General features: G+C 61.7%; 87 protein-coding genes, 1 tRNA gene and 1 pseudogene. 54 read left to right on the top strand and 35 right to left on the bottom strand.

Translation table 11 applies throughout. The features are described from left to right. Nucleotides 1-106 precede the first annotated feature (106 nt). The 5 genes from HMPREF2785_RS09710 to HMPREF2785_RS09730 form a co-directional block, all read right to left on the bottom strand. Nucleotides 107-616 carry a GNAT family N-acetyltransferase gene (locus tag HMPREF2785_RS09710; protein WP_083308967.1) on the bottom strand — a complete coding sequence of 170 codons (510 nt, stop codon included), beginning with the start codon at nucleotides 614-616 and terminating at the stop codon, nucleotides 107-109. Then, nucleotides 606-1,580 (bottom strand): 2,3,4,5-tetrahydropyridine-2,6-dicarboxylate N-succinyltransferase, encoded by a 975-nt coding sequence (gene dapD, locus HMPREF2785_RS09715; protein ID WP_070615202.1) that lies wholly within the window; start codon nucleotides 1,578-1,580, stop codon nucleotides 606-608. The genes HMPREF2785_RS09710 and dapD overlap by 11 nt, the downstream gene beginning before the upstream one ends. Nucleotides 1,581-1,585: 5 nt before the next feature. Continuing rightward, entirely contained in the window at nucleotides 1,586-2,944 is a 1,359-nt protein-coding gene (locus HMPREF2785_RS09720) for an amino acid permease (RefSeq protein WP_070615206.1), read from the bottom strand. Further along, complete coding sequence (locus tag HMPREF2785_RS09725; protein ID WP_070615393.1) at nucleotides 2,944-4,365, bottom strand: amino acid permease; 1,422 nt, start codon at nucleotides 4,363-4,365, stop codon at nucleotides 2,944-2,946. The genes HMPREF2785_RS09720 and HMPREF2785_RS09725 overlap by 1 nt, the downstream gene beginning before the upstream one ends. 62 nt (nucleotides 4,366-4,427) lie before the next feature. Further along, nucleotides 4,428-5,369 carry a 2,3,4,5-tetrahydropyridine-2,6-dicarboxylate N-succinyltransferase gene (locus HMPREF2785_RS09730; RefSeq protein ID WP_070615395.1) on the bottom strand — a complete coding sequence of 314 codons (942 nt, stop codon included), beginning with the start codon at nucleotides 5,367-5,369 and terminating at the stop codon, nucleotides 4,428-4,430. A gap of 29 nt (nucleotides 5,370-5,398) precedes the next feature. Here HMPREF2785_RS09730 and dapE point away from each other — a divergent pair, with 29 nt between their 5' ends. From dapE to HMPREF2785_RS09765, 7 genes are read left to right on the top strand one after another with little or no spacing between them, the layout of a single operon-like run. Further along, nucleotides 5,399-6,487: a succinyl-diaminopimelate desuccinylase gene (gene dapE, locus HMPREF2785_RS09735; RefSeq protein WP_070615209.1), complete on the top strand. Its 1,089-nt coding sequence runs from the start codon at nucleotides 5,399-5,401 to the stop codon at nucleotides 6,485-6,487. A gap of 5 nt (nucleotides 6,488-6,492) precedes the next feature. Next, nucleotides 6,493-7,278 (top strand): LOG family protein, encoded by a 786-nt coding sequence (locus HMPREF2785_RS09740; protein WP_070421783.1) that lies wholly within the window; start codon nucleotides 6,493-6,495, stop codon nucleotides 7,276-7,278. Next, the gene (gene folP, locus HMPREF2785_RS09745; RefSeq protein ID WP_246818904.1) at nucleotides 7,271-8,110 is read left to right on the top strand and encodes a dihydropteroate synthase; all 840 of its coding nucleotides are present in this window, start codon (nucleotides 7,271-7,273) and stop codon (nucleotides 8,108-8,110) included. The genes HMPREF2785_RS09740 and folP overlap by 8 nt, the downstream gene beginning before the upstream one ends. Next, on the top strand, nucleotides 8,107-8,856 hold the full coding sequence (locus HMPREF2785_RS09750) for a glucosyl-3-phosphoglycerate synthase (protein ID WP_371440501.1): 750 nt from the start codon (nucleotides 8,107-8,109) through the stop codon (nucleotides 8,854-8,856). Before folP ends, HMPREF2785_RS09750 begins: the two co-directional genes overlap by 4 nt. Before the next feature lie 10 nt (nucleotides 8,857-8,866). Beyond that, nucleotides 8,867-9,172: a hypothetical protein gene (locus HMPREF2785_RS09755; RefSeq protein ID WP_070615215.1), complete on the top strand. Its 306-nt coding sequence runs from the start codon at nucleotides 8,867-8,869 to the stop codon at nucleotides 9,170-9,172. A gap of 12 nt (nucleotides 9,173-9,184) precedes the next feature. Next, nucleotides 9,185-9,355 carry a DUF3117 domain-containing protein gene (locus HMPREF2785_RS09760; RefSeq protein WP_070421785.1) on the top strand — a complete coding sequence of 57 codons (171 nt, stop codon included), beginning with the start codon at nucleotides 9,185-9,187 and terminating at the stop codon, nucleotides 9,353-9,355. Nucleotides 9,356-9,383: 28 nt separating this feature from the next. Then, on the top strand, nucleotides 9,384-10,244 hold the full coding sequence (locus tag HMPREF2785_RS09765) for a methyltransferase domain-containing protein (RefSeq protein WP_070453045.1): 861 nt from the start codon (nucleotides 9,384-9,386) through the stop codon (nucleotides 10,242-10,244). A gap of 106 nt (nucleotides 10,245-10,350) precedes the next feature. Here HMPREF2785_RS09765 and HMPREF2785_RS09770 read toward each other — a convergent pair whose 3' ends face one another. Next, a complete protein-coding gene (locus HMPREF2785_RS09770; RefSeq protein WP_070615218.1) occupies nucleotides 10,351-11,775 on the bottom strand; it encodes a GH32 C-terminal domain-containing protein in 1,425 nt (474 codons plus the stop codon). Then, nucleotides 11,775-12,929, bottom strand: coding sequence for a glycogen synthase (glgA, locus tag HMPREF2785_RS09775; protein ID WP_070615221.1), 1,155 nt, complete (start codon nucleotides 12,927-12,929; stop codon nucleotides 11,775-11,777). Before glgA ends, HMPREF2785_RS09770 begins: the two co-directional genes overlap by 1 nt. Before the next feature lie 67 nt (nucleotides 12,930-12,996). Here glgA and glgC point away from each other — a divergent pair, with 67 nt between their 5' ends. Then, entirely contained in the window at nucleotides 12,997-14,214 is a 1,218-nt protein-coding gene (gene glgC, locus HMPREF2785_RS09780) for a glucose-1-phosphate adenylyltransferase (protein ID WP_070421858.1), read from the top strand. Here the strand turns inward: glgC and HMPREF2785_RS09785 are convergent. After that, nucleotides 14,211-14,864, bottom strand: coding sequence for an O-methyltransferase (locus HMPREF2785_RS09785; protein WP_070421859.1), 654 nt, complete (start codon nucleotides 14,862-14,864; stop codon nucleotides 14,211-14,213). The two genes, glgC and HMPREF2785_RS09785, sit on opposite strands and share 4 nt — an antisense overlap. A 111-nt stretch (nucleotides 14,865-14,975) precedes the next feature. On the opposite strand from HMPREF2785_RS09785, the gene sigE reads away from it, so the two are divergent. From sigE to tatB, 3 genes are read left to right on the top strand one after another with little or no spacing between them, the layout of a single operon-like run. Further along, nucleotides 14,976-15,566 (top strand): RNA polymerase sigma factor SigE, encoded by a 591-nt coding sequence (gene sigE / locus HMPREF2785_RS09790; protein ID WP_070569810.1) that lies wholly within the window; start codon nucleotides 14,976-14,978, stop codon nucleotides 15,564-15,566. Between the two features lie 19 nt (nucleotides 15,567-15,585). Beyond that, nucleotides 15,586-15,906: an anti-sigma factor family protein gene (locus HMPREF2785_RS12315; protein ID WP_070453058.1), complete on the top strand. Its 321-nt coding sequence runs from the start codon at nucleotides 15,586-15,588 to the stop codon at nucleotides 15,904-15,906. 10 nt (nucleotides 15,907-15,916) lie between these two features. Then, a complete protein-coding gene (gene tatB, locus HMPREF2785_RS09800) occupies nucleotides 15,917-16,303 on the top strand; it encodes a Sec-independent protein translocase protein TatB (RefSeq protein WP_070421791.1) in 387 nt (128 codons plus the stop codon). On the opposite strand, the gene HMPREF2785_RS09805 is transcribed toward tatB, so the two are convergent. Continuing rightward, nucleotides 16,296-17,432 (bottom strand): Mrp/NBP35 family ATP-binding protein, encoded by a 1,137-nt coding sequence (locus tag HMPREF2785_RS09805; protein ID WP_070615223.1) that lies wholly within the window; start codon nucleotides 17,430-17,432, stop codon nucleotides 16,296-16,298. The genes tatB and HMPREF2785_RS09805 overlap by 8 nt on opposite strands. A 59-nt stretch (nucleotides 17,433-17,491) precedes the next feature. Between HMPREF2785_RS09805 and HMPREF2785_RS09810 the strand changes: the two genes are divergently transcribed. Together HMPREF2785_RS09810 and HMPREF2785_RS09815 are read left to right on the top strand one after the other, a co-directional pair. Continuing rightward, nucleotides 17,492-18,019, top strand: coding sequence for a YflT domain-containing protein (locus HMPREF2785_RS09810; RefSeq protein WP_070615226.1), 528 nt, complete (start codon nucleotides 17,492-17,494; stop codon nucleotides 18,017-18,019). Nucleotides 18,020-18,025: 6 nt separating this feature from the next. Then, entirely contained in the window at nucleotides 18,026-18,736 is a 711-nt protein-coding gene (locus HMPREF2785_RS09815; RefSeq protein ID WP_070615228.1) for a type 2 periplasmic-binding domain-containing protein, read from the top strand. Between the two features lie 63 nt (nucleotides 18,737-18,799). On the opposite strand, the gene HMPREF2785_RS09820 is transcribed toward HMPREF2785_RS09815, so the two are convergent. From HMPREF2785_RS09820 to HMPREF2785_RS09830, 3 genes are all read right to left on the bottom strand, one after another. Continuing rightward, on the bottom strand, nucleotides 18,800-22,534 hold the full coding sequence (locus tag HMPREF2785_RS09820; RefSeq protein WP_070615230.1) for a multifunctional oxoglutarate decarboxylase/oxoglutarate dehydrogenase thiamine pyrophosphate-binding subunit/dihydrolipoyllysine-residue succinyltransferase subunit: 3,735 nt from the start codon (nucleotides 22,532-22,534) through the stop codon (nucleotides 18,800-18,802). A gap of 123 nt (nucleotides 22,535-22,657) precedes the next feature. Then, nucleotides 22,658-26,284, bottom strand: a complete 3,627-nt coding sequence (locus tag HMPREF2785_RS09825) for an ABC transporter ATP-binding protein (protein ID WP_070615232.1) — start codon at nucleotides 26,282-26,284, stop codon at nucleotides 22,658-22,660. Beyond that, nucleotides 26,271-27,176, bottom strand: coding sequence for a hypothetical protein (locus HMPREF2785_RS09830; RefSeq protein WP_070615234.1), 906 nt, complete (start codon nucleotides 27,174-27,176; stop codon nucleotides 26,271-26,273). The genes HMPREF2785_RS09825 and HMPREF2785_RS09830 overlap by 14 nt, the downstream gene beginning before the upstream one ends. 100 nt (nucleotides 27,177-27,276) lie before the next feature. On the opposite strand from HMPREF2785_RS09830, the gene HMPREF2785_RS09835 reads away from it, so the two are divergent. Together HMPREF2785_RS09835 and HMPREF2785_RS09840 are read left to right on the top strand one after the other, a co-directional pair. Next, nucleotides 27,277-28,806, top strand: coding sequence for a carboxylesterase/lipase family protein (locus tag HMPREF2785_RS09835; protein ID WP_070569823.1), 1,530 nt, complete (start codon nucleotides 27,277-27,279; stop codon nucleotides 28,804-28,806). Nucleotides 28,807-28,894: 88 nt separating this feature from the next. After that, nucleotides 28,895-29,713 (top strand): hypothetical protein, encoded by an 819-nt coding sequence (locus HMPREF2785_RS09840; RefSeq protein WP_070615235.1) that lies wholly within the window; start codon nucleotides 28,895-28,897, stop codon nucleotides 29,711-29,713. Here the strand turns inward: HMPREF2785_RS09840 and HMPREF2785_RS12010 are convergent. Beyond that, nucleotides 29,710-30,237: a hypothetical protein gene (locus HMPREF2785_RS12010; protein WP_168161869.1), complete on the bottom strand. Its 528-nt coding sequence runs from the start codon at nucleotides 30,235-30,237 to the stop codon at nucleotides 29,710-29,712. The two genes, HMPREF2785_RS09840 and HMPREF2785_RS12010, sit on opposite strands and share 4 nt — an antisense overlap. Nucleotides 30,238-30,332: 95 nt before the next feature. Between HMPREF2785_RS12010 and HMPREF2785_RS09850 the strand changes: the two genes are divergently transcribed. The 5 genes from HMPREF2785_RS09850 to HMPREF2785_RS09870 all read left to right on the top strand — a co-directional run bounded on the left by HMPREF2785_RS09850 (nucleotide 30,333) and on the right by HMPREF2785_RS09870 (nucleotide 35,293). Continuing rightward, nucleotides 30,333-31,532, top strand: coding sequence for an MFS transporter (locus tag HMPREF2785_RS09850; protein WP_070453095.1), 1,200 nt, complete (start codon nucleotides 30,333-30,335; stop codon nucleotides 31,530-31,532). Then, entirely contained in the window at nucleotides 31,529-32,524 is a 996-nt protein-coding gene (locus HMPREF2785_RS09855) for a nucleoside hydrolase (RefSeq protein WP_070615237.1), read from the top strand. The genes HMPREF2785_RS09850 and HMPREF2785_RS09855 overlap by 4 nt, the downstream gene beginning before the upstream one ends. Nucleotides 32,525-32,615: 91 nt before the next feature. Beyond that, nucleotides 32,616-33,422: a glycosyl transferase family 9 gene (locus HMPREF2785_RS09860; RefSeq protein ID WP_070421802.1), complete on the top strand. Its 807-nt coding sequence runs from the start codon at nucleotides 32,616-32,618 to the stop codon at nucleotides 33,420-33,422. Between the two features lie 9 nt (nucleotides 33,423-33,431). Then, complete coding sequence (locus tag HMPREF2785_RS09865; protein ID WP_246821233.1) at nucleotides 33,432-34,139, top strand: energy-coupling factor transporter transmembrane component T family protein; 708 nt, start codon at nucleotides 33,432-33,434, stop codon at nucleotides 34,137-34,139. Next, nucleotides 34,130-35,293, top strand: a complete 1,164-nt coding sequence (locus HMPREF2785_RS09870; RefSeq protein WP_168164688.1) for an ATP-binding cassette domain-containing protein — start codon at nucleotides 34,130-34,132, stop codon at nucleotides 35,291-35,293. The genes HMPREF2785_RS09865 and HMPREF2785_RS09870 overlap by 10 nt, the downstream gene beginning before the upstream one ends. Nucleotides 35,294-35,396: 103 nt before the next feature. On the opposite strand, the gene HMPREF2785_RS11655 is transcribed toward HMPREF2785_RS09870, so the two are convergent. The 4 genes from HMPREF2785_RS11655 to HMPREF2785_RS09880 form a co-directional block, all read right to left on the bottom strand. Next, a complete protein-coding gene (locus HMPREF2785_RS11655) occupies nucleotides 35,397-36,017 on the bottom strand; it encodes an Eco29kI family restriction endonuclease (RefSeq protein ID WP_083308970.1) in 621 nt (206 codons plus the stop codon). Then, nucleotides 36,017-37,207, bottom strand: coding sequence for a DNA cytosine methyltransferase (locus tag HMPREF2785_RS11660; protein WP_070829532.1), 1,191 nt, complete (start codon nucleotides 37,205-37,207; stop codon nucleotides 36,017-36,019). The genes HMPREF2785_RS11655 and HMPREF2785_RS11660 overlap by 1 nt, the downstream gene beginning before the upstream one ends. 94 nt (nucleotides 37,208-37,301) lie before the next feature. Beyond that, on the bottom strand, nucleotides 37,302-38,114 hold the full coding sequence (locus tag HMPREF2785_RS09875; protein WP_141750685.1) for a DUF6414 family protein: 813 nt from the start codon (nucleotides 38,112-38,114) through the stop codon (nucleotides 37,302-37,304). A gap of 187 nt (nucleotides 38,115-38,301) precedes the next feature. Continuing rightward, nucleotides 38,302-39,261 carry an L-lactate dehydrogenase gene (locus tag HMPREF2785_RS09880; RefSeq protein ID WP_070615246.1) on the bottom strand — a complete coding sequence of 320 codons (960 nt, stop codon included), beginning with the start codon at nucleotides 39,259-39,261 and terminating at the stop codon, nucleotides 38,302-38,304. Nucleotides 39,262-39,395: 134 nt separating this feature from the next. On the opposite strand from HMPREF2785_RS09880, the gene hisD reads away from it, so the two are divergent. Then, nucleotides 39,396-40,694, top strand: a complete 1,299-nt coding sequence (gene hisD / locus HMPREF2785_RS09885; RefSeq protein WP_070615249.1) for a histidinol dehydrogenase — start codon at nucleotides 39,396-39,398, stop codon at nucleotides 40,692-40,694. A gap of 21 nt (nucleotides 40,695-40,715) precedes the next feature. Here the strand turns inward: hisD and HMPREF2785_RS09890 are convergent, their stop codons facing one another. The 4 genes from HMPREF2785_RS09890 to HMPREF2785_RS09905 form a co-directional block, all read right to left on the bottom strand. Then, nucleotides 40,716-42,125 (bottom strand): amino acid permease, encoded by a 1,410-nt coding sequence (locus tag HMPREF2785_RS09890; protein ID WP_070615252.1) that lies wholly within the window; start codon nucleotides 42,123-42,125, stop codon nucleotides 40,716-40,718. A 399-nt stretch (nucleotides 42,126-42,524) separates the two neighbouring features. After that, the gene (locus tag HMPREF2785_RS09895; protein WP_070450190.1) at nucleotides 42,525-43,484 is read right to left on the bottom strand and encodes a hypothetical protein; all 960 of its coding nucleotides are present in this window, start codon (nucleotides 43,482-43,484) and stop codon (nucleotides 42,525-42,527) included. Between the two features lie 40 nt (nucleotides 43,485-43,524). After that, on the bottom strand, nucleotides 43,525-44,118 hold the full coding sequence (locus HMPREF2785_RS09900; protein WP_070569841.1) for a hypothetical protein: 594 nt from the start codon (nucleotides 44,116-44,118) through the stop codon (nucleotides 43,525-43,527). Nucleotides 44,119-44,131: 13 nt separating this feature from the next. Next, nucleotides 44,132-45,481 (bottom strand): CitMHS family transporter, encoded by a 1,350-nt coding sequence (locus HMPREF2785_RS09905; protein WP_070615255.1) that lies wholly within the window; start codon nucleotides 45,479-45,481, stop codon nucleotides 44,132-44,134. Between the two features lie 99 nt (nucleotides 45,482-45,580). Here HMPREF2785_RS09905 and HMPREF2785_RS09910 point away from each other — a divergent pair, with 99 nt between their 5' ends. The 3 genes from HMPREF2785_RS09910 (at nucleotide 45,581) to HMPREF2785_RS09920 (ending at nucleotide 49,772) form a co-directional block, all read left to right on the top strand. Then, nucleotides 45,581-47,722: a DEAD/DEAH box helicase gene (locus HMPREF2785_RS09910; RefSeq protein ID WP_070450179.1), complete on the top strand. Its 2,142-nt coding sequence runs from the start codon at nucleotides 45,581-45,583 to the stop codon at nucleotides 47,720-47,722. Between the two features lie 107 nt (nucleotides 47,723-47,829). Beyond that, a complete protein-coding gene (locus tag HMPREF2785_RS09915; RefSeq protein WP_070569847.1) occupies nucleotides 47,830-48,645 on the top strand; it encodes a chymotrypsin family serine protease in 816 nt (271 codons plus the stop codon). Nucleotides 48,646-48,743: 98 nt separating this feature from the next. Continuing rightward, nucleotides 48,744-49,772, top strand: a complete 1,029-nt coding sequence (locus HMPREF2785_RS09920; RefSeq protein ID WP_070615258.1) for a chymotrypsin family serine protease — start codon at nucleotides 48,744-48,746, stop codon at nucleotides 49,770-49,772. 70 nt (nucleotides 49,773-49,842) lie between these two features. On the opposite strand, the gene HMPREF2785_RS09925 is transcribed toward HMPREF2785_RS09920, so the two are convergent. From HMPREF2785_RS09925 to putP, 3 genes are read right to left on the bottom strand one after another with little or no spacing between them, the layout of a single operon-like run. Beyond that, nucleotides 49,843-50,328, bottom strand: a complete 486-nt coding sequence (locus tag HMPREF2785_RS09925; protein WP_070615260.1) for a DUF2269 family protein — start codon at nucleotides 50,326-50,328, stop codon at nucleotides 49,843-49,845. Between the two features lie 16 nt (nucleotides 50,329-50,344). Further along, nucleotides 50,345-50,965 carry an HNH endonuclease family protein gene (locus tag HMPREF2785_RS09930; RefSeq protein ID WP_070615263.1) on the bottom strand — a complete coding sequence of 207 codons (621 nt, stop codon included), beginning with the start codon at nucleotides 50,963-50,965 and terminating at the stop codon, nucleotides 50,345-50,347. Nucleotides 50,966-50,971: 6 nt separating this feature from the next. Continuing rightward, complete coding sequence (gene putP / locus HMPREF2785_RS09935; protein ID WP_070615266.1) at nucleotides 50,972-52,546, bottom strand: sodium/proline symporter PutP; 1,575 nt, start codon at nucleotides 52,544-52,546, stop codon at nucleotides 50,972-50,974. 118 nt (nucleotides 52,547-52,664) lie between these two features. Between putP and HMPREF2785_RS09940 the strand changes: the two genes are divergently transcribed. The 6 genes from HMPREF2785_RS09940 to HMPREF2785_RS09965 all read left to right on the top strand — a co-directional run bounded on the left by HMPREF2785_RS09940 (nucleotide 52,665) and on the right by HMPREF2785_RS09965 (nucleotide 61,252). Beyond that, a complete protein-coding gene (locus HMPREF2785_RS09940; protein WP_070615269.1) occupies nucleotides 52,665-55,793 on the top strand; it encodes a DEAD/DEAH box helicase in 3,129 nt (1,042 codons plus the stop codon). Further along, a complete protein-coding gene (locus HMPREF2785_RS09945) occupies nucleotides 55,786-56,601 on the top strand; it encodes an SWIM zinc finger family protein (protein ID WP_070421821.1) in 816 nt (271 codons plus the stop codon). The genes HMPREF2785_RS09940 and HMPREF2785_RS09945 overlap by 8 nt, the downstream gene beginning before the upstream one ends. A 58-nt stretch (nucleotides 56,602-56,659) precedes the next feature. Continuing rightward, nucleotides 56,660-57,808, top strand: coding sequence for a metallophosphoesterase family protein (locus HMPREF2785_RS09950; protein WP_070421822.1), 1,149 nt, complete (start codon nucleotides 56,660-56,662; stop codon nucleotides 57,806-57,808). 2 nt (nucleotides 57,809-57,810) lie between these two features. After that, nucleotides 57,811-60,480, top strand: a complete 2,670-nt coding sequence (locus HMPREF2785_RS09955) for an AAA family ATPase (protein ID WP_070615272.1) — start codon at nucleotides 57,811-57,813, stop codon at nucleotides 60,478-60,480. An 11-nt stretch (nucleotides 60,481-60,491) separates the two neighbouring features. Then, the gene (locus HMPREF2785_RS09960) at nucleotides 60,492-60,965 is read left to right on the top strand and encodes a MarR family winged helix-turn-helix transcriptional regulator (RefSeq protein WP_070421824.1); all 474 of its coding nucleotides are present in this window, start codon (nucleotides 60,492-60,494) and stop codon (nucleotides 60,963-60,965) included. A gap of 71 nt (nucleotides 60,966-61,036) precedes the next feature. Beyond that, complete coding sequence (locus tag HMPREF2785_RS09965) at nucleotides 61,037-61,252, top strand: PspC domain-containing protein (RefSeq protein ID WP_070421825.1); 216 nt, start codon at nucleotides 61,037-61,039, stop codon at nucleotides 61,250-61,252. Nucleotides 61,253-61,336: 84 nt separating this feature from the next. Here the strand turns inward: HMPREF2785_RS09965 and HMPREF2785_RS09970 are convergent, their stop codons facing one another. From HMPREF2785_RS09970 to HMPREF2785_RS10015, 10 genes are all read right to left on the bottom strand, one after another. After that, nucleotides 61,337-62,950, bottom strand: coding sequence for an alpha/beta fold hydrolase (locus HMPREF2785_RS09970; protein WP_070615275.1), 1,614 nt, complete (start codon nucleotides 62,948-62,950; stop codon nucleotides 61,337-61,339). 72 nt (nucleotides 62,951-63,022) lie between these two features. Then, the gene (locus HMPREF2785_RS09975; protein ID WP_070450152.1) at nucleotides 63,023-63,481 is read right to left on the bottom strand and encodes a hypothetical protein; all 459 of its coding nucleotides are present in this window, start codon (nucleotides 63,479-63,481) and stop codon (nucleotides 63,023-63,025) included. Nucleotides 63,482-63,498: 17 nt separating this feature from the next. Further along, on the bottom strand, nucleotides 63,499-64,032 hold the full coding sequence (locus HMPREF2785_RS09980; RefSeq protein WP_070421828.1) for a YceI family protein: 534 nt from the start codon (nucleotides 64,030-64,032) through the stop codon (nucleotides 63,499-63,501). Nucleotides 64,033-64,095: 63 nt separating this feature from the next. Next, nucleotides 64,096-65,016, bottom strand: a complete 921-nt coding sequence (locus HMPREF2785_RS09985) for a CPBP family intramembrane glutamic endopeptidase (protein ID WP_141750687.1) — start codon at nucleotides 65,014-65,016, stop codon at nucleotides 64,096-64,098. Between the two features lie 16 nt (nucleotides 65,017-65,032). After that, nucleotides 65,033-65,302, bottom strand: coding sequence for a hypothetical protein (locus HMPREF2785_RS09990; protein ID WP_070482766.1), 270 nt, complete (start codon nucleotides 65,300-65,302; stop codon nucleotides 65,033-65,035). A gap of 149 nt (nucleotides 65,303-65,451) precedes the next feature. Next, nucleotides 65,452-65,525, bottom strand: a tRNA-Arg gene (locus HMPREF2785_RS09995). Between the two features lie 241 nt (nucleotides 65,526-65,766). Continuing rightward, the gene (locus tag HMPREF2785_RS10000) at nucleotides 65,767-66,447 is read right to left on the bottom strand and encodes a LutC/YkgG family protein (RefSeq protein WP_070421831.1); all 681 of its coding nucleotides are present in this window, start codon (nucleotides 66,445-66,447) and stop codon (nucleotides 65,767-65,769) included. Continuing rightward, nucleotides 66,448-67,998 (bottom strand): LutB/LldF family L-lactate oxidation iron-sulfur protein, encoded by a 1,551-nt coding sequence (locus HMPREF2785_RS10005; RefSeq protein WP_210386115.1) that lies wholly within the window; start codon nucleotides 67,996-67,998, stop codon nucleotides 66,448-66,450. Beyond that, the gene (locus HMPREF2785_RS10010; protein WP_070421832.1) at nucleotides 67,995-68,780 is read right to left on the bottom strand and encodes a (Fe-S)-binding protein; all 786 of its coding nucleotides are present in this window, start codon (nucleotides 68,778-68,780) and stop codon (nucleotides 67,995-67,997) included. Before HMPREF2785_RS10010 ends, HMPREF2785_RS10005 begins: the two co-directional genes overlap by 4 nt. 88 nt (nucleotides 68,781-68,868) lie before the next feature. Then, nucleotides 68,869-70,551, bottom strand: a complete 1,683-nt coding sequence (locus HMPREF2785_RS10015; RefSeq protein WP_070615283.1) for an L-lactate permease — start codon at nucleotides 70,549-70,551, stop codon at nucleotides 68,869-68,871. Nucleotides 70,552-70,756: 205 nt separating this feature from the next. On the opposite strand from HMPREF2785_RS10015, the gene argS reads away from it, so the two are divergent. The 4 genes from argS to thrB all read left to right on the top strand — a co-directional run bounded on the left by argS (nucleotide 70,757) and on the right by thrB (nucleotide 76,162). Beyond that, nucleotides 70,757-72,418: an arginine--tRNA ligase gene (gene argS / locus HMPREF2785_RS10020; RefSeq protein WP_070421834.1), complete on the top strand. Its 1,662-nt coding sequence runs from the start codon at nucleotides 70,757-70,759 to the stop codon at nucleotides 72,416-72,418. Next, a complete protein-coding gene (gene lysA / locus HMPREF2785_RS10025) occupies nucleotides 72,418-73,782 on the top strand; it encodes a diaminopimelate decarboxylase (RefSeq protein WP_070452195.1) in 1,365 nt (454 codons plus the stop codon). Before argS ends, lysA begins: the two co-directional genes overlap by 1 nt. An 83-nt stretch (nucleotides 73,783-73,865) precedes the next feature. Further along, a complete protein-coding gene (locus tag HMPREF2785_RS10030) occupies nucleotides 73,866-75,218 on the top strand; it encodes a homoserine dehydrogenase (protein ID WP_070452197.1) in 1,353 nt (450 codons plus the stop codon). A gap of 14 nt (nucleotides 75,219-75,232) precedes the next feature. After that, the gene (gene thrB / locus HMPREF2785_RS10035) at nucleotides 75,233-76,162 is read left to right on the top strand and encodes a homoserine kinase (protein WP_070452200.1); all 930 of its coding nucleotides are present in this window, start codon (nucleotides 75,233-75,235) and stop codon (nucleotides 76,160-76,162) included. Nucleotides 76,163-76,224: 62 nt separating this feature from the next. Here thrB and HMPREF2785_RS10040 read toward each other — a convergent pair whose 3' ends face one another. Beyond that, nucleotides 76,225-77,955: a long-chain fatty-acid--CoA ligase gene (locus HMPREF2785_RS10040; protein WP_070615286.1), complete on the bottom strand. Its 1,731-nt coding sequence runs from the start codon at nucleotides 77,953-77,955 to the stop codon at nucleotides 76,225-76,227. A 284-nt stretch (nucleotides 77,956-78,239) separates the two neighbouring features. Between HMPREF2785_RS10040 and rho the strand changes: the two genes are divergently transcribed. From rho to HMPREF2785_RS12015, 20 genes and pseudogenes are all read left to right on the top strand, one after another. Beyond that, the gene (gene rho, locus HMPREF2785_RS10045) at nucleotides 78,240-80,102 is read left to right on the top strand and encodes a transcription termination factor Rho (protein ID WP_256374923.1); all 1,863 of its coding nucleotides are present in this window, start codon (nucleotides 78,240-78,242) and stop codon (nucleotides 80,100-80,102) included. Then, nucleotides 80,102-81,181, top strand: a complete 1,080-nt coding sequence (gene prfA / locus HMPREF2785_RS10050) for a peptide chain release factor 1 (protein ID WP_070569885.1) — start codon at nucleotides 80,102-80,104, stop codon at nucleotides 81,179-81,181. Before rho ends, prfA begins: the two co-directional genes overlap by 1 nt. After that, a complete protein-coding gene (prmC, locus tag HMPREF2785_RS10055) occupies nucleotides 81,168-82,031 on the top strand; it encodes a peptide chain release factor N(5)-glutamine methyltransferase (RefSeq protein ID WP_070615289.1) in 864 nt (287 codons plus the stop codon). Before prfA ends, prmC begins: the two co-directional genes overlap by 14 nt. A gap of 23 nt (nucleotides 82,032-82,054) precedes the next feature. Further along, entirely contained in the window at nucleotides 82,055-82,711 is a 657-nt protein-coding gene (locus HMPREF2785_RS10060) for an L-threonylcarbamoyladenylate synthase (RefSeq protein WP_070421840.1), read from the top strand. Nucleotides 82,712-82,729: 18 nt separating this feature from the next. Beyond that, nucleotides 82,730-83,923, top strand: a complete 1,194-nt coding sequence (locus HMPREF2785_RS10065) for an MraY family glycosyltransferase (protein WP_070615292.1) — start codon at nucleotides 82,730-82,732, stop codon at nucleotides 83,921-83,923. A 6-nt stretch (nucleotides 83,924-83,929) separates the two neighbouring features. Beyond that, complete coding sequence (locus HMPREF2785_RS10070; protein ID WP_070452216.1) at nucleotides 83,930-84,361, top strand: Cg1360 family ATP-synthase-associated protein; 432 nt, start codon at nucleotides 83,930-83,932, stop codon at nucleotides 84,359-84,361. Between the two features lie 356 nt (nucleotides 84,362-84,717). After that, on the top strand, nucleotides 84,718-85,512 hold the full coding sequence (gene atpB / locus HMPREF2785_RS10075) for a F0F1 ATP synthase subunit A (RefSeq protein WP_070421843.1): 795 nt from the start codon (nucleotides 84,718-84,720) through the stop codon (nucleotides 85,510-85,512). A 101-nt stretch (nucleotides 85,513-85,613) separates the two neighbouring features. After that, nucleotides 85,614-85,859, top strand: a complete 246-nt coding sequence (locus tag HMPREF2785_RS10080; RefSeq protein ID WP_042406503.1) for an ATP synthase F0 subunit C — start codon at nucleotides 85,614-85,616, stop codon at nucleotides 85,857-85,859. Between the two features lie 46 nt (nucleotides 85,860-85,905). Continuing rightward, nucleotides 85,906-86,478, top strand: coding sequence for a F0F1 ATP synthase subunit B (locus tag HMPREF2785_RS10085; RefSeq protein ID WP_070615295.1), 573 nt, complete (start codon nucleotides 85,906-85,908; stop codon nucleotides 86,476-86,478). Between the two features lie 5 nt (nucleotides 86,479-86,483). Then, complete coding sequence (locus HMPREF2785_RS10090; RefSeq protein WP_070421845.1) at nucleotides 86,484-87,317, top strand: F0F1 ATP synthase subunit delta; 834 nt, start codon at nucleotides 86,484-86,486, stop codon at nucleotides 87,315-87,317. An 8-nt stretch (nucleotides 87,318-87,325) separates the two neighbouring features. After that, nucleotides 87,326-88,990, top strand: a complete 1,665-nt coding sequence (gene atpA, locus HMPREF2785_RS10095; RefSeq protein ID WP_070482805.1) for a F0F1 ATP synthase subunit alpha — start codon at nucleotides 87,326-87,328, stop codon at nucleotides 88,988-88,990. A 47-nt stretch (nucleotides 88,991-89,037) separates the two neighbouring features. Then, nucleotides 89,038-90,006: a F0F1 ATP synthase subunit gamma gene (locus HMPREF2785_RS10100; RefSeq protein ID WP_070482808.1), complete on the top strand. Its 969-nt coding sequence runs from the start codon at nucleotides 89,038-89,040 to the stop codon at nucleotides 90,004-90,006. A gap of 3 nt (nucleotides 90,007-90,009) precedes the next feature. After that, nucleotides 90,010-91,527 (top strand): F0F1 ATP synthase subunit beta, encoded by a 1,518-nt coding sequence (gene atpD, locus HMPREF2785_RS10105; protein WP_245167978.1) that lies wholly within the window; start codon nucleotides 90,010-90,012, stop codon nucleotides 91,525-91,527. Nucleotides 91,528-91,535: 8 nt separating this feature from the next. Continuing rightward, nucleotides 91,536-91,904 (top strand): F0F1 ATP synthase subunit epsilon, encoded by a 369-nt coding sequence (locus HMPREF2785_RS10110; RefSeq protein ID WP_070421848.1) that lies wholly within the window; start codon nucleotides 91,536-91,538, stop codon nucleotides 91,902-91,904. 164 nt (nucleotides 91,905-92,068) lie between these two features. Beyond that, the gene (locus HMPREF2785_RS10115; protein WP_070615298.1) at nucleotides 92,069-92,530 is read left to right on the top strand and encodes a DUF2550 domain-containing protein; all 462 of its coding nucleotides are present in this window, start codon (nucleotides 92,069-92,071) and stop codon (nucleotides 92,528-92,530) included. Between the two features lie 31 nt (nucleotides 92,531-92,561). Next, the gene (gene nucS / locus HMPREF2785_RS10120; RefSeq protein WP_070421849.1) at nucleotides 92,562-93,254 is read left to right on the top strand and encodes an endonuclease NucS; all 693 of its coding nucleotides are present in this window, start codon (nucleotides 92,562-92,564) and stop codon (nucleotides 93,252-93,254) included. Further along, the gene (locus HMPREF2785_RS11665; RefSeq protein WP_070421850.1) at nucleotides 93,255-93,542 is read left to right on the top strand and encodes a hypothetical protein; all 288 of its coding nucleotides are present in this window, start codon (nucleotides 93,255-93,257) and stop codon (nucleotides 93,540-93,542) included. 21 nt (nucleotides 93,543-93,563) lie between these two features. Then, on the top strand, nucleotides 93,564-93,866 hold the full coding sequence (locus HMPREF2785_RS10125) for an MTH1187 family thiamine-binding protein (protein ID WP_070452229.1): 303 nt from the start codon (nucleotides 93,564-93,566) through the stop codon (nucleotides 93,864-93,866). Nucleotide 93,867: 1 nt separating this feature from the next. After that, nucleotides 93,868-94,692 carry a tetratricopeptide repeat protein gene (locus HMPREF2785_RS10130; protein ID WP_070615301.1) on the top strand — a complete coding sequence of 275 codons (825 nt, stop codon included), beginning with the start codon at nucleotides 93,868-93,870 and terminating at the stop codon, nucleotides 94,690-94,692. A 77-nt stretch (nucleotides 94,693-94,769) separates the two neighbouring features. After that, nucleotides 94,770-95,179, top strand: a pseudogene (locus tag HMPREF2785_RS12015) (HNH endonuclease); the annotation flags it as partial.

Below are 95,179 nucleotides of genomic sequence, written 5' to 3' on the forward strand. Positions count from 1 at the left end.
ATGGGATACCGGTGTGGGTATCGCCGGGAGGGACAGTCGTCGAGAAGCATCCGCCCGGAGCCATGCAACAACTCTTTAACTAGCCAATAACCCGCCAGCGAGCGGGCTATTCGGCATGCTTGACATACTCCACGTGTTCATCACGCTCGCCAGCAAAGACGAAACCGTTGACCTCCGCGACATGGCGCGAAGCAGCATTGCCCGGCAGCGCCCGAATAATCAGCAGGGGAGCCCCCTCGGCGAAAGCGTGATCGGTCACCAGGCGCACGGCACGAGTCATCAGGCCACGCCCGCGCGCCCACGGGGCAGTGTTGTAACCAAAATCGGCACCAGCGGAATCATCGGGGCGCAGCTCGATGCTGCCGCAGTACCGGTCACCAACGACAAGCGCCCACCGCACACACCCATCACCCGCATCGCCGAGGAACGCCTCCGCCATCTCCACGGTGTACGGCGACGGCACCGTCGTCCACTCAACCATCCGCGGGTCAACCGACGCAGCGAACAGGTCGTCGCGCACGCCCGGAACGGTTTTCACGCGCGACCACGGCAGGAGCGTCAACTCGCCGTCGGTGAGAGTGTCGTTGGCGGGTGGGAACCAGGGGTTAGTTGGCATGGAGGGCCTCGTTGAGTTCGATGCCCTTTGCAGGGACGGCTTCGACGGAGCCGGTGACGGAGTTGCGGCGGAATTGCAGGCCGTTCGCGCCGGAGAGTTCGAGGGCCTTCACTTCGGCGCCGGCTTCCTTGCCCAGGGCTTCGGCGACGGGTGCGGTGAGGACGACCTTTGTGCCGGCGGTGACGTAGAGGCCGGCTTCGACGATGCAGTCGTCGCCAAGCGAGATGCCCACGCCGGCGTTGGCGCCGAGGAGGCAGCGTTCGCCGAGGGAGATGATTTCTTTGCCGCCGCCGGACAGGGTGCCCATGATGGAGGCGCCGCCGCCGATGTCGGTTCCGTCGCCGACGACAACACCTGCGGAGATGCGGCCTTCGACCATGGATGCGCCGAGGGTGCCGGCGTTGAAGTTCACAAAGCCTTCGTGCATCACGGTGGTGCCTTCGGCGAGGTGGGCGCCGAGGCGGATGCGGTCGGCGTCGCCGATGCGCACGCCGCTCGGCACAACGTAGTCGACCATGCGTGGGAATTTGTCCACGGAGAAAACGACGACGGGGCCGTTTTCGGCGAGGCGTGCGCGGGTCATTTGGAAGTCGGCGACGGCGCAGGGGCCGTAGTTGGTCCAGACGACGTTGGACAGGAGGCCGAAGATGCCGTCCATGTTGGCGCCGTGTGGGCGGATGAGGCGGTGGGACAGTAGGTGGAGGCGCAGGTAGACGTCGTATGCGTCGATGGCCGGTGCGCTGAGGTCGGCGATGGTGGTTTCGACTGCGACGCGGGCGACGCCGCGGGCCTCGTCGGGGCCGACGAGGTTGGTGAAGCGGGCGTCGGGCTCTTCTAATCGACGAGTGCCTGTTTCCGTCACCGCCTCGTCAACCTTGGGGGCGGGGTACCAGACGTCGAGGACTGTGCCGTCGTGGGTGATGGTCGCGATTCCGCGTGCAATTGCAGTCGTGGGGGTAGTCATGGCGACTACCTTACGACACTGCGTTTCTTGGTCAGCAGCGACAAGCCGACCAGGGCGAGGGAGAGGATGGTGACGGAGATGACTTGGGAGCGGGCGGCGTCGTCGAAAAGCATGAGCACCGTCAAACCGACGAGGGCGGCGAGCGTGACCCATGGCACCCAGGTGGCGCCGTGGACGCGGACGGCGGATTCGCGGATGCGTGGGTGGAGTTTGATGAAGCTTAGGGTGATCATGATCCAGGTGACGATGAGGCAGCCGCCGGTTGCGGACATGATGAAGTCGATCATTCCTGGCGGGTTCCACCATTGCAGGCCGACGGCGAGAAACGCGAAGACTACGGAGACGAGCACGGAGTTCATGGGCACGTTGTTGGCGTTGGTTTTCGCCATCCATTTTGGTGCGTCGCCTTCGAGGGCTTGTTGGTAGCCGAGGCGGGAGGTGCCGTAGAGCTGCGCGTTGAATGCGGAGAGTAGTGCGAGCACGATGACGACTTCCATGAAGGCTGCGGCGCCTGGGATGTTTGCCATTTCGAGCACGGCGGTGAAGGGGGAGTCTGCGGCGGAGTCGGCGCCGTCGATGGTGGCGTATGGCAGCAGCAGGGTGATCACGGCGACGGAGCCGAGGTAGAAGATCGCGATGCGCCAGATGATGGAGTTGACGGCGCGTTTGACGTTGTCGGCGGGGTCTTCAGATTCGGCTGCGGCGATGGTGACCACTTCGATGCCGCCGAATGCGAATGCCACGGCGAGGAGGCCTGCGGCGATGCCTGCGACACCGTTGGGGGCGAAGCCGGATTCGCGCACGTTGTCGAAGCCGACGAAGTCGCTGGCGGGCAGCACGCCCAGCCAGAGGAGAACGCCGATGATGAGGAAGCCGACGATGACGGCGATTTTGATCATGGCGAACCAGTACTCGAACTCGCCGAAGCCTTTGACCTGTGCGAGGTTTACGGCGGTGAGTACGACGACGACGATGAGCCCGGGCACCCATTGGGGGACGTCGAACCAGGAGGCCATCATGGCGGAGGCGCCGGTGAGTTCGGCACCACACGCCATGATCAGCAGGAAGTAATACAACCAGCCGAGGAGGAATCCGGCCCAGTGGCCGTATGCCATGCGTCCGTAGGTGGCGAATGAGCCCGATGATGGGTGGGCGGCGGCCATTTCGCCGAGCATGCGCATCACGGCAATGACGATGAGTCCGGCGATGGCGTATGCGACCAGAATCGCGGGGCCGGCGGCACGAATGCCGACGCCGACGCCGAGGAACAGGCCTGCACCCACGGCGGTGCCGAGCCCCATGAGTGTCAGGTGGCGGGACTTCAGCCCGGTGCCGAGCTCGCTATTGCTTGTCGACGACCCCATTACCGCACCTCCTCAATCTCTGCCACGTTCTTCTTCGCCGGTTGCTTTCCTGTCGCGCGGGTCCACAAAACTCCCGCGAGGGAAACGACACCGACAACGACGGCGACGGCGAACATTTGGAATCGCCCGTCGGGGTCGGCGAGCATGAGCAGGATGACTCCGCCGGCGAGCGCGATCATGACCCAGGGAAGGACGTTGGGGGCCCACATACGTACGTCGGTGATTTCGCCGCTTGCTTCGAGCTTCGGGTGCAGGCGGACGAACGACAGGGCGACGACGATCCACAGCACGATCAGGCAGCCACCGACTGCGTTGAGGAGGAAGGCGAGCAGCCCGGGCGGGTTCCAGTACTGCAGGGCAACGGCGACGAAGCCGAAGAACACGGACACGATCACGGCACGGACGGGCACGCCGCGGGGGTCGGTTTTAGCGAAGATCTCGGGGGCGTCGCCACGCACTGCAAGGTTTTGCATGAAGCGCGACGAACCGTAGATCTGCGTGTTGCAGGCGGACAGCAGGGCGACGACGATGACGGCCTCCATGATGCCGACGGCGCCCGGGATGTTTGCCATTTCGAGCACTGCGGTGAACGGGGAGTCGGCTGCGGAGTCCGCGCCGCCGATTTCGTCGAAAGGCAGCAGCAGCACGATCAGCAGCACGGAGCCGATGTAGAAGATGGAGATGCGCCAGATGATGGAGCGGATCGCGGAGTGGACGCCGGCTTCGGGGTTTTCGGATTCGGCGGCGGCGACGGTGACCAGTTCAATGCCGCCGAACGCGAAGGCGACCGCGAGCAACGCGGTGGCAACGCCAGCCCAGCCGTTGGGCATGAAGCCGACCTCGCTGATATTCGACAGGCCTACGAACCCGCCGGTGGGCAGCACACCGAGCCACAGGGCCACACCGATGCACAGGAACGCCACGATCACAACGACCTTGATCAGGGCGAACCAGAATTCGAACTCGCCGAAGTTTTTCACCGCGGCGAAATTGATTACGGTGAAAAACCCAATGGCGATCAGTGCGGGGATCCAGGGGGAAATGGCGAACCATTGGGCGACGATCGCGGACGCGCCGGTGATTTCGACGGCCATGATCATGATCATCATGAACCAGTACAGCCAGCCGATGGCGAAGCCGGCCCAGCGGCCGAAGGCTTGCTCGGCGTAGGTGGAGAACGTGCCCGACGACGGGCGCGCGGCGACCATTTCCGCGAGCATCTGCATGAAGCTCACGGTGATGAAGCCTGCGACGATGTAGGCGAGGATGACGGCGGGGCCGGCGGCTGCGATGCCAACGCCGGTGCCAAGGAAGAGTCCGGCACCGATGGCTGAGCCGAGGCCCATCATGGTGAGGTGGCGCGTTTTCAGGCCGCGTGCGAGCGCGGTGGAATCGGCGACGGGGGAAACGGGGGTTGACATGTCGAACACCTTAAACCTCGACATGCAGTGAAGTGCATTCTTTTCCGGTTTATATGCGTGTGTTACGTGCGCGTGGTTTCTGCGGGGCGCAGCACGGGGGCGGTGGTGTAGGGCTCGTGTTGGATGCGCAGGTTGTCGCGGCCGGTGAGTTTTCCCGCGGGAAAATCTTCTCCGGTGGCGGGGTCGAAGATTCGGGTGTGGGGTTCGAGGGTGATGCCGGCGCCGATGTCGCAGTTGTTGCCGAGGGTGATGCCGTTGATGCTGGCGGTGGGGTGGAGGTGGCAGTTGGCGCCGATGCGCATGGGTTGGCGGGCGAGGGCGTTGTTGTCGGTGGGGGTGGCGATGAGGGCGGTGCTGCGGGCGAGGGTGGTGTTGGCGCCGACGGCGACTGCGGAGGAGATGGTGCCTTCGATGCGTGCGGGGCCGAGGGTGCCGGCGTTGTAGGAGATGTAGCCTTCGCGGACGACGGTGGTGCCTTCGGCGAGGTGGGCGCCGAGGCGGACGCGTTCGGCTTCGGTGATGGTGACGCCGGTGGGGACGACGTAGTCGACCATGCGGGGGAGGCGGTCGATGCCGTAGACGTGGATGGGGCCGCGGGCGCGGAGGTTGGTGCGTACGGTTTCGAAGTTGTTGGGGAGGCAGGGGCCTTTGTTGGTCCAGGCGACGGGGGTGAGGTGGTCGAGGGCGCCGTCGAGGTTGATGGTGAGTGGTTCGACGAGGCGGTGGGACAGCAGGTGGAGGCGGAGGTAGACGTCGTGGGCGTCGATGGGTGGGGCGTCGAGGTCGGCGATGGTGGTGCGGACGGGCACGGTTTCGACGAGTCGGTCGCGGTCGGCGCCGATGAGGCGCAGGAATTCGGGGGAGAGGTTGTGGGCGGAGGTGCGTTGGGTGGTGGTGGGGTGGTCGTCGTTAAGCGTGAGTTCGGGGTTGGGGTACCAGGTGTCGAGCACTGTGCCGTCTATGGCGATGTTGGCGATTCCGAGGCCGTGTGCTCCCAAAGACATGGCCGTCATTGTAAACGTAGGATCGCGGTGTGACTTCCTTAGATCTTTTTGCGGACCCTGTTGTTTTGTCGGCTGCGTTGGTGGATATTGAGTCGCCGTCGCACCATGAGGAGGCGATCGCGGACGCCATTGAGGCTGCGTTGCGTGGCCTTGAGTATGCGCAGGTGCAGCGCTTCGGTAATACCGTGGTGGCGCGTACGAATTTCGGGTTGGATTCGCGGGTGGTGTTGGCGGGCCATATTGATACGGTGCCGCTGGCTGATAACACGCCGCATCGGCTCGCGGACGGTATTTTGCACGGCTGTGGCTCAGTGGATATGAAGTCGGGGTTGGCGTGTTATTTGCATGCGTTTGCCACGTTGGCGCAGCCGGGGAAGGCGGCGCATGATTTGACGCTGATCGCTTATGAGGGCGAGGAGGTGGCGCAGGAGTTCAATGGCTTGTACCACCTTGAGCGTGATCATCCGGAGTTGCTGCAGGGTGATATTGCGTTGTTGGGCGAGCCGTCGGGTGCGATCATTGAGGCTGGTTGTCAGGGTACGATCCGCGTGTTTGTGGATGCGCATGGCACGCGTGCGCATTCGGCGCGCTCTTGGCTTGGCCATAATGCGGCGCATGATCTTGCGGGCGTGCTCACCCGTATCGCGGCGTATGAGCCGCGCACTGTGCTTATCGACGACTGCGAGTACCGCGAGGGTTTAAACGTCGTCGGGCTGGAGGGCTTCGTGGCGACGAATACGATCCCGGATCACGCGCGACTGATCGTGAATTTCCGCTACGCGCCGGATCGCAGCGTCGAGGACGCGAAGGCGCACTTGGAAGAGACACTCGCGCTGGAGGAGGGCCTCGAGCTCATTTACGACGATGTCGCGCCGGGGGCGTTGCCTGGCCTGGGCGACCCGGTGGCGGCTGGGCTGGTCAAGGCTGTGGGCGGGAACTTCCGCGCCAAGTTTGGGTGGACGGATGTGGCGCGCTTTTCTAGCCTGGGTGTTCCTGCGGTGAACTTCGGGCCTGGCGATCCGGGGTTTGCCCATAAGAAGGACGAGCAGTGCCCGGTCGATGAGATTCGTCAGGTGGCAGCGCAGTTGCTCGATTACCTGAGTGCTGAAAGCGAGTAAGAGATATGGCTCCGTTGAATTTCCCCCGCCCGGACCGCGACCGGAAGTTGCGTGGGCCGATGGCGCTGCGCAATGAGGCTGAGCAGGCCACGACCTATGATCAGCGTTTGTTGGAGTCCATGGGGCAGTCTGATGGGTACTGGAAGCACCAGGATCCGTGGCGTGTGATGCGGATCCAGTCGGAGTTTGTGGCTGGGTTTGATGCGTTGTCGGAGTTGCCGAAGGCTGTGACGGTGTTTGGCTCCGCACGTCTTGGCGAGGGCACGCCTGAGTACCAGTTGTCCTACGAGGTCGGCCGCGCGCTGGTGGAGGCGGGCTACGCCGTGATCACCGGCGGTGGGCCGGGTTTGATGGAGGGGCCGAACCGGGGTGCTCACAACGCGGATGGTTTGTCGGTCGGTTTGGGCATCGAGTTGCCGTTTGAGCAGGGCCTGAACGACTGGGTGGATCTGGGTCTGAATTTCCGGTACTTCTTCGCCCGCAAGACGATGTTTTTGAAGTACTCGCAGGCGTTTATTTCGCTGCCCGGTGGTTTCGGCACGATGGACGAGGTCTTCGAGGTGCTGTGCATGGTGCAGACCGGCAAGGTGACCAACTTCCCGATTGTGCTCATGGGCACGGAGTTCTGGTCTGGGCTGGTTGAGTGGATTGAGCAGCAGTTGCTCGGCCGCGGGTTGATTTCGCCGGGGGATGAGAAGTTGTATCTGGTGACTGATTCCGTGGAGGAGGCCGTGGCGCACATTGTGGAGGCCCACAAGGTGATGACGGATCAGCGTCTGCGTGATGAGTGAGGTCATGGCGATCGTGAACCGCACGCCCGACTCGTTTTATGACAAGGGTGCGACGTTCGCGATTGAGAAGGCGCTTTTGCGTGTCGACGACGCCGTTTCCGCCGGGGCCAGCATCATCGACATCGGCGGCGTGAAGGCAGGCCCGGGCGACGACGTGTCCGTTGCCGAGGAGATTGACCGTGTCGTGCCGCTTATTGCCGGGGTGCGTGAGCACCACCCGGACGTGACGGTGAGCGTGGACACCTGGCGCGCCGCGGTGGCCGAGGAGGCGATCGCAGCCGGCGCGGACCTGATTAACGACACGTGGGCCGGCTTCGACCCCGAGTTGGTTGAGGTGGCAGGCGCCCACCGCGTGGGGTACGTGTGCTCGCACACCGGCGGGGTCACGCCGCGCACGCGCCCGCACCGGGTGCACTACGACGACGTGGTCGCCGACGTGATTGCGGAAACCACCGCCTTGGCCGAGCGCGCCGTCTCGCTAGGCGTGCCGGAGGAAGCGGTGTTCATCGACCCCACGCACGACTTTGGCAAGAACACCTACCACGGGCTGGAGATCCTGCGGCGTATCGACGAAATCGTCGCCACCGGCTGGCCCGTCCTCATGGCCCTGTCCAACAAGGATTTCGTGGGCGAGACCGTCGGGCGTGGCCTCAACGGTGCCGACATCACCCAGCGCGTGCCCGGCACCCTCGCAGCAACCGCGTGGGCGGCCGCGCGCGGGGTGGCGGCGTTTCGCGTCCATGAGGTCGAGGCGACGATCGACGTCATCCGCATGATCGAGGCGATCCAGGGCACCGCGGCACCGCTGGCAACCGTGCGGGGGCTCGCGTGAGTGCCGACACGCTCGCCGGCATGCGCACCGATGTACGAATCAGTGTGGTGATTCCTGCGCTGGATGAGGAGGCGACGGTGGGTGGGGTCGTCGAAAAGTGTGTGGCTTCGTCAGCGGACGAAGTCATCGTCATCGACTCAGACTCCACCGATCGCACCGCCGAGCGCGCCGCCGCAGCCGGGGCAACCGTGGTGAACTGGCGCGACGTCGACCCGCGCGTACCCTGGCCCGGCAAGGGCGAGGCGCTGTGGCGCGGCGTGAAGGCCGCATGCGGCGACGTGGTGGTCTTCGTCGACGCCGACGTGACCTCACTCGAACCCTGGTGGGTCGACGCGCTCGCCGAGCGATTTATCGACGACACCGTCCACCTCGTCAAAGCCTCCTACACCCGCGAAGGCGCCGGCGGTCGCGTGACCGAACTGACCGCGAAACCCCTCCTGCGCGCCCTCTTCCCGGAGATCGCCGTGGACCAGCCGCTCGCCGGCGAATACGCCATCCGACGCTCAACCGCGCTTTCGCTGCCATTCGTCGCCGGCTACGGGGTGGAAGCGGGCTTGCTCATCGACGTCGCCCGCGCCCACGGCCCAAAAGCCATCCAGCAAGCGCAACTGAGCCCCCGCACCCACCGCAATAGGCCGCTGCATGAACTTGCTGGGATGGCTGATGTCGTCGCAAAGACAATTCTCGCGCGCGCGGGAAAATTCCCCGTCGAGGTCAGCGAGCGCCCCGCCTGGGACGACAGCTAAACTAGCCCGCATGCTTTCCTGGATCATCCTCATCCTGGTGCTCGCACTGCTGAGCATCATTGGCCTCAAACTGTTCGCCACCGTCTTCGGCCGCGGCGAGGCCCTGCCGCCCATGCCGCCGAGCGAAGAGGTGAAGGAAGCCAACCGCCGCGCCGTGGAGGAGGGTAACTTCGGCGACATTCAGCTCGAGGTTGTGCACCGCGGTTACCGCATGGATCAGGTCGATGCGCTCATCGAACAGTTGGCGGGCGGCAACCTTGCGCCGGAAACACGGGTAGAATCTCCGGAAGAACACGTTTCGGAAACAAAGCAATAAGGAGTGTTGACGATGGCAGCAATGAAGCCGCGTACCGGTAGTGGCCCGATGGAAGCGGTGGAGGAGTCGCGCAAGATCGTCATGCGTATCCCGTCTGACGGTGGCGGACGCCTCGTCATTGAACTGAGCAAGGAAGAGGCTGGCGAACTTGGCCGCTTGCTCACGGAGGCTGCTGGAGAGTAGTTCCGGCCAAACGCGGTAGTATCACCACATGCTCAACGAGATCGTGGATGTACTCGCGGACCCGGTAGACCTGACCCCGCTTCGGGGCGAGGACGATTTTGGTCGTCTCGTCTCCGAATCGGGGCATTCTTATGACGTAGCCAAGCAGGGTTATGTCACGCTCGCGTCGGGGCGCGGGCTGAATCATGAGGGCGATTCGCTGGAGATGATCAACTCTCGCGAAACGTTCCTGTCGAATGGCCATTTCGCGCCGTTTGTGGAGGCGGTGTCGGATCGTGTGGCGGATGTTGTGGAGCATGCCGCAGGCGATCATGATCCGGTAATTCTGGAGGCTGGCGCCGGAACCGGCTACTACCTCGCGCACACGCTGGACCTAATTGATGGCGCGCGTGGCGTGGGGTTGGATATTTCGGTGCCTGCTGCGAAGCATTTGGCTAAGGCGCATCCGCGTTTGGGTGCGATTGTGGCGGATGTGTGGGAGCAGCTGCCTATCCGCACGGGGGCGGTTGATGTGGTGACGGTGGTGTTCGCGCCGCGCAATCCTGCGGAGTTTGCGCGTGTGCTTAGCGACGACGGCGAGGCCGTCATCCTCGTCGCCGACCAAGGCCACCTCGATGAGCTGCGCGAGCCGCTCGGCATCCTCGGGGTGGAGGACGGCAAGGTGGAGCGTCTGGTGGAGCAGTCGTCGCAGTGGCTGACCCCGGTGGCCGATCCGGAGTTGATTTCGTTCCCGATGAATCTGGGCCGTGACGCGATCGCCGCGCAGGTGGGTATGAGCCCGTCGGCGCGTCACCTGGATAAGGACGTGCTGCACGCGCGACTCGAGGACCTCCCAGAGCAGATGGAGGTCACCGCCCGCGCCCAGCTGATCCGCCTGCGCAAGAAGTAGCGCGCCGGCGCTTCGCTCACGCTGCGCTAAAGAAACGGAGAAGGCCCGCATCACGCGGGCCTTCTTACTGTGCCTGGCTCATGCACCGGCACACGCGCCGGCTGGCTTAAAAGCGGGCGGGGTATCCGCGGCGCCACTCGCCGCTGATGGATGCCTCGCCGGTGGCGCGGCTGCGGATGCCGTTGCAGCCGCCTTCGGGCCAGATGCGCGACGACATGACAACGCTGCCGCCGCCGGCGTAGACCTCGAGGGTGGAGCCGTCGACGATGACGGTGACGTTGTCTTCGTCGTCGTCGTGAAGCGGTGCGGTTGCGGGGGAGCCGTCGAGGCGGTCGAGTGTGAGCTGCTCGCCGTTATGAGTGATCACCGCAGCCGGTTCGTTGTTGCCGTCGAGCACCTCGAGGGTGACCTGGGAGCCGGCCGGGATTTCGCACAGGCCGGCCCACATGCGGGCGCGGTCGGTGGCGCTGACGGCGTCTGGCAGGCCTGGTGCGGGCACTTGGAAAAGACGCCCACCTTGCAGGGTGGCGCGGCGCGGGAGGGTGAGGGCGTTGGCCCAGCCTTCGGTGGCCCAGTTGGGTTCGAGGGTGGGGTCGCCGGCGCGGTCGGTGTTGGTCATGAACCCGAGCAGGTAGGCGCGCTCGTAGCGGTTTTCCGCAGTGGTTTCGTCCAGCGGGTAGTTGGTGTTGCGTGGGCGGGTGAAGTCGTGGCCGTAGTCGAGAAGCGTAAACGGCGTGGTGATGTCGAAGACGTTGCCCCGCAGCCGGCCCACGGCGTAGACGGCGGTGTCTTTGCCGTCGCGTTCGAGGGTGATGAACAGGACGTCGCGGATTTCGCCGTCGACTTCGTCGCGCAGGCGCACGATGCGTGGGGCAACGAGGGAGGCATCGAGGGTGATGCCCGTCTCGCCATTGAACTCGAGCGGGCCTTGCAACTCCCAGTCTCGGCCGTCGGGGGAGGTGAGGACGACCGGCTTGGGGTCGGTGACAGGCCCGGTCACGGCGAGCATAAGCCAGCCGTCGTGGCCTTGGTCGCGGTCGGCTTCCGTGTCCCAGGCGGGTACGACGCAAGGCGAGCGGAAATTGGTGTCGCCGGCGGTGTCGTCGACTGCGGTGCCGGTGCGCTCGGCGGCATCGGAGACGTCAGTGTCGTCAGCGTCAGCGTCGTCGGCGTCGAGGTCGTCGTAAAGCCTGTCCACGTGCGCAACGTGGGCGATCTGGATGGTGTTTCCTGCCGGGGTTTCGGAGGAGAAGTACAGGTTGACGCCGTCGCCCGCGGAGGTGACGGATCCTGCGCGGATGTTGATTTCGTCGCCGGAGGGGACGATGACGTCGTTGCAGTCGAGCCAGTTGAATGCGTCGTCTTCGCTGACTTCGTGGCCCCAGCGGCTCGGGGTGTCGGGGGTTGGGCGGTACTGGTAGAACATGTGCCACAGGCGGTTCTCGCGGCTGCCGATGCGGAATACGCCAGCTGGGCCTTCGAGAATGCCGCGTTCTGCGGTGACGTGTAGTTCGGGACGGTAGACCGTCATCAGATCAACCCCTTGTAGATGTCTACGGTTTGTTTCGCGATTGTGCGCCAGGAGAAGGATTCTTTGGCTCGGGTGAGTCCGGCGCTGCCCATGGCGGCGGCGCGTGCTTTGTCGCCGGCGACGGCGTTGACCGCCTCGGCGAGGCGTTGTTCGAAGTCGGTGGTGTCGTCGGGCGTGTAGTCCACAAGCACGCCAGTTTCGCCGTCGACGACGACTTCGGGGATGCCGCCGACGCGCGAGGCTACCACCGCGGTGCCGCACGCCATGGCCTCCAGGTTCACGATGCCCAGCGGTTCGTAGACGGATGGGCAGACGAAGACGTCGGCGATGGTGTAGACCTGGCGTACTTTTTCGGCGGGCAGCATGTCTTGGACCCAGAACACGCCGTCACGCTGCGCTTGTAGCTTTTCGACGAGCCCACGCGTCTCAGCAGCAATCTCCTCGGTGTCGGGGGCGCCGGCGCAGAGGATGAGCTGGACGTCGTCGTCGAAAAGCTGTGCTGCTTTGAGCAGGTGGGCGACACCTTTTTGGCGGGTGATGCGCCCGACAAACGCGACGACCGGCCGCGAGGTGTCTACTCCGAGTTCTTCGGCGATGGTGCCGGTGTCCGGGTACCAGTTGGCGGGGTCGATGCCGTTGAGGACGACGTGGACGCGGGAGTCGTCGATACGCGGGTAGGCGCGCAAAATGGCATCTTTCATTCCGGCAGATACGGCGATGACCGCGTCGGCGTTTTCCATCGCGTTTTTCTCCGACCAGGACGACACGTTGTAGCCGCCGCCGAGCTGCTCGCGCTTCCACGGGCGGTCCGGCTCGAGCGAGTGGGCGGTGACCACGTGGGGGATCTCGTGGAGCAGCCCGGCGAGGTGGCCGCCGAGGCCCGCGTACCACGTGTGCGAGTGCACCACGTCGAGCCCGGCTGCGGCATCGGCCATGCGCAGGCCTGTGGACAGGGTTTTGATCGCGCTATTGGCCCCCTCGAGTGCGGGGTCGACGCCGTGGACGTATACACCTGCGGCGTCGCGTGGGGCGCCCATGCAGTGGACGTCGACGTCGGCGAATTCGCGCATGAACCGCGTGAGTTCTGTGACGTGCACCCCGGCGCCGCCGTAGACCTCCGGCGGGTATTCGCGCGTGAGCATTCCTACCTTCATGTCCGCCGAGCCTACTGACGTTGCGGAATCCCTGCACGAGCCTGGAATTGGCATTAGCCTTGCGGTTATGAAAAGCCAGCCTCGAGTTCTCGCCATTGTCCTGGCCGGCGGGGAAGGCAAGCGCCTGTTTCCCCTGACGGCTGACCGTGCCAAACCTGCCGTTCCGTTCGGCGGTAATTACCGTTTGATCGATTTTGTGTTGTCGAATTTGGTCAACGCCGGCTACATGCGTATTGCGGTGTTGACGCAGTACAAGTCGCACTCTCTGGACCGCCATGTGGCTACGGCGTGGAACATTTCTGGGCCAACGCAGCAGTACATCGCGTCGGTTCCGGCGCAGCAGCGTCGCGGCAAGCGTTGGTACAACGGGTCGGCGGATGCGATTGTGCAGTCGCTGAATCTCATTTACGACGACATGCCTGACTACGTCTTGGTCTTTGGCGCGGACCACGTCTACCGGATGGATCCGTCGCAGATGGTCGAAGATCACATTGCGTCGGGCAAGGCTGCCACCGTGGCAGGCATTCGCGTGCCGCGTGCGGAGGCGAGCGCGTTCGGTTGCATCCAGGCCGACGATGACGGCACGATCACCGAGTTTTTGGAAAAGCCGGCCGACCCACCGGGTACCCCGGACGATCCGGAGATGACGTTCGCATCGATGGGCAACTATTGCTTCTCTACCGAGGCGCTAATCCAGGCGCTGCTGGAGGACGAGCAGAACGAGGATTCCAGCCACGACATGGGCGGCGACATCATCCCGTACTTCGTCGCGCAGGGCGAGGCGAACGTGTATGACTTTTCCAACAACGGGGTGCCGGGCGCCACGGACCGCGACCGGGGTTACTGGCGTGATGTGGGCACGATTGATTCGTTCTACGAGGCCCACATGGATCTGATTTCCTCGCACCCGGTGTTCAACCTGTACAACAAGGCGTGGCCGATCCACGCGACTGACGACGACAACCTGCCCCCGGCAAAGTTCGTCCTCGGTGGTATTGCGCAGGAGTCCATTGTGGCGTCCGGCTCGATCATTTCCGGTGCGACGGTGCGTAACTCGGTGCTGTCCACCGACGTGCGCATCGAAGAAGGCGCGACGGTGGAGGGCTCTGTGCTCATGCCGGGTGTGCGCGTGGGCAAGGGCGCGGTGGTGCGCCACTGCATCCTGGACAAGAACGTTTACGTCTCCGATGGGGAGACGGTCGGCGTGAATACGGAGCGCGACCGCGAGCGGTTCACGGTGTCCGACGGGGGTGTTGTGGTCGTCGGTAAGAGCGAAGTTGTTTAGCCGATTTTGGTGATCAGCGTCAGGCCGCCGTCAAGCGGCAGACGCGCGACCGCGGCGCCTCGCTCGGCAGTCAGCGTATCGACGAACTCATCCGCCTCACGGGCAGCCTCTGTTTCGCGGTCGCGGCGGGTGGGGTCGGCCACGGTGCCGTCGAGAAGCGAACCTGCGAGCACCAACGTGCCGCCCGGGGCCAGCAACGGCCAGGCGGCCTCGATGAGCGGGCGCAGTTCGACGGGGGAGACGTCTGCGTAGACGATCTGGTAGGCGTCGTTAGCCAAGCGCCCCATCACTTCGAGGGGACGTGCGGTGAGGAAACGCACACGCGACGGGCTAAACCCTGCGTTGCGCACCGCTTCCTTCGCGCCGGCCTGCAGTGCGGCTTCCGGCTCGATGCAGGTCATGGTGGCCTTCTCCGGCAGGCCTGCGAGCAGGTGCAAGCCCACAACACCGGCGGCCGGGGTCACCGCAACCGCACCCTGGGATGCGTTCGGGGTTGCCGCCGCGAGCACCGTCAACAGGTCACCGACCACCGGGCTGGGTGCCGGGGTGCCGTTTTCGGCAGCGTCCTCGCGCGCTGCGCGCAAAGCTTCCGCAACCTGGTTGGAAAGGTGGCCGCCTTCGGTGGAACGGGCGGCGAGGTACGAGTTCATCTGGGTAAATGCGGTCTCACTCACACGCCACATCATAGCCGTGTTGCGTTCACAGGATTCTGTTAACTGGTTGGCTGGCTTTGGGGCAGTGAGTCTGCGAAACTATTGCGCATGAGCACTGACGTTCCACTCACCGGTACCGCAGCGTTTGACGCAGGCCAGGCAGCAATGCCGACCTGGTCTGAACTGGTGAAAGAACATGCCGACAGTGTCTACCGCCTGGCGTTTCGCCTCTCCGGTAATCAGCACGACGCGGAAGATCTTACGCAAGAGACGTTCATGCGTGTGTTCCGCAACGTGAAGCAGTACCAGCCTGGAACGTTCGAAGGCTGGCTGCATCGCATCACCACGAACCTGTTTTTGGACATGGTGCGTCGCCGCGCGAAGATCCGCATGGAGGCCCTGCCCGAGGATTACGAGCGCGTGCCCGGCACCGACATGACCCCGGAAGATGCGTACTCCGTGACCAACCTGGACCCTGCGTTGCAGAAGGCGTTGGACGATCTGAAGCCGGAGTTCCGCGTGGCCGTGGTCCTGTGTGATGTGGTGGGGATGAGCTACGAGGAGATCGCTGAAACCCTCGGAGTGAAGATGGGTACTGTACGATCGCGTATCCACCGTGGTCGCGCGCAGATGCGCGAGTCGTTGGAGAAGCAAGCCCTCCACAGCGCCGCCGCGAAGGAACTTATCCGCGCCCGGTAGCAGGGAAGGAGTCGGCGCCGTGACCAGGTTTAACTCCACCGATCATCTCAATCCGGAGGCGATTGCCGCCTATGTGGACGGCGAGTTGTCCAAGGCTGCCACCGTGCGCGCCGAGCGGCACCTGCGGTTGTGTGGGGAGTGTTGTGAGGAAGTTCAGGCGCAGCGGGGGACGTCGCAGCGTCTGCAGGTGTGTAATTCCTCCGACATGCACGCCCCGGCGTCGCTTGTGGAGCGACTGGCGATGCTTTGCGACGAAGACGTGACCGACACCCCCGAAACCCCCAAGGGGATCCGGAGCCGAGTGGAGTCTGCGATTCGCTCGCTGACGCACCGTGAGTAAGGTGAGTTAGGTGTTTTCTAGCATCGGTTGGGGCGAGATTTTCTTCATCCTGATCATCGGGTTGATCGTGATCGGGCCCGAACGCCTGCCTTCTGTCGTCGAGGATGTGCGCGCGGCGATTTACGCTGCGAAGAAGGCGATCAACAACGCCAAGGCGGAACTCAATGGTGAACTGGGGGAGTTCGAGGAGTTTAAGAAGCCGATCGATACTGTCTCGCGCTATGCGGCGATGGGGCCGAAGCGTGCGATGGCGAAGGTGTTGTTCGAAGACGACGACCCCAGCGAGCCTCCAGCGCCGAAGACACCACCACAGGCGCCGCCGCAACAACAAATGCGCCCCGAGCCGCGGGATTCGCAGCCGGAGCGCAAAGGCTTTTCCTGGGAGGACGTTATTTAACCTGCGGGTTCAGGCTCTTGCCTGCCAGTGAGTTCGGGCGCACCTTTAGCTTGTCGACGATCTCAAGCACCGCCTTGGCCGCCGGCGAATCTGGGTCTGAGATGACAACCGGGGTGCCAGTATCGCCGTGTTCACGCATCTTCGGGTCCAGGGGCACGGAGCCGAGCAGTTTCACGTCCGAATCGGTGAGCTGGGTCAGGCGCTCGGCGACGTGCTCGCCCCCGCCCTCGCCGAAGATGTTGAGTACCGTGCCGTCCGGCATGGTCATGCCCGACATGTTCTCGATTACGCCGGCGATCTTCTGATCAGTCTGCTGGGCAATCGTGCCGGCGCGCTCCGCGACTTCGGCTGCCGCAGCCTGAGGGGTGGTGATGATCAGCAGCTCCGCGTTTGGCACCAACTGTGCGACGGTGATCGCCACGTCACCCGTTCCCGGGGGCAGATCCATGAACAGCACGTCCAGATCACCCCAGTAGACGTCGCCCAAGAACTGCTGGATCGCACGGGTGAGCATCGGACCACGCCACACGATAGGGGCGTTGCCTTCCACGAATTGCCCCACCGAGATGTGACGGACGCCGTGGGCGATAGGGGGCATGATCATTTCGTCGACAAGCGTGGGGCCCTGGTCCTCAGAACCCATCAACCCCGGCACCGAGTGGCCGTAGATGTCGGCGTCCACAATGCCTACCGTCAGGCCCTGGGCGGCCATAGCGGTGGCCAGGTTCACGGTCATCGAGGACTTACCCACACCACCCTTGCCGGAGGCCACCGCGATAACACGCGTGCGCGTATCCGGATCCGCAAATGGGATCGCCGGGCCGGTCTGCTCGCCGCGGAGTTTCTGGGCAAGCGCACGGCGCTGCTCGTCGCTCATCGTGTGGAGAGTGACGCTCACGTCGCCCACGCCGTCGAGCTCCTCGACTACAGCGCGCACATTTGACTCGATGGTGTCGCGCATCGGACAGCCTGCGATTGTGAGATAAATACCGACCGCAACATTGTTGCCGTCGATGGTGACCGATTCCACCATGTTGAGCTCCGTGATCGGTTTGCCGATCTCCGGGTCATCAACGCGCGAAAGCGCTTCGTGGACATCGCTTTCCAAAATCTGATGTTCAGTAGCCATTGCCACGCGATTATACGGCCGTTCCTGGGGGATTTTGGAATCCCGATAGACTACCCAGCATGACTGAACCTATGAACCCATCGTTGAATAAGCGTATTGGTGTCACAGAGGTGCCCACCGGCTGGCCTGTGGGCAGCTTTTCCACCTACGCCGAGGCGCAACGCGCAGTGGACAACCTGTCCGACAGGGAATTTCCTGTAGAGAAACTTTCCATCGTCGGCGTAGACCTGATGCAGGTAGAGAAAATCACCGGCCGACTCACCTGGCCGAAGGTACTGGGCACCGGCGCACTGTCTGGTCTGTGGATGGGCCTGTTCTTCGGCCTGCTGCTCTCCCTGCTCTCTGTTCCGGGCGCTGGCCTGAGCATGTTCGTGTGGGCCATTGTCATCGGTGCGATCTTCGGCGCTGTGGCCTCCGCAGTGGCGTATGCATTTACCGGCGGCAAGCGCGACTTCGCGTCTGCAACCACGATCGTGGCTGGCCGCTACGACGTGCTGTGCGAGCCCGATGCCGCCCCGCAGGCCCGCGACATGATCGCACAAGCAGGTGGCCGCATTCCCGCCTCTGAAAACGTCATCGGCGAGTAAACCACCATGAAGGCACACCACCACACTGCCGTAGCCGCCGTTTTGGGCTCGGCTGCGCTCGTATTGTCCGGGTGCGCGTCGGAGGACAACATCTACACTCAGGCGCGGCCGGAGAAGGCCGATATCGCCATCGCCATCGACGGCGCCTCCAACGAACAAGTCGTGCTTGGGGAGATCTACAGCCGCGTACTTAAGGGCCAAGGCCGGCCGACGAGCGTGACCTCAGTGACGGGGCTGGATGACGCGCCGACGCTTGAGGTGTTGCGTGAGCAGCCGATTGACTTCGTCGTCACGTGCACTGGGCGTCTGCTCGAAGAGTCGGACCCTAAGGCCGCCAAGGAGCTAGCGGGCGGCGATGTTACCGATGGCGCATATACTGACGAGGTCTATGGGGCCGCTGTCGCCGCCATGCCGGGGGATATGCGCACCGTCGACCCGTCACCCGCCCAAGCGTGCGGAGAGAGCGAACTGTCGCAAAACGTCATCCCGGTGTTCCATAAAGGCACCTTCGACCGCGGTGAGATCAACCGCCTGAACTTCATCACCCGCGTGCTGTCCACTGACCGTCTCGAGGAGATGGCGGAAGAAGTGGACAAGGGTGCCACGGTGGAGGATGCGATTGCGGAGTGGATGATCGAATACGCCCACATCGACGTCCACCACGACGCCCCGGCAGACCCAGAGGATGTGATCGACCCGGACTCTGCGTCCAAATAACCGAATAACAAAAACTCCGGCCCGGCTTTTCACAAGCCGGGTCGGAGTTTTTAGGTGTGCAGGTTAGTCAGCGAATGCTTCCTCAAGCAGCTGCTTTTCTTCCTGCTGGTGCACCTTGGCCACACCGGTTGCGGTGGTGGACTGTGCACGACGGGACACGCGGACCATCTCCGGCATGTCCGGGATCAGGGTGCGCAGGTGCTCGTTGTAGAACGGCCATGCGCCCTGGTTTGCCGGCTCGTCCTGGACCCAGCGGATCTCCTTGGCGTTCGGGTAGTTCTTGAACGCATCGGACAGGCGGTTGAACGGGATCGGGTGGAGCATTTCCACGCGGATGATCGCAACGTCGTCGCGGCCGTCCTTCTGACGCTTCTTATCCAGCTCCCAGTAGATCTTGCCGGAGCACAGCATGATGGTCTTCACCTTGTCGGTGTCGCCGATCTTCTTGTTGCCGCGCTCGACGAAGTTCGGGTCGTCGATGACGGACTGGAAGCGGTTGACCTCGGTGAAATCAGACGGCTGGGACACTGCAGCCTTGTTGCGCAGCATGGACTTCGGGGTGAAGACGACCAGCGGACGCTTCATCTCGCCGAGAGCCTGACGGCGCAGCAGGTGGAAGTGGTTAGCCGGGGTGGACGGCTGCGCGATGGTCATGGAGCCTTCCGCGACGAGCTGCAGGTAGCGCTCGATACGAGCAGACGAGTGGTCCGGACCCTGACCCTCGTAGCCGTGCGGCAGCAGGGAGATCAGGGAGGACACTTCGCCCCACTTGGTCTCGGAGGAGGACAGGTACTCGTCGATAATCGTCTGGGCGCCGTTGGCAAAGTCGCCGAACTGTGCTTCCCAAGCGACAACCGCGTCCTTGTTGCCAAGGGTGTAGCCGTACTCGAAGCCCATGCCTGCGTACTCGGTCAGTGCGGAGTTGTAGACCTGGAACTGGCCGCCGTTGCCGGCTTCCTGCGCGTTGTGGTCGAGCGGGTTGAACGGCTCGGCGTTGTCCGGGTTGTACAGCACAGCGTGACGCTGGGTGAAGGTACCGCGCTGGCAGTCCTCACCGGCGAGGCGGACAAACTTGCCCTGCTCAGCCAGGGAACCGAAGGCGAGCAGTTCGCCCCAGCCCCAGTCGATGTCGCCGTCGGTGAACGAGCCGCCGCGCTTGGACAGGACGGACTTCAGACGCTTGTTCGGGGTGAAGTCCTCCGGCAGGTTGGCGTACGCGTCTGCGAGGCGCTTGAACTGCTCTTCGGAGATGTTCGTGTCCAGGCCGCGGGTGAGCTTCTGGGAATCGGTAATACCGGTCTGCTCGCTCGGCTTGCCCTTCTCGGACTTCACGTCGGTGAAGACAGCGTCGAGCTGGTCGTGGAAGTCCTGTGCAGCCTTCTCTGCGTCTTCCTGCGTGATGTCGCCACGGCCGATGAGGTCCTGGGTGTAGCGGGTACGCACCGACGGGTGGTTGTTGATGCGCTCGTACATGACCGGCTGGGTCACGGTCGGGTCATCAGCCTCGTTGTGGCCGCGCAGGCGGTAGCAGATGAGGTCGATGAAGACGTCCTTGCCAAACTCGCGGCGGTACTCGGTAGCGAGCTGCGCAACCCATGCGGCTGCCTCCGGGTCGTCGCCGTTGACGTGGAACACCGGGCAGTCGAAGCCCTTGGCCAGGTCGGTGGCGTAGTAGGAGGAACGGCCGGAATCCGGGGTGGTGGTGAAGCCGATCTGGTTGTTCACCACGATGTGGATGGTGCCGCCGACGGTGTAGCCCGGCAGGCGGGACAGGTTCAGGGTCTCCTGGACGATGCCCAGGCCGGTGAACGATGCGTCGCCGTGGAGCATGAGCGGAACCACCGGGTGGTCCTCGCGGCCCTTGGCAGCCTTGATCTGGTCTTCCTTGGCGCGCGCCATACCGACGAGCACCGGGTCGACTGCCTCAAGGTGGGACGGGTTCGCAGCCAGGGAGACCTTGATCTCGCCGTCGCCGAACATCTGGATGTGCTCGCCCTCGAAGCCGAGGTGGTACTTCACGTCGCCGGAGCCACCCTGCTGGGCTGCGCGCATGTTGCCTTCGAACTCGTTGAAGATCGTTGCAACTGGCTTGCCCACGATGTTGAACAGCACGTTCAGGCGGCCACGGTGCGGCATGCCGATGACAACCTCTTCCAGGCCCTGGCCTGCAGCGGTGTCGATGATGGCGTCCATCAGCGGGATGAGGGTTTCTGCGCCCTCGAGGGAGAAGCGCTTCTGGCCGAGGTACTTCGTCTGCAGGAAGTTCTCAAAGGCCTCAGCGGCGTTGAGCTTCTGCAGGATGTACTTCTGCTCTGCACCGGTCGGCTTCGGCATGCCGGCTTCGACGCGGTCGCGCAGCCATTCGCGCTCGTCGCGGTCCAAGATGTGGGAGTACTCGGAGCCGACCTTCAAGGTGTAGGAGGAGCGCAGGCGCGCCATAACCTCGCGCAGCGTCATCTGCTCCTTGCCGCCGAAGCCACCGACGTGGAAGGTGCGGTCCAGGTCCCACAGGGTCAGGCCGTGGGTTTCCATGAGCAGGTCACGGGAATCCGGCTTCGGCAGGCCCGGCTGGTGCCACTGCAGCGGGTTGGTGTCAGCGATGAGGTGGCCGCGGGAGCGGTATGCCTCGATGAGCTGCATGACACGGGTGTCCTTGTTGATGCCCGTGTTCGGAAGATCCTGTGCCCAGCGCAGCGGGGAGTACGGGATTTGCAGGGACTGGAAGATGTTGTCCCAGAACTTGTCGTCGATAAGCAGCTGCGAAATATCGCGCAGGAACTCGCCGGACTCTGCACCCTGGATGACGCGGTGGTCGTAGGTGGAGGTCAGCGTGACCAGCTTGCCAACGCCGAGCTCGGCGAGGCGGTCCTCGGAAGCGCCGGCGAACTCTGCCGGGTAATCCATAGCGCCAACGCCGACGATGGTGCCCTGGCCCTTGGTCAGGCGCGGGATGGAGTGGCGGGTGCCGATGCCGCCTGGGTTGGTGAGCTGGATGGTGACACCGGAGAAGTCATCCATGGTCAGCTTGCCGTCGCGTGCACGAGCGACGATGTCCTCGTATGCGTCAACGAACTCGGAGAAGGACTTCTTCTCGCACTCCTTGATCGCAGCGACGACGAGGGAGCGGGAACCGTTCTTGCCCGGAAGGTCGATAGCCAGGCCGAGGTTGACGTTCTCCGGCTGGATGGCGAAGGACTTGTTGCCGTCCTCCTTGTAGTTCTTGTTCATGTCCGGGTGCAGCTTCGTCGCCAGGACGATGGCGTAGCCCAGGATGTGGGTGAAGGAAACCTTGCCGCCACGGGTGCGCTTGAGATGGTCGTTAATCAGCGCGCGGTTCTCAAACATGAGCTTGACCGGCATGTCTCGCACGGTCGTCGCCGTCGGCACCTCAAGCGACTCGTTCATGTTCTTCGCAATCGCACGGAATGCGCCCTTGAGCTGGAACTCGCCCGGCTCGACCTCGACCTGTGCGATCTTGTCCAGCGGGGAGGCCTTCGGCTTCGGCAGGGTGCGCTGCGGGCGGTTAGAGACCTTTGCTGCGGCCTCGTCGACCTTGGTCTCGCGACCATCCTGCGAAGGTGCGCCGGTGGAACGGGCAACCTTCGGGTCGGTCTTCGCCTGGCTTGCACCTGCCTGCGAAGGGGTGACGTTGGACGTGCCATTAGCGGTCTTCGGTGCACCCTTTTTCTCAAACAGTTCACGCCATTCGGCGTCGACCGAGTTCGGGTCGTCCTTGTACTGCTGGAACATCTCGTCAACCAGCCAGCTGTTCTGGCCGAACGTGTTTTCGCTGCTCACGGCAGGTTCTCGCCTTCCTTCTGTTTCGATTTCGCGGAACGTTTCTTTGACTGTAATCGTCCGCGCTGATATGGCGCGAACTTGGGTTGTTCCTGTCCACGGGGTTTCCGTCTTTCACCCCCGTTAGCGGTTGGCAGCCCACATTTGGGCATACCTACCGCCGGCGGTGAGGAGGTCCTCGTGGCAACCGTCCTCAATGATACGTCCTTCGTCGATGACGAGTATTCGGTCGGCCCGCGCAGCGGTTGCGAGGCGGTGTGCGACGACCACTGACGTGCGGCCCGAGGTTGCGCGGTCGGCGGCGTCGAGTACCGCGCGTTCGGTTGCGGGATCAAGGGTGGCGGTGGCTTCGTCGAGAAGCAGCACGGCAGGGGAGAGCATCTCCGCGCGTGCGAGTGCGATGATCTGGCGCTGCCCGGAACTCAAGCCTCGGCCGCGTTCACCGACGCGCGCGTTGAAGCCGCCGGGGATCGTATCGACGACACCGAGCGCGCCAATGCGGTTCACCGCCGCCTCGATCTCCTCTGGGGTCGCGCCCGGCGCGCCGTAGGCGATGTTGTCCGCGACGGTGCCGGGGAACAGGTAGGACTCCTGCGGGACCTGGGCGAGTGCGCGGCGCCAGTCTGCAAGCGGGAACTGCGCGATGTTTGTGCCGGATGCGCGCACCTCACCGGAAGTGGGGTCGTAGAACCGGGCGAGCAGTTTGACCACGGTGGATTTGCCTGCGCCGGTAGGGCCGACGAGTGCCACGGTGGTACCTGGCTCGATGGTCAGGTCCATGTGGTCAATCACGGGGGAGGCGTCTGTATCGGTGGAGGCTGAATAGGAGAAGGTGGTGTCGTCGAAAAGCAATGGCCCACTTGCGGCGCTGTGAGCACCCGGGTTGGTGCCGGTGTCGGGGACGGTGGTGCGCTGGGCAAGGAGTGCGCGGATGCGGTCGAAGCTGACGGTGGCTTGCTGCCAGGAGTCGAAGATTTGGCCAAGCTGCTGGATAGGGCCGTAGAGCTGGCCGAGGTACATGGTGAATGCGACGAGCACACCGACGGACAGCGATCCGTCGGCGATGCGTCCCGCACCAAAGCCGACGATGACGGCGGTCATGGTTTGGGAGATGAAGTGCATGCCTGGGAAGTACAGCGCGACCAGGGTGACGGAGCGCATGCGCAGGTGGCGGTATTCGTCGCTTAGGGCGGTGAAGTGCGCTTCGAAGTGGGTCTGCGCGCGGTGGGTTTGGGTGGTGCGGATGCCGCCGATGAGTTCCGCGAACTCGCCGTTGACCGTGGAGATCTGTTCGCGTGAGGCCTGGTAGTAGCGCTTGGAGAAGACTCTGAACGCCCAGGTGGCGGTGACAATCACCGGGACGGCGGTCAGTGCAATGAGGGTGAGTTCGCCGTCTGTGGCAACGAGCATAACGATCACGCCCACGAGAGAGCCGACGGCGACAATCGCCTGGGCAAGCCCGGTTTGTAGGAAGCTCGACAAGGTGTCGATGTCCGTGGTCATGCGCGTCATGATCTTGCCGGACAGTCGCGATTCGAAGTAACTCAACCCCAGTTGCTGCAGGTGCGCGTAGGAGCGCAGGCGCAGCCCGTAGAGGAGGCGTTCGCCGGAGCGCGACGACAAAACAGTCATGAGTGCATCCGAGGCCCAGGCGATCGCGACCACACCGAGCGCAATGAGCCCCGCGTTGATCAGGTTCTCCTGGTTACTTGGGGTAATGCCGCGGTCCACGGCGGCGCGCACGATGGTGGGGAAGGCCAAGTCCGCCAGCACGCCCACAATCAGCAGGGCGACGGTGCCAGCGATGAGCCAGCGCACGGCCTTGAGCATGTCGCGGATGTGGAATTCGCTCGACGGGGTGCGCAGGCGGGTCAGTGTCTGCTCGGCCAGATCTGGCAGTTCGCGCGCTTCCGGGAGGCGCTCCACACGCGCGAGCAGTTCCGGGGTGGCGTTGATGGTGGAGGCGCGCCCGCTCGTCGGCACGATCACGCGTTCCTGGGGTTCGGTGTCCACTTCGGGCCACAGGTCGCCAACCTCCTCGTACAGCGTTTCGGACTCCGGGTCCATGGAGGCGCGATACTCGTCGGTTGCCATGACCTCGTCGCGGGGCCCTTGCTTGACGACGACCCCACCGCGCACCACCGCTACCCGATCCGCATGATCCACCGTTGATTGGCGGTGGGCCACGGTCAGCACTGCGATGTCGCTGAGTGCTTCGCGCAGGTTGGCCAAGATGTTGGCTTCGTTGATGGAGTCGATGGCGCTGGTGGCGTCGTCAAGCACGAGCACCTTCGGTTTTGACATGAGCGCGCGGGCGAGTGCGATGCGCTGGCGCTGGCCGCCGGAAAGTGTGAGGCCACGCTCACCGACCTGGGTGTCGTAGCCGTCGGGGAGGCGCTCGATAAACTCGTCTGCCAGGGCGAGGCGTGCCGCCTCACGCACCGCGACATCAAGTTCGTCCGGCGACATGTTGTCGGCAGCGCCCATGGCGATGTTGTCGCGCACGGAGGAAGAGAAAAGGAAGGCGTCGTCGAAAACACAGACCACATCGCCACCGGTGACCGTGCCCGTATCCGGGGTGTAGAACCCGCCAGCTAGCTGCACCGCCATGGTTTTACCCGCGCCGGGCGGGCCGACCATTGCAACGGTCTCGCCCGGCGCGACCGAAAGGGTGAAGCCGTTTAAGACGTTGTGGCCACCGGTGGAAAAGTGCACGTCGCTAAAGTGCAGGCCGGGTTCGGCAGGCAAGTTTTCGGTGGAATTCACGGTGGAATTCACGGTGGAGTTTGCGGTGGACTCTTCAGGTGCGAGTGCCAGCACATCCGCGAGCCTGTCGAAGGAGCTCATACCCATCTGCATGCGGACGTACTGGTTGGTCAGCATCGACAGGGTGGACGTCATCGTGGTCAGGTACGCGGTGAATGCGACGAACTGGCCGATGGAGATCCTTCCGTGGATGGCGAGCATGCCACCGGCGATGATGGTGACCACGAGTGCAACCTTGGGCAGCTGGGACAGTACCGGCTGGAAGCGTGCGGTGAGTTTTGCTGCGCGCATCTTGACCGCGTAGAGGTGGCGGCCAAGGTTGTCGAGCTGGTCGATCTCGCGCTGTTCCTGCCCGAACGCCTTGACCACGCGCACGCCGGAGACGGTTTGTTCGACGTGCTCTGCAAGTTCTGCGGTGGCGTGCTGGTTGACCCACGTTGCTGCGTAGAGCGTTTTGCGCGACCGGTTGGCCTCCCACAGGAGCACGGGCAGCAGTGCCAGCGACATCGCGGTCAGTGCGACGTCCATGCTCAGCATGACGATCAAGGTGGCTGCTAGTTGCACGATGCGCGTGAGCATCATCGCCAGGGTGTCCAGGACCATCTGGTACATGTTCAGATCCGAGATCGAGCGCGAGACAATCTGGCCGGTCACGATCTTGTCCTGTCCCGGCCCGTCCAGGCGGTGCAGTGTGCGCAGGATCTTGGTGCGCAACCAGTGTTGCGAGGTCGTGGCAAGGCGACCGGAGGTGGTGCGCCGGATGATGCTTAGGACGTAGGTGGCCGCTGCGACTGCCACCATCAGCCATGCCACGCGGGCAACGGAACCGTCCGCATTCCCGGTGGCAATATCAATCGCTTGGCCAGTAAGAGCGGGCTCGGCCACGCGGGTGAGCGCCGCCAAGATGGCAGCGGCGAACGCGACGGCGGCAGGCGCGCGGTTCGCCTTGAGCGATTGGGTAAGAAGTGGGCTAGTGGTCCTCATGTTCCTTGTCGTTGCTGTCCTTCCCGCTACTGTCCTTACCGTCGCGGAAGATCTTCAAAATCCATGCAGCGAATTCCTTCGGGTTGAAGCCACCCTTGATGCGACCGGTCTCATCGGCCGTGTCTTCGGGCTCGAGCGGGGTGGCAAACTGCAGCGGCACCGGGCCGAGGGCCTGCTGAATGTTATCGATGATGTTGCCGGCCAGCTTGCGGTTCACCGTCGTACCGGCAATCGCACCCAGGCCGAGCGGCAGCATCTTGCCCAGCCAGGCGCGACGCATGGAACGACGCAGCGAACGCATAGCCATGCGCTGCAGCACGTTGTTGGTCTCATTGAGCGTCGGGCCAGAAAAGCGCGACAGGGTGGCCTTGCCAGGCAGCTTGCGGGAGTTTTCGCCGAGCAGCGTATCCACGATTGCCAGGCCCTTCGTACCCATCAGCGTGGTCAGCACGATGGCGCGGCGGTGCTCGGCGTCGGAGATGTCGTCGCCACGCAAATATGCCGATGACATGGCGTAAAACGCCGCGAGATCCAGAAAGAGGGCGGACTCGCCGGCCACAGCAGCAGCACCTGTGAACAGGCCAACGCCTGGTACTGCCGCAGCGGCACCCACACCGGCACCGGTGCCCGTGACGGTGTTTTTCAGATGCTTATCCATAATCGCCTGGATCTGTGCCGGCGACTTATCCGGGTTGTCGCGGCGCAACCAATCCACATACCCGCGGATCACAGAGGTCTGCAGTCGCACGGCCTTGTCCACCGCGCCGATGAAAACACGACCGAGTTTGCCCGCGTCCTTTTCCAGCTGCGCTGAATTTTCCTGCAGCGCGACCACGATTTCCTTGCGGAGCTCCGCCTCGTCGATCTGCGTTGATTTCTTCTTACCGAACACGTTTATCCTCCTGCCGTGAACTGGCGATGGGTAATTGGTACAGCATAGAACGACTTCATATCCCGGGAAGACCGGGCGGAAACGCTCTAGGCTTGAACGCATGAATGCGCGCCGCCAACCAGTCGTACAGACAACGGCCGGAGCCGTGCGCGGTCAAGTCGACCCGCACACCGGAATGCGCACCTGGCGTGGCGTGCCATTCGGCGCCAACACCGCTGGTACTCACCGGTTCCGCGAACCGAAACCCGTCCAACCCTGGCCTGGGGTGCGCGACTGCACACGCTTCGGCCCACCCGCCATGCAAGGCACCTTCGGCATCCGTGGCACGGTGCTTGGTTCGGAGGACTGCCTCAACTTAGACATCGTCAGGCCCGACACTGATGAGGTCTTGCCTGTCGTTGTCTGTTTCCACGGCGGCACTTTTGTCACCGGCGCCAGCCACGAAAAAGTCCTCCAAGGTCATCGCCTCACCGCCGCGACGAACATTGTCTACGTCTCCTTAAACTTCCGCCTCGGCGTGCTCGGCTACCTCGATGTGCGATCGCTTGGCGACGACTGCGTGGCCAACCCCGCTATCCGCGACCAGATCCTCGCCCTGCGGTGGATCCGGGACAACATCGCAGCCTTCGGCGGCGACCCAGATGCTGTGACCATCATGGGCGAATCGGCAGGCGGTGCTGCCGTGCTGCATCTCATGTGCGCACCCGATGCCCGCGGCCTGTTCCACCGCGCAATCGCGCAGTCCCCGCCACCGGCCAGCGTCCACTCGAGGCGCCAAGCCGCCAGGTGGGTCCAAGCCCTCATCAGGAAACTCGGGCTCGCACCAGACACCACCCTTGACCAGCTGCGCGACATCCCCGCAGAAACCCTCGTGCGCGCCGGGCAATCACTGATGTTTAACAGCAAGGAAGCGCTGCAATTCAACATCAGCTTCATGCCCACCCTGGACAGTGCCAGCCTGCCCCAACACCCCATTGACACGTTCAACGCCGGCGAGCAAGCCCGCGTGCCACTGATCGTGGGAACCAACTCCGACGAAGCCAGTTTCACCAAAGCCATCTACCAAACCTCCCGCCAGCGCCAACGTGCTGCGCGCCGGGCGTTGAACGTGTTTGACCCGGACAATGCGCTGGATGTCATCGAGGCGTACGACGATGTCGGCGCACGCGGCGATTTTGCGGAGTTGATGGCAGACGCCGTGTTCTGGGCCCCGAGTGTCATCCTGGCCACCGCGCACCGCATGGTTGCGCCGACCTATATGTATCGGTTCGCCTACGCATCTGCCGCGATGCGCAAGTTGGGCCTCGGCGCGATTCACGCAGCTGACCTTGTGGCGGTCTATGGCGATCCCTTTGCCACAGTGACCTCCAAACTGGATCGCTTCGGGCCGCGGGACACGTTCCAAGAGGTCAGCCGGCTCATGCAGTACCACTGGGGCACGTTCTTCCACACCGGCACACCTGGTACGGAGTGGCCCAGCTACGGGTTTAAGCGTGGCGACGACCCGGGGCGTGCGACTGCGGTGTTTGAGTACGGCATGCGTGTGGAATACGACCCGAAAGCCGAACAACGCACCGCGTGGGAGTCGTTTGACATGCGCGAGTGGGGAATTAGCCGGACGGATTTATGACATCCGCGATGATAATTCCAGGCACGCGCCAGCGAACGTGGCTAGGCTGAAGCCAGTCTGAAGGTCAATGCGGAAGGAACCCACTGTCATGAGCTTTTTCGAGGACATCGCGGCCGCGTTGGACCGCGACGGTATTGAGTCGCGCGTAGGCGGGGACACGATGTTTGTCCCCATGTCTGCGGCGTTGGAATTGCAGTTTGTGGAAATTGATCCGCACCTGCCGGCAGCGAACGTGTACATCGCCGCGGCTGACGTGGACGAGGACGACGATGAGTTTGAGGCCGTCTTAGTCGCTGTGGTGTTCTCCGTGGAGGCAGCGGTGGCTGCTGTTGCTGAGCACATGGCGACCGACCAGGTGGTAACAGTGCTGCGCGACCTGCTGGAAAGCACGGACGAGCGCATTGGGGATCTCGAGTTCTTCCAGGACCACGTCAACCCGCAGCAGGTGCGCGCCGAAGTGGGCGCGAATGCCGAGTTGCAGGTCGTCGTCGAAGCCGTCAACGGCGTGCCGAGCGCCACAGTGACCTTCGTTGCACTCCCGGATGACTACGACGATGTCATCGAGGACGCCGAGGGCGAGTTGTGGGAGTCCGACGGCGATGCGGAACTGTCTGAGGAGGACCGCGCACGTCTGTTTGACGTCATCCATGACGAGGCGGTTGCCGACGCAGAGAAGCTCGAGCTGGGCAGCTTCACCGACTTCGACCGCCTCTTTGACGTGCTGTCGCTCGCCGCCGACCAGGCAGAGGAATGGGAGGCGCAGCTGCTTCCAGTCGACGACGAGATTGACGAGCCGGACGTCTACGACATCTTCGGCCAAGACGACGAAGACTACGACGAGGACCTCGATGATGAGGATGATGAGGATCTCGACGACGAAGACTTCGACGAGGACGACGAGGACTAAGCCGCGCTGAGTCCTTCGAACATGGAGGAGGGCGACTCGATCGGGGTGAACGCCCCGTCGACGAGCCAGACGTAACTTGCTGCCTTCGCCCCCGGAATTTCGTGGACGGTGTGGGCAGCATCATCGGGGATGACCGCGCGCACCCAGGACTCGGCAAGCAACGTGTCCACGGGAACCCCCGCGGCATCGGTCACGCGCAGTTCGATCAAGTAGGCCGGAATGTGGCGCTGCCCGTATCCCTGAATACGAGCGCGGGCGCGCGGGCCAACACGCCGCCGCGTGACCGCCAACGACAGCGTCGGACCGTTGTCTATCCGGGGTAGCGATATCACCGGTGGCCGCCAGGTCGCAGCCGGGCGAGACAGCGAGCGCGGGTGGTGGATCATCGCGTTGATGGCGTGCAGCTTCTCGGGGAAGAGGTCTCGGATTTCAGCAGCCAAGGAATCGGCACTGGCGTATGCATCGGCATCCACAGTGGGGGAGGTGCGGAACATGGACAGGGCATTCTTTGCGTTCAACTTCATGGCTCAAACACTAAAAGTGGCCCCGACACCACCCGGTACGTATTCGAACATATGGGCGATACGGTTATTTGACGCGTTGTGTAACCTTGCTGTTTATGAGTGCGAATAAGGTGGTGAAACCGTCGATACCCCGCACCATTTGGGTGCTCACGGGCGCCGCCTTCATTGTTGCGCTCGGGTACGGGTTAATCGCTCCGGTTCTCCCGCAGTTTGCGGGAAGTTTCAACGTATCCATGGCCGCAGCAGGTGCGGTCGTGTCTGTGTTTGCTCTTGCCAGGTTGCTTGGTGCGCCCGGCGCGGGTGTGCTGGTGGACAAACTGGGCTCGCGCCCGATCTACCTCACAGGCTTGAGCATTGTGGCTGTCTCCACGTTCTTCGTGGCGTTTGCCCAGGCGTATTGGCAGATTCTTGCGTTGCGGTTCATCGCGGGTTTCGGCTCGACGATGTTTACGTTGTCGGCGCAGGCACTGATTGTGCGGGTGACGCATCCTTCGATCCGTGGCCGCGCGAACGCGTTGTACGCTTCGGCATTTCTTGTGGGCAATGTGTTCGGTCCGATCGTGGGCGCAGCGTTGTCGTATTTGGGTTTCCGTATCCCGTTTGCCATTTATGGCGTGGCGGTCGCGATTGCGGCCGGCCTCGTCGCGTGGCTTACACAGCCGCGTCCAGGTGCGAAGGCGTTGCCGAAGGCGAAGCCCGCGATGCGGCTGCGGAGCGCCTGGAAGGTGCCCACCTACAGGGGATTGCTGGTCGCGGCGTTTACCAATGGGTTTGTGAATATGGGTGCACGCGTGGCGGTGTTGCCGCTCTTTGCCGCCGCGGTGTTTGAGCAAGGCGGGGCAGCGGCTGGTTTCGCGCTTACGGCGTTCGCGCTCGGCATGGCGATCATGCTGCAGTTTTCCGGGCGTATGTCGGATCATTTTGGCAGGCGCCCGATGATCTTTGCGGGCATGGCAATGTCTGCAGTGTTTACGGTGGTGCTTGGCACGGCGACGAGTTTCTGGCCGCTCATGATCTGGTCGGTGCTGGCCGGCGTGGCTTCCGGCACGATGAGCCCGTCCATTCAGGCAGCGTTGGCGGACATCATTGGCAATGAACGCTCCGGCGGTAAGGTGTTATCCACATTCCAGATGACGCAGGATGCGGGCCAGATTTTCGCACCTGTGGTTGTCGGTGCGATTGCGCAGACCGCAGGCTTTACTGCCGCGTTCGGCGTATGCGGTGCAATGTGTGCGGTGGCGGCTGTGGTGTGGCTGATCATCGGTAAGGAAACGATGGTGAAGGAGCCACGATGAGAGTAATTCTGGACTGCGACCCGGGTATCGACGACACCTTAGCCCTCATCTGGCTGACCGCGGCCACGCAGGCAGGCATCCATGAGCTTGAGTGCGTGACCACGACTGCCGGCAACGTCGACGCCGACCAGTGTGCCAAGAACGCCGCATGGATCCTGTCGTTGTGCGGTTTGCCGATTATCTCTCTCGCCGCTGGAGTACCGGCGCCGCTTGAGGTGGAGCTGACCACCACGCCAGAAACCCACGGCGACACGGGGCTGGGCTATGCCACTGCGCCGCAGCGTCACGTCGAGCACGACTGGGAAGCCCTGTGGATCGACGCGATTGAGCGCGGTACTGACGATCTGCACCTCATCATCACCGGTCCCATGACCAACTTGGCGTTTTTCGCCCACGCCCACCCACAGCATTTCGCGCGCCTGAAGCACATCACGGTGATGGGCGGGGCGGTGAACTATCCGGGCAACACCACGCCGACGGGGGAGTGGAACTTCTGGGTTGATCCGCACGCGGCTGCCGATGTGTTCGACATGACACCGACCCCGATCACGCTGTGTTCACTGGGTGTGACGGAGAAGATGGTGCTTGAGCCTGAGCGGTTGGAGGGGGTCGTCGCAAAGCTAGGCGCGAGCCCGATTGCCCAGCACTTGGGTGACATTGTGCGGTTCTACTTCGAGTTCCACGAGGAGGTCGGGGAGGGCTATCGTGCGCAGATCCACGACTTGCTCACGGTGCTCATCGCGCTTGGTGCGGTGGACGTTGAGCATTGCTTGACGACGATCGCCGTCGAGGCCGATTCCGACCTCACCCGCGGCACCTCTGTGGCAGATCTGCGCGACATTTGGGAGCGCGAACCCAACGCACGCTTAGTCACCGACGCGGACATTGAGGCCGCGTGGGAGTCCTTCGAATGGGCCTGTGAGATCCATGCACGTGTGGCGGCGGGGGACGCGAGTCTTATGGAACTGCGCCACCTCAAAGCGGACGACTAACTGCTACACTGCCTGATCTGAACGTTCCTGCCGAGGTGACATAGGCAGGGGCGCAATTGTTCATTTGCCCGTGAGAATTACGGAAAGTTCCATGTCACACACCACTTCTCAAAACTCGCAGAAGGCGCAGTGGACCCCGCTGCGTCGCGTTCTCGTTGCCCTTGGCGCGCTGATTATCGCGGCGACCTGGCTCTACTTCGTTCTTGTCCGCCCCGCTGACTGGGATCAGGTCACTGGCTCCGGTCCTGGCATCACGTTGCTGGCGGGCTACGGCGTGGGCACCCTGCTGCTACTCGTGGCCATCGTCCCTGTGTTGCCGGCGCGCACGCTCGGGCTGATTCCGATTGCGATCATCATCAACTCCGTCATCGGCGAGATCGTCGGCTCGATTGGTCTGCCGCTGTACCTCGACTCCGTGGGCACCGTGCTGGTCGCAGCCCTGGCCGGCCCGGTTGCGGGCATGGCCACCGGCGCGCTGAACAACGTGGTGTGGGGTCTGGTCAACCCGGCTGCCTTGCCGTTTGCTGCGGGTGCGGCCTTGGTCGGCTGGCTCGCCGGTGTGTTCATCCACCGTTTCAACGCGTTCCGTAACCCTGGCACCGTGGTCGGCTTTGGCCTTGTGCTCGGCGTTGTTGGCGGCATGGTCGCAGCCCCTGTCGCTGCGTACGTCTACGGCGGCACCGCCGGCGTGGGCACCGGCGCACTGGTGAGCCTGTTCCGCGAAATGGGTGGGTCCCTGATCGCATCGGTAACCACCCAGGCGTTCATCTCTGACCCGGTGGATAAGCTCATTGTCCTGTTCATCGCCTACGCCACAGTGAAGGCGCTGCCGAAGCGCACCGTGGCTGCCTTCGCGCCACAAGAACCTGTCGCACCAGCATCGACACCTGAGGCGTAAAGCACTTCCGTGGCAGACCGTCTGAGTCCTTCAACCCGTGTGAACCCGTTGACCGCTTTGGCCATCGGGGCGTCGGGCTGGATTCTGGTGCTCGGGCTGAACCGGCCAGAAGTTTCACTCGCAGTGCTGGCCGCGGCAATGGTGCTGGGGACGTGGCGCACCCGCAACGTCGCGCTCATTGCGGCCACCGCGTTGCTTGCCGCCCCGGTTGCCGCATCCATGGTGCTCATCCACGCGCCCTACGGTGAGCATCGCATCGCGCCGCTGCTTACTAGCGACGGACTTGCCACAGCAGGGGAGTTAGCCGCACGCTTCACCGCACTGATTGCCAGCCTGCTCGCGGCCGTCGCATGGTCGCGCACCCCGGACCTGGCCAAGGCGCTGCAGGCAGCACCGGGTGGCAACCGGATCGGATACATCGCCGGCACGACACTGCAACTCGGCCCCCAAGGTGCACACCGCGCCCGGATCGTTCGCGACGCCAACCGGCTCAAAGGCGAGCGCATCACCGTAAAAACCGTGGTCCCGAACCTGATCATGCCGGTGCTTACAGAGTTGCTCACCCAAGCCGGTGCTCGCGGCCAAGCCTTAGAGACCGCAGGCTACGACCTCACCGGCCCTCGCACCGTGCTGCACCCTGTCCACGACAGCCGCATCCAGCGTGCCGCCCGCATCCTCATCCCGCTTGCGTGTTTGGGGGTCGTGCTGTGGATCTGACATTGCTCACCCAGACGCTCAACGAGCACCGCGCGGTGCAGGTGATCGGTAACTCTGGAGCAGGCCTGACCACCCTGGCAGCGCAAGTGCACCGCGAGTGGGATCACGCCGCCGTAGTTCAACAGGACGCCACCGCGCACGTGTCGTATCTTCGCGATACCGTCATCGAAGAAGTCGCTCTCGGCCTCGAGCAGCGCGGCATTCCCGCCGACGAGATGCGCAAGCGTTGCGAGCGCATCCTTCTCGCCGCAGGTCTGAGCGATCTCGCCGAGCGCAACCCAGCGCAGCTTTCCGGTGGCCAAACGCGACGCCTCGCCATCGCAGCCGTTGCGGTGCTCGAGCCGGGCATTGTGCTTCTCGACGACCCCTTCGCCGGCCTCGACCCAACCTCCTGCACCCGCATCACCGAACTGCTGGCTTCGCTGCCGTCGAAGGTGGTCATCCTGGGCACACGGCTTCGCAACATCGACTCGGCCGCACTCGGACTTGTCGGTGGCATCCTCCAGCCGAACGTCCCACCCAACCCGAATCTGCAGTTGCCTGACCGCGTCACAGCAACTGATGAACCGATCAACCTCGGCGAAGTCTCCGCAGCGCGCGGCGAAACATCCCGCAAGTGGTGGCAGTTCCGCACCACGTCAGAGCCATCGTTCACCGCCGGCCCAGTGCACTTGACCGTTCGCCCCGGCGAGGCCGTATGGCTACGTGGCGACAACGGCGCCGGCAAGACAACGCTCCTTCGCGCGATGGCTGGCCTCGACGACAACCCGGGCCTGGAACAGACTCGCGGCGTGACCGTGTCGCTGGCGTTGCAGCGCGCCGCAGACCAGCTCGCAGAATCCACCGTGGGTCGGTTCATCGGCAACGACGATGCCGTCGCTGCACTAGGCCTAGACCCAGACGCCCACCCGTTGGACCTGCCGTCAGCGCATTTCCGGCTCGCACAGCTTGCCCAGGTGTTTGCCCAGGGGCGTGACCTTGTGCTTCTCGACGAGCCCGACGTCGGCCTCGACATCCCCTCCCGCGAGCGTGCCCACGCCCTCATCGCAGCAGGCCTGGCACGCGGTCAGGCGGTGATCTTCACCTGCCACGACACCTGCTTCGCCGCGGAGGTGGGGGAGTATGCGGTGGTTACCCATTCAAAATTGGGTTAAAAACCCTAGTGATTATCTGTGATTACAGCACCGCAAAAGAAAAGAAATCCTTCTGTTCAATTCAACGTGCATTGAGAGCGGGATGAAGTAGAAGAGAATCCTGCTACTTCGGTGTTGTTGGCTCGTACATTCTCAGATAGTTTTCCAGCTCTTCTTCAACAACTGAAAGTGGCTCTGGTCGTTCTCGAAGGAGCTTCGCCCAGGACCTACCAGGATGAAGAGTGTCCCATCTTGGCCGCAACCCGTTTCTCCGACCTGAGCCAGGATCGTGGTTTCCGAAGCCGTCGATAAGCGAATTCCAGACCGGGTGATGCAGCCGAATAGCAATTATTTCGGCGAGCTGAACCCAAGTCGGAGCTACGACTAGATATCTCACCGAAAAATCATGAACATCGAGATTGTTCGCTGATTCAATGGACTTTCGATGATTCTGTATACGGTTGAATAATTTTGGACCGTCAAGAACGTTTTGTTGATCGGGATCTCCCTTTCGGTGGCTCTCTGCTTCGGCCTTCCCGATATAGATTGCCCACGTGCCGGGATTCTCTCTATTGGCCAGCGCAATTCGTTCGTACGCAGGGAAATCACCGGTGTAGTAGAGCGCATACACCCCAGCACCATGAAACCGCTTGATTTCAGTTAGTGGAACCACCGGTTGCTCATCAAGCGCTCTCGAGATGGATATGCCAAGGTTTTCGTAGGAAAGTGGATCAAATGCGGACATTAGACGACTGCCTTTACGAGAGGAAGGTCGGTGAATTTACGTTGTTTAATAGCTGTATCAAGCGCAAGATGTTCTGCTACTGACTCGGCAACTGCCCGTCCTAGTCTTACTGGAACAGCATTCCCTAACTGCCGCATAGCCTCGCCCCATGCACCGTGAAGGGCATACCCATCTGGGAAGGTCTGAATCCTTGCTGCTTCCCTAATGCTGAAGTAGCGAACCGATCCATCTGGAAACCGAATCATATTTTCGCCACCCGGAACCCCATGTGCTCCTGCTTTTAGCGCTTTAGATGGTTCGTCTATGTAACTCCCCGTATGGCCGGGGTAAACCCTAGCTCCAGGCTGGAATCGGTGATCAAGCCAGCCTGGAGTGCCGTCTTGACGAGGCTCGGGCATGGTTTCTAGCGCGTCTCGCACGGTAAGCCATGGCTTGAGATTCGGATTTCCCTTCCCGGGGCGCTGTAAAACAACTTGATCTCGTTGGGGTGTTTTGTGTCGCTCCCAGTATTCACCAGATATCTGGGTTTGCTGAAGGGCGGTTCCACTGTGCGTCGGTTCCGGAAAACTCCATCCGGTTTCTATATCGGATCTAAACCCAACCATAAACACGCGGTGTCGGTGCTGGGGGACTCCGTAGTCTGCTGCGTTAACGATGGTAGTCACCACATCGTACTCGAGATCTTGTGCGCCCCCAGTGTTGTCGACCTGCTTGAGACGTTTGTAATGCTCCAGCCAGGATTCTCCTTGACGTGCGCGGACCATCGGGTAGTTAAGCCTTAGCTTGATGAAGGAAAAATAATCGGTGAAAGCGGCGCGTGTAAGACCTTTAACGTTCTCTACGATGAAAGCTCGCGGCTTTAGGTCGGCAACTGCGGCTGTCATTGCAGGAAACATGTCTCGGGGGTCGTTGTCGGCTTTCGCTTTTCCTCCCATGGAAAAAGGCTGACAGGGTGGTCCTCCCGAGACTAAATCAATTTCGTGTTTGTTGAATTGATTCCAATTGATTGACCGTACATCGCCTTCTATCACTTCAAGGCCCTGAATGAGGGGGTAGCCGTCGGAGATATTATTGCGAAGGGTTGCAGTGGCCCATTTGTTCCACTCAGCAGCTGCCAAGTGGTGAAATCCTGCTAAGGACGACCCCAAAAGTAAGCCACCGCCACCTGCAAAAAGTTCTATGCTCTTCATGTTTCCTTAATTTACAAGTGGGGCCGATGCATTCCGCCTGAAAATAGAACAGATGATCGAATGCGGATTAGATTATGTTCTCGTGTCCTGAGTTCTAGATATAGACTGCCAGGTAGTCCACGACTAACAGTGGCCCCTCCAGAAACTGGTTTTGTTCCTCAGCGGTTGATGGTCCTTTGCGGCCTGCAGCTCTGCGCTGTTCGCGGCTCATAGGTATCCCGGATGCTGCATGCAATGAAAACCAACGTCCTTCTGGAATCTTCTTTCGGACTTTTGCCACAATTCGGGCCCTGTCATCGAAGCCATCTTTAGTACGAATATGGTCTTGCTGTAGGGTTCCCACGATTCGCCAGGCAGTGGCGTCGTCTTCTCCGATAAGGATCGGTTTCAAGTTAACGCCATCCATAAAATCCGCCATTTGGTTAAATTGTTCGGAATCTGGGAGATCGTTCTGTGGTGAGCCGAATATCTTGGTGAGTGGTGCGACCTTTGCAAGTGAACGTAAGCTGCCCGGAAGTTCGTTGTTAGCGAGGATCTCGCTAATTTCTGAGAGATAAACATCGCATTCCCACTCGATCATTTCTCCGGTGCGAATGTGTTGGAATGAGGTGTCCGGTTCGAGGATTTCGTTCCAGGAAGCTGCTTCGCAATTAGCTCGGCCGTACTTAATTAGTCGGTCAAGTTTCGCGGTGTCATGATCTCTAAATGAGCGGGTGTTTTCTCCGGTTTCAGCACGAGCCTTTTCACCGCTAATTACTTTTGCGTCGATTGAGCCACCGTTGTGGGAGGTTTTTGATTGCTTGTCGATAATGGACTCGGTTAGGCCATTTTCGATACCGGCGATGTAGTCATCTAATGCTTGTGTGTCTAGGTAGAAAGGGCGGATGAACAAATCAATATCTTTCAATCTGGCGTAAATGAGAATGTCAACACAGCATAGTTGGGTTGTGGCAATTTTTGGTTTGGCTATTCGAGGTCAGTCGCCTACCGAATCGTATCTTGGACGTGCTGTTGCCGCCCTAGTGAAGTGAATGATGAATGGGAGGTCAGTTTAAACAGCGTGGCGATGTGGGGTCGTCGATACGCAAATTCTCTTAGATCTCTGCCTTGTCGATAACCTCGCGCAGGACCTTGGCGGAGTGGTGGAACTTGGCGGTTTCGGTGTCGTCGAGACGAAGTTCGACGACGTTGCGCACGCCGCCACGGTTGAGCACGGTTGGGGTGCCGATGTAGATGTCGTTGAGGCCATACTCGCCCTCAAGAAGCGCAGAGACCGGTAGGACAACGTCCTCGTTTCGCAGGATTGCGCGAGTGATGCGTGCGAGCGCGTTGCCGACACCAAAGGACGTGTTGCCTTTGCGTTTGATGATGTCGTAGGCAGCGTCGCGGGTCCGCACAAACATCTCGTCGATCTGCTTATAAATATCCGGATTGCGGGCGGCTTCCGCCTCGAGCAGAGCGGGGAGGGGAACGCCACCGATGGAGCCGGAGGACAGAACAGGCAGTTCGGTGTCGCCGTGCTCGCCGATGATGTGCGTGTGCACCGCAGAGGGAGCGATGTCGAAGTACTGGCCTAGGTTGTGGCGCCAACGCGCCGTATCTAGCACGGTGCCTGCGCCGATGACCTGATTCGACGGCAGTCCGGTCTGCTTCCAGGACACGTAGGTCAGCACATCCACTGGGTTGGTGGCCACGACGTAAATGCCGTTGAAGCCGGCGGCCATAACTTGTTTGTTGATGGACTCGAAAATCTTCACGTTGCGCGCCACAAGATCCAGACGCGTCTCGCCGTCGCGCTGTGCAACGCCAGCGCAATTGACCACGAGTGCCGCATCCTTGCAGTCCTCATAGGTGCCAACCGTGACATCCATGTGGTGGCCAGAAAACGGGATCGCGTGATTGAGGTCTTCCACCTCAGCCCATGCAAGATCCTCGTTGAGGTCGATGATGGCGAGATGATCTGCCAGACCCTGGTTCAAGATGGCGTAGGCGTACGCGGTTCCGACAGCGCCGGCGCCGATGAGGACAACTTTCGAACCTTGAGTGACAAACATATGACCATTATTCCATGTGATGATTACGGGGAGCGGGGTGGGTTGGTGGCTTCGAGGTTACTTCGGTAAACCGCTTTTTAAAGGGCGAATGCTGGATAACATCTATTGATGTCCACGACAATCAAAGGAGCATCATGCTAAACGTGACAGATCTGCGAGGACGAGAGACCTCGGTACGAGAACTGCGTGCAATTCTTCCTCGTGCAGGTACCGATGTCGGCTCCGCAGCAGAACAGGTCGCGCCGATTGTCGACGACGTCCGTCGCCGCGGTGCCGAGGCAGCACTTGAATACGGGGAACGTTTTGACGGAGTACGCCCAGAAGCGGTTCGAGTTTCTTCGGATGCCATGCGGGCCGCGTTGGATGGTTTGGATGCTGATGTTCGCGCTGCACTGGAAACCTCGATTCAGCGGATCCGACAGGTACATGCTGAGCAAAAGCCAGCTACGCGCAAGACCGAACTCGCGACAGGAGCAGTTGTTACTGAGGTGTTCCGCCCCGTGCGCCGCGTTGGCCTATACGTGCCCGGCGGTAAGGCCGTGTACCCGTCGAGCGTGCTGATGAACGCGATTCCGGCCCAGGAAGCGGGCGTGGAGTCCATGGTGGTGTGCACCCCGCCGCAGGCAGACTTTGACGGTCAGCCGCACCCGACGATCCTCGCCGCATGTGCGCTGCTTGGTATCGACGAGGCGTGGGCCGTTGGCGGCGCGCAGGCGGTGGCCCTGATGGCCTACGGTGACGACGACCTCGAGCCGGTCGACATGATCACCGGCCCCGGCAACGTGTTCGTTGCAGCCTCGAAGCGCCTGGTCAACGGCGTAGTGGGCATCGATGCGGAAGCCGGTCCGAGCGAGATCGCGATCATTGCCGACGACACCGCCGACCCCGTCTACCTGGCCTACGATCTGATCTCCCAGGCAGAGCACGACGAGCAGGCCGCATCGATTCTGATTACGGATTCTCCGGAGCTGGCTGGTCTCGTCGACAAGGAAATCGCGAAACGCTACGGCATCACGCTCAACGCTGACCGCGTGCGCGACGCGCTGGAAGGCCCGCAGTCCGGGATTTTGATTGTGGACGATATCGAGACTGCCGTGCACGTGACCAACGTGTACGCGCCCGAGCACCTGGAGATCCACACCGCAAATGCGCAGGCTGTGGCGCGCGAGATCAACAATGCCGGCGCTATCTTCGTCGGACCGTACTCGCCGGTGCCACTGGGGGACTACTCGGCAGGTTCGAACCACGTGCTGCCAACGTCAGGTACCGCAAGGTTTGCCGCGGGGTTGAGCACGCACACCTTCCTCAAACCGATGAACATTGTCGAGTACTCCGCTGAGGCACTGGAAGAGGTCGCGGATGCCGTGATCACCCTTGCAGACGAAGAAGGCCTCCCCGCGCACGGGGAGGCCATCAAGGCAAGGCGGGGCTAGCCGCCGGAGGCGAGGTACTTGCTACTTCGCCTCGTACTCATACTCAGTTTCGGCGACAGCCTGTGGACGACCGGTAACGAAGTACAGGATGGTCATTACGAAGAGGAAGGCGACACCGACTGCAAGTGCTACGTGGTACTCAGGCAGCCACACCATCGTGCCAAAGGTGAAGAGAATGAAGGCTACCGCGAACCACTGACCGTAAGGCCAGAACGGGACTGGGAACTTCAGGGCCTTCACTTCCTCGGTGGTCATCTCGCGGCGGGAAGCGATGTGTGCGATCAGAATCATCAACCAGACGAAGATGGTGGCAAAGGTTGCAAGTGCTGCAATAGTGCCGAAGATGTCCGGGTAACGCTGGTTCAAGAACACACCGACGATCAGGGCGACGATGAGCATCGCAACGGTCATCACTGGCACATCACGGTAGGTTCGCGCCATCGACTTTGGAGCCAAGTTTTCCTTCGCCAGACCAGCGAGCACGCGGCCGGTAGAGAACAGGTCAGCGTTAATCGCCGACAGGGAAGCACTGAGCACAACCACGTTCAGCAGTGCTGCGGCCCAGCTCACGCCGAGAGTGTCGAAGATCTGAACGAACGGGGAATCATCACCGTTAATCGTGCGCCACGGGTTGATCATCAGGATGACCAGGATGGACAGTACGTAGAAGATCAGGATGCGCATCGGGACAGTGTTGACTGCCTTCGGGATAGAGCGGTCCGGATCCTCAGCCTCAGCGCCCGCGACACCGATGATCTCGGTGCCACCAAAAGCGAAGAGGACGAGGATGAACGAGGCTGCCATGCCGGAGAAGCCGTTAGCGAAGAAACCACCGTCGTTCCAGAGGTTGTCAATACCCATTGCCTCCGGGGACTCGCCAAGGTTGAAAATAAGGATTGCAGCGCCACCGATGATCATGGCGACCACAGCGCCGACCTTGATCAAGGTGAGCATGAACTCGAGCTCACCAAACAGACGGACAGCGGCAAGGTTAGCTGCACTGATGATCAGCAGTGTGACGGTGATCCAGACCCACGCTGGTGTTGTGGGGAACCAGAACTTCATATAGATCGTGATTGCCGTTAAGTCAGCCAGACACACGATCATCATCTCGAAGGCGAACATCCAACCGGTGATGTAACCACCGAGGCCACCCAGGTACTCGCGGCAGTACACCGCGAAGGAGCCACGCACTGGGTGACGCACACTCATCTCGCCGAGAGCTCGGAGGATGAAGTACATCACCGCGCCACCCAGGAGGTAGACGAGGAGCACAGAAGGACCAGCCGCCTGGATTGCGCCGGCGGAGCCGTAGAACAGGCCGGTACCAATCGCGGAGCCCAAGGCGATGAAGTGAATGTGGCGGGCCGTCAAACCTGGCCGTTTCGGTTTGGGAGTGTCTTGTTGTGTAGGTGCAGTCATGGTGGACATTAACTGTGCTCTTTCAAATGACAATGTGCGAATGGAATCGCTTCGGGAAAATATTGGTGATGACAATGCCCTGGCTGGGCTGCGTCTTCCCGGTTTGACCTTCCGGCGGTGGCACAGTGATTGGGGGCTCGCCGCAGGGGAGGGTCTCCGGGTGCGCGGCGTGTTTCGACGAATGCTTACGCTAACGAAAAATCCCCCGCGCTTTGCTGCGAAGGGCAGTTAGCGCAGGGGCGAAAAAGTCGGCCGACACCGCGCTACAGATGATGATGCAGGCGGGCCGGCTGGGTATTCGGCAACGCGAAAGCGACGGCCTGGTCGGCCGTGGCGGAAAATGCGTTGCGGTTCATCACGTGGAGAACCATAACACGGCTGTCTTGAGTTTGGGGCGAAAATGCCAAATTAATTTTTCAGGCGGTGTGCTTCGGAGGGGTTGAGCAGGATCACGCCGCCTGAGCCCTCGAACGCTTTAGCGCCGTTCATCTGCGAATCTGTGCAGGCGGTTCTGCGGTTTTCGGGAAGGTCCTCGTCGTCGCCAAGTCGGTAACGGCCAATGCAACCCCAGCCGTTCTTCTCATTCGTCCATGCGGACACACTGCCTTGGATCTCACCGTTCTTCGCGGCTTCCTTGTATCCCTCAAGCGTCATCATTGCGACATCGCACGTGGTGTTGTCCTCCAGGGCGTACACGCCCATCTCAGTGCCAAGAATGTCGGAGGTGCCGCACTGTTCGCCCTTTGCCACCGTGTGTTCTTCGGTGATGCTCTGGGTCTTGCCCGGGCGGGAGTACACGCCGTCGTGGACCTCGAAGGTGTCGTTGCCATACTCGACGCGGACACCGCCACCGTTGAGGTTGGTGATCACGACGTCATTGATCGTGACACGCTCGCCTTCGTTGAGATGGTTCGGCTGGATGTCGTAACCCTGGGAGCCGGGAGAGACTGCGGTGATGAATCCACCGCGGTCCGGCTTGTACCAAATGACATTGGGGATTTTGGTGTTCGGATCGCCACCGGTGTGCTCTACGGGAGGAATCGGATCGACGAACGCGGCCTGGCAGAACACTGGAGTGTCATCCGGGTTCCTGCCGATCCGACACCCGAACACCCCTGAGTCGAGCCCAACAACATTGTGTTCGAACCGCGAAGGATCGACATCCGTGTAGTTGTCTTGAGTGTCCTCGGCCGACGTTTCCGGTGCGTCGGAAGCGGTCGTCGTGGATTCGGTGTCTTGTGCCGAATCCGAAACGGTTGGCTCAGGCAGGGCCTGCTCAGAGCTATCGCCGCAACCGGTCAAGGTTGCGGCGGTGACGAGTACTGCGGCGAGAATCGATGTGGTGCGGTGTGCGCGGGAAAACTGCATACCGCCTAGTTTAGGAACACCACGTGGTGCTCATAGGGAATTACGCCCCTGGTGTGAAGTGGTCGGAGGAGTATTGCCCGTCGGGGGAGATCTCAAACCAGGAGTTGTCGCGCTCGCCGCGAATTGTGCCGTCGGCCCCGTGGGTGAAGGTGTAATAGCTGATGGTCACCTGTTCACCGGGGTGAAGCACGTCGCCCACGGGTTGTGCGTCACCGCCGCCGACATCGTGGGTCGTGGCAAAGCCAATCTCTGACACCCACATCAACCGGTCAACGGGAGTGCCCTGGCTGTTGTCAATGTCTAAGGGCGGCATCTGCCCAGCCGGTGCGATTACGCACCCCAGATACCCGTCGTCATCTCCGCCGGCGGGGAAGTACGAACAGGTGGTTTTGGAGTCGAACTCCACGACGTACGCCGGGTACTCGCCGCCTTCTGTGAAGTCGGCGGGATCACGCTCGACGAGGGCAGCTTCTGTTGCTTGGGCAGCTTCTGTTGCTTGTGCGGAGGGGTCCACTGAAGATTCGTTCAGTTCCGCCTCCTGGACGTCGTCGCTGGTGGAGCATGCAGAAAGCGCCAGTGAGGCAACAAAAGCAGCGGCGAGGGCTGTTGCAGGCGTTGCGCGTTGTGTGTTCATGCACACGACCCTATTAGGCGAAGACGCCCACCGCCCAGGAACCGAGCACCAAAATCACCGAGAACACCCAGCAGATCGGGAAGGCGATGCGCAGGTACTTGCCCATCTCCGCACGCGCCAGGCCGAGCGCGAGCCACAGTGCAGGGGAGAAGGGGCTGACGAAGGTGCCGATGACGTTACCCACGATCATGGCAGACGCTGCACCCATACCGGAGACGCCGAACGCCTCTGCGGTTTGCTGCACGATCGGCAGCACGGAGAAGTAGTACGCGTCCGTCGACGTTGCCAGATCCAGCGGCACGCCGAGCAGACCGATGATCACGTGGATGTACGGACCGACAGACGCCGGCAGGATGGCGATCAGCGACAGTGCAATCTGCTCGAGCATGCCAGTGCCGTCCAGGATGCCGAGGAACATCGCGGCTGCGAGGATGACGCCGGCCATGGACAGGGCGGTGGGGGCGTGTCGTCGTAAAGCATCGCTCTGATCTTCCAGCGTCGGGAAGTTCAACGCCATGAGCAGCGCAGTGCCGACGAGGAACGCGGGCGCCGGCGAGGCCAAACCCGCCACCAGCACGCCGATGAGTGCGAGCGTGATCAGGGTGTTCGCCCACGTCACCCACGCGCCGCCGCGCTGGGTGAACTCCAGCTTGGAGCGCTCTTCTGCTTGACGACGAGAAAAGTCTTCTGCAACCGCGTGAACATCCACCAGCTGGTGGTCACCATCCTGCTTGGCAGTACGGCGCTGTTCGATGATGCCGAAGATCGCGGCAACGACGAACACGAGGACAATGGCCACACCCTGGACCGGCAAGAGGTGGGCCCAGATCTCGTTCGGGGAAGGGCCGATGACGGAACTTGCGCGGCCAACCGGGCCACCCCACGGCAGCATGTTCATCACCGACGCCGACAGAGCGACGAGCGTGAGCAGGACGTAGCGCGACATACGCATCGCCTCGTAGAGCGGCAGCAACGCGGGGATGGTGAGCAGGAATGTTGTGGAGCCTGAACCGTCGAGGTGCGCCACGACCGCGATTGCGGCAGTGCCGAGCGTGACCAAAATCGGCTTGCCGCGGGTCGCGCGGATCAACGCCTTAATCACCGGCTCGAACAGGCCGACGTCCGAAAGAATGCCGAAGTAGATGATGGCGAAGATGAACATCACCACGACCTTCATGACTCTGTCGAGTCCGTCGAGGTAGAAGTCCGAAATCTCCGCAACGCCTGCGCCGGTGAGTATCGCACCGACGATCGGGATCAGCGTCATTGCGACGATCGGATGGGTTTTGCCTTTGAGGAGCAGGCCGACCGTCACCACGATGATGGCAAGGCCAAGCACTGTCAGTGCGAGGGGAGAAGTCATGGCTGGATACTAAATGATTGCTGAGAAAAAGCGGGTTTGATTCTTTAAAAACCGTTGAAATAGCAGATTGAGGGGGTAATGCCGTAGTGTTGGCAGGCGATGAGCATTTCCGAAAACGCCACCGGCGGCGAGAACGAGCCGGATATGAATGTGTCGGAAAATCAGGAAAACCCGCAGGATGTCGCGGCCGAGATTGTTGAGGCCGTAGTAGAGGACACCAGGGATGCGGAGATTTCTGAGGTAACCGGCGCCGCACAAGAAGAAGCGGCCATTGAAATTGAAGACAACGTGGTAAAGATCGCGGATACGGACGAAGAGTCCGACAACGGCGATAACGCTGCAGATACCGCAGAGGAAAAGGCAGAAGAGGTAAAGCCGGAGAACGGCTTTGAAACCCTCGGCCTGCCAGACAAGGTTGTGGAGGCCGTCAAGCGCGTCGGTTTCGAGCAGCCCTCGCCGATTCAGGCACAGACCATCCCGCTGCTGATGGAAGGCCGCGACGTCGTCGGCCTGGCACAGACGGGTACGGGTAAGACCGCAGCATTCGCGCTGCCGGTGCTGTCCCAAATTGATCCCAAGAAGCGTCACCCGCAGGCACTTGTGCTCGCCCCGACGCGTGAGCTGGCACTGCAGGTGTCGGACTCCTTCCAATCGTTTGCCGATCACCTGGGCGGCATCAACGTGCTGCCGATCTACGGCGGCCAGGCCTACGGCATTCAGCTCTCGGGGCTGCGCCGTGGCGCACAGGTGATCGTCGGTACGCCGGGTCGCGTCATCGACCACCTGGAGAAGGGCTCGCTGGACATCTCCAACCTGCGCTTCCTCGTGCTCGACGAGGCAGACGAGATGCTGAACATGGGCTTCCAGGAGGATGTCGAGCGCATCCTCGAGGACACCCCGGATGAGAAGCAGGTTGCGCTGTTCTCGGCGACGATGCCGAACGCGATCCGCAAGATTTCGCGCGACTACCTGAACAATCCGGAAGAGGTCACCGTTAAGTCGGAGACCCGCACCAACACGAACATCACCCAGCGCTACCTGTTTACGGCGCACCGCAACAAGCTCGACGCGATCACCCGCATTCTTGAGGTGACCGAGTTTGAAGCGATGATCGTGTTCGTTCGCACCAAGAACGAGACCGAGGACGTTGCAGAGAAGCTGCGCGCACGCGGTTTCTCCGCCGCAGCCATTAACGGCGATATTCCGCAGCAGCAGCGTGAGCGCACAGTGGATCAGCTTCGCGACGGCCGCCTGGACATCCTCGTGGCCACCGACGTCGCAGCCCGCGGCCTGGACGTCGAGCGCATCTCTCACGTGCTTAACTACGACATTCCGAACGACACGGAGTCGTATGTCCACCGCATCGGCCGCACCGGCCGTGCAGGCCGTACCGGCGAGGCAATCCTGTTTGTCACCCCGCGCGAGCGCCGCATGCTGCGCTCGATTGAGCGCGTGACCAACGCGACCATCGAAGAGATGGAACTGCCGACTGTCGACGAGGTCAACGAGAGCCGCAAGACCAAGTTCATGGACTCCATCACCGAGTCGCTTGAGGCTTCTGAACTGCAGATCTTCAAGACCATGGTGCGCGAGTACTCCGCGGCCAACAACGTGCCGATGGATGACATTGCCGCAGCGCTTGCTACCCAGGCGTTGGCTGGCGACGAGTTCCTGATGAAGGAGCCGCCGCGCGACAAGCGTGACCGTCGTGATCGTCGTGACCGCGATCGTTTCGACCGCGACGACCGTCGTGGCCGTGACCGATTTGATCGTGGCGAGCGTGGTGGTCGTGGTCGTCGTGGTGACAGCGAGAACTTTGATACCTACCGTCTCGACGTGGGTAAGCGCCAGCACGTGCGCCCGGGTGCCATCGTGGGTGCCCTGGCCAACGAGGGCGGCCTGAGCTCCAAGGACTTCGGTCGCATCACCATCGGCGGTGACTTCACTCTGGTGGAACTGCCGAAGAACCTTGACCGCGCTGTACTGGACCGTCTGGAGGACACCCGCATTTCCGGTCAGCTGATCAACATCCAGCGTGACCATGGTGCACCGCCGCGTGATCGTGGCGGACGTGGCCGTGGCGGCTACCGCGGTGGGCGCGACCGTGACGATCGTGGGTACGGCGGCCGTGGCCGCGGTGACCGTGACCGCGGTGGATACCGTGGCGGGCGCGACCGTGATGACCGCGGTTACGGCGGCCGTGGCCGTGGCGACCGGGATCGCGGTGGATATCGCGACTAGTTCTTAGCGCGTCAACGACACGGGGCCATCTCGGAACCGGGTACAGTGTGGAAAGCATTTGCCCGGCCGGGGTGGCCCCGTTTTGTTTGTAAAGAGAGCACGCCTTCATGCTTCAACCGCGCCTGTTGTCCACCATCGCTGCATTCGTGATTGCGCTCGTCGCTGGGGTTGGGGTGCTTCCAGTGGAGGCGTCAGCGCAAACCCGCACTGTCACGCAGGGTGGATCTGTAGTGGTGCATGGCACCGGTGTGTGCACGGTGGGTTACAACGATCCGGCACGTCACCGCAGTTTTGTTGCGGCGCACTGCGGACGGAACGGAGCACGGGTGGAAATCGTCGACCCCGCTACCAATGCACGCAGCGGGGCAGTGGGCACCTTGTACCGTTCGCGGGCGTACGACGGCCACCTGGGTAACGACTGGGCTGCAATCCAGTGGGATCCAGGTGTGCGCCTTGACGGCAACCGCATCACAGGCGATGCCTGGGTGCACCCCAACGACATTCGAATGGGAGAGACCGTGTGCTACTTCGGTCGAACCTCGCATGCGGGTGGTGGACGCACCTGCGGTTCTTTTGGCGGGTCGGCGGATAACACGTTTCTCCTTAACGCACCTTTGACTCGCCCCGGTGATTCGGGCGGGCCGATGTGGGTGCCCGGTCGTGGTTTCGTTGGAGTGGTTTCCAGCATGTGGACCTCGCGTCAGTTGCCGCTCGTGCAAGGCAAGAACTTCGTCGTCGGGGTCGTGCCGCAGGACGGTCCGCCGGTACCAGATGCGCGCCTTGTCGGACTGTGGGCGCAGAACACGTTCCTACCGGGGCTGACTGGTCCTGTCGCTGAGGGGATCCGGGCAGTTATCGACGCCATCTTGCGCCTGTTCACCGGGCTTGGCTTTCATGGTCCTGCGTCGCTGCACTACGGCTAGGTGTTTCGCCGTGCGATTGAACGTGGAATTTGCCTGCGTGATGCGGTGTGAGCAGGTAATCTAATGCGCGTCACCCGTGCCCTAGGAAAGTCATACAAATGAGAAAATTGGGATTCGCCGCCACGGTGAACACCGAGGTCCGTAGCCTCGTAGCCGCCGCTGGTGCAGCCGCGCTGGTGCTGAGCCCAGCGGTTGCAACCGCGGCAACGCCGACCGTTGTCGAGCAAGGCAAGGCCATCTACATCGAGGGCCACGGGGCCTGCACCATCGGCTATAACGATGTGGCAAACCGAAAGAGCTACACCGCTGCACACTGCGGCAGCGAGGGCGCGCGTGTGTCCCTCATGGACCGCGCGACAATGGAATTTAGCGAAGAGATGGGCACGTTCCACCCGTCGAAGAACTTCACCCGCCTGCCTTACAACGACTGGGGCTGGATCGAATGGGACGCCGGTGTGGCAATTGCCGGTAACTCGTATTCCGGCGACAAGGTGCTGACCAAGGACGACGTGAAGATCGGCGACGAGGTCTGCTCACACGGCGAAACCAGCCACATGGGCACACGCAACATCTTATGCGGCACGTTTGCCGGATGGTCTGCGGAATCCTTTGGCGTGCAGCTCGAAGGCTGGCAGCAGGGCGATTCCGGCGGACCAGTGTGGGTACCGGGACGGGGCTTCCTCGGTGTGATGTCGGCTGCGGCACTAGGAGAGGCCAAAGCACCTTCGATCGTGATTGGCGGGAAGAGGCAAACGGGCAAACCGGTGGGCTGGGCCGCGTCAATCCACGACGGCGAGACGCTGTCGGATCGTCAGTTCCAGATTGATTTTGCCAAGGCAGGCGGGCTGGACACCAGCATGTTTGAGGGCACCCCCGGAACACCTGGCACCGCACGCCCACCGATTGCTGTGCCGAATTTGCCAACAGTCCCGGCACCGGCCCCAGTGCCTGGGCAGCCGGGCACCCAACAGGACAACCAGGCAGGCACCCAGCCGGGTGCGCAGCAGGATACCCAGGGGGAGAAGGGGTCGTCGACAAGCAGTAGCTCGCTGTCTACCGGCGAGATCATCGGCATCATCGTCTCGATCTTGATCGCCGCCATCCCCGTTGCGATGCAGTTTCTCTAACCTGCGCACATGAAAATCGCCCCGGAGCCACACAGTGCGGCTCCGGGGCAACTGCTTGCGCTGAGGAGGTTTAGAACAGGTCCGTCGGCAGGAACATCAGGACAAGTACCAAAACCCACAGCACGTTGAACACACCGGCACCAGCGTTCGCCTTTGCCTTGGACTTCTCAAAGTCCTCGGTGACATCAGTCGGATCGGCCTCATCAGGGGAGAGCGCACCGATCGTGCCCAGCATCTTGCGCTGCTGCGGGATCACCATAGCCAGCAGGATCGCCCACGCGATCACGGAAAGGATAATGGCCGAGTGCAGCCAGTAGTTGGTGCTGTAGCTCGCCCAATCAGCGAACATGACAACACCGCCGAGCAGCGGAACAAGCGCGGAAAGCAGGCCGTAGGTCTTCGTGATGCGGTACAGCACCGACGCGCGACCCATCGCTTCTTCGCCACCGTTACGGGCTTCTTCAGCCTGGCGGGGGAACATGGAGGCGGAAACGACAACTGGGCCGAGCAGCAAAATGGCAGAGACCACGTGCAGGAAGACAAGCAATGTATTCATGTGGCGCTACTCTACCTCACAGTTGTTGATTGGCGACGAGTCCCATAACGCCGGAACATGCACGTTTGATCACTTTCACATCTTCTGCCGGTAGCGGAAGGCGGTATTGGGTGGCCACCTCCACGATGCGGGTGCCGTACGCGCACCGGGCTCGGCGATTCGGCGGCATCCACTCGGAAGGCAGTTTGTCGGACTTGGCCTGGTTCGCTGCGGAAGATACGGCGATGAGGTTGAGCGGATCGTTGTAGAACGCGATGCGCATGGCTTCGTCCCAACGGTGCGCGCCGAGGTCCCAGGCGGCGGAAACAGGGAGGATGTGGTCGACCTCGATGTCTTCGCGACGCATCACGTCCCCGGTAAACGGGTCGGTGCCGGTAGCGGCGGCTCCAGCACGCGCTTGGGTGACGGGCAGCATGTCCGGTGAGCATTGCGTGCTGTCCAGGTCGCGGACCACGATGCGCTCGCGTGTCGTGCACCCGGTGCCATCGATGGCCCAGCCGGTGCCAAACGCGGTGCGGTCGTAGCCCAGCACAGTCGCGCGCTGAGGGAGAGTCGGGATAGAAAAACGCGATCGTGCCGTGGGAAACGGCACGATCGCGAGGGTGAGAATCACCAAGATTGTCAGGTAGGTACGCATACCTCCTTAGACGGCGGTAGAGCCTGCCTGGTTCCCATTGGTTGCCTCGAGGGCTTCCTCGAAGGATGCCTCTGGATGCGCAAGGGCGTAGTCGGTTGCAGCGATAGCCTGGTCGAACTCTTCTGCCACGCCTTCCTTCGGGCGAGTCATCAGGGACACACCGACCATGGCGATGGTGGCGAAGGCGACGCCCGGGACGATCTCGTAGATGATGTCGCTGAGGTACGTGCCCCAGACGAAGACCGTGACTGCGCCGACGATCATTCCGGCCAGCGCGCCCGGCGCGGTGAGCTTGCGCCAGTACAGCGACGCCAGGATTACCGGGCCGAAGGAGGCACCGAAGCCAGCCCATGCGAAGCCGACAAGGCCCAGAATCGTGTCGGACGGGTTGAGCGCCATGACCATGCCAATTGCAGCAACGACGACCACCATCGTGCGCGAGAGCACGAGCAGGGTGGTGTGGTTCGGGTTCTTCTTAAAGATGCGGTAGAGATCCTCAATCAGCGCTGAGGAGGTCACCAGCAGCTGCGAGGACATCGTGGACATAATCGCCGCCAGCACAGCGGTAAGCACGATACCTGCGATCAGCGGGTGGAACATGATGCGAGCCAGGTCGAGGAAGACCGTTTCAAAGCCGGACTGGTCGGTCACCGATGCGGACTTCTGGCCGAAGTAAGCGGTGCCCACCAGAGCGGTGAGTGTCGCACCTGCGAAGCAGATGAATACCCAGATGCTGCCCGTGCGGCGAGCGGTCTTGGCTTGTGCCGGGGAGCGCAACGCCATGAAGCGGGTGACAATGTGCGGCTGACCGAAGTAGCCAAGACCCCACGCCAGGTTGCCGATAATCGTTGCCGCGGACACGCCGGCGATCATGTTGAAGTAGTTCGGATTGCCGTTCTCCCACGGGCCGTACGGCTGGGAGGTCGGCCACGTGAGGACGTCGGACGGGCTATTGAGTGCAAACAGCGCGAGCACCGGCACAATCAGCAGAGCCAGGAACATCAAGGTGCCCTGCACGGCATCGGTGTAGCTCACAGCCAGGAAGCCACCGATGAAGGTGTACAGCACGGTGACAGAACCGACGATCAACACACCGGTCAGGTAGTCACCGTCGAAGGTGGACTCGTAGTAACGGCCACCGGCGACCATGCCGGAGGAGACGTAGAACGTGAAGAAAACGATGATGATCACTGCGGAGGTGAAACGCAGCGCGCGAGACTGGTCGTGCGTGCGGTTTTCAAAGAAGCTCGGCAGCGTGATCGAGTCGTTGGACACTTCCGTGTAGGCGCGCATGCGGGGTGCGACCCACTTCCAGTTCGCCCACGTGCCAAGGAAGAGGCCGATGGCGATCCAGAGCTCACTGAGGCCGGAGACGAACAGCGCGCCGGGCAGGCCCATCAGCAGCCAGCCGGACATGTCCGAAGCACCGGCAGAAAGCGCCGCGACGAACGGATTGAGGCCACGGTCGCCTAGTACGTAGTCGTCGTACTTCTCGGTCTGTAGCCATGAGTAGAATCCGATGGCTACCATGACACCGAAGTAGAGGACGATCGCGAGGACAAGCCAGAAACTCTCTGACATAGTTTCTCCAATCTTCTTGTAACGTTCGCCACACTTTAACGTAAGGGTGCTCTACGTTGCACATAATCCTTAAAAACTTTTAGGGGTCAATTTCGGGTTGGGTGGTATAAGGGTGGGTATGCCTAAATACGTTTTGCACGGGCTCTGGACGTCCGACGCTGGACTTGTCATTTGGGCTGAGCAGGTAGAAGGCCACAAAATTGTGACGATTGGTCAAGTTCCGGAGGGGACTTTTCCGCCAATTGTGCATTCGCTTCTCGACGATTCCCGGTTCCGTCATCGAGAAATCCTGCTCCTGCAAACTCCGAAAGGCCGCCAAGTAACACTGCGTGCTCCGGTGGCAAAGTTTGCGCCCGAGGATGCGATCAGGTTCTTGGAGAGCATCGCACATCTCGACGGGCCATCACCGGCAGCAACCCCGTCGCAGCGCCAATCGATCGCACCTGACCTGTATTGGCTCATTCGTATGTACGCGGGGTTGACCAAGTTCATCCGAGCCGGGCGAGTGTCCATCCATGTGCCGTACCGGGAGAACCAGTGGTTTGCACAGTGGCAGTTGGGCACAGGTCTTGAGGAGAGGGGCTGGCTCGCGGAGATGATCGCCGCAGCGCCGGGCGTGCTCACGGCCAATAACCACAAGTTAAGCGAGGATTGTGCGACGACATTTACGCACTGGATTGCCTCGACTCGTCTGCGTGATACTGCGACGTCAGAAGCCGGGCGTCCGTTTCCACGCCACGACTTTGTGCTGTCGCTGATGTTCGATACTCCACTTCGTCGCGGCGGACCGAGCCTGGCGCAGCAGGTCGGTGATTGGAACGGCACGATCACCGCCGCGAATCTGCAGCTGGTCTTCATTGCTGAAGACCCGCAAGAGCCGATGACAGATCTTGACGACGACCGCGACGGCGACGGCAGTAGCAACAGTGACGCCGCTGCAGCGGAGCCGTTGTGGCCGGTGCGGATCCAGGTCCGCTCACAGGCGGATTCACCCCGCCCGGTTCGCATGGCGGATTTTGATAGCGCGTCGGCGGATCACCTTCGTGGCCAGTTGCGCTCCGCGATCGCAGTGTCGGAGCTGCTCGATCCCTCACTGCATGGTGCCCAAGGGCGTACTGACGGTGATTGGGATGTGCTGCTTACGGCTGATCAGATCGTCGAGTTCGTCCAAAACGTTGCGCCCAAGTTGCGTGCGGAAGGCTTCGTCGTCATGCTGCCGCGAACGTGGGCGACGGCGGAGACGTCGTCGCAACTGAAACTTGCCCGTCACGAGGACCCGCACGATTCCGCCACGGTCACTCGCATGGGCTTTGACACGCTGGTCAAGTACGACTGGCGCCTTTCCATCGGCGGAGTGGAATTGACTGACGATGAGATGGCGGAACTTGCGCGCTCCAAAACCGGGCTGATCAAACTGCGCGGGGAGTGGGTGCTGGCCGATACCAAGCATCTGTCTAAGTCCGCGAAGTATCTGAACAAGCTCAAGGAAAGCACGCTGAAGAACGCGCTCGCCGAGGCGGAAGCCGCCGAGATCCACGCGCGTCTTGCAGAAGCCGGTGGCAGCGAAGATGCCGAACAACTTGCAGAGATCGCACGTGCGGCTCGCGTGGAGTACGAACGGCTAAAAGAAGCGCAGGGCGAGGGTGTGGTCTCCGCTGCGGAGCTGCGTCAGCTCGCCTTGGAAACTGGCGACGATAGCCCGATCGCGTTTACCGGCTCACCCTGGTTTACCTCGCTTGTCGGCGGCACCGACCGCCCCGCGCTTGAGCGCGTAGAGGTCCCTGAGACTGTCAACGCCGAACTGCGCGAGTACCAGCGCCGCGGTGTGGATTGGCTGTACTACATGTCCCGCAACAACCTAGGGGCTGTGCTTGCAGACGATATGGGGCTTGGCAAAACCCTCCAACTGTTGTCCCTGCTTGCGGTGGAAGAGGCGAACGGCAGGAAGACCGGACCAACGCTTGTGGTCGCACCGACCTCAGTAGTGGGCAACTGGGCGCGCGAAGCAGCCCGCTTCGTGCCGGGTATGAAGGTGCGGGTCCACCACGGCACGGGACGGCTCAAAGGTGACGAGCTGTTCGCTGCGGCCGAAGAAGCGGACATTGTCATTTCCTCCTACGGCACGGTCGCCCGCGACGTGAAAGACCTGGCCAAGGTGCGTTGGGATCACGTGGTGCTGGATGAGGCGCAGGCGATTAAGAATTCGGGCACGCAGGCGTCGAAAAGCGTGCGCGCCCTGCCAGCACGCCACCGCATCGCGCTGACCGGCACGCCGATTGAAAACAAACTGTCGGAGCTGCGTAGCATCCTCGACTTTGTTAACCCCGGCATGCTTGGCTCCCAGTCGTTTTTCCGCAACCACTTTGCCAAGGTCATCGAGGCCCGCAGCGAAGATCCTGTCGCGCTCGAGATGAGCGAGCGGCTTCAGCGTCTCACCGCGCCGTTTATCATGCGCCGGCTGAAAACTGACACGGCGATTATCAGCGACCTGCCCGAAAAGGCAGAACATGTCATCGCCGTAGACATGACAGCCGAGCAAGCCGCACTGTACAAGGCGCTCGTGGACACAATGCAGGAAGAACTGCAGAACCGAAAAGGCATTGCGCGCAAGGGGCTGGTGCTGTCCACCATCACGCGCATCAAGCAGATTTGTAACCACCCGGCGCACTTTCTTGGCGATGGCTCCCCAGTCACCATCAAAGGCGTCCACCGCTCCGGCAAAGTACAAAAACTCATGGAACTGCTGGACAACGCTATCGAAACCGACCAGCGCGTCCTGATCTTTACCCAGTACAAGGCATTCGGCGACATCCTCCAGCCGTACCTTTCGGAGCGCCTCGGCGGGAAGATCCCATTCCTCCACGGCGGCGTGGGCAAAACCGCGCGCGACAAGATGGTGGAAGATTTCCAAACTGATAACGGCCCGCGCGCCATGATCCTGAGCCTGAAAGCCGGCGGCACAGGACTCAACCTCACTGCGGCCTCTATGGTCATTCACCTCGACCGCTGGTGGAACCCAGCCGTAGAAAACCAGGCGACCGACCGCGCATTCCGCATCGGACAAGACAAAAACGTTACCGTGTACAAAATCATCACCCGCGGCACCATGGAAGAATCCATCCAAGACATCCTCGACGGCAAAACCCAACTCGCAGGCACCGTCGTCGGCCAAGGCGAAGGCTGGATCACCGAACTGGACACCGATGATCTGGCACAACTGATCAGCTACAGGGGGCAAAATGACTAAACGCCCACGCGAAGACAACGTCATCTACGCCAACTTCGGCGCACGCACACGCGTCTCCAGCCCAGCCGAAACCGGGGCGCAGACCAGCGAACCCTCGCGCGTCAACAGGCTATCCGCACCAGCGATGCGCATATTCAACGCTGCAGTGCGCCAAACCGACGTCGCGCGCGCCAAACGCGGCCGCACCTACGCCGACGGCGGGCATGTCCTTGGGCTGACCGCCGTAACTAATGGAATGCACGCAGACGTTGCAGGCAGCCAAAACGAGCCCTTCCGCACCACACTCGTCCTGCCGCACCGCAGCCGCGAAGACATCGAAACAGCCATCGGCTCGCTTGTGCGCGAAGCAGGTTCCCTCGAGCGCCTCCGTGCCGGGGAACTCAATGACGACGTCCTTGACATCCTGCTCTGCTCCTCACCCGACGAGGTGCGGTTTTACTGCGACTGCCCGGACAACGCCCAAGTTTGCAAGCACGCGGTCGCGCTCGCACAGTGCGCTGCCGAACTTATCGACGACGACCCGAGCCTCATCCTCTCCATGCGTGGCATCACACTTAACGCGCTCGAAGACCGCAAACGGCGCGAATCACACAACATGGCGCTCGAGAACTCCGCGCCGGGTTCGCCGTACTTCTGGGATGGCCACGACCTGCCCGATCTGCCACGCCCGAAGATCGCGCCGATGATCGAGGACTCGGACATCCACTTGCTGCACCGTGCGATGCAATCTGTGTCGTTTACCAACATCGACCAATTGCGCGCGGTAGCAGATATCGAGGATCTTTACGACGACCTCACGCGTTCATAGTTCATATGTTCGAATATATTGTGTGCTGTGTCGTGGTGGGGTGGTAGTTGTTGTGGGTATGACGCGCACGACATTCATTCACACGTCCGACCTGCAGTTGGGCATGACAAGGAAGTTCCTGTCCGCCGACGCCCAATCGCGTTTCAACGAAGCCCGGCTCCGCGCGGTAACGCGCCTCGGCGAGATCGCCGAAGAGCGCGGAGCTGAATTTATCGTGGTTGCAGGCGACGTGTTCGAACACAATTCGCTCAAGCGCGAAACGCGGGGGCGCGCACTCGAAGCATTGCGGCATCTCCCGGTGCCGGTGTATCTGTTGCCGGGAAACCACGACCCGTTGGTGGCGGATTCCATCTTTAATTTCACCTCTGACATTGATGGGGTGACGGTCTTGGGAGACTCCACGCCCGTGGAGGTCCGCGAAGGCGTGGAGATTGTCGGTGCGCCACTGCTGGCCAAGCATGCCTCCGAGGATTTGTGCGCGAAGGGGATTCGGAATCTGGAGCCGACAGAAAACGTGCGCATCTTGGTCGGCCACGGCCAGGCAGAAGGCTATGGCACCGAGGAGACGGCGGCGCTTATCGACATTGCCAAACTAGATGCGGCAATCGATCGCGGCGTGATCGATTACGTGGCGTTGGGAGATACCCACTCCACGCAATCACTGTCGGACTCAGGTCGAGTGTGGTTCTCCGGCTCCCCGGAAACCACCGACTACTTCGACCGTTCACCTGGCGCGAAGGGCGGGGAAGTGGATTCCGGCAACGCGCTAGTCGTGACCGTGGAGAAGGACAGTCTGACATCCACAGTCGAGGTTGAGAAGGTTCCGGTTGGCACCTGGACGTTCGAAGCACGCTTCTGGGAGGTCAACGATGCCGACGATGTTGCCGCGGTTATCGACGATCTGAAGGCCTATCCTGCGAAGGATCGGACCGTGATCAAGTATGCGCTCTCCGGCACGCTTGGCCTGGAAGCAACCCGTACGTTGCAACGAGAGTTAGACGAGTTAGAGCCGGTCTTTGCCGCTCTCTACGAGCGGGAGCGGTTGATGAGCCTGCACCTCGAGCCAGACGAGGAAGAGCTAGAGAATTTGCCGCTGACGGGTTACGCCAAGGAGGCGATGCGCGAGCTTATTGGTGTTGCTGGCGATGAGGCTACAGCGCGCGATGCCGTGAACTTGTTGTTCCGTCTGTCTAAGGAGGTCCACTAATCATGCGTATCCATTCGCTGACCCTCGACAATGTTCGTGCGATTGAGCACCTGGAGCTGCGTGACCTGCCGGATACAGGCGTCATCGTTGTCCACGGACGCAACGAGGCCGGCAAGTCGACCATCTTGGACGCGCTTGATGCAGTACTCAACGAGCGTCACACTGGCGGCGGCAAGAAGATTCGCGCTCTTGCACCCGCAGGACGTGACGAATCACCAGAGGTAGAACTCAACGCCACGATTGGCGGCACCACGTTTACCGTGCGCAAGCGATGGCTCAAGGGAAAGAAATCAGAGCTGACGGTGCACACGCCGGTCCGCGCTAACTTCACCGGCCGCGAAGCCGACGATGAGCTTTTGCGGATCCTGGACGAGCACCTGGATACAGCGCTTACTCAGACGCTGTTTCTCCGCCAGGGGGACCTCGATCCAGCGATCGCTGCTGCCGGTATCCCGACGATCTCTCGTGCCCTTGACGCGGAAGCCGGAGAAGGCGAAACCGGTGAGGAAGATTCAGACCTCGCCCGCGCCATTGATGCCGAATACGGAAAATATTGGACCAACGCGCAGCCACCGAAGAAGAAAGCACCCTATGCGGCGTTGTTTACCGCCGTAGAGGATGCCCGCGAGAAGCTGCGAACACACGAAGCGGAAGTGCAGCAGCTGTCGCAGTACGTCGATGAGGTTGAGCGACGCAAGAGTGAGATCGACAGCATCGACAAGGAACTGCCTGATGCCGAGCAAGAGTTGCGTGAGCGCGAGCAGGCAAGCGCTGCGGCGAACCAGGTCCGCGATAAGGCAGCTACCGCCCAGGAGCGCCTCGAGCGAGCGACGATCACTCGCAAACGTGCTGAGCAGGATGTAGCAGACCGCAACGCCCTGAAGAAGCGCGTGGAGTTGGTCAAACATGAGGAAGCTCAGCTCCGTGAAGAGATTGAGCCTGCACGAAAAGCCCGTAACGAGGAAGGGGAGAAGATAGCAACCCTTCTTGCGGATGTCGAGGGCGCGAAGACACGACTTACAGACGCACGCACTGCATCCAAACATGCAGAGACCTTGCGGGATCTTGCACGGGCGAAGCGTCGCCTCAAGACCATCGACGAGCAGCTCGAACGCATTGGCACGGTAGAGCAGGCATATAAAGAACTGCTTTCCAACGCGCCAGAGCGCGACGTCACCGACAAACACATTCGGGACCTTGAACAGGCAGAAAACGAGGTCACACTCCAGCGCCGTCTGCGCGACGCATCCTCGGCAAAACTAGAGATCACCGCAGATAATGCGACGATCACTGTCGATGGCGATGATCGCCCCATCAACGGCACGGAAACCGTCGCGGTCTTCGAGGGCTCCACGTTGCAGTTGGGTGAATTCGGCGTGGTGTTCCGCGCAGCCCAAGGCTCTGCAGATCCCCAAAGCGCCGTAGAGAAGGCAGAACGCGCATTTGCTGATGCACTTGCCGCCACCGGTTGCGACAGTGTTGATGAGGCCCGTGCCGCCCGCGACGCCACGCAGGAGTACGCCTCCGAACTCAAGGTGGCGCGCCAGCGTCTCGACGACACCCTCGCCGGTGCATCCGCCGACGAACTGCGTGCCGAGCGGACCAAACTGTCGGCACAGGCTGAAGAGCTTGCGGCAGCGCTGAAAGACACTGCTGCATCCGATGTCGTAGCGGAGGTGGACGAAGCCGACGCAGAGGAAGCGTTGCGCGAGACGCAAAAGGCGCTCGCTAACGCAGAACGTGACGTGGACGCTGCCGAAGCCGCACTGAAACCCTACGTAGACAAAACCGCAGCACACACGCTGACCGTCCTGGAGACCCGTCTGGAGGCAAAAACAGCAGAAGCCTCTGCAGCAGCCGCGGAACTGTCCCGTGCGGAGGAAACAACACGTGCCGAAGATTTGGACAAAACTCTCCAGCAAGCGTGTGAAGACGAAACCGAATCCCAACAGGTTGTTGACGCGCTAAAGGCGGAATTGGCGGAAGCGGATCCCGAATTCGCCGCATCCCTGCTGGAGGGAGCCACCACACGTCTGAGCAATCTGGAGAAGCGCAAGAACGATGCACAGAACCGAATCCGCGAGCTCACCGGATACATCGACATGGCCACCGGTACTGCCGAGCAAGCCGACCATGCTGCTGCGGAGCTCGAGATCGCCCAAGCCGCCCTTGACCGTGCAACGCGACGGGCAGAGGCGGTGAAACTCCTACGCGAGACTATGCACCGCCACCGCGACGTTGCCCGTTCGCGCTACGCGGCGCCGTTTAATGCCGCAGTGCGCGAGCGTGCCCGAATCCTGTTCGGCCCGAGCGTAGATTTCAACTATGGCGATGACCTGACGATTACGGACCGCACCGTCGATGGCGTCACGGTGCCACTCGATCAACTCTCGGGAGGCACCAAGGAGCAGTTAGCAATCCTGACCCGCTTTGCCATCGCAGACCTGGTGTCCGGAGAGGGGACAGGTGCTCCTGTGCCGGTAGTTGTTGATGACGCGTTGGGTGCGACCGACCCGGAGCGCCTCGCTCGCATGAACTCGCTATTTAGCCAGGTAGGCAAGCACTCACAGGTGCTCGTGCTCACGTGTTTCCCGCAACGATTCGACCGCGTATCGGCTGCACGGACCTACGCAGTGGATGACTTAAAGGGGATTCATAAGGGGATTGGATAACATCATCGGTTATGGCTACTCAACCGCGCTGGCTTACTGAGGACGAGCAACACCTCTGGCGACTGATCCTGGCTGCCTCGAAGAAGGTAAATAACGCCATCGATGAGCGGCTGCAGGAAACCGCAGCCATGTCTGCTCCCGAGTTCTCAATCCTGGTGGTGCTTTCCGAAGCCCCAGAACGGACAATGCGACTGCGCGAACTGTGTGCCGAGCTGCAATGGGACCGCTCGCGTGCGTCGCACCAGGTCACACGCATGGAAAAGCGCGGATTGGTGTCGAAGAAGGTGTGTCCGGGCGATGCGCGCGGCGTATTGGTGACTATCACCGATGAAGGCTTCACACGCCTGGAATCTGCAGTGCCGGATCACGTCGAAACCGTCCGCCGTCTGATCTTTGATCAACTGACAGACGAACAAAGGCACGTACTTCAAACCTGGCTGAACGATGTCATCGCAGTCGACCCACGTACCCCTGACGGTTCGTAAAAATCTCGCAACATGTTTCCAGAACCATTGCCGGAGCGAGGGAAGCGGAGTTTGATGGAGGCATGTCTTATATGAATAGCTCCCAGAACTTTAGTAACACTCCGAAACGACTTGAACGGTCGATGACTGATAAGTACATCGCGGGCGTATGCGGTGGCATCGCGAAATACTTCGGGGTGGACTCCACCCTCGTTCGCGTGGTCTTCATCCTGCTGGTACTCGCCGGGGTAATGCCGGGCCTGTTGGCATACATCGTTGCTTGGATGATCATGCCGGCAGAGTTCTAAAACACAGAGTTTTAGAAAATAATGCAGCCCGTGATGTGGTTCGTCGCTACGAACTCCATCACGGGCTGACGCCTATGCGCGGGGCTATCCCTGGTTGAAGTGCCCCGGCTGATCAACCGGTCCAAGGTTGCCGGTGCGCAGGTATTCGACAACCTGACGGTCGACAGCCTGGTTGCCGCGCCCGACGTGACCGTGGCCCGGGCCGTGAACCGTCACCACGTGCGAGCCCATCGGCTGGGCGATGCCGAAGCGTCCCGCATACATGGTTTGCGGATCACGCGTGGCGTTGATCTGCAGTGGACGAGTCTTCAGCTTCGAACCGTTGAGCGCCACCTTGCCCGTGACTGGCGCTGCGCCGTTGCAGGTCACACCAGAGCCGAACTGCAGAGCAGGGGCGGTGATGACCTCGCCGGTCTGGTTGGCCCACATCGCGGCCGGGATAAGGCCGTAGTCCGGCGCAGCGATGTTCTCGTTGCAGGTCTGCACAGCGAGCAACTCGTTGCGGGCGATGGACTCCTCTTGCAAGAACTTCATCAACTCAGGCGCCGGCTTGGCCTGGTCTTGCTTTAGCGAGCCATTGGTGAGCCGTGCAAGCGAGTCCCAGTCCGCTGGCGAGGGCAGCACATTGCGAGTGGCCAGCAGCAGCGGCGAAGACACCTGGTTCGCACCCGGGTTGAGCATGCGGGAGATAATGCCTTCGCCCTCTACACGGGCCTTGCCGGCAGCCGACATAGCGTCTGCGCCCGCCTGGCCGGCAAACGCGAGTGCGGGCGGAAGGTCGCCCACACGGGCTGGCGGTGGGGTCACGGTCGGGTTGGTGCCGGACTGTGCGACGACCACGTTCGCCCAGTACTGGTACGCCTTCAGCGGGGTATTGCCCATGCGGTACTTTGCGTCGTTTGCAGCGACCCACGCGAAGTACTCGTTCAGCGCACGCTCGTAGCCGCCCTTTTGGTCCAGCAGGATCTTCGACCACTGGTCGTTCGGGTTCATCGCGGAGTCGAGGACGACCTTGTCGGTGCGGTTGGGGAACATCGACGCGTACGCCGAGCCCAAGTACGTGCCGTACGACAAGCCCATGATTGAGATGGTGTCGTAGCCAAGCGCCCAGCGGACCATGTCCCAGTCACGGGCGTTGTTGTAGGTGGTGATCGTCTTGGTGTAGCCCGGACGAGGCTTCTCGCACAGTTCGCGGGTGAGTCCGCCTTGGGTGACCGTGGCGTCCCATGTCAGCTTCGCTATGTCGGCAGGGCCGTTCATTGCAGGGTCAGCGCACTTCAACTGAGTAGAACCAATCAGGCCACGCGGTTGTACCGCTACGAGATCCCACTCGTTGCGCATCTCCTGCGGCCACTTCATGCCTTCGTTCATGCCGAAGAAGCTGTAAGCATCGCCACCAGGCCCGCCTGGGTTGCCGAAGATCGCGCCACGACGTGCACCCGGATTTTGAGCCGGGATCTTGATAAAGCCAACGGAGATGTCGCCAGCCGTGGGGTTGTCGTAGTGCATGGGCACCAAAATGCGGCCGCACTGTGCGCCCTTGGCATCAACGTAGAACGGGCACGACTCCCACGTAATGACAGGGGAAGTCGGCTGCGCGTGAGCAGGGGTTGCGGTCAGTGGTGACAAGGTGAGTGCCAGCGCGCCGAGTGCTGCAGCACTTCGCTTGACGACGCGTCTCGTGACCGACTTCAACATAGCCAGGCTCCTTTTCTCCATACCTAAGGTTTCGCTTAACCGAATCTACCGGAGTTGTCAGCTATCGCCACGCTACGCGCCGATTCTTTCGCGAATTGCACGCTGCACGTGGTCTTGATCCGCCACGGCAACGAGGCAGTCATCTGCATTGCGGACACAGATGCGCACCGTGGGCCCGCCGAGGGTGAACGCGTCCGCATCGGCGTAGCGGTCCGGCTGGTCGGTCAGCATGGCAATACCGGTGAAGTGGATCAGGCTGGGTTCTTCTCCGGGGCGCACGTCCTTGATGTCCGAATATGAGATGGTTCTGGATCGGCTGCCAAGGGTGGTGGTGAGGGAGTCGTGGTCAAGAACCAGCGCCACTTTGCGGGAGAAAATCCAGAGCCCCCAAAGCACCACCACGAATCCAAACAACAGCGCACCGTAAAGTTCGCCGCTCAACGCTGCAACGACGACTGCCACAATGACAAAACCCGCGACGAATGCCGCGGGTAGACCGCCTGGGTGGCGGGTAAACACTTTCCGCTCCATGGCGGCGAGTATAAGGGCTACTGCTTGATGCCGGAGCCTTCGATCTCGATGCCGACCTTCTCGCTGACCAGCATGCCGCCGGAGTTCAGCGGAGCCTGGAAGTCAATGCCGAAGTCCGTGCGGTTAATGGTGGTGCGAGCTTCGAAGCCGATGCGTGTGTTGCCGAACGGATCCTCTTCGACGCCAAACGTCTCGACGTCAAACGTGATCGGCTTGGTGGTGCCCTTGATGGTGAGGTCGCCAGTGACGGAGCCGTTTCCCGACTCATCGATGTTGAACTCGGTGGCGGTGAACGTCATTTCCGGGTGCTTGTCGACGGCGAAGAAGTCGTCGCCACGCACATGCTCATCACGATCAGCGTTGTTCGTATCGACGCTCGCGGTGCGCACAGTGCCCGTCGCGGTGCTCTCGGCCGGGTTCTCGGCGATGGTTAGTGTTGCATCGAAGTCGGTGAACTCGCCGCGGACTTTGGTCACCATCGCGTGGCGCACGGTGAAGCCGATGGTGGAGTGGGCAGGGTCGAGGTTGTAAGTACCGGTCAGGTTAGTCATTGCGTCTCCTTTATTCGATGTCGTTACGTGTGGCGCCGACTGTAACGGAGTAATGGTGACACGTCAACAATTGTTTGACCGGCAATTTGCTGGTTGAGAAGTAGCTCGCTTAATGAGCAGATACGCTCCGGCGGTCGCCGCCACGGTGGCCACTACAGAGATCGCAAGATCGCTTGACGACGACACCGCCAAGTCAACCCCGTCCACACCGAATGCGTCCGGCGCGTAGGCGAACGTGTTGCCAACGGCGTGCACCGCAGCCGCCGTTTCAATACCACCGGTTGTGTGAGTGAGGAAGGTGGCGCACAGCGCGAACACGGTAACGCTGACCATGCCTTGCCATTCGTAGTGGTGGCCTGACAAGAAAAACAGCAGCGGAATCAAGTACGCAATCACGGCGGGGGAGAACCACTGGCCGGTGATCTGCACAAGCGAGCCGCGGAAAAAGAGTTCCTCGGACAGCGACTGGAGCGGTGCCATCGCGACGATGACGGCCAGTGCAGCGACATTCATAGGAGTAAAAGTCGCCTGGGACCGGTCCGAGATAACCACCGCGTAGATGCCCTCGGCGCCGAGGAACAGCAGGGCGGGTAGCAAGGCGAGCCCGAAGTTGCGCCACCTAAAGCGCAGTTCCCTGGACCACAGCGCACGGGGGTCGCGGCCTGTCACTCGGGCAGCGATGAACCCCGCGGGGATCATCGCCACCCACCCAATAAATGTTGCAGCTGCGAGATACGGATGCTCCAAAAACGAGTATTCCGCGAACGCGCTGACCTCAGGATGGGCGATCTTCTCGTACAGGTAGAACAGGCCGATCGCCGCGCTCGTTAGCGTGACCAAAAGCACCAGAGCGATGACGAGTTCAATCAACGGACGCCACCATGCCGGCCGGGGTGGAGTGGGGTTGTCAGTGTTGGGCGGTGTGGCGGGTCGTCGATACGCGCGTCCGAGGAGGTGGTAGGCGATGGATGTCGAAGCGTTCAAGATGTCACCTTTATTGCTACTCGTCGTGTTTCTTATCCCAGCGATACCTGCGGAGGTCAAAGATTGGCAAAATGACGATGTAGTAGACCCCCAGTGTCCACGCGGCCGGTTTGAGTAAGTTGCTTAGGTTGAAATTATCCCTGTCAACAGGAAACACGATATACATGGCGGGGACGGCCAAGGGGACGATCACGAATCTCTGCCACCATGGCGGAACCCATGGCGCTCCATTCTCTTCTCTTGCGGCAAGTGCGCCGCCAAAGCCCATTTCGAACCGAGAGCCCATTCCGAAGCCTCCTTACAACAAAAAATTTAACACCGCCCGCGTGACAACGGGCGCGACAAGGAGAGGGCTGCGAACTTGCACTCCCGGAACGACCCCACAAACAAAAATCTCGAGACACCGAAGGAACGATGTCTCGAGATAACACAGCGTGTCCCCGACAGGATTCGAACCTGCGACCTTTGGTACCGGAAACCAATGCTCTAATCCACTGAGCTACGGAGACAATGCCGATCACACTAGCACCCCGTGTGTGGGCAGAAGAAATTGGTGCAGCGCTTCACGACGAAACCCTCAGGACACTCTCAGCCACACGCCATGGTTTCTCAACACCGGTGTTTCATAATGATTGTGCGCCGCGGGAACGGCGTGACACGGGAAACAATGACAGCGAAATGGCCGGCCCCAAAAGGGACCGGCCATTTCGTGTATCTCGCCCCGGCGAAGGCGCCGGGGAAGAGGGAGTGTTACTTCACGACCATGACGATGAGGTCACGCGGGCCGTGCACGCCCTCGACGCGCACGAGCTCGATGTCAGAAGTAGCGGACGGGCCAGAAATCATCGTGGCCGGGTGCTCCGGGTTGATACGGGCGATCATCTCTGGCACACCGTAGACCACGGAATTTGCACGCACGATGCAGATGTGGCGGTCCGGAACCAGAGACAGCGCGCGGCGGCCGCACACGTCGCCAGCCTCCAGCACGATCGAGCCGGTCTGCGCGGAGGTGACGTGGGAATCCGTCACCACGGCGTCCACATCGCCCAGCGCACGCGGATCCGACGTGACGTCATCCGGACGGGCAGTGCCGGAGAAACCGTCGAACAGGGAGGCATCCAGGCCCGGTGCGTAGACAACGTCCTTGCACTTGCGGTCTGCAAGCACCTTCAGCAGGTCGTCGCCAAGCGTCTGCTCGGTGGTTTCCACAACGTCAGCCTTGTAGTCCACAAGACGGTCGATAAGGATTTCGCGCAGCTCGTCGCCCTTGATGTCGGACGTGGTGCGGTACTCGCGGACCACCTCGACATGCTCCGGAACATTAGAGAGCTTGTGGGCGTTGCGGATGCGCTTGAGAATCTCGCGCTTCGCAGCCTCGTTACGGGAGTCGCGGGCGGGGGAGCCTGCAGCATTACCAGTAGTGGTAGTCATTTACTTCTCCTCCTCGATCGGCTTGGTGTTGACCTTCTGGCCGTTCGGAATGCCCTGCTCACGTGCCTCGGACAGCAGACGCTTCGCCTCGTCCGTCTCCCACCACTGGCGGAAGGACTTCTTTGGCGGCACCGCAACATCGCGGTAACCAGTCCAGCCGGAGATTGGAGGCGGCATGGTCTCGATCTTGCCGTTAAAGCCGCCGAGCACACGACCAAGCGCAACCATGCGGACCAGACGGTTCCACACGTTGCTGCGGCCCCACACCTGAGCCAGCGACGCGAACGCGGTCTGCTCCATGCGGTTCGGCTCGTTCTTCGCCTTCTGGTAGCGCAGCTCCAACAGAATGTCGGTGATCGGAATCTTCACCGGGCACACCTCGTTGCAGCGACCGCACAGCGACGACGCGTACGGCAGGGAACCGTTCGGGTCGTCGGACGAATCGATACCCGTGAGCTGCGGGGTCAGGATTGCACCAATCGGGCCCGGGTAGGTGGAGCCGTAGGAGTGGCCGCCGGCACGCTCGTAGACCGGGCAAACGTTCAAACAAGCCGAGCAGCGGATGCACTTGAGTGCCTCGCGGCCGATCTCGTTAGACATTGCGGCGGTACGACCGTTGTCCAGCAGAACAATGTGGAAGTTCTGCGGGCCGTCGCCCTCGGTCACACCGGACCACAGGGAGGTGTACGGGTTCATGCGCTCACCGGTAGAGGAGCGCGGCAGCAGCTGCAGGAACACACCGAGGTCATCGAAGCTCGGCAGGAGCTTCTCAATGCCCATCACGGTGATAAGGGTCTCCGGCAGGGTCAGGCACATACGGCCGTTGCCCTCAGACTCGACGATGGAGACGGTGCCGGTATCAGCGCAACCGAAGTTGGCGCCGGAAATGGCAACCTTTGCCTCCATGAACTGCTGACGCAGGTACTGACGTGCAGCCTCTGCGAGTTCGGCAGGTTCCTGGGTCAGCGTCTCGTCCGTGTTCGGCATCTTCGCGGCGAAGATGTCGCGGATCTCCGCGCGGTTGCGGTGGATCGCCGGGACGAGAATGTGGGACGGGAAGTCCTCGCCGAGCTGCACAATCAGCTCTGCAAGGTCAGTTTCCTGAGCGAAGATGCCGGCCTTTTCCAGCTCGTCGTTCAGGGCGATTTCCTGGGTCGCCATGGACTTGATCTTGACGACCTTGTCCTCACCAGTCTCCTTGATCAGGCCCTGGATGATCTCGTTGGCTTCCTTGGAATCGCGAGCCCAGTGGACATGGCCACCGCGCTTAGTCACGTTCTCCTCAAACTGCTCAAGCAGCTCAGGCATACGTGCCGCAACGTCGCGCTTAATGGTGGAGCCTGCCTCGCGCAGCTGCTGCCAGTCATCCAGCTCGTCGACAACGTTCTGACGCTTCACACGAATGGTCGTGGTGGCGTACTGGTAATTACGGCGCTTGGTGACGTCGTTAAGTTCGTGGTGCGCAGCCTTCTGGAACTTCTCCTTGCCGCGCAGGTGAGCCGGGCCGTTGGCAAACGGCGGCATCGTGGGCTGTCCGAGTGCAACCTTCACAGCATCTTCTCCTTCGTGTACACCGCAGACGTCGGGGTCAGCGGGTGCTCCTTGGTGGAGGCGAGGATCTCAGCCATGTGCACGGCACGAATGCCTTGGTGCTGGCGAGACAGTGCACCACCAATGTTCATCAAGCAAGAGGAGTCACCAGCGGTGACAAACTCCGCCTGGGTCTCCTTGATGTGGCGGACCTTGTCGGACACCATCGCGGAAGACACCTCAGGCATCTTCACAGAGAATGTGCCGCCGAAACCGCAGCACTCCTCGGAGTTCGGCAGATCCACAAGCTCAAGGCCTTCAACGTGGCGCAGCAGCTCGGTCGGACGGTCGCCGACCTTGAGGAAGCGCAGGGAGTGGCAAGAGGAGTGGTAGGTCACGCGGTGCGGGAAGAATGCGCCCACGTCGTAGGTGCCGGCGACATCAACGATGAATTCGGAGAGATCGTAGGTCTTCTTCGAGGCGATCTTTGCGCCGTCGACAAGCGCCTTGGAGCCGAAACGCTCCGCAAGCTCGACGTGCTGCTCGCGGACAGCTCCCGCGCAGGAGCCCGAAGGAGCCACAACGTAGTCAATCGACGAGTCTGCAAAGGCATCGACGTACGTCTCAATGATTGGGACGGCTTGTTCTTTGTAGCCAGTGTTGACGTGCATCTGGCCGCAGCAGGTTTGTTGCTCGGGGAAGACAACCTCATAGCCGAGACGGGAAAGCACAATGGCCGAGGCCTTATGCGCGTCAGGGAAGAGGGCGTCGCCGATACAAGTAGAAAACAGAGCTACTCGCATTTCGGGCTCCTATCGTGGGAAATCTCAGGGAAAACGACGAAACTCCCGAGGTCACTTGGACCTCGGGAGCACCGTAAAAGGATGGCAGTTACGGAACGACCGGAGCAAGGACCTCTAGAACGTTCGACTGCAGAAAGACTATCACGCACACTGCGAGCAAGAAGCCGAAGGACCAGCCCACGACCTTCTTGAAAATCTCGGACTCCTTGCCCTCCATGCTCACCGCGGTAGCGGCAATTGCGAGGGACTGCGGGGAGATCATCTTGCCCACAACACCACCGGTGGTGTTAGCAGCCAGCATGAGGTCCGGGTTGAGGCCAAGGTTGTTCGCGGCGGTGACCTGAAGGTTGGCGAACAGGGCGTTGGCCGAGGTGTCGGAACCAGTCACAGCCACGCCGACCCAGCCAAGCATCGGAGCGAAGAACGCGAATGCCGGGCCGAGGTTGGCAAAGAACTCACCAATGGTCACGGTCTGACCCGAGTAGTTCATCACGTATGCCAGTGCGAGCACCAGCATGATGGTGACGGCAGACCAGCGCATCTTCCATGCGGTGTCCACGAACTCCTTACCAACTTGGCCCCAGGTGAGGCTGTAGCGACCGTTGTCGTTGAACACCATGTAGGCGATGGAGACGATGATGGCGGAAATGACCATCAGCGAGCCCGGGTTGTTGATGTAGGCGAATGAGTAGTCGGTGTTGACCGGCTCGCCCGCAGCGTTGAGCAGCTGGCCATCGATGACTGGCCACGGGAACGAGATCTTGAACTGCTTGAGCCAGGTCGGAATCGTGGTGCCCAGGTTTGCCAGGCCGAACACGACAACGACGATTGCGTACGGCATGAGTGCCATCCAGACGCGGCTGCCGGTGAGCGCTTCAGTGTCGCCATCTTCGTCGGCGTACGGCTCGAGGCCGAGGCGCTCACGCATGGCTTCCACACCGCGCGGCTGCCAAAAACGCAGCAGCACAAACGCGGCGCCAAGTGCGACGATGCAGGCAATAACGTCGGTGAGCTGGTAGGCGAAGTGGTTGGAGGTCCACCACTGGGCGATCGCGAAAGCCAGACCGATGACACCTGCGGCCGGGGCGGTCTCCTTGACGCCACGGAAGCCGTCGATAAGCAGTGCAATGATGAACGGCACGAAGAACGCCAGAACCGGGGTCTGGTGGCCGACGATGGCGGCGATGTTCTCGGTCTGCTCCAGCGTACGACCACCCACGTCACCTGCGGTGGTAATCGGAATGGCGACCGCGCCGAATGCCACCGGAGCGGTGTTCGCAATAAGCACCACGGTGGCGGCCTTCAGTGGCGGGATGCCGAGCGCGAGAATCATCGTCGCGGTAATAGCAACCGGGGCACCGAAGCCGGCGAGGGCTTCAAGCAGGCCACCGAAGCAGAAAGCGATGAGCATCGCCTGGATGCGAACGTCACCGTTGCCCATCTTGTCGAACACAAGACGAAGGTCCTCGAAACGACCCGAAGCGACCGTGATCTGGTAGAACCAGATGGCCGTCAGGATGACGAATACGATGGGGAACAGGCCGAAGAGGCCACCGCGGAACGCGGAAGAGATGGCAAACGCGGTCGGCATATGGAAGCCGAAGATGGCCACGAGAATTGCAACGATAAGTGCAACAAAACCCGAGGTGTGAGCGCGAGCTTTCACGCCGAGCAGCATGATGAAGAAGGTTAACAGCGGCAGGGTAGACACCAATGCCGACAGACCAGTGCTGCCACCGACTGCGTCGGTGAAGATTTGGAATTGGTCCATAAAACAGGGCTCTTTCGAGACAGGAACGGAAAAAGAAACGGGTGACCGTGGCCTCGGCGTGCGAGACCCGATGGGCTAAATATGCCAAACAAGGCAGCGAAGTGAAAAGATTTGCCCCTCAAGGGGGATGTGAATTAGCGCACTTTGCGTATCGACGACCATCCGTATGCGCCCGTGTCAAAGCCCTCAATTACACTGCATGCCCATGACGCCAGCAGAACTTGCCACCACCGTAAAAGCCGCCGCAGAGCGCGTGCTTGCAGACCATGATCTCGACGCCTCTGTTGTCCCCGACACCGTGACTGTGGAGCGCCCGCGAAATCCGGAGCACGGCGACTACGCCACCAACATTGCACTGCAAGTGGCGAAGAAGGCGGGCACGAACCCGCGCGAACTCGCAGGCTGGCTTGCAGAGGTCTTGGCAGAGGACCCAGCCATCGCCGCCGCTGAGATCGCAGGGCCCGGCTTTATTAACCTGCGCCTCGCCGCAGACGCCCAGGGCCAGCTGGTAGCCAAGGTGCTCGAGGAGGGTGCCGCGTTTGGCAACTCCGACATCTACGCCGGCGAGAAGGTGAACCTGGAATTCGTCTCGGCGAACCCGACCGGCCCGATTCACCTCGGCGGTACCCGCTGGGCTGCGGTGGGTGACTCGCTGGGCCGCGTGCTTGAGGCTTCGGGCGCGAAGGTGACCCGCGAGTACTACTTCAACGACCACGGTGGCCAGATCGACCGCTTCGCGCGTTCGTTGGTTGCTGCTGCCAAGGGGGATCCAACCCCGGAGGATGGTTACGGGGGCGATTATATTCGCGAGATCGCTCAGGCGGTCGTCGAAAAGCAGCCCAATGCTCTCGAAGGCACTGATGCTGAAGTGCAGGAGACCTTCCGCGCTGCTGGCGTGGAGATGATGTTCGCGCAGATTAAGCAGTCGCTGCACGATTTCGGCGTGGACTTCGACGTGTACTTCCATGAGAACTCGCTGTTCGAGTCGGGTGCGGTGGATAAGGCGATTGCCACCCTGAAGGAAAACGGCAACCTGTATGAGGCTGACAACGCGTGGTGGCTGCGCTCCTCTGACTTTGGCGACGACAAGGACCGTGTGGTGATCAAGTCCGACGGCGACGCGGCATACATCGCCGGCGACATCGCCTACGTTGCGGACAAGTTCGACCGCGACCACACACTTGCCATTTATATGTTGGGTGCGGACCACCACGGCTACATCGCACGTCTGAAGGCTGCGGCGCAGGCGCTGGGCTACAACGCGGACGCCGTCGAAGTGCTCATCGGCCAGATGGTCAACCTCGTGCGCGACGGCCAGGCGGTGAAGATGTCCAAGCGTGCAGGCACCGTGATCACGCTTGAGGATCTTGTCGACGCCATTGGCGTGGATGGCGCGCGCTACTCGCTGGTGCGCTCCTCTGTGGACTCCTCGCTGGATATCGACCTAGATCTGTGGACGAAGCAGTCCTCCGACAACCCCGTCTACTACGTCCAGTACGGCCACGCGCGCCTGTGCTCGATTGAGCGTAAGGCCAAGGAAGCCGGCGTGACGCTGCCCGACGTCGCGGACATCGACTTGGGCCTGCTGACCCACGAGAAGGAAGGCGACCTGATCCGCACGATCGGTGAGTTCCCTGCAGTCGTGCGCGCCGCCGCGGAGCTGCGCGAGCCGCACCGCATTGCCCGCTACACCGAAGAGTTGGCCAGCGCCTTCCACAAGTTCTACGACTCCTGCCAGATCCTGCCGAAGGCCGGCGAGGCGCCGGAGCCGATCCACACGGCACGTCTCGCACTTGCGATGGCGACACGCCAGGTGATTGCAAACGCGCTGGGCCTGATCGGCGTGAGCGCCCCGGAGCGGATGTAATGACTGTTTTCGTATCCACCCCGTACAGCACCGACGAGGGCGACTTCAACGAACTGCCCACACACGTTTGGCCGCGAAACGCCAAGCGTGAAGAAGACGGGGTAGTGACCATCGCTGGTGTGCCACTGCCTGAGATCGTCGCCGAATACGGCAGCCCGGTTGTCGTCGTGGATGAGGACGATTTCCGCTCTCGCTGCCGCGACATGGCGGAAGCATTCCGTGCGCCGGAAAATGTGCACTACGCGTCGAAGGCCTTTTTGACCCGACACATTGCACATTGGGTGGATGAGGAAGGTCTTGCCCTCGATGTGGCGAGTGAAAACGAGCTCCGCATCGCACTTGCAGCCGATTTCCCGCCGGAACGCATCACTGTTCACGGCAACAACAAGTCCGACGAGTTTCTGCGCCTATGCGTGGATTCGCGCGTGGGGCATGTGGTCATCGACTCTCACCAGGAGTTAGCGCAACTGGAAGCTGTCGCCCGCGAGGCCGGTGTCATCCAAGATGTGTTCATCCGAGTGAAGCCCGGCGTGGATGCGCACACGCACGAGTTCATTGCGACGAGCCACGAAGACCAGAAGTTCGGCATTTCCCTGGCCACTGGCGACGCACTTGCTGCGGCCGTGGCAGCAATTGACTCAGATTCGCTGCAGTTGACCGGCCTGCACTGCCACGTCGGCTCCCAGGTCTTCGACGCTGAAGGCTTCAAACTGGCTGCAGAGCGCGTGCTCGGCCTGTACGCAGAAGTGTGGAAGACCTGCGGTGTCGCGCTTGGCTACCTTGATCTGGGCGGCGGTTACGGCATTGCTTATATGTCAGGGGAGCAGCCGCTCGACGTCGCAGCGGTTGCGCGCGACCTGCTTGCCTCCGTGCAGGATGTCGCTGACGAGCTCGGCATCGCCGCGCCGACTGTGGTTGTGGAGCCGGGACGTGCGATTGCTGGTCCTTCTGCGGTGACGGTGTACACCGCGGGTGTGATTAAGGACGTCGATACTTCGTTCACTACATCTCGCCGCTACATCGCGGTCGATGGTGGCATGAGCGACAACATTCGCCCTGCGCTCTACGGGGCGCTTTACGACGCCCGCGTGGTCAACCGCTTCGTCGACGGTGACAACACCGATACCCGCCTGGTTGGTTCGCACTGTGAGTCCGGCGACATTCTCGTAGAGAATGCGAAGTGGCCGAATGATATTTCCTCCGGCGATCTCATTGCGTTGGCTGCGACTGGCGCGTACTGCTACTCCATGGCTTCGAATTACAACGCGTTTGGACGTCCGGCTGTCGTGTCCGTGCGCGGCGGACAGATCACCCCGATGGTGCGCCGCGAGACTGTGGAAGACCTGTTGGCCCGCGAATATTAATTGACCTGAGTGCTTGCTTAAGCGATAGTAGACCAAGCGGTTCAAACCTGTACTTTGCAGCAACGAAAAGGAGCATCCTGACCATGACAGTTGCCAGCGCTGAAGGCATCAACGGAAACTACCCCGGCAAGGGCATCGGCACCCCGGTGGGTATTGCCGTGTTGGGTAAGGGCACCGTGGGCACGGAAGTGCTGCGCCTGCTCAGTGAATTCTCTTCGAACTTGGAAAATCGCATCGGTGGCCCGATCGAGGTCCGTGGCGTGGCTGTCTCCGACGTGGACAAGCACAAGGACGCGCCTGAAGTCCAGGGACTTTACTTGACTGCGGATGCGAGCGAACTGGTCACACGCGACGACGTAGACATTGTTGTTGAGCTCATCGGCGGTATTGATTATCCACGCAAGCTGGTCCTCGAAGCACTCAACGCTGGAAAGTCGGTGGTGACGGCAAACAAGGCGCTCGTCGCAGCGCACGGTTCCGAGTTGGCTGATGCTGCGAACGCAGCCGGCGTCGACCTGTACTACGAAGCAGCCGTCGCTGCCGCGATCCCCGTGGTCGGCATGCTGCGCCGTTCGCTCGCGGGCGACCAGGTGCAGCGCATCTCCGGCATTGTTAACGGCACCACGAACTTCATCCTGGACGCGATGGCTTCCACCGGCGCGAGCTACGAGGAGGCGCTGGCTGAGGCAACCCGTTTGGGCTACGCCGAGGCTGACCCGACTGCGGACGTCGAAGGCCACGACGCGGCCTCCAAGGCAGCGATCCTTGCGTCCATGGGCTTCCACACCCGTGTGACGTTCGACGACGTCCACTGCGAGGGCATCACCAAGATCACCGCAGACGACATCGCGGCAGCGAAGAAGTCCAACCAGACGATTAAGCTGCTGGCCATCTGTGAGCGTCTCTTGGACGAAAACGGCAACACCACCGGCATTAACGCACGTGTGCACCCGACGCTGGTGCCGAACGAGCACCCGCTGGCAACGGTGGACAAGAGCTACAACGCCATCTTCGTCGAGGCAGAAGCAGCCGGCCGCCTGATGTTCTACGGCAACGGCGCCGGCGGTGCCCCAACCGCTTCCGCCGTGTTGGGCGACCTGGTCGGTGCAGCCCGTAACAAGGTCCACGGTGGTCGCGCGCCGGCGGAGAACCCGTACGCGGACTACCCGATTGTGGCGTTTGACGATGTGACCACGCGTTACCACATCAACATGACCGTCAACGACCGCGTCGGCGTGCTCGCAGACCTCACGGCTCGCTTTGCTAAGGCAGGGGTGTCGCTTTCCGCGGTCCGTCAGGAGGAGTCTGGCGACGAGGCACACCTGATCGTCGTCACGCACGGCGCACGTGAAGCTGCCCTGAACGGCATCGTCGAAGAGCTCACCGGCCACGATGATGTGAAGGCCGTCAACTCCGTCATCCGCCTCGACGCTTAAAGGAGCACTCCGTCATGGCAACCGATCTTGAAGTAGGCCTGAAAGCACGAGTGAAGGTGCCAGGTTCGTCCGCGAACCTTGGTCCCGGCTTCGACACCCTCGGCCTGGCGCTGAGCATCTACGACACGCTCGAGGTAGAAGTCATCGAGTCTGGCCTCGAAGTGGAGATCTTCGGCGAGGGAGCCGACGATCTGCCGCGCGATAGCTCGAACCTGATCGTCAAAGCGATCAACTCTGGCCTGATTGCCGCGGATGTGCGGGCGCCGGGTCTGCGCGTGGTGTGCCACAACCAGATCCCGCAGTCGCGCGGTCTGGGCTCGTCTGCTGCCGCGGCAGCCGCAGGTGTCGTCGCTGCGAATACGCTCGCGGGCTCGCCGCTGGATGAGGACACCGTCGTGCAGCTCTCGTCTGAGTTTGAGGGCCACCCGGATAACGCGGGTGCGTCCGTGCTCGGCGGGGCAGTGGTGTCCTGGACCGACATTCCGGTCGATGGGCGCTCGAAGCCGTCCTACCGTGCCGTGCGCATTCCTGTCGACGAGTCCATCAAGGCCGTAGCCCTCGTCCCGGACTTCCACGCATCCACCAATGCGGTGCGCAAGGTCCTGCCGAGCCACGTCACCCACACCGATGCGCGGTTCAACGTCTCGCGCACCGCTGTGATGACGGCTGCGCTGCAGCACCACCCGCACCTCCTGTTTGAAGGCACCCGCGACCGTCTGCACCAGCCGTACCGCGCCGACGTCCTTCCGGTGACTGCGGAGTGGGTCAACCGCCTGCGCAACCGCGGCTACGCGGCATACCTGTCTGGCGCAGGTCCGACCGCGCTCGTGCTCATCACCGAGCCCATTGAGCCTGCGCTTCTCGACGACGCCCGCGCCGCCGGCCTCCGCGTCATCGAACTCGACGTCGCAGGGCCGGTGACCGCAGAACTGCTGCGCGACTAGCGCAAATGCTTTGATGCCCCGGGGTGCACATGCGTACCCCGGGGCATCGTTTTTGTGCGGCATTATGATGTCGCCTTCGGCCGGCTGCCTGGGCCGGGCAAGGCGATGATGTCGAACTCCTCGCGCTGCAGGTGCTTGCGCAGGTCCTTCTTGTCAAACTTGCCTACGGACGTTTTGTCGATTGAATCCACAAACGTCCAATACTCAGGCGCCATCCACTTCGGCAACGTGTCTGCGAGCGACTCGCGGAGTCGTGCCGCAGTCTCCTTTGTGGGCTCAATGCCCGAGAGAAGCTTGGTCACCGCCAGCGGTCGCTCACCCCACTTGGGGTCCGGGATGCCGATGACTGCGCATTCGACGACTTCCTCAGACTCCATAATGAGGTTTTCCACCTGTGCGGAGTAGATCCACTCGCCGCCGGAGCGAATGACGTCGCGGGCACGGTCGTAGAGCGTCATAAACCCGGCGTTGGTGACTGTGCCTACGTCGCCGGTACGCAGCCAGCCGTCGGCAGTGAAGTGTGCGCGCACGTCGTCGACTTCTTCGCCCCGGAAGGTGGAAGCGATCTCGCCCGGTTCTTGCGTGGGTGAGTGGTAGTAGCCTGCGGCGACCATATTGCCACGGACCTGAATCTCACCCTGGGTCAAGTCGTTAAACGCCATGACTTGGCCATCGTTGACCACGCGGTATTCCAGTGACGGGGCAAAGCGTCCCTGGGAAATGCGGTAGGACCAGCGCGCCTCACCAGAAGCGCCCGATGGCGGACGCGCCACTGTGCCGACCGTGGTGGTTTCCGTCATGCCCCAGCAGTGGACGATATCCACGCCGTAGCGTTCCTCCCACACCTTGATCAGCGCCGGTGGGGCAGGGGAACCACCGACGAAGATCTCCTGCAGACTCATTCGCTCTGGGCGATTGTGCAGGTAGTGGACCATTAGCTGGATCCACAAGGTGGGCACGCCGTGTGCCACGCGCGGGTGCGTGCTGGCGATGAGTTTTGCCAGCGTCGGGGCAGACACGTCTGAATCTGGAAGGACGAGGGGAGTGCCCGCGAGAAATGCGGCGAAGGGTACGCCCCAACTGAGCACGTGATAGATCGGGATGCAGCACAAAAACGTCTCACCGTGCGTGACCGCCAGTGAGTCCGTTGCGCGAAGGCCGGTCGCTTCTAGCCACAACGCGCGGTGGGAGTAGGCGACGCCCTTCGGTGCGCCGGTCGTTGCTGTTGAATAGACCAAGGCAGCGGCGGTGTTCTCCGGGAGTTCGGGCCAGTCGTACTTTGTCGAGCGGCCGTCGAGAAGCTCCTCGTAGCTGTATACAGTGACATGCTCTGGCAGATACGCCGCGGCGTCTGTAATCGGTTCGGCACCTGTAAATGCCACCGCGCGAACCTTGGGGCAAAGCTCCACAACGTTGCCTAACTTCTCCGCAAGCCGCGGATCGGCAACGATCAGTTCAGCCTCAGAGTGGTTGGCAACGTAGGCAATCTGGTCCGTCATCAACTGGATATTTAGCGGCGTAAACACAGCGCCCTTGGCGGCGACAGCGAACATCACCTCGAGGTGCTCAGAGCAGTTGTACAGCATGGTGGCGACGCGTTGATCGCTATCAATGCCGAGGTCATCATGCAGGGCGTGGGCGAAGGCCGAAGCGCGGGCGCCGATTTCGGCGAACGTCGTTTCTTCCGCGCCATCAGTGCGCCATGTGGTGCACTTCGTTGTCGCGTGCGCAGTCCTGCCGTATTCGAGAATGCGTGCGACGGAAAAGGGCACTTCCTGCATCGTTGAAAGCATGTTGGCAATGTTAGCGAAGCAATGCGACACGCCCCGGATTAAACCGCGGACGCAAATGCGCTACACTTTGCGCAGGATCGTGCGAACCGCACCCGGCAGGGGTTGTCCCAGTTGGGGATGCGATGGCGGGCACAGCGGCGATTTTTGCTCCCGCACCCCGTGAGATCCGGCAGGGCTACAAAGTTTTACTTCAGTCCAATCCCGATGAAACGCACCGCTTCCAGCATGCACCGTCGCGTGTTAACTACGCGAGAACCTGCTGGTTGAGCGACGAAAGGACACACGTGACCGACACCGGTACCGCGGCAGACTTGGCCGCTATGAAGATTCCGGAGCTGCGCAAAATTGCCGCCGAGAAAGGCCTGAAGGGCGTTTCGGGGCTGCGTAAGGGGGAGTTGATCCAGGCAATTACTACCGGCCAGGTTCCCAAGAAGGCTGCACCGCAGAAGGCGGAGGCCGATAACGCGGAGGCGCCAGCTGCTTCTGAGCGTGCAGAGCGCAAGGCCGACAAGGCTGACAAGACCGACAAGCCTGCAGAAAACGCTGACAAGTCGGCCGACAATTCTCATGACGACGATTCGCGGGGAGCTTCGCGTTCCGCAGCGCGCCGTGCTCGTCGAAACCGTGCGCGTCACCAGCATGAGGACAATGCGCAGGGTGGCGACGCGAGCGATGCCAAGGACGGCAAGGACGAGAAGTCCGAGAAATCCGAGATCACGGACAACCGCGACGAGAACCGCGACAATCGCGATAACCGCGACAACCGTGACAATAACGACCGCGGTGGCCGTAACAACGGCAACAACGGCAACAACCGTGGCGGCCGCAACAACCACCGCGACGATAACGATGACGACCACCAGGGTGGCGGTCGTCGTGGGCGTCGCGGTCGTCGTAACCGTAATCGCAACCGTGACAATCACGGCGGCAACAACAACCAAGGTGGCGGCAACGAGCAGCACTTCGACCCGGAGGACCTGCAGGAGGTTGCAGGTATCGCGGATGTGCAGGACAACGGCTCCGCGTTCATCCGTACCACTGGCTACCGGCAGTCCAATTCGGACGTCTACGTGCCGCAGCGCCTGGTCCGCCAGTCGGGTCTGCGCTCCGGCGACGCGGTAACCGGTCAGGTTCGCGCCAACGGACAGTCGCACCAGCAGGGCAATGGCCGTAACCGTCGTAGCTACAACCAGGTTGTTCGCGTCGACACGATCAACGGCCAGACTCCGGAGGATGCGAAGGGACGCAAGGAGTTCCACAAGCTCACCCCGCTGTACCCGAACCGTCGTCTGCGTCTGGAAACTGAGCCGAAGATCCTGACCACGCGTGTGATCGACCTGGTCATGCCGATCGGTAAGGGTCAGCGCGCACTGATCGTGTCGCCGCCGAAGGCTGGTAAGACGACGATTCTGCAGAACATCGCCAACGCGATCGCCACGAATAACCCGGAGTGCTACCTCATGGTTGTGCTTGTCGATGAGCGCCCGGAGGAAGTTACCGACATGCAGCGCAGCGTCAACGGCGAGGTCATTGCCTCGACGTTCGACCGTCCGCCGTCAGAGCACACTGCTGTCGCCGAGCTTGCTATCGAGCGTGCGAAGCGTCTGGTGGAGATGGGCCAAGACGTTGTGGTGCTGCTCGACTCGATTACTCGCTTGGGTCGCGCATACAACAACTCCTCGCCGGCATCGGGTCGCATTCTCTCCGGTGGTGTGGACTCCAACGCCCTCTACCCGCCGAAGCGTTTCCTCGGCGCTGCCCGAAACATCGAGGAGGGTGGCTCGCTGACGATTATCGCAACGGCCATGGTGGAAACCGGTTCCGCTGGCGATACCGTCATCTTCGAGGAGTTCAAGGGCACCGGCAACGCCGAGCTCAAGCTCGACCGCAAGATCGCGGAGCGTCGCGTGTTCCCGGCTGTGGACGTCAACCCGTCCGGCACCCGCAAGGACGAGCTGCTGATGAGCCCGGAGGAGGCGCGCGTCATGCACAAGCTGCGCCGCATCCTGTCTGCGCTTGATCCGCAGCAGTCCATTGACATGCTGATCAAGCAGTTGAAGAAGACCAAGACGAACGGCGAGTTCCTCATTGGTGTGGCGAACTCGGCACCAATGGCGCAGGCCGAAACTGAGGAGGACTACTCCTAATGGCAGAAAAATCGCATGTTTCGCTTGTCGACGACTACGTCGCCGAATACGAAGGCATCCAGGCCCAAATGGGCGATCCGGAGGTCGCTGGTGACCAGGACCGCTTCCGTAAGCTCTCCAAGCGCTACGCGGAGCTGCAGCCGATCATCAACGTCAATAACGCCCTGAACCAGGCGCGCGATGACCACGAGGCGGCATCCGAAATGGCCTCCGAGGACAAGGAGTTCGCGGAGGAGGCCAAGCGCTTAGAGGACGAGATTGTGCGCCTCGAGGAGGAGTTGGCTGACCTGCTGGCGCCGCGCGACGAGCACGATGGTGATGACATCATCATGGAGCTCAAAGCAGGCGCAGGCGGTGAAGAGGCCGCGCTGTTCGCTGGCGATTTGGCTCGCATGTACCAGAAGTACTGCGAAAAGCACGGCCTGACCTGGGAGGTCCTCGACGTTGCCGAGTCTGACCTGGGTGGTGTGAAGGACATGACCGTCGCGGTGAAGGCGAAGACCCCGTCGCGTGACGGTGCGTGGTCGATGCTGAAGTTTGAAGGTGGCGTGCACCGTGTGCAGCGCGTTCCGGTGACGGAATCGCAGGGCCGCATCCAGACCTCGGCCGCAGGCGTATACGTCTTCCCGGAGCCAGACGAGGTTGAAAGCGTCAACATCGACGAGAAGGATTTGCGCGTCGATGTCTACCGCTCCTCGGGCAAGGGCGGCCAGGGCGTGAACACCACCGACTCTGCCGTGCGTATCACGCACCTGCCGACTGGCATCGTCGTGACCTGTCAGAACGAGCGTTCTCAGATCCAGAACCGTGCCCGCGCGATGCAGGTGCTGCAGGCTCGTCTCGACCAGATTGAGCGCGAGAAGCAGGAAGCCGAAGAGGCCGAGGGCCGCGCATCGCAGGTGCGCACGATGGACCGCTCGGAGCGCATCCGCACCTACAACTGGCCGGAGAACCGCATTTCGGATCACCGCATTAACTACAAGGCCAACAACCTTGACTCGGTGCTCGACGGCAACATGGACGATCTGATCACGGCGCTGCAGACGCACGAGCGCCAGGAGCGCCTTGAAGCCGAGTAGCCTCCGCGACACCATCGCCCGCGCCACGCAGACCCTTGCTGGCGCGGGCGTTGCGTCGCCTGAAGTCGACGCACGCCTGCTCGCCGCGCACTTGATCGGGGTGCCGCCGATGCAGCTCATGTTCGCCGACGCGCCTACGGACTTCGACGAGGCCTACGCCAAACTCATTGCCCGACGCGCGGCTCGCGAGCCGTTGCAGCACATCATCGGCACAGCACCGTTTGTTGACATCGACCTCGCCGTCGGGCCCGGGGTATTTATCCCGCGGCCAGAAACGGAAGTGCTCGCTCAGTGGGCGGTGCGTTTGCTTAGCGACGACACCACCTCGCCCGAATCCCCAACCGTCGTGGACTTAGGCTCCGGCTCGGGTGCGCTGGCCATCACGATCGCCCGGGCGTGCCCGCGCGCACAGGTGATCGCGGTCGAGCGTTCGCCTCAGGCGCGGACGTACTTGGAGCGAAATGTGGGGGACTACGCGTCGTCGATACGCATTGTCCCAGGGGATATGACCGATCCGGAGTTGCTTCGGGAACTCGACGGTGCCGTTGACCTCGTCGTCACCAACCCGCCGTACGTGCCAGAAACCGGTGACTTAGACGTGGAGGTCTACGCCGACCCTCATGAGGCGGTGTTCTCCGGCGCGGACGGGATGCATGCAATTCGAGGGCTCGTTCCGGTCGCCGCACGGCTGCTGCGTCCGGGAGGACGCTTAGGCATCGAGCATGATGATTCCACGTCGGAGGCCGTACAAGATGTGGTGCGCGACCACGGCGCATTCGGCCCGCCGAGTGTGGTCGAGGACCTGACCGGCCGAGCCCGGTTTGTCACGGCGAGTAAGCTAGCCCGGTAACTTTCAGAACATGAAGGAGCACTATGTCCGCGATCTATAACTGCCTTGATCCGCAGGTTCGCGACGACGCGGTGCGCGCGGCCGCGGACGCTGTGCGAGCCGGCCGTTGCGTCGTCCTGCCGACAGACACCGTCTACGGAATCGGCTGCGACGCTTTCAACAACGACGCCGTAGCCACGCTGTTGGCTACCAAGCGCCGTGGCCCCGACATGCCTGTGCCGGTGCTCGTGGGCAGCTGGTCGACCATCCAGGGGCTCGTGCGGGAGTTTTCCGACACCGCGAAGACACTCGTGGAGGCGTTCTGGCCGGGTGGGCTTTCCATCGTCGTGCCTGAAGCGCCGAGCCTGCCGTGGAATCTTGGCGATACACGTGGCACCGTGCTGCTACGCATGCCGAACCAGCCGCTCGCACTTGAACTGTTGCAAGAAACCGGACCGATGGCGGTGTCGTCTGCCAACATCTCCGGCAACCCGCCGGCACAGACCGCAGCAGAGGCCAAGGCGCAGTTTGGCGATGCGATTGGTGTGTACCTCGACGGGGGAGAGGCCGAGGTTGGCACTCCTTCGACCATCATTGATATTTCGAAGCCTCAGCCGGTGATTTTGCGCGAAGGCGCGATCCCGGTCGAGCGCATTGGTGAAGTCTTAGGGCTTGACCCAGAGTCGTTGCGTCGAAAGTAGCGGGGGAGTTTTCAGGGGATGTCCGGAGCTGGTGTGCCGCTTCGCGAGCTCGCACTCGTGCTACTCGTCGCGGCTGCGATCACGTACCTGGCCACAGGTGTGGTGCGTTCAGCTCTCGTGCGCACAGGACGCGTCGCGGAGATCCGCCAGCGCGACGTTCACACCCAGCCAACGCCGTCGCTCGGTGGACTGGCCATGTTTACAGGGTTCGCTGGCGCGTTTGTTCTCGCGCAGCAACTGCCCGCACTGACCCGCGGGTTCGCTCCAGTCACCCCAGAGATGACTGCAGTGCTCGTCGGCGGTGCCGCCGTCGTTGCTGTCGGAATTGTTGACGACCTCTACGAGCTCGGCGCGTTACCCAAACTCATCGGGCAATTCGCTGCTGCGATCATCATGTCCATCTTGGGGATTGCCTTTACGGTGTTTTACGTACCAATCGGGGAGGGCACCACCCTGATTTTGGACGAAGTCCAGGGCATGGTCTTGAGTGCGCTGTTTACTGTGCTGTTGATCAACGCAGTGAATTTCGTTGACGGCATCGACGGCCTCGCCGCAGGGTTGGGCATGATCGCCGGGATGGCGATCCTCGTCTATTCGCTGTCAGTTCTCCATGACCAGGGCGGGGCGGTCTCCGCGTACCCGCCGGCGATTATCTGCACGTTGCTCGTCGGTATCTGCGCGGGCTTTTTGCCCCACAACTTCGAACCGGCGCGCATCTTCATGGGGGACTCCGGTGCCATGCTCATTGGGCTGCTGCTTGCCGCAGCGTCGATCTCCGCATCGGGCAAGATCAACATGTCGCTCTACGGGGCCGCAGACCTGGTAGCACTCATTAGCCCGATCATCGTCGTGCTCGCCGCGATTGCCCTGCCGGTCCTCGACCTGATTTGGGCCGTTGTGCGACGAACGGCCCGCGGCCAAAGCCCGTTCCAGGCAGACGCAGGCCATATCCATCACCGTTTGCTCCGCCTTGGGCATACGCACCGCCGTACTGTTCTGGTGCTGTACCTGTGGGTCTCCGCCGTCGCCTTCGGCGCGGTCAGTTTTTCCGTCGTGCCGGTGCGCATCGCAGTGATCTTCACCGTTGTCGCGCTTGTTTTCGCGTTCGTGCTCACTCTGGTTCCACTTGCGGAAGGCAAGATTGGCCCGCGGCGTGGTGGGGACGGTGCGGTGGCGTCGTCGAAAAGCAACCCTGCTCAGTCTGTAGGATGACCCAGCATGGAACCGCTCGAAGTCAATGACACGTCCCAGGTCAGTGATCATCGTCAGCCGCTCATCCGCGCACTGAAGGTCGCGGGATGGGCACTCGTCGTGCTTACCGTCGTCTCGCTCATGGCATGGGGCGCGACCCGCGAATTGCCCGGCATCTGGGCCACGCTGATGGGAGTCGCCGTCGGCGGTGCGTTCGTACTCGCAACCACGGTGTCTGTCCTCGCAACCTCAAACTCATCCCCAAACACCACCATGGCAGTTGTCCTCGGCGGGTGGCTGCTCAAGATGGGGCTGCTCGCAATCTTCCTGCTGTGGATCCGTGGATTCGACTTCTACGACCATCGAGCATTTGGCGTGACGACGATCGCAGCACTCGTCGTTGCACTCGCCGCCGAAGCCTGGGGTGTGCTCACCACACGCACCACGTACCTCAACTAACACAGAGTGTGGGGACCCTGTGACAGACCTAACAATCCGCTAGAAAGCCGTGCAAGCTGGGTGATTAGGGGTAAAAACCCTTAAAAGTCACCTTGGTGGGGGGACAATGGCACAGGTAAAACGCACATTCTCCTGATGTCCTGTTAGGATATCCGCTGGGTTTGTTCCAGGCTGGCGTTACCCCTGATGTGCAGGCGAAACCGGCCGGGGAACGACATCCCCTGCCCCGCGGAAGCAGATGTGCGACGGAGTCCGCCGCGGAGGCAGCCTGATGAAGACGTCCATCGCACCGCCCTCCGGGGAACCGGGGAGCGGCCCGAGAACGGGAGAGAACGCTGAGCGTTACAACTTTGGCCATGAAGGGTGAGTTTCACGCACCTGCGCTTGGTCCAGAATTTTTCCCGGGGCAAACGTACGGCCATATCATTGGTGAGGAATTTGCCAATGGGTGGTTCGCACTGGACCGCATCATGCTCGTCCGCCTCTTGATTGCGGCGATCCTGGTGCTCCTCTTTGTTATCGCCTTTAGGAACCCGAAGCTGGTTCCGAAGGGCCTGCAGAATTTCGCCGAGATCGGCGTCGACTTCGTCCGCATTCACATCGCGGAAGACACCTTGGGCAAGAAGGACGGCAAGCGGTTCCTGCCGCTGCTGTGCACCATCTTCTTCTCCATTCTGTTCATGAACGCGGCGACGATCATCCCAGGCCTCAACATCTCGCCTAACGCGCGTATCGGCATGCCGGTCGTGCTGGCAGTTGCGGCCTACATTGCAATGATTTACGCCGGCGTCAAGCGTTATGGCGCTGCGTACTTCAAGCACTCGACCGTCATCCCCGGCCTTCCGCCGGCGCTCCACATTCTCGTGGTGCCGATCGAGTTCTTCTCGACGTTCATTCTGCGTCCGGTCACCCTGGCGCTTCGTCTTATGGCGAACTTCCTGGCTGGCCACATCATTCTTGTCCTGCTCTACTCCGCCACGAACTTCTTCTTCTGGCAGCTGAACGCATGGACGACAGTGAGTGGCCTGACCCTGATCGCAGCACTGCTGTTCACCGCATACGAGTTGATCATCATCTTCCTGCAGGCGTACATCTTCGCGCTGCTGACTGCGGTGTACATCGAGCTGTCGCTGCACGCGGATGCGCACTAACAAAGCGCGACCACACACGGCCAACTGAATAACCCCCAACATCTGTCACACGCTTTCCCGCGGCCTAGCGGGGAGGCACCTAGAAAGGGAACGACTTTCACATGAACGACATCATTCTTGCTCAGGCAGCGGAGACCGTGAACCGCTACGAGGGTCTCGGCACCATCGGCTACGGCCTTGCAACCATCGGCCCGGGCCTCGGCATCGGCATCCTCGTCGGCAAGACCGTCGAGGGCATGGCACGTCAGCCGGAGATGGCTGGCCAGCTCCGTACCACCATGTTCCTGGGTATCGCCTTCGTTGAGGCACTTGCCCTGATCGGCCTCGTTGCCGGCTTCCTGTTCTAAAAACAAGAACGAGTAACCCCGTCCATTTTTAGATCAGGAGCAACCAATGACTAACGTCACTGCATTCCTCGTAGCCGCAGAAGGCTCCGAGACGCTGCCGCTCGAGAATGAACCATCCATTCTCTTCCCGGCCGCGTACGACGTGGTTTGGTCTCTTGTCGTTTTCATCATTATCGGCCTGCTTTTCTGGAAGTTCGTTATTCCGAAGTTCCAGGAAGTGCTGGCAGAGCGCGAAGACCGAATCAAGGGCGGCATTGAGCGTGCTGAAGTCGCCCAAAAGGAAGCCAAGGCTGCCCTGGAGAAGAACAACGCTGAGCTTGCGGAGGCGCGCCACGAGGCCGCTGAAATCCGTGAGGCAGCGCGTGCCCGCGGCAAGGAAATCGAGGCTGAAGCCCGTGCCCGTGCCGAGGAAGAAGCCCGCCGCATCATCGAGGCAGGCGAGAAGCAACTGCAAGCAGCTCGCGACCAGGTTGTCGCAGAACTGCGCAACGAGATGGGCCAGAACTCCATCTCGCTGGCAGAGCGTCTGCTGGGCACCGAGCTGTCGGACACGACCCGTCGCTCGAACACGATCGATGAGTTCCTCTCCGAGCTCGATCACGTCTCGACGAGAAAGTAGGCGAGATGAAGGCAGCTAGTCGCGAAGCACAGTCGCACGTCACCGGTCAGCTCGAATCGCTGATCGGCAGCGCCGACAACGCAGTCGCCACCGCAGCACAGATCGGTACCGAACTGTTCCTCATCGTGGACCAGCTCGACACCGAACGTGCCCTGCGCGTGGCAATCGCCGACACGTCGCTTGAAGCAGGCCAGCGCGCCGGCATTGTCAAGGACGTTTTCGGCGGCAAGGTGGCGGAGCCCACCCTGAACATCCTCACCGCAGCAGCGGAGCAGGAGTGGTCGACCCCGCGCGAATTCCGCGCAGGTCTGATCAACCTGGGCCGTTTCGCACTGCAGAAGGGTGCACAGGAACAGGGCCAGTTGGAGCAGGTCGAAAACGAGCTCTACCAACTGTCGATCCTCCTTGAGGACGAAAAGGAGCTCACCCAGCTCCTGTCCGACCGCACCGCAACCGCTGCGCAGAAGCGCGGACTGCTAGCTAGCGTGATTTACGGCAAGGTGACAATGTTCACCGAGGCCCTGGCCCTGCAGGTCATCGGCCGGCCGCACCACAATCCTGTCGACGATCTCGCCGCACTGGCGGAGAACGTTGCAGAGATGCGCGGCAAGTCGGTTGCACGTGTGAAGACCGCTGAGGCGTTGAACGACACTCAGCGTGACGCACTGGCCCGCAAGCTGGAGCAGATTTACGGCCGCGAGATCGCCATCCACTCTGAGGTTGACCCCAGCCTCCTCGGCGGAATGGTGGTTCGCGTGGGCGATGAAGTCATCGACGGTTCGACGCGCGGCAAGATCGAGCGTCTCCGTACCGATATGGCAGCCCAGGCGGCTAAATAATTAACAATATGCTGGATAAAACTACCGAGAGCAGGAAGAACATGGCGGAGCTGACGATCTCCTCCGATGAGATCCGTAGCGCGATAGCGAACTACACCTCGAGCTACTCTGCGGAGGCCTCCCGTGAGGAGGTCGGCGTGGTGACTTCGGCCGCAGACGGTATTGCCCAGGTTTCTGGGCTGCCGGGCTGCATGACGAACGAGCTGCTCGAGTTCCCCAACGGCGTCATCGGCGTCGCCCAGAACCTTGAGACCGATTCCATCGGTGTCGTGGTGCTGGGTAACTTCGAGACCCTTTCCGAGGGCGACGAAGTCAAGCGGACCGGCGAGGTCCTCTCCATCCCGGTCGGCGAGAACTTCCTCGGCCGCGTGATTAACCCCCTGGGTCAGCCGATTGACGGCCTTGGCCCAATCGAATCTGACGAAGAGCGTGCACTGGAACTCCAGGCCGCAGGCGTTCTCGACCGCCAGCCGGTCGAAGAGCCGCTGCAGACGGGCATGAAGGCGATTGACGCCATGACCCCGATCGGCCGCGGCCAGCGCCAGCTCGTCATTGGTGACCGCAAGACCGGTAAGACCGCGGTCTGCATCGACACCATTTTGAACCAGAAGGAGTTCTGGGAGACCGGCGATCCGTCGAAGCAGGTGCGCTGCATCTACGTCGCCGTCGGCCAGAAGGGCTCCACCATCGCTGGCGTTCGCCAGACGCTGGAGGAGGCCGGTGCCCTGGAGTACACCACGATCGTGGCTGCTCCGGCATCCGACTCCGCAGGCTTTAAGTGGCTCGCACCGTTCTCCGGTGCAGCACTGGGCCAGCACTGGATGTACCAGGGCAAGCACGTCCTGGTGATCTACGATGACCTGACCAAGCAGGCAGAGGCATACCGTGCCATTTCGCTGCTGCTTCGCCGCCCGCCGGGCCGCGAGGCATACCCGGGCGACGTGTTCTACCTGCACTCCCGCCTGCTGGAGCGTGCCGCAAAGCTTAACGACGAGCTCGGCGCAGGCTCCCTGACCGCACTGCCGATCATCGAGACCAAGGCGAACGACGTCGGTGCCTTCATTCCGACCAACGTCATCTCGATTACCGACGGCCAGGTCTTCCTCCAGTCCGACCTCTTCAACCAGGGCGTGCGCCCGGCTATCGACGTGGGTATCTCCGTGTCCCGTGTCGGTGGCGCCGCACAGACCAAGGGCATGAAGAAGGTTGCCGGTAACCTGCGTCTGGACCTCGCGGCATACCGTGACCTCGAGGCCTTCGCTGCGTTCGCTTCCGACCTCGACGCCGCTTCCAAGAAGCAGCTCGAGCGCGGCCAGCGCCTGGTCGAGCTGCTCAAGCAGTCCGAGCACGCGCCGCAGCCGGTGGAATTCCAGATCATCTCGATCTGGGCTGCCAACGAAGGCGTCTTCGACGTCGTTCCCGTTGAGGACGTCCGCCGCTACGAGACCGAGCTGCACGAGGCTATCAAGGCCAACGCACCGCAGGTCTACGACCAGATCGCTGGCGGCAAGCAGCTTGACGACGACTCGCAGGCCGCAATCCGCCGCGTCAACGAGGACCTGGCACGTAACTTCCAGGCAACCTCCGGCGAGCGCATTGTCCGCGAGGCTGAGCAGGAGCCGCTTGACTCCCGCCAGGTTGCGAAGAACCAGCTCAACGTCAGCCGCTCCTAGTGCCAGTCGGTTCTAGGACTACTACATAAAGGAAGGGAGGAAACACCATGGCAACGCTTCGCGAATTGCGTGACCGCATCAGGTCCGTCAACTCAACGAAGAAAATTACAAAGGCCCAGGAGCTGATCGCCACCGCGCAGATCACCAAGGCCCAGCAGCGCGTCGAGGCGGCTAAGCCGTACGCCGACGAGCTCAAAGACGTCATGGAACGCCTCGCGTCCGCGAGCTCCCTGGCCCACCCCATGCTCCACGAGCGTGAGAACGGCCGGGTCGCGGCAATCCTCGTGGTCACCTCTGACCGCGGTATGGCCGGCGGCTACAACCACAACGTGCTGAAGAAGGCTGCGCAGCTTGAGCGCATGCTGACCGAGGCAGGTTACGAGGTGGTTCGTTACGTCACCGGTAATAAGGGCGTGACGCACTTCAAGTTCCGTGACATGGATGTCGCGGGATCATGGACCGGATTCTCGCAGCAGCCGTCTTGGGAGGACACGCACGACGTGCGCCACCAGATCATCGACGGCTACATGGCTGGCTCCGAAGCCACCGTCCCGCTTCGCCAGAACGGCGCAACGGGCGAGTCTGTCCGCGGGTTCGATGTTGTCCACGTTGTCTACACCGAGTTCGTATCCATGCTTTCCCAGGAGGCACGCGTCGATCAGCTTCTGCCGATCGAGCCGGTGCTGGAAGAGTTTAAGTACGAACAGGAAGACATGCTGACCAACTCTGGTGAAGTCAGCCCGGACATGAACTTCGAGCCGGACCCGGACACGCTCATGGATGAGCTGCTGCCGGTCTACGTTTCCAGGTTGCTCTACTCGATCTTCCTGGAAGCAGCGGCCGCCGAGTCGGCATCGCGCCGCACGGCAATGAAGAATGCGACCGATAACGCCACCGAACTGGCCAACGATTTGTCTCGCGAGGCAAACCAGGTCCGTCAGGCGAAGATCACCCAGGAAATCACCGAGATTATCGGCGGCGCTGGTGCGCTGTCCGGTAGTGGAGAAAGTGACTAAATCATGACTACTGCTCACTCTTTTGATGAGCGCAACGACGATCTGGCGGGTGCGGCGCTTCCTGAGGCCGACACCCAGACCGCAGATCGGGTCGAGAACACTCAGAACCCGCGCGGTTCTGAGAACGGCCGTGTCGTGCGCGTCATTGGTGCAGTCGTCGACGTGGAGTTCCCGCGTGGCGAGCTGCCCGCTCTGTACAACGCTCTCGAGGTCGACATTGACCTCGGCGAGATGTCCCGCACCATCGTGCTCGAGGTCGCCCAGTTCCTGGGTGACAACCTCGTCCGCACGATCGCCATGGCCCCGACGGACGGCCTCGTCCGTGGCGCCAAGGTAGCGGACTCCGGCAACCCGATTTCTGTCCCGGTCGGCGACCAGGTCAAGGGCCACGTGTTCAACGCACTCGGCCAGTGCCTGGACGACCCCTCGGTCGGTCAGACCGGTGAGCGCTGGGGCATCCACCGCGAACCGCCGGCCTTCAAGGACCTCGAAGGTAAGACCGAGATCCTCGAAACCGGTATTAAGGTCATCGACCTGCTCACCCCGTACGTTAAGGGTGGCAAGATCGGCCTGTTCGGTGGTGCAGGTGTTGGTAAGACCGTTCTGATCCAGGAGATGATTACGCGTATTGCACGCGAGTTCTCCGGTACCTCGGTCTTCGCCGGCGTCGGCGAGCGCACCCGTGAGGGCACCGACCTGTTCCTCGAGATGGAGGACATGGGCGTGCTTCCGGATACCGCGCTTGTCTTCGGCCAGATGGATGAGCCGCCAGGGGTCCGTATGCGCGTGGCCCTGTCCGGTCTGACCATGGCGGAGTACTTCCGCGATGTCCAGAACCAGGACGTGCTGTTGTTCATCGACAACATCTTCCGCTTCACCCAGGCAGGTTCCGAGGTATCGACCCTTCTGGGCCGTATGCCTTCCGCCGTGGGTTACCAGCCGACTCTTGCCGACGAGATGGGTGTGCTCCAGGAGCGCATTACCTCGACCAAGGGCCGTTCGATTACGTCGCTGCAGGCCGTTTACGTGCCGGCTGACGACTACACCGACCCGGCTCCGGCAACCACCTTCGCCCACCTCGATGCGACCACCGAACTTTCCCGTTCGATCGCGTCGAAGGGCATCTACCCGGCAGTGGATCCGCTGACCTCCACGTCGCGCATCCTTGAGCCGGGCATCGTTGGCGAGCGTCACTACAACGTCGCTCAGAAGGTGATCGGCATTCTGCAGAAGAACAAGGAACTGCAGGACATCATCGCCATCCTCGGTATGGACGAGCTCTCTGAGGAAGACAAGATCACCGTGCAGCGCGCACGTAAGATCCAGCGCTTCCTGGGCCAGAACTTCTTCGTCGCAAAGAAGTTCACTGGCGACGAGGGTTCCTACGTCCCGCTCGAAGAGACGATCGACGCATTCGACAAGCTCTGCGAGGGCGAGTTCGACCACTACCCAGAGCAGGCATTCAACGGCCTGGGTGGCTTGGACGACGTCGAGGCTGCATACAAGAAGCTGCAGGCGTAGGAGGAAACATGGCTGAACTTACCGCTCAACTGGTCTCGGTTGACCGCCTGCTCTGGAAAGGTCCGGCAAGCATCGTCACCGCTCAGACTACGGAGGGTGAGATCGGTATCCTTCCTGGGCACGAGCCGCTCTTGGGGCAGCTCAAGGACAACGGTGTGGTAACCATCCGCCCGATCGACGGCGAGCGTATCGTCGCGGCCGTACAGGGTGGGTTCCTCTCCGTTGTCGGCGACAAGGTGACAGTCCTCGCGGACTACGCCATCTTCGCCGACGAGGTTGACTCCGCCGTCGCAGAGTCCAACCTCGACAACGAGGACAGGGTCGTACAGGCTCGCTCGGAGGCGGAGCTGGCGGCCGTTCGTCGCAACGCGCACTAGTCGCTGCGCCGAGGAAGGCGTAACGCCGGCCTGACCAGCGCCCCCATCCGGATACATATCCGGATGGGGGCGTTTTTCTATGCCCCCACTCGCGCAGCGTGCGCATAAAAGACACAAAGGGCGTTAAGATATTGCGCATTACCCGCTGTCTGGAGGTTGAAACAATGGTGTTCGTCGTTGTCGTGGCTGTGCTTGTGGTGGCCACGTTTGCGGCGTCTGCCATTTGGCGGTTCAGCATGGTCCGCGGTAGCGGTTCCCGTGCGATGATCCGCCAGATGCCGGCTGAAGGCATCCATGGCTGGCGCCATGGTGTGTTGAGGTACGACGGGGAGCGCATGCTGTTTTACAAGCTGCGCTCTTTGTCGTTTACGCACGATATGGTCGCGGACCGACGCCTGCTGCAATTCACAGGCTTGCGGGACGTGACGGCAGATGAGCGCCAGTTTATGCCCGATATTGCGAAGATTCTGCAGGTCGATTCGCCCGATGGCGGTATCGAATTTGCTGCTGATCGTCGCACGCAGATGGGTTTTATCTCGTGGATTGAATCGGCCCCGGACGTACGCGCCGAGCGCACCGATATGCGCTCACTTGAGGAGCGCGCCCAGCGAGAGACCGAGCGTTAGCGGCGTTCGTCGCAACGGTACCCTTGGGCGCATGCGTCTAGTCATCGCCCGTTGTTCTGTTGATTATGTGGGTCGCCTCGATGCCCACCTGCCTGAAGCGCTGCGTCTCATCCTGGTGAAAGCGGACGGCTCTGTGTCCGTCCACGCCGATGACCGCGCGTATAAGCCGTTGAATTGGATGATGCCGCCGTGCACGCTGCGGGTGGAAAACGTTGTTGATATGGATGGCGAGGATACGGGCGAAGAGCTGTGGATCGTCGAGAATTCGAAGGGCGAGCAACTGCGTATCACCATCGCAGAGGTGCTTCTCGACGAATCACGTGACCTCGGCGTCGATCCCGGCCTGGTCAAGGATGGCGTCGAGGCACACCTGCAGGAGTTGTTGGCTGAGCACATTTCGACGCTCGGCGAGGGCTACGAACTTGTCCGCCGCGAGTATCCAACTGCGATCGGCCCGGTCGATATTTTGGCCCGTGACCCGCGTGGCGGAACGGTTGCGGTGGAGGTGAAACGTCGCGGTGGCATCGACGGCGTCGAGCAGCTCACACGTTACGTCGAGTTGCTCAACCGCGACGAGTTGCTGCGGCCTGTGCGTGGTGTGTTCGCCGCCCAGGAGATCAAGCCGCAGGCGCGCACGCTTGCCAGCGACCGCGGATTCGATTGCGTGACCCTCGACTACGACGAACTGCGCGGCATCGAGTCGAACGAACTGCGATTGTTCTAAATGCCACGCAAGAATCGCCGCCAGTACCAGTCGCCGCGCTACGTCCTGCCACGTGACGGGTCGACCTTTATCGGCACCCAGGAGATGGAGGGGCCGAAATGGACTAACGGCGAGATATTCAAGGTCCGCCAGATCGGCTCGGCAGCCGCAACGAAGTTCTACATTTGCCCAGGGTGCAACCAGAACATTCCTCCCGGTGTGTCGCATGTGGTGGCATGGCCGCGGGATTCCGGCAGGGGAGTCGATGATCGGAGGCATTGGCATAAGCATTGCTGGGGTCGTCGATAAGCGGGCGTTAGACTGGGCCGCATGATTGCAGCGTTTTCGGTCGCACCGACCTTGACGGAAAATTCCAACGCCGAAATGTCCGACATTGTGGCACGCGCCGTGAAGGTCGTCCGGGAGTCCGGGCTGCCGCACGAGACCACCGCCATGTTCACCACCATCGAGGGCGAGTGGGACGAGGTCATGGACGTGATTAAGCGTGCCACCCAGGCGGTGGAGGAGGTTTCTCCACGCGTGTCGCTCGTGGTCAAGGCTGATATTCGGCCCGGCTACACGGACATGTTGCACCAGAAGATCGAGTCGCTGAACAAGCACCTGGAGGATTAGCATGACCAACCCGCAGTTCACCGGCGGCGCTATTGACTTAGGCGCGCTGGCGCAGCAGCCTGAGCCTGGCGACTTTCAGCCGTTTGTCACCGTCAACGCCACCAACGTTGAGGCGGTTGCGTTTGAGCGGTCCAAGCAGATCCCTGTGATCCTCATGGTGGGCACGGACCGTTCTGAAGATTCTGTCGCGCTCAAGGCCACGTTCGAGCGGCTCGCGGCGGGGCAGCAGCAGTTTATGGTCGCCTACATCGACGCGGATGCCACCCCGCAGGTGGCACAGATGCTCGGCGTGCGCGTGTTGCCCACCGTGGTCGCGCTTGCCGCAGGACGCCCAGTGGCCAACTTTGAGGGCAATCAGCCGGCCGACCAGTTGGAGCAGTGGATCGGCCAGATCGTTGCCCAGCTTGGCGGCCAACTCCAGGGGCTTGGTGGCGAGGAGCCTGCGCAGGATCCGCGTCTCGACGACGCCACCGCTGCCCTCAACGCCGGCGACTTCGATCGCGCAACTGCGCTTTACGACGCCATCCTTGCCGACGACCCCACCAACTCCGATGTCAAACAAGCCAAGAACACCGTCGCCGTGCTCAAGCGGCTCAACGACCAGGACGGCGACGGCGACGCGGTGGATGAGGTGGAGCAGCAGCTGCTCGCCGCGGATGCGCAGTTTGTCGGCGGGGACCCAGAAGGCGCCTTCGATCAGTTGCTCGGCATGGTGAAGACGGAGCCGCGTGCGAAGGAGCGTCTGCTCGAACTGTTGACGTTGCTTGCTCCTGACGACCCGCGCGTGATTTCGGCGCGGACGAGGCTCGCTAGCTCGCTGTTTTAGAGTTATCCACAGGGGCGAATTCGCAAATTTCACAGGCTCGCAGAGGTGGGTTGCGGGTTTGGTCTAGCGTCTTGGGCATGAATTCGTTCGAGGTGTTAGTGCAGGCGATGTCGGCCGCAGCGTTAGAGACGCTGGCCGACTTCGACCTTGATGTTGCACTCGCCTCGGGCTTTGCACCCGATCGTGCGCGTGCCTGGTCGCGGCTGCGCGACGTGTACTTCGGGCGCACCAAGTTCTCGCGCAAACAGGCGGTGGCCGCTACGCGTGCTCGGGCGTTCTCGCTGGACGAGCTCGCACTGATCGAGCGGCGCATCGCCTCGGTGAAAGATGCGTCCCAGCGGTGGGCGCTGCGCCTTGCCTTACTTGAGGTCGAAGGTGGCTACCGGGCGATTGAGGCTGCAGCCCGCACGTTGGTGCCGGCGGATAAGACACCGGCGGTGGATGCGGCGAAGTTCGGCCCGTCGCGAAACGGCAAACGCACCCTGCA

The organism is Corynebacterium sp. HMSC067D03, from assembly GCF_001811185.1.
Lineage (GTDB): Bacteria > Actinomycetota > Actinomycetes > Mycobacteriales > Mycobacteriaceae > Corynebacterium > Corynebacterium coyleae.

Bases quoted from the DNA above. Each gene is read 5' to 3' on its own strand.
- HMPREF2785_RS09710 (WP_083308967.1), bottom strand. From the start codon at position 616: ATGCCAACTAACCCCTGGTTCCCACCCGCCAACGACACTCTCACCGAC.
- dapD (WP_070615202.1), bottom strand. From the start codon at position 1,580: ATGACTACCCCCACGACTGCAATTGCACGCGGAATCGCGACCATCACC.
- HMPREF2785_RS09720 (WP_070615206.1), bottom strand. From the start codon at position 2,944: ATGGGGTCGTCGACAAGCAATAGCGAGCTCGGCACCGGGCTGAAGTCC.
- HMPREF2785_RS09725 (WP_070615393.1), bottom strand. From the start codon at position 4,365: ATGTCAACCCCCGTTTCCCCCGTCGCCGATTCCACCGCGCTCGCACGC.
- HMPREF2785_RS09730 (WP_070615395.1), bottom strand. From the start codon at position 5,369: ATGTCTTTGGGAGCACACGGCCTCGGAATCGCCAACATCGCCATAGAC.
- HMPREF2785_RS09740 (WP_070421783.1), top strand. From the start codon at position 6,493: ATGGCTCCGTTGAATTTCCCCCGCCCGGACCGCGACCGGAAGTTGCGT.
- folP (WP_246818904.1), top strand. From the start codon at position 7,271: ATGAGTGAGGTCATGGCGATCGTGAACCGCACGCCCGACTCGTTTTAT.
- HMPREF2785_RS09755 (WP_070615215.1), top strand. From the start codon at position 8,867: ATGCTTTCCTGGATCATCCTCATCCTGGTGCTCGCACTGCTGAGCATC.
- HMPREF2785_RS09760 (WP_070421785.1), top strand. From the start codon at position 9,185: ATGGCAGCAATGAAGCCGCGTACCGGTAGTGGCCCGATGGAAGCGGTG.
- HMPREF2785_RS09765 (WP_070453045.1), top strand. From the start codon at position 9,384: ATGCTCAACGAGATCGTGGATGTACTCGCGGACCCGGTAGACCTGACC.
- HMPREF2785_RS09770 (WP_070615218.1), bottom strand. From the start codon at position 11,775: ATGACGGTCTACCGTCCCGAACTACACGTCACCGCAGAACGCGGCATT.
- glgA (WP_070615221.1), bottom strand. From the start codon at position 12,929: ATGAAGGTAGGAATGCTCACGCGCGAATACCCGCCGGAGGTCTACGGC.
- glgC (WP_070421858.1), top strand. From the start codon at position 12,997: ATGAAAAGCCAGCCTCGAGTTCTCGCCATTGTCCTGGCCGGCGGGGAA.
- HMPREF2785_RS09785 (WP_070421859.1), bottom strand. From the start codon at position 14,864: ATGAACTCGTACCTCGCCGCCCGTTCCACCGAAGGCGGCCACCTTTCC.
- sigE (WP_070569810.1), top strand. From the start codon at position 14,976: ATGAGCACTGACGTTCCACTCACCGGTACCGCAGCGTTTGACGCAGGC.
- HMPREF2785_RS09805 (WP_070615223.1), bottom strand. From the start codon at position 17,432: ATGGCTACTGAACATCAGATTTTGGAAAGCGATGTCCACGAAGCGCTT.
- HMPREF2785_RS09810 (WP_070615226.1), top strand. From the start codon at position 17,492: ATGACTGAACCTATGAACCCATCGTTGAATAAGCGTATTGGTGTCACA.
- HMPREF2785_RS09815 (WP_070615228.1), top strand. From the start codon at position 18,026: ATGAAGGCACACCACCACACTGCCGTAGCCGCCGTTTTGGGCTCGGCT.
- HMPREF2785_RS09825 (WP_070615232.1), bottom strand. From the start codon at position 26,284: ATGAGGACCACTAGCCCACTTCTTACCCAATCGCTCAAGGCGAACCGC.
- HMPREF2785_RS09835 (WP_070569823.1), top strand. From the start codon at position 27,277: ATGAATGCGCGCCGCCAACCAGTCGTACAGACAACGGCCGGAGCCGTG.
- HMPREF2785_RS09840 (WP_070615235.1), top strand. From the start codon at position 28,895: ATGAGCTTTTTCGAGGACATCGCGGCCGCGTTGGACCGCGACGGTATT.
- HMPREF2785_RS12010 (WP_168161869.1), bottom strand. From the start codon at position 30,237: ATGAAGTTGAACGCAAAGAATGCCCTGTCCATGTTCCGCACCTCCCCC.
- HMPREF2785_RS09850 (WP_070453095.1), top strand. From the start codon at position 30,333: ATGAGTGCGAATAAGGTGGTGAAACCGTCGATACCCCGCACCATTTGG.
- HMPREF2785_RS09855 (WP_070615237.1), top strand. From the start codon at position 31,529: ATGAGAGTAATTCTGGACTGCGACCCGGGTATCGACGACACCTTAGCC.
- HMPREF2785_RS09860 (WP_070421802.1), top strand. From the start codon at position 32,616: ATGTCACACACCACTTCTCAAAACTCGCAGAAGGCGCAGTGGACCCCG.
- HMPREF2785_RS11655 (WP_083308970.1), bottom strand. From the start codon at position 36,017: ATGTCCGCATTTGATCCACTTTCCTACGAAAACCTTGGCATATCCATC.
- HMPREF2785_RS11660 (WP_070829532.1), bottom strand. From the start codon at position 37,207: ATGAAGAGCATAGAACTTTTTGCAGGTGGCGGTGGCTTACTTTTGGGG.
- HMPREF2785_RS09880 (WP_070615246.1), bottom strand. From the start codon at position 39,261: ATGTTTGTCACTCAAGGTTCGAAAGTTGTCCTCATCGGCGCCGGCGCT.
- hisD (WP_070615249.1), top strand. From the start codon at position 39,396: ATGCTAAACGTGACAGATCTGCGAGGACGAGAGACCTCGGTACGAGAA.
- HMPREF2785_RS09890 (WP_070615252.1), bottom strand. From the start codon at position 42,125: ATGTCCACCATGACTGCACCTACACAACAAGACACTCCCAAACCGAAA.
- HMPREF2785_RS09895 (WP_070450190.1), bottom strand. From the start codon at position 43,484: ATGCAGTTTTCCCGCGCACACCGCACCACATCGATTCTCGCCGCAGTA.
- HMPREF2785_RS09900 (WP_070569841.1), bottom strand. From the start codon at position 44,118: ATGAACACACAACGCGCAACGCCTGCAACAGCCCTCGCCGCTGCTTTT.
- HMPREF2785_RS09905 (WP_070615255.1), bottom strand. From the start codon at position 45,481: ATGACTTCTCCCCTCGCACTGACAGTGCTTGGCCTTGCCATCATCGTG.
- HMPREF2785_RS09910 (WP_070450179.1), top strand. From the start codon at position 45,581: ATGAGCATTTCCGAAAACGCCACCGGCGGCGAGAACGAGCCGGATATG.
- HMPREF2785_RS09915 (WP_070569847.1), top strand. From the start codon at position 47,830: ATGCTTCAACCGCGCCTGTTGTCCACCATCGCTGCATTCGTGATTGCG.
- HMPREF2785_RS09920 (WP_070615258.1), top strand. From the start codon at position 48,744: ATGAGAAAATTGGGATTCGCCGCCACGGTGAACACCGAGGTCCGTAGC.
- HMPREF2785_RS09925 (WP_070615260.1), bottom strand. From the start codon at position 50,328: ATGAATACATTGCTTGTCTTCCTGCACGTGGTCTCTGCCATTTTGCTG.
- HMPREF2785_RS09930 (WP_070615263.1), bottom strand. From the start codon at position 50,965: ATGCGTACCTACCTGACAATCTTGGTGATTCTCACCCTCGCGATCGTG.
- putP (WP_070615266.1), bottom strand. From the start codon at position 52,546: ATGTCAGAGAGTTTCTGGCTTGTCCTCGCGATCGTCCTCTACTTCGGT.
- HMPREF2785_RS09940 (WP_070615269.1), top strand. From the start codon at position 52,665: ATGCCTAAATACGTTTTGCACGGGCTCTGGACGTCCGACGCTGGACTT.
- HMPREF2785_RS09945 (WP_070421821.1), top strand. From the start codon at position 55,786: ATGACTAAACGCCCACGCGAAGACAACGTCATCTACGCCAACTTCGGC.
- HMPREF2785_RS09950 (WP_070421822.1), top strand. From the start codon at position 56,660: ATGACGCGCACGACATTCATTCACACGTCCGACCTGCAGTTGGGCATG.
- HMPREF2785_RS09955 (WP_070615272.1), top strand. From the start codon at position 57,811: ATGCGTATCCATTCGCTGACCCTCGACAATGTTCGTGCGATTGAGCAC.
- HMPREF2785_RS09960 (WP_070421824.1), top strand. From the start codon at position 60,492: ATGGCTACTCAACCGCGCTGGCTTACTGAGGACGAGCAACACCTCTGG.
- HMPREF2785_RS09965 (WP_070421825.1), top strand. From the start codon at position 61,037: ATGAATAGCTCCCAGAACTTTAGTAACACTCCGAAACGACTTGAACGG.
- HMPREF2785_RS09970 (WP_070615275.1), bottom strand. From the start codon at position 62,950: ATGTTGAAGTCGGTCACGAGACGCGTCGTCAAGCGAAGTGCTGCAGCA.
- HMPREF2785_RS09975 (WP_070450152.1), bottom strand. From the start codon at position 63,481: ATGGAGCGGAAAGTGTTTACCCGCCACCCAGGCGGTCTACCCGCGGCA.
- HMPREF2785_RS09980 (WP_070421828.1), bottom strand. From the start codon at position 64,032: ATGACTAACCTGACCGGTACTTACAACCTCGACCCTGCCCACTCCACC.
- HMPREF2785_RS09990 (WP_070482766.1), bottom strand. From the start codon at position 65,302: ATGGGCTCTCGGTTCGAAATGGGCTTTGGCGGCGCACTTGCCGCAAGA.
- HMPREF2785_RS10000 (WP_070421831.1), bottom strand. From the start codon at position 66,447: ATGACTACCACTACTGGTAATGCTGCAGGCTCCCCCGCCCGCGACTCC.
- HMPREF2785_RS10010 (WP_070421832.1), bottom strand. From the start codon at position 68,780: ATGCGAGTAGCTCTGTTTTCTACTTGTATCGGCGACGCCCTCTTCCCT.
- HMPREF2785_RS10015 (WP_070615283.1), bottom strand. From the start codon at position 70,551: ATGGACCAATTCCAAATCTTCACCGACGCAGTCGGTGGCAGCACTGGT.
- argS (WP_070421834.1), top strand. From the start codon at position 70,757: ATGACGCCAGCAGAACTTGCCACCACCGTAAAAGCCGCCGCAGAGCGC.
- lysA (WP_070452195.1), top strand. From the start codon at position 72,418: ATGACTGTTTTCGTATCCACCCCGTACAGCACCGACGAGGGCGACTTC.
- HMPREF2785_RS10030 (WP_070452197.1), top strand. From the start codon at position 73,866: ATGACAGTTGCCAGCGCTGAAGGCATCAACGGAAACTACCCCGGCAAG.
- thrB (WP_070452200.1), top strand. From the start codon at position 75,233: ATGGCAACCGATCTTGAAGTAGGCCTGAAAGCACGAGTGAAGGTGCCA.
- HMPREF2785_RS10040 (WP_070615286.1), bottom strand. From the start codon at position 77,955: ATGCTTTCAACGATGCAGGAAGTGCCCTTTTCCGTCGCACGCATTCTC.
- prfA (WP_070569885.1), top strand. From the start codon at position 80,102: ATGGCAGAAAAATCGCATGTTTCGCTTGTCGACGACTACGTCGCCGAA.
- HMPREF2785_RS10060 (WP_070421840.1), top strand. From the start codon at position 82,055: ATGTCCGCGATCTATAACTGCCTTGATCCGCAGGTTCGCGACGACGCG.
- HMPREF2785_RS10065 (WP_070615292.1), top strand. From the start codon at position 82,730: ATGTCCGGAGCTGGTGTGCCGCTTCGCGAGCTCGCACTCGTGCTACTC.
- HMPREF2785_RS10070 (WP_070452216.1), top strand. From the start codon at position 83,930: ATGGAACCGCTCGAAGTCAATGACACGTCCCAGGTCAGTGATCATCGT.
- atpB (WP_070421843.1), top strand. From the start codon at position 84,718: ATGAAGGGTGAGTTTCACGCACCTGCGCTTGGTCCAGAATTTTTCCCG.
- HMPREF2785_RS10080 (WP_042406503.1), top strand. From the start codon at position 85,614: ATGAACGACATCATTCTTGCTCAGGCAGCGGAGACCGTGAACCGCTAC.
- HMPREF2785_RS10085 (WP_070615295.1), top strand. From the start codon at position 85,906: ATGACTAACGTCACTGCATTCCTCGTAGCCGCAGAAGGCTCCGAGACG.
- HMPREF2785_RS10090 (WP_070421845.1), top strand. From the start codon at position 86,484: ATGAAGGCAGCTAGTCGCGAAGCACAGTCGCACGTCACCGGTCAGCTC.
- atpA (WP_070482805.1), top strand. From the start codon at position 87,326: ATGCTGGATAAAACTACCGAGAGCAGGAAGAACATGGCGGAGCTGACG.
- HMPREF2785_RS10100 (WP_070482808.1), top strand. From the start codon at position 89,038: ATGGCAACGCTTCGCGAATTGCGTGACCGCATCAGGTCCGTCAACTCA.
- atpD (WP_245167978.1), top strand. From the start codon at position 90,010: ATGACTACTGCTCACTCTTTTGATGAGCGCAACGACGATCTGGCGGGT.
- HMPREF2785_RS10110 (WP_070421848.1), top strand. From the start codon at position 91,536: ATGGCTGAACTTACCGCTCAACTGGTCTCGGTTGACCGCCTGCTCTGG.
- HMPREF2785_RS10115 (WP_070615298.1), top strand. From the start codon at position 92,069: ATGGTGTTCGTCGTTGTCGTGGCTGTGCTTGTGGTGGCCACGTTTGCG.
- nucS (WP_070421849.1), top strand. From the start codon at position 92,562: ATGCGTCTAGTCATCGCCCGTTGTTCTGTTGATTATGTGGGTCGCCTC.
- HMPREF2785_RS11665 (WP_070421850.1), top strand. From the start codon at position 93,255: ATGCCACGCAAGAATCGCCGCCAGTACCAGTCGCCGCGCTACGTCCTG.
- HMPREF2785_RS10125 (WP_070452229.1), top strand. From the start codon at position 93,564: ATGATTGCAGCGTTTTCGGTCGCACCGACCTTGACGGAAAATTCCAAC.
- HMPREF2785_RS10130 (WP_070615301.1), top strand. From the start codon at position 93,868: ATGACCAACCCGCAGTTCACCGGCGGCGCTATTGACTTAGGCGCGCTG.